Raw genomic sequence first — 115,343 nt, forward strand, 5'->3', positions numbered from 1 at the left:
GCGGCACTGCCGGGTGCGGCACTGCCGGGTGCGGCACTGCCGGGTGCGGCACTGCCGGGTGCGGCACTGCCGGGTGCGGCACTGCCGGGTGCGGCGCTGCTGGGTGCGGCACTGCTGGGTGGGCACTGCGGGGGGAGGGGTGACTGCCGGGTGCGGGGTGACTGCCGGGTGCGGGGTGACTGCCGGGGTGCGGGGCGACCGCAAGGTGCGGCGGCGCGACCGGCCGCGGCCCAAGAGCGCGTGCTGGGCGCGACCGCGTGCTGGGCGCGGCCGCGTGCTCGGCGCGGCCGCGTGCGGCTCTGCAAGTCGTCGGAGCTCGGCCGAACCAGTGCGTCGGAGCGAGGAGCCGAGGTGCACGAGTGCGCCCGCCGACGCGCCGGCCAGCGCAGCCGTAGTGGCAACCAACCGTCCACGAGAACCCTTATCGAACGGACGTTCGATAAGGTGCAGCAGTGGCGTTCCACCCGCACGAGCCCGGCGCTCGGCACGTGTGGGTCCAGACCACCGGTGAGCACGGGCCTCCCGTCGCCGGCGTGGTCCTGCAGTGGCAGCTCGCGCCGATCCACAACGCCGGCGGCTCGCCCTGGCAGGCGCTGGTGGCCACGACGCCCTTCGCCGACGCGCTGGTGATCAGCTGGGTCGACGCCAACCGCCTCGTCCCCCTGCGCGACCCGTCGCCCGCTCCCCCAGCCGTCACGTGACCCCTGAACCGACACGGCGGCACGTGTGGGTCGACTGCAGCGGCGGCTACCGGTGCCCCGGGCTCGTGATGGCCTGGCGCCGGGCCGCCGACGGGTGGGAGGCCCAGGTCGCGGTGGTCCGCGGCAAGACCGTGGTCGTGCAGTGGGCACCGGCCGCGGCGCTGCACCTGGTCACCGACGACGGGCTGGACCGCTAGCCACGGGCCGACGGGCCTGGTGCGGCCCGCACGGGTCAGAACCCGGCGGCGTGCACGACGGCGGCCACGAGGGCGGCCAGCGCCGCCGCCGTGCGGACGCGGTCGGCGCGGGTGAGCGCGGTGAGCAGCGCAGCATCCGGCCCGTGGCGGCCCAGCCGACCGTGCAGCGGCGCGGCGCGCAGGGCGGTGACGAGGACGGCGACGGCGCTGGCCGCCGCGGCGACCCAGACGGCCACCGCACCGGGGGCCGTCACCAGCGCGCCCAGGCACGTGACCACGACCGTCCCGTACACGAGGGCGACGAGCGGGACGATCCGCCGCGAGTGCAGCGCGTGCGCCCGGGCGAAGCGGGTCTCCTCGACCTCGACCAGCGCCGGGTAGGTCAGCGCCGTCACGGTGAGCTGGAAGCCGGCGTGCAGCGCCGTGGCCGCGACCAGGAGGGCCGCCCAGAGCACGACCCCGACGCCCATGTCAGCGCCCACCCGGCGGCGGCCCGGTGCTGCCGCGCACGACGAGGCTGGGCGCGACGAGGTCCTCGCGGCCGACGAGGTCGGGCTCGTCGACCCGCTCGACGGCCCGCCGGACCGCGAGCCCGGCCAGGGCGTCGACGTCCTGGCGAACCGTCGTGAGCCGCGCCCAGCGCGCACGGGCGAGGCGGCTGTCGTCGTAGCCGACCACGCTCACGTCCGCCGGCCAGCGCCGACCGGCCTGCTGGAGCACGTCGAGCACCCCGGCGGCGGACTGGTCGTTGAACACCGCCAGCCCGGTGGGCAGCGCCGGGCGGGCCAGGAGCAGCTCGCCCGCGGCGGCGCCGTCCTCCTCGGTGAGCCCGCCGGGCACGACGTCGACCGACACCCCCGCAGCGACGACCGCCTCGCCGAACCCCCGCCGCCGCTCCTCGGCGCCGGCGGCCCTTGCGCCGTCGACGTGGACGAGCCGGGTGTGGCCGAGGTCGAGCAGGTGCCGGGCCGCGAGCGCCGCGCCCGCCGCGTCGTCGGTCCGCACGACGTCCACGCCGGCGGCGCCGGTCGCCCGCGCGACGACGACCGTCGGGACCGACGCGGCGAGGTCGACCAGGGCCGGCTCCGTCAGGGCGCTGCCGAGCAGCAGCAGTGCGTCGCAGCGCAGCGCGAGCAGGTCGCCGACGGCCTCGCCCTCGTCGCGTCCCGGGCTCGTACCGCTCAGCGCGAGCTCCTGGCCGTGCGCGGCGGCGGACCGGTAGAGCGCGGCGAGCAGCTCCGCGTGGAACTCGTGCCCGAGCGCGAACACCACCCCGAGCACCTGCGTCCGCCGCCGGCTGAGCAGCCGGGCGCGGCGGTCGGGCCGGTAGCCGAGGTCCTCCGCGGCCGCCCGGACCCGCTCCCGCGTCTCGACGCTTGCGCCGGGCACGTCACGGAACACGATCGAGACCAGCGCCCGGGAGACGCCCGCGCGCTCGGCGACGTCGCTCATCGTCGGCCGAACGGTCACGGCGCCACCCTAGGGCGGACGCCGGGGCGAAGCGCCCACCGAACTTCTGCCACCGCATCCACCCCTGAGGTGGACAGGGGCGCAGAAGTTCGTCCGGTTGACCGGAACCTGCCTCCGGCGGTAGAACTAGCGCGCTCTAGTTCCCCGTCTGAGGAGTTCGCGATGCCGCTGCCCCCGCCCCTCCGCCTCGGCCTCGTCGGCACCGGCCGCATCGGCACCGCCCACGCGCGCACCATCGCCGAGCGCGTGCCCGGCGCCGTCCTCGCCGCCGTCGCCGACGTCCGCGCCGGTGCCGCCGGACCGCTCGCCGACACCTACGGCGCCGTCGCCTTCGACGACCCGCAGGCGCTGATCGACTCCCCTGACGTCGACGCCGTCGTCATCACCGCGAGCTCGACGGCGCACTCCGACCTGATCGTGGCCGTCGCCGGGGCGGGCAAGCCGGCCTTCTGCGAGAAGCCCGCCTCGATGACCCTCGCCGAGATGGACCGGGCGCTGGCCGCGGTGGACGCGGCGGGCACGACGCTGCAGGTCGGGTTCAACCGCCGCTTCGACGCGGGGTTCGCCGCCGCGCACGCCGCCGTCGTCGCCGGCGAGGTCGGGCAGGTCCAGCTGATGCGCAGCCTGACGCGCGACCCCGGTCTCGCGAACCCGGCCGCCGTCCCGCCGTGGACCGTCTTCACCCAGACGCTCATCCACGACTTCGACACGCTGCTCTGGCTCAACCCGGGCGCCAGCCCGGTCGAGGTGTACGCGACCGCCGACGCGCTCGTCGCGCCCGACTTCGCCGACGCCGGTCTCCTCGACACCGCCGTGGTCGTCATCACCTTCGACAACGGGGCGCGAGCGGTGGCCGAGGCGAGCTTCTCCGCGGCGTACGGCTACGACGTCAGGGCGGAGGTCTTCGGCTCCGCCGGCATGGTCACCGTCGGCGACGGCGCCCTGACGACCGCCCGCGTCTCGACCAGCGCCGGCCGCCGCGCCGACACCGCCCGCGGCGACGTCGAGCTCATGGGCGACGCGTACGCCGGCGAGCTCCGCGAGCTCGTGGCTGCGGTCCGCGAGGACCGGCAGCCGAGCGTGACCGGCCACGACGCCCGGCGAGCCCTCGCGGTCGCACTGGCCTGCGTCGAGTCGGTCAAGGCCCACGCACCCGTCACGGTGACGCAGGCGCAGGCCCGGGCGGTCGCCGCATGAGCGGCCCGTTCACCCTGACCGTCTGCGCGGAGATGGTCTTCACCGACCTTCCGCTGCTCGAACGGGTCCGCCGCATCGACGCGCTCGGCTTCGGCGTCGAGATCTGGGACTGGACGGCCAAGGACGTGGACGCGCTGGCCGCCCTCGCCGACGCGGGCGTGTCCTTCTCGTCGATGACCGGCTACGTCCGCGGGACCCTCACCGACCCCGAGGGCGCCGACGAGCTGCTGCGCACCGCGGCCGCGTCGATCCCCGTGGCGCAGCGCCTCGGCATCGGTCGTCTGAACCTGCACGGCACCGGCCTCGGCGAGGGTGGTCTGCCGGTGCAGCCGATCGCGACCGTGACCGGGCCCATGTGGGTGGCCGCGGTCGACACGCTGCGCCGCGTGGCCGCGCTCGGCGAGGAGCACGGCGTCGTCTTCTGCCTGGAGAACCTCAACACCGCCGTCGACCACCCCGGCGTGCCCTTCGCGAGGGCCGAGGACACCCTCGCCCTCGTCGAGGCCGTCGGCAGCCCGCACCTGCGGATGATGCTCGACCTCTACCACGCCCAGATCGGCGAGGGGAACCTCGTCGAGCTCTGCCGGCGGGCGGGCGACGCGATCGGCGAGATCCAGGTGGCCGACGTCCCCGGGCGCTGCGAGCCGGGCACCGGCGAGATCAGCTACCCCGCCGTCGCCAGGGCCCTGGCGGCGATGGGCTACGACGGCGTGGTCGGCCTCGAGGCGTACGCGGCCGACGGCGACAGCGAGCGCGCCCTGCGGCGCTTCCGCGAGGCGTTCACGGTCTGATCCCCCGTGCGGCGGCACGCCGGCCGGGTCAGGGCAGGCCGAGCACCCGGTTGGGGTGCACGGTCGGCCACCCGTTCGGCCCGGACGGCCGCATGCGGTCGAGCAGCGCGACGGCCGCCCACGGAGCCTTCTCGAGCGCCTCGTCGAACAGCGCGGTGTAGCCGGGCTCGGCGATCGGCTCGGTCACGAGGTCGCGGAACGCCATCGTCCAGCTCGGGAACTGGCGCAGCAGCCGGTGCCGCTCGGCGAGCGTCGTCACCGCGTGGTGGCGCGGGTCCTCCGCGATCGTCGCGAAGAGGTCGAGCACCTCGGCCCGGGAACCCTCCAGCAGCTGGAAGAAGCGGCCCTCGGAGCAGAGCAGCATCCCGGTGACGCCCCGCTCGGTGTTGTTGCTCCGGGACTGGCGCAGCAGGGCCAGCAGCGCGTCCCGGTCGAGGGACCGGGAGGCCACGCTGCCGTACGCGAGCTGGAACACCACGTGCGCAGCGTAGGGCTCCGCGCGCCGTTCGGCAGGGGTTCGCCGATCATGGGCTGCGATCATGTCGCCATGACGCGAACCGACCTTCCCTCGAGCTGGGACGAGCGCGCGACGCTGCTGGCGATGCTGCAGTACACGCGCGACACGGCCGCCGAGAAGTGCCGCGGGCTGGACGACGCGGGCGCGCACGCCGCTCCCCTGCCGGGCTCTCCCCTGATGAGCATCGGCGGGGTGGTGAACCACCTGCGCTGGGTCGAGCACTCCTGGATCGAGAACCGCTTCGTCGACGGTCCGGACCTCGGCCCCTGGACCGACGAGTCGCCGGACCAGGAGTTCGTCGACGGCGGCCGGCTGCCCCTGACCGAGGTGCTCGAGGGGTGGGTCGAGCAGGCCCGCCGGACGGACGCGCTGGTGGCCGACCTCGACCTCGACGACCTGTCCGCGACGCCGCTCCGCTCCGGCGAGCGCCCCACGCTGCGCTGGGTGCTGCTGCACCTCGTGGAGGAGAACGCCCGCCACAACGGGCACCTCGACCTCTTGCGGGAGCTCCACGACGGCACCACCGGCGACTGAGGGTCCGCTGAGCAGGTGAGCAGTCGCACGCGCGCGGCTCCGGGACGGCGCCGCCGCGCTGGGTAAGTTCGGGGTGGAGCCCGAGCACCCGACGTCCGTCGGCGGTCCGGGCCGGCGACGGACAGGGGTGCACGACAACCGATGACGAAGGTCCTGCTGCTCAGCAGCCCGATCTTCGGGCACGTCTCGCCGGTCCTCACGCTCGGTCGCGGGCTGCGTCGTCGCGGCCACGAGGCCACCCTCCTGTCGGGCAGCAAGTACGCCGCCTCCGCCGCTGGCGCGGGCCTGGACTTCCTGCCCCTGCCGCCCGAGGTCGACTACGACGACGCCGACCTCGAGTCCTGGCTGCCGCGCCGCCGGCACCGCTCCCGGATCGCAGCCGGGCGCTACGACATCACCGGCATGTTCGTCCGCCCCCTCGCCGCCCAGCACCGCGCCCTCACCGAGGCCCTCGCGGCGACGGCGTACGACGTGGTGGTCGCCGACACCGCGTTCCTCGGCGTGCTGCCGCTGCTCACCAGAGGCGCCGACCGTCCGCCCGTGCTCGGCGTGTCGATCACCCCGCTGGCCCTGACGAGCCCGGACTGCGCGCCCTTCGGCTCGGGCATGGCCCCGGGGCGGAGCGCCGCCGCGCGGCTGCGCAACCGGCAGATCTACTGGCTGCTGCGCCACGGCCCGCTGCGCCCCCTGCAGGTCGCGCTCGACGCCCAGCTCGCGGAGCTCGGGCAGCCGCCGTGCCCCGTCGGCTACTTCGACGTGGCCGCGCTGTTCGACACGACGTTCCACCTGTCGGTGCCGGGGCTGGAGTACCCGCGCCGCGACCTGCCGTCGTCGATCGTCTTCGCCGGGCCGCTCGCCGCCGACCGGCCCGATGTCGATCCCGCGGCCTGGACGCCGCCGCCCGGCGACGCGCCGCTGGTGCACGTCACGCAGGGCACGTTCGCCAACGCCGACCTCACCGACCTGCTCGTGCCGACCCTGCGGGCACTGGCCGACGAGCCGGTCCGGGTCGTCGCGACCACCGGCGGCCGGCCGGTCGCCGAGGTGCGCGCGCTGCTGGGCGGCGTCCTGCCCGCCAACGCGCAGGTGGCCGAGCTGGTCCCCTACGCCGACCTGCTCCCGCGCACCGACGTGGTGGTCACCAACGGCGGCTGGGGCGGGGTGCAGCAGGCCCTGACCCAGGGCGTGCCCGTCGTCGTCGCGGGCGCCAGCGAGGAGAAGCCCGAGGTCGCGGCGCGGGCGGCCTGGTCCGGCGCCGGCCTCGACCTGCGGACCGGGCGTCCCTCCGAGCGCCGGATCCGCGGTGCGGTGCGCGACGCGCTGCGCCGGCCGCGCTACCGCGAGGCGGCGGGCCGCCTGCGCGCCGAGCTGGCGGCCATGCCCGACCCCGTCGACGTCGTGGCGGCCGCGGTCGCGGAGGGTGCCCGTGTCCCGGCCGTCCGGAACCGCTGAGCACGACGAGCACGTCGAGCACGGCGGGAGCGCCGACGACGCGCGGTCCCGCGGGCTCGCGCGGCTCGGCCTGAACCGTCGCGGCGCGGTGCTGCTGGTCGGCATGAGCGCGGCGCTGCTGGCCTCCGAGCTCGCCGAGACCGTCGTGGCGACCGCGCTGCCCACGATCGCCGCCGACCTCGGCGACCTGCGCCTGCTCGCCCTCGTCACCACCGGCTACCTGGTCGCGAGCACGGCGGTGCTGCCCGCGTACGGGTGGCTGAGCGACCGCTTCGGGCGGCGGCGGCTGTTCGTGGTCGCGGTGGCGCTGTTCCTGCTCGGCTCGGTGCTCGGCGCGCTGGCGCCGGGCGCGTGGACGCTCGTCGGGGCCCGGCTCGTCCAGGGCTGCGGCGCGGGCGGGCTGCTGGTGCTGGTCCAGGCCGAGGTGGCCGTGCTCGTGCCGCTGCGGCAACGGGCGGCGGTGATGAGCGGCGTCGGCGCGGTGTTCGCCTCGGCGGTGGTCCTGGGCCCGCCGCTCGGCGGCTGGCTCGCCGCCGGGCCCGGCTGGCGGTGGGCCTTCTGGCTGAACCTCCCCCTCGCCCTCGCCGCCGTCGTCGCCGCGGTGGCGCTGATGCCGGACGACCGGCCGGGTCCCCGCCAGGCCCGCCCGCACTCCCCGCTGACCGTCTTCCGGCGGCGGCAGGTGCGCCTCGCCACCACCGGCGGGCTGCTGCTCGGGGCGTCGTCCTTCGGGATGCTCGTCTACCTGCCGACCTACCTGCAGCTGGTGCTCGGCCTCGACCCGGCCATGGCCGGGGTGCTGATGCTGGCGCTGTTCGGCGGGCTCGGGATCCTCACCGTCGCCGCCGCCCAGGTCGTGCGGCGCGGCGGGCCGGTGCGCGCCCTGCTCGTCGTCGGCGCGCTCGCGGTCGCCACGGGACTGGTCCTGCTGGCCGCCCTCGAACCCACCCTGGTCAGCGTCGTCCCGGCACTCGTCCTGCTCGGCGCCGGCATCGGCTGCGTCTGGGAGGTCGTCGTCGTGGTCGTGCAGGCCGGCGTGGCCGAGGCCGAGGTCGGCACCGCGACCGGCGCGAACAACCTGCTGCGCGAGGTCGGCGTCGTCGTCGGGACCGGCGCGGTCGGCGCGTGGGTGACCCGGCGCCTCGCGCTCGGCGGCGACGTGGGAGGCGCGCCGCTGGCCTCCTGGGGACCCGAACGTCTCGCCCACGCCGCCGCGGCCGACCGGGCGGCGGTGGCGGCGGCGTACGCGGACGCCTTCGGTCCCGCCTTCTGGGCGCTGGTGCCGGTGGCCCTGCTCGCCGCCGTCACCTTCTCCCTCCTGCGCCGCTGGTCGAGCCCGTGAGCGCGCCGTGATCGCGACCGGGCCGGGGGCTCCGGCGACCAGGGACCTGCGCTTCAGCGTGGTGGTGCCGGCGCACGACGAGGCGGCCGACCTCGGCGCCGCGCTCGACGCGCTGCTCGCCCAGGACGTCGACGCCGCGTACGAGGTGCTCGTGGTCGACAACGCCAGCACCGACGCCACCGCGGAGGTGGCGCGCAGCCTCGGGGTCCGGGTCGTGGCCGAACCGCGGCTCGGCGTGTGCCAGGCCCGCCAGACCGGCGTCGAGGCGGCGCGCGGCGAGCTGATCGCCTCCACCGACGCCGACTCCGTGGTGCCGACGGACTGGCTGCGGCGCCTGGACGCGCGGTTCCGGGCCGATCCCGGTCTCGTCGCGGTCGCCGGGCCCTGCCGCTACGCCGACCCGCCGTGGTGGGCCGCGGTGTTCCCGCCCGCCTTCTTCGTCGTGGTCGGTCGCCTGCACGCGACGACGGGCCGCCTGATCTACCTCACGGCCACCAACGTGGCCTTCCGCCGCGAGGGCTTCCCCGGCTACGACGTGCGCCTGACGCAGGGCGGCGACGAGGTCGACCTGCGCCGGCGCCTGCAGGCCTGGGGGCGGGTGGCGTGGGACGGCGGAACCGTCGTCGACACCTCGTCGCGGCGCATGGACTTCGGCCTGGCCCACACCGTCGTCGTGTCGTTCGGCTACCACTACGGGCTCAACTACGCCCTCGGCCGGCTGCTGCGACGGCGCGTCCTGGGGCCCGCCCCGGCCGTCCGGGCGGACGAGGCCCGCGTCGCGCGCCGGTGGCGCCGCGGCTGGCGGGCCGTGCTGCTGACCGCCACGGCGGCGCTGGTCGTCCGGGCCGTCCGACGTCGCCGGGACCAGGACGAGGGCCGCCGCGGGTAAGGAGTCTCTGAGGAAGCCCGCTCCCCGCGTCCGGACGCCCCCCGACCGCAGACTCGAAGGGTGTGGACGCAGACGAAGGAGACCAGCGTGCAGGTGACGTGGCGGCACGACCCGGCAGCAGCCCGGCCCGGGGCGGTGCGGGCGTGACCGGCGCACCGTCGGGCAGCAAGCCGCTGGCCCTCGTCGTCGGCGGCTCGCGCGGGCTGGGCTTCGCGGCCGCCCGTCAGCTGGCCGCCCGGGACCACCGGCTCGTGCTCGTCTCCCGCAACGCCGAGGACCTCGAGCGGGCCGCCGAGAAGCTGCGCCTCGAGGGCGCCGAGGTCGAGGTCGTGGCCTGCGACGTGCGCGACGCCGACGGCATCGCCGCGCTGGTCGAGGACGTCGAGACCCGGGTCGGGCCGGTGGAGGTGCTGCTGCACGTGGCCGGCGTCATCCAGGTCGGCCCGTTCGCCTCGCTCAGCCGCGACGACTTCCGCGAGGCGATCGACATCATGCTGTGGGGCCCGATCAACACCTCCCTCGTCGTCGCGCCGCGGATGGTCGAGCGCGGCCACGGCACGATCGGCATCATCACCTCGGTGGGCGGCATCATCGCCGCCCCGCACCTGCTCCCGTACAGCACGGCCAAGTTCGGGGCGACCGGCTTCGCCCGCGGCCTGCGCTCCGAGCTCGCGGGCACCGGCGTCACGGTGACCGCGGTCGAGCCGGGCCTGATGCGGACCGGCTCGCACCTCAACGCCCAGTTCGTCGGCGACCAGCCGCGCGAGTTCGCCTGGTTCTCGACGCTGGACAACATCCCGCTGATCTCGATGGACGCCGACAAGGCGGCGAGCCAGATCGTCGACGCCGTCCTCGACGGGCGGGCGGTCGTGCAGCCGACGCCGATGGCCAAGCTGGCCGGCCGCGTCGACGCGCTCGCCCCGCGCGCGACCGCGCTGATGCTGAGCACCATGACGCGGCTGCTGCCCGGCGCGCCGCCTGCCCGGGAGTACGAGCGTGTCCCCGGCCACGTCGCGCAGGCGCGGATGCGACCGCGCGCCCGGTCGCGCATGGACCGGATCACCACGCTCGGGCGGCGGGCCGCCGGCCGGCTCAACCAGAGCTTCCGCACCGACTGAGGGCGGCGCCCGTGGCCGGGTGCCGATGAGTTCGCCGCACCGGGCTGGTCCCACCGGCATGACGAACGCGAAGACGACGAGGGTGCTCAGCGTGTCGGTCCCGGTCACCGACCCGGACGCGGCGCTGCGGTTCTGGACCGAGGTGCTGGGCTGCGAGCTCGTGTTCGACGGTGAGCCCGTGCCCGGCGTCCGGATGATCGAGGTCCGCCCGCCCGGGTCGACCGTGGGCGTCGTGCTGCTGCCGCCCGACAGCCCGATCCCCGTCGCGGTCCGGATGGGGACGGGTGACGCCGACGAGGCGTACGCGCGCGTCCGCGACGCCGGGGTCGCGCTGGACAACGACGAGGTGCTGCGCTGGCCGGGCGTGCCGCCGATGTTCGCGTTCCACGACCCGGAGGGCAACGCGCTGGTCTACCTCGAGGACACGGCCGGCTAGCGCGGGTCGCCGGCGGCGACGAGCGCGTCGCCGACCGGCGTGCGGCGGTAGAGCACGGAACGTCCGGCCCGCGCCCGCGTGACCACACCGGCGGCGAGCAGCGCGGCCAGGTGGTCCCCGACGCCGCCGACGCTCAGGCGCAGGGCGGCCACGAGCTGGGTCGTGCTCGCCGGCTCGTCGAGGGCGGCGAGCACGGCGGCGCGCGTCGGCCCGACCAGGCGGGCCAGCCCGTCCGCGGAACCCGCCCGCTGCGGGCTCCACAGCGCGGCCACCCCGCGGGCCGGGTAGATGAGCGTGGGCGGCCAGGGCAGGTCGACCCCGTAGGCGACGTTCGGCCACACGAACACCGACGGCATCAGCATCAGCCCCCGCCCGGCCAGGTCGACGACGCCACCGGACGCGCGGCCGCGCAGCTCGACGAAGCCGTCGTCGTAGCGCAGGTCCGGGTGGACGTCGGCCAGCGCGGCCGCCCACCCCTCTCGCGCCAGGCGGTCGGCCCGGTGCACGACGTCGCGCTCGAGGATGGCGCGCAGCTGCGGCCAGTCCGGCGCGAGCAGCAGCCGCCAGGCCACGGCCAGCACGTCGGCCACGTACGCGGGCAGGTCGTCGCGCTCGAGGACCGCGCGGACCCGGGGCGAGACGACCTTGCCGTGCTCCTCGCCCTCGCGCAGCGCCCGGCCGACCTCGTGGCGGGCCTGGTCGAGCGGCGTCGAGCGCACCGCGTCGAGCAGGTCCTCGACCGTCGTGTGGACGCCGACCGGCGGCGGGACGACGAAGTCCGCGCCGTAGCCCGGCGGCTGCAGGGCCAGCACGACGTCGACGTCGGCCTGCCGGCGCAGCTCCGCGAACCGTCCCCGGGCGCGCTCGAGCCAGGGCTGCGCCGGGCTGCCCCGCCGCGGGCCGGCCAGGGCGATGACCGCGTGCACGACCTCCCACAGCGGCGAGACCGCGAACCGGCTCTGCGCGAGGTCGTCCGGACCGACCCGGAGCCTCATCACCATCGCGAGCACCGGAGCGCGGAGGTCGGCACCGGGTGGACGGGCCGCTCCCCCGTCCGCCGAACGACCTTTCGCGCCACGCCGAAAGAGTAGCGACGTCGCCGGACGGGCCGCAGGCTCGACGACGTGACCGACGCTCCCCCCGCACCCACCCGTACGAGCCCGCCAGCGCTCGGCCCCGCGGGCCGCGCGCCCGCGCGCGGGGCGACCTACCGCGAGGTGTTCGAGGACCGGGAGATGCGGGTCCTGCTCGGCACCTTCCTGCTCCGCGCCCTGTCGACGACCACGGAGATCCTCGGCCTCTCGGTGCTCGTGCTCGCGACCACGGGCTCGGTGTTCTGGTCGGCGGTCGCGTACGGGGTCGGGTTCGCGCCGTACCTGCTCGGCGGCTCGCTGCTCACCTCGCTCGCCGACCGCCTCCCCGCCCGCGCCCTCGTGGTGGTCTCCCTCCTCGTCCGGGCCGTCCCCGGGCTGCTGATCGGCCTGCTCCACCTGCCGGTGGCGGCGATGCTCGCGCTCGTCTTCTGCGTCGGCGCCTTCGACCCGGTCGGGACCGCCGCCACGGGTCGCCTGACGCGCACGCTGCTGACCGGCGACCGCTTCGTCGTCGGCCGGTCGGTGCTGAGCGCGGTGGGCTCGGTCGCGCAGGTCGCCGGCCTCGCGCTGGGCGGCGTGCTCCTGCTCGCGCTCAGCCCGCGCGGGCTCCTGCTCGTCTCCGGCCTGGCCCTCGTGCTCGGCGCCCTCGTCGCCCGCCTCGGGCTGCGCCACCACCCCGTCGCGCACGCGCCGGCCACGGGCGGCGCGGTGCGCCAGACCCTGCGGGGCAACCGGCGCCTGCTCGCCGACCCCCGCGTCCGCGGGCTGCTGCTCGCCCAGTGGGTGCCGGCCTGGCTGGTGACCGGGGTCGAGGCCCTCGTCGTCGGGTACGTCGCCCACCGCGGCTGGCCCGCGAGCGGCGCCAGCCTGGTGCTCGCCGCGGTCCCCGTCGGGATGCTGGTCGGCGACCTGCTGGTGGGACGGGCCCTGCGCCCGTGGCGCCGCGAACAGCTGGCCTTCCCGCTGGCCCTGCTCGTCGGGCTCCCCCTGGTGCCCTGGGCGCTCGGCCTGCCGTACGCGGCGGTCGTCGGGCTCGGAGTCGCGTGCGGGCTGGGCTTCGCCTACCAGGTCGGGCTGCAGCGGCGGTTCGCCGAGTCGCTGCCCGAGGCCGACCAGGGCCTGGGCTTCGGGCTGCTGTCGAGCGGGCTGATGGGCGGCCAGGGTCTCGGCCCGGTCGCCGCCGGGGCGCTGGCCGCGACCCTCGGGCCGGCCGTCGCGGTCACCACGATGGGCGCCGTGGCCGTCGTCGCGGTGCTCGCCCTGCGCTCCACGCTGCGCCCTGACCTGGCCGACCAGCACCCGCAGGGCGCACGATGAGGCGGTGATCGGCCGGCCCCACCACGTCGCGTACGACTGCCCCGACCCGCTCGCCCTCGCGCGCTTCTACGCCGAGCTGCTCGGCCTGCCGGTCACGTACGTCTCGTCCGACTGGGTCGTGGTCGCGCGGAGCGAGCACGACTCCGGCTTCGCCTTCCAGCGCTCGCCCGGGCACCGCCCGCCGACCTGGCCCGATCGCGGGAGCTCGCAGCAGGTGCACCTGGACGTGATGGTCGACGACCTCGACACCGCGGACGCCGCCGTCGTGGCGCTGGGCGCGACGCGGCTGGCCGGCGGCGACCACGTCTACGCCGACCCGGCCGGGCACCCGTTCTGCCTGGTCCCCCGACCGGCCTGGGCGCCTCCGGTCGGCTGAGCCGCGCCTGGTACGAAGCAGGTAGCCCGTCCGTCGACCCCGAGGAGCACCGTGGTCCGCGCCGCCACCCTCGTCGCCCCCCGCACCATCGAGGTCCGGGACTACCCGGTGCCCGAGCACCTCGAGCCGGGAGCCGTGCTGCTCCGCATGATCGCCTCGGGCATCTGCGGCACCGACAAGCACACCTACCGCGGTGAGACCGTCCAGTACGCCGGCACGGCGATGGAGCGCCGCACGCCCTTCCCGATCATCCAGGGCCACGAGAACGTGGGCCGCGTCGAGGCGATCGGCGACGCAGGCGGACCGGTGCACGCGTACGACGGGACGCCGCTACGGGTCGGCGACCGGGTGGTCCCGGCGCCGAACGTCGCCTGCGGCCGCTGCCGCAACTGCCAGCGCCGCTTCCCCTACTACCTGTGCCGCAACCTCGAGAACTACGGCAACTCCATGACCTCCGCCGAGGCGCCGCACCTGTTCGGAGGGTGGTCGGAGCTGCTCCACCTCAAGCCGGGCACCGCCACCTTCCGGGTGCCGGAGGAGCTGCCGTCCGACGTCGCGGTGCTCACCGAGATCTTCGCCGTCACCCACAGCCTGGAGCGGGTCGCCGGGCACCGGCGCCCGGGCGGCTTCCGGCCCGGGGACACGGTCGCCGTGGTCGGGGTGGGTTCGCTGGGCATGGCGCACCTGGTCAAGGCCGCTCTGATGGGCGCCGGCCGGGTCGTGGCCGTCGACCGCTCCCCGCTGCGGCTCGACCTGGCCCGGCGGCTCGTGGGCGCCGACACGGTCCTGGTCGCCGACGAGGACGCGGGGCCGGCGGACGCGGCCCCGGCGACGCAGGAGCTGCTGGAGCTCACCCGCGGCGACGGCGCAGACGTCGTCGTGAACGCCACCGGCTTCCCGGGCTCGTTCGCGTCCGCCGTGGCGATGGTCAGGGACGCCGGGACGATCGTGGAGGTGGGTGCCTTCGTCGACATGGGCCCCGAGTCCTTCAACCCGGCCGTCGTCTGCGGGCGGAGCCTGACCATCACCGGGGTCGGCGGCGAGGACCTCACGGCCTACCCCGGGACCCTGGCGGTCCTGGCCCGGCACGCGCACGAGGTGCCGTTCGGGGCGATGGTCTCGCACGCCTTCGGCGTCGAGGACGCCGCGCTCGCGGTCGAGACCTCCCTCGACGCGGCGCACGCGACCAAGGTGGTGGTCACGGGATCGGCTGGCGAAGTCGTCCGCGGCTGACGACGGACCGGTGGGGCCCTAGGCTTCGGCGCACCTGCCGGGCGCCGCACGGGCGCCGGCAGCAGGAGGCGCCAGCATGGCTGACCAGGCGGACCAGGCGGACCGGACGGACGGGGCGGACCGGACGGTCACGGTCGTCGCACGGATCGACGCGTACGGCGGGGCCGAGCTCCTCGTCGACGGTTCGCCGAGCCGCGCCCGTCTGGGCACCGTCGAGGACGCCCGCTCCTTCGTCGGCCAGCAGGCCGTCGACCTCGCCGTCCGGCTCAGCCGCGAGGTCCTGCTCGACACCTCCGACCCGGACGGCACCTGGCTCTTCGTGGCGAGGCCCGACGGCACGATGGTGGGCACGACGGCGTCGGGCGGCGCCGGCGCGGCTCCCACGCCGGCGGCGACCGCGTCGCCGTCGCCCGACCCGGGCGACCGGAACGGGTCCGAGGGCGACGCGACCAGCACCGACGCCCCCGACGCGTACGCCGCGGCGGCCGACCCCGAGACCGGTCCCGAGACGAGCCCCGAGGCCGGACCCGCGACGGACGCGGCGACCGACCCGGCCCCCCGCGAGGTGACGCCGAGCGCGGTTGCGCCGGTCGTCGCTCCGCCGGCGCCGCCGGCACCCGCGCCGGCGCCTCCGACGGCCGCGCAGCCCTGGTCGGCCCCCCAGGCCTGGGGCGGTCCGTCCGGACCCGCGCCCGTGCAGCCCGGCTCCCCGGCGGGTCCGGCGCAGCGGCCCTGGTCGGCCCCGCAGCCGTGGAACCCGCCCGGCCCGGCTGCCCCGGGCCCGCAGGTGCAGGGCGGTCCCTGGGCGCCGCCGGCAGCGGCCCCGGCGCCGCAGCCGGTCGGTCCTGGTGCACCCGCGCCCGCTCCAGACGCCGAGCCGCAGGCCCGGCGGGCGCTCCCGACGCTCGACGACCTGCTGGGCGGCCGGCCCGCGCCGGCGCCGGGTCCCGCGCAGACGGGCTGGCAGGCGTTCGTGCGCCGGGCGACCTTCGGCCTGGTGAACCCGGGCCCCGGCCCGCGCGAGCTGCAGCACCGGGAGGCGGTGGCGACGATCCAGCGCTCCCTGCCCGGACCCCGCACGGTCGTCGTGGTCAACCCGAAGGGTGGGGCGTCCAAGACGACGGCCGTGATGATGCTGGCCGCGACGTTCGCGACGCTGCGCGGCGGCTACACCCTCGCCTGGGACAACAACGAGACCCGCGGGACGCTCGGCTGGCGCGCCGTGCCCGCCCGCCACACGAACACGGCCGTCGACCTGCTCGCCGACCTCGAGCGGTTCCAGCAGGTGCGCGGCGCCCGGGTCGGCGACCTCGACAACTACGTCCGTACGCAGGGCGCCGCCCAGTTCGACGTGCTGGCCTCCGACGAGGACCCGGCCGCGTCGGCCTCGATCGACGCCGACGCGTTCTCCCGGCTGCACGGCACCCTCAGCCGCTTCTACCGGATCCTCGTCGTCGACACCGGCAACAACATGCGGGCCAGCAACTGGGAGGCCGCGGTCGCCGCGGCCGACCAGCTCGTGATCGTGTCGACGGTCCGCGAGGACACCGCCGCCAGCGCCGCCTGGCTCGTCGACGGGCTACGGGCCAAGGGCCACGGCGACAAGGTCGAGCAGGCCGTCACCGTGCTGTCCGCGCCGGGCTCGTCGGACGACCCCGCCCTGTCGCAGCGGCTGCACGACCACTTCGCCCAGCTCACGCGGGCCGTGGTGGACGTGCCGCACGAGCCCTCCCTGGTGGCGGGCGGACCGATCGACTTCGGGGCGCTGTCGAAGGCCTCGCGCGACGCCTGGACCCTCGCCACCGCGAAGGTGGCCGAGGGGCTCTAGCCGGCGTCGCCCCGGGACGGCACCAAACCCGCGGGGGGGGTGGCCGCGAACTCCCTGCATGACCACGACCGCCGCCCCCGCTCCGACGGGCGACCCGGCCCCGGCACCCGAGGTCCGTACGCCCGGTCGCCTGGCCCGGGCGGCGTCGGGGATCGCCGCCGCGGCCCTGGCGCTCGGCGCCGGCCACCTGGTGGCCGCCTTCCTCGACCCGGCGGCGTCGCCGCTGGTCGCGGTCGGGTCAGCTCTCGTCGACGCCGCGCCGACGCCCGCCAAGACGGTGGCCGTCCGCCTGCTCGGCACCTACGACAAGCCGGTGCTGATCGGCACGGTCGGCCTGGTGCTCCTGGTGCTGGCCGCCGTCCTCGGTCTCCTCGCCCGCGCGCACCGGCGCACGGCGCTCGTCGGCACGGCGCTGCTCGGCGTCGTCGGCGCGGCCACCGCCGTCTACCGCGGCGGCCCCACGGACGCCGTCCCCTCGGTCGTGGCCGGGGTCGCCGGCGTCGCCGCGCTGCTCTGGACCACCTCGCGCGACCCCTCGGCACCAGCGGCGCAGACGCCCGACTCGACCACCGCGCACAGCGGCCGCACGTCGCGGCGGAGCTTCCTCGTCGCCGTCGGCGTGGTCGCCGTAGGGGCTGCGGCCACCGCCGCCGCCGGAACCGTCGTCGGACGGGTGCGCGCCGCGGGAGCGGCCGCGCGCCGCAGCCTCGGGCTGCCCGCGCCTGCGTCGCCCGCCCCACCGCTCCCGGACGGGGTCCAGCTGCCCGGCATGACGCCGTTCACCACGCCCGTCGACGACTTCTACCGCGTCGACATCAGCCTCGTGACGCCGAGCGTCGACGCGAGCACGTGGACGCTGACCGTCGACGGCATGGTCGACCACCCGCTGACGCTGACCTACGACGAGCTGCTCGCGATGCCGATGGTCGAGCGCGACATCACCCTGACCTGCGTGTCGAACGAGGTCGGCGGCCCGTACGTCAGCAGCGGCCGGTGGCTCGGCGTCCCGCTCTCCGAGGTCCTCTCCCGCGTCGGCGTCCAGCCCGGCGTCGACCAGCTCTACTCGTACTCGCTCGACTCCGGCTACACGGCCTCCACGCCCTACCAGGCGGTCATCGACGGACGCGACGCGATGATCGCCGTCGGGCTCGACGGCAAGCCGCTCGCCGACGCACGCGGCTACCCCGCCCGGATGATCGTCCCCGGGCTGTTCGGCTTCGTCGCCAACACCAAGTGGCTCGAGCGCATCGAGCTGACGACCTACGCGAAGCGCACGGCCTACTGGACCGAGCGTGGCTGGGCGACCGACGGGCCGATCCTCACGCAGAGCCGCATCGACCTGCCGAAGTCCCTCGCCACGCTCCCGAAGGACAAGCCGGTGATCGCCGGCGTGGCCTGGGCGCAGCACCGCGGCATCGACAAGGTCGAGATCCAGATCGACGACGGCGCGTGGCAGGAGACGTCGCTCGCGACCGACGGCGGTGTCGACCTGTGGCGCCAGTGGTCGTTCCGCTTCGACGGTCCCCCCGGCCTCCACTCGGCCCGCGTGCGGGCGACCGACGCGACCGGGGCGACGCAGCCCGAGGCGCGGACCAAGGTGTTCCCCGACGGTGCGCGCGGCTGGCACCAGATCCAGTTCACCAGCGAGTAGCACCGCATCCACCGCACCTTCCCGACAGACCTGATCATGACCTTTCCGGGCCATGATCAGGTGTTCTGGCGTCCGCGTGGCGGATGGATTGGTCGGAAGCCTGTGGACTTCATAAGTCCTGGTCAGATGCACTTTGATCTTGTTCCGACGAGACCAGATCGTGACCAAACCGGTGAGCCCACCGCCGCGAACCCCTCATGTCCAGCGCGTGAGCCCGGGACCGGGCCACGCAGAACGAAACCCTCAGGAGAACCTGACATGATCACCTCTCGCCTCGGCAAGATCGCCGCCCTCGCCGCCGTCGTGGCCTTCCCGCTGAGCCTCGCGGCCTGCGGCGACACCGCCAGCAGCGGCTCCGCCCCCGCCTCGAGCGCCGCGGCCCCGTCCAGCGCCGCCTCCAGCCCGGCGATGACCCCGTCGATGTCGCCGTCCTCGTCGGCCGGCGACGCGAGCGCGCCCTTCGGCTCGGGCTGCTCCGCGGTCCCGACCTCGGGCAAGGGCTCCTTCGACGGCATGTCGCAGGACCCGGTCGCCACGGCGGCCAGCAACAACCCGGCGCTGTCCACCCTCGTCACCGCGGTCAAGGCCGCCGGCCTGGTCGACACGCTGAACAACGCCGACAACATCACCGTCTTCGCGCCGACGAACGACGCCTTCAAGAAGATCCCGGCCGCCGACCTCAAGAAGGTCCTGGCCGACAAGAAGACGCTCACCGCGATCCTCACCGGTCACGTGACGTCGCCGAAGCTGGCGCCGTCCGACCTCGCCGGGGACCACACCTCGCTGGCGAAGACCACCATCAAGGTCACCGGCAGCGGCGAGGACTACACGGTCGACGGCTCGGCCAAGGTCGTCTGCGGCAACGTGCAGACCGCCAACGCCACCGTCTACATCATCGACAGCGTCCTGCTGCCGAAGTCCTGACCGGACGCGACGCGACCCCCGACCAGGGCCGATGAACCTGCACGTGGTGACCGACGGGCCGGGCGACGAGCCCCGGCCCGTCGGCCGCGGGTCCGCACCCCGCACGGGTGCTGACGCCGCGGAGGCGGCCGCGGAGCTGGTCGAGCTCGTCACCGCCACGGCCGGGGGCGACCAGGACGCCTTCGCCCGGTTGTACGACCGCACGGTGCACCGCGTGCACGGCGTGGTCTGGCGGGTCCTGCGCTCGGCCGACCACGCCGCCGAGGTGACCCAGGAGGTCTACACCGAGGTGTGGCGCCAGGCCGCCCGCTACGAGGCCTCGCGCGGCTCGGTGAGCGCGTGGATGACGACGATGGCGCACCGCCGGGCGGTCGACCGGGTCCGGTCGGTGACCAGCGAGACGGCCCGCATCGAGCACTACGCGGTCCGCGAGGTCGGCCGCGACGTCGACCACGTCTGGGAGGGCGTCGAGCAGCGGCTCGACGCCGAGCGCGTACGGCGCGGGCTCAGCACGCTGACCCCGCTCCAGCGCGAGGCCCTGACCCTCGCCTACTTCGGCGGCTACACGCAGAACCAGATCGCCGCCCTGCTCCAGGTGCCGCTCGGCACCGTGAAGACGCGCGTCCGTGACGCGCTGATCCGGCTGCGGACCGCGCTGGAGACCGACGACCGCAGCACGAACGACGGGGGACGAGCATGAACGACCACGACGCCGCGGGCGCGTACGTCGTCGCGGCCCTGCAACCCGAGGACCTGGACGCCTTCGAGCGCCACCTCGCCCGCTGCGACCGCTGCCAGACCGAGGTCGCCCGGCTGCGGGAGACCGCCACCGAGCTCGGCTGGCTGGCCGCAGCACCACCCCCTCCCCCGGGCCTGCGCGCAGCCGTCCTGTCCGGCGTCGCGACCGTCGCCCAGCTCCCGCCCGAGACCCGGCCCTCGCGCGAGCGTGCCGACGAGGACGACGTCGTCGACCTCGGCGCAGCACGCCGGAACCGCGTCGCGCGCCGTACGCGGGTCCTCACCCTGCTCGTGGCGGCGGTCAGCGTGCTCGCGCTCGCGCTCGGCGGCGTCGTCGTCTCGCTCGTCGGCGACCGGCCGACGCCCACCGCCGCGGCCGGGGACGCCGGCCTGCTGTCCGCCCCCGACGCCCGGATCGTGCCCGCGAGCCTGCCCGGCGGGGCGCACGCGTCCTTCGTGGTGTCGCGGCAGCAGAACCGCGCGCTGTTCGTGGCGCACGGGCTGCCGGCGCTGGACGGCGGGCGGACCTACCAGCTCTGGACGGTGCGTGGCAGCGCCGCGTCCCCGGACAGCCTCCTCGGCGGTGGGGCCGACGTCAGCCAGTGGTTCCACGGGACCGTCGCCGACGCCGACGCCCTCGCGGTCACGGTCGAGCCCGCGGGTGGTTCCCCGGTCCCGACGAGCCCGGTGCTGGTCAGCGGCACCCTCTGAGGGCGAGCGGGCCGCGGCGGTCCGCCGACGGGCGCTCCCTGAGCTCTTCCGCGGACGCCGACCTCTTCGAGGCCCTTCGACAGGCTCAGGGAGCGTGTCGTCGGCGCCGGTGGACGGCTGGCTAGGGTGAACGGGTGACCGTGGTGTGCGTGCCCGATGCCGATGCCGTCCAGCTCCTGGGCGACCTGCCCGAGGGGGTGGAGGTCGTCGTCTGGAACGGCGAGCCCGACCGACCCGCCCGGCTCGGCGAGACCGAGTTCTGGGTGCCCCAGGTGGAGGACTCCAGCGACCTCGAGAACAAGCTCGCCGCGATGCCCGACCTCAAGGTCATGCAGCTGCTGAGCGCCGGCGTGGAGGACCTCGTCGGCAAGACGCCCGAGGGCGTCCAGCTCTGCGACGCCCGCGGCGTGCACGGCGGCCCGGTCGCCGACATGGTGCTCACGCTGATGCTGGCCTCCTACCGGCAGGTCCCCCACTTCGTCCGGGCCCAGGCGCGCGGCGAGTGGAGCGACGCCCAGGGCGAGGACCTCGAGGACAAGCGGGTGCTGATCGTCGGCGCCGGCGACCTCGGCGAGCAGACGGCGAAGCGGCTCAAGGGCTTCGGCGCGGTGCCCGTCCTCGTCGCGCACTCGGCCCGCGAGGGCGTGCACGCCACCGGCGAGCTGCCGGACCTGCTGCCGGCCGCGGACGCCGTCGTGCTCACCGTGCCGCTCACGCCCGACACCGAGGGCATGGTCGACGCGAAGTTCCTCGCCGCGATGCCCGACGGCGCCCTGCTCGTCAACGTCGCCCGCGGCAAGGTCGTCGACACCGACGCCCTGCTCGCCGAGCTCACCTCGGGCCGCCTGCGCGCCGGGCTCGACGTCGTCGAGCCCGAGCCGCTGCCCGAGGGCCACCCGCTCTGGTCCGCGCCGAACCTGCTCATCACCCCGCACGCCGCCGGCCACGTCAAGCGCTCCGGCGAGCGTGCGTACGCCCTCGTGCGCGCCCAGCTGGAACGGTTCGTCCAGGGCGAGGAGCTGCAGAACGTGGTCACCGGGCAGTACTGACTCGTCCTCCTCGTGCCCGGTCGGGGACCGGTCAGCGCTCCCTGAGCCTGTCGAAGGGCCTCGAAGAGGTCAGCGCCCTCCCGGTGGCGGACGCCGACCCGTTCCGGGCCCTTCGACAAGCTCAGGGAGCGTCTGGCGAGCTCAGCGAGCGTCCGGCTCGCCCAGCAGGCCGAGGACCCAGGCGCGGTCGGCGTACCAGTCGAGGCCGCTGCCGGTGTTGTGCGGGGGGAAGGCGCCCGGGCCGAGGCCGGCCAGCGTGCGCCACCGGTCGCCCCAGCGGGCGTCGAGGCCGGTGAGGATCTCAGCCCGGTTATCCTCGGCCTTCCGCCCGATCCGGGTCATGGTGACGCGGCGCAGGTGGTGGACGTAGGCGGCCTCGGTCACCACCACCCGCCAGCCCGCGGCGCGAGCCCGCAGGGCCCAGTCGACGTCAGCGCCGTAGCCGTGGTGCGGGAACGTCGCCGTGTCGAGCGGGCCGACCTCCGCGACCGCCTTGAGCGAGAAGGCGATCGCCGTGCCGTCGCAGAAGGGCACGTCGCGCACGACGGGACGGGGCTCGTACGCCTCGGCGTACGCCGGCACGTGCACGGCCCGCTGGTGCAGCCAGAAGTCGTCGTAGCAGGCGGCCGCCACGGCCACGCCCTCCCCCGCGAGGGCGCCCACGAGCGCGGGCACGAAGCCGCGCGACAGCCGCGTGTCGTTGTTCAGGAGCACGACGGCCTCGGCGCCGTCCTGCCGCGCCCGCTCGAAGGCCCAGTTCGCGGTGCCGATCCAGCGCAGGTTCTCCCCCGTGCGCACCAGCTCGACCCCGGCGGCCCAGCCCGGCAGCACGTAGTCGCCGGCGTTGTCGACGACCACCACGTGCAGGTCGTCGCGCGGCAGCGGCTCGTCGCGCGCGAGGTCGCGCAGGACGGCGTCGGTCAGCTCGGGCGACCCGTACGCGGGGATGGCCAGGAAGGTGCGGGGCACGGACGCATCGTAGATCGGTCGTGCCCACCTGATCGACCGTCCGAAGGTTCTCCGAGTCCAGCCACCGGTGGGCGCGAGTTCTGGCACAGTCGGTGTCGTGGCCGACCAGGGCGCGTCTGACCCGAGCACTCGCACGTGGCGGGTGACCGGGTGGCGACGCTGGCTCTACGTGCTCCTGCTGGTCTCCTTCCTCGCCCAGGCCGTGAACCGACTGGTCGACCTGCTGGTCGGGCCGCCGCCCCACTACGGCGACGGCATCTTCTTCGCCCTCGCGCTGCTGGCAGCCCTGGCGTACGGCTGGATGGTGGTCCTCTACCTGCGGACGCGCGTCACTCTGACGCCCGAGGGGGTCGAGGTGCGTTCCTTCCGGACCAAGGTCATCCCCTACACCGAGGTCGAGCGCGCCTACCGGAACCGGTTCAGCCGTGGCGTCGTCTCGCTCGACCTGCTCGACGCCACGCGGATCGCTCTTCCCGCGCCGGTGTCGGGCTTCAAGGACGCCGCGCCCGAGCTGGACGAGGCCGTCGCCCTGATCCAGGCGCGGGTGGACGGCGCCCGGGCCGCCGCCGGCGAGGACGTCGCCGGGTAGGTTCCGCCCCGTGGGGTTCACCAAGGCGGAGCTGGAGGCGTTCCGGGACGCGAGCGTGCCGGACTTCGTGGGCCCGGAGCCGCGGCTGGTCTTCGTCGGCATCAACCCCGGCCTGTGGACGGCGGCGGTCCAGACGCACTTCGCGCGCCCGGGCAACCGCTTCTACCCCGCCTTGCAGCTGGCCGAGATCATCGACCGCCGCATCGACCCGGCGACCGGGCTCACGCCGGACGACCGCGCGTACTTCCTCGCTCGCGGCCTCGGCAACACGAACCTCGTCAACCGCGCCACCGCCCGCGCCGACGAGCTGACGAACGACGAGCTGCGGGCGGGCCGTGCCCGGCTGGAGGCGTTCGTCGCCGAGCACCGCCCGCGCGTGGTGGCGGTGGCGGGCGTGACGGCGTACCGGACCGCCTTCGGCGAGCCGAAGGCCACGGCCGGGGAGCAGCCGCACGGCATCGGACCGGCCGGTCACGAGGCGCGGCTGTGGGTCGTGCCCAACCCGAGCGGGCTGAACGCGCACGACACGATCGCCAGCCTCGCGGCCGCGTACGCCGCACCCGCCCGGGCCGCCGGGCTGCTCCCCGAGGTGGGGTGACCGCGTCCCGGACAGCGGCTTGGCGGTGTGTGCTCGAATGTCACCCATGCCCTCCGGACCCGCGGCCTACCCGATCAGCCAGCACGTCCTCGACAACGGGCTCCGGGTGCTGGTCAGCCCCGACCACGGTGCGCCCGTCGTCGCCGTCAACCTCTGGTACGACGTCGGCTCCCGCGACGAGGAGGCGGGCCGCACCGGCTTCGCGCACCTCTTCGAGCACGTGATGTTCCAGGGCTCAGCGAACGTCGCCTCCGGCGCGCACATCGGGCTCCTGCAGGCGGCCGGCGCCTCGGTCAACGCGACGACCTGGTTCGACCGCACCAACTACTTCGAGACGCTGCCCGTCGGCGGCCTGGACCTCGCGCTGTGGCTCGAGGCCGACCGGATGGGCAGCCTGCTCGACGCCCTCACCGAGGACAACCTGAACACCCAGCGCGAGGTGGTCAAGGAGGAGAAGCGGCAGCGCTACGACAACGTCCCCTACGGCGACGTCATGCAGCGGCTGAACTCGCTCACCTTCCCCGCCGACCACCCGTACGGGCACACGACGATCGGCTCGATGGCCGACCTCGACGCGGCCAGCCTGGCCGACGCGCACGCCTTCTTCGCGCGGCACTACATGCCCAACAACGCGGTCCTGTCCGTCGTCGGCGACGTGGAGGTCGACGACGCGCTGGCGCGCGTGGAGCGCTACTTCGGCGGCCTGGCCCGCGGCGACGCCCCGCCGCACCCGCCGCGCGACGTCCTCGGGCCGCTGACCGGCACCGAGCGCGAGGAGACGTCAGCCGACGTCCCCGCCGAGGCGGTCTACCTCGCCTGGCGCCTGCCCGCCCGCGGGACCCGCGCGTTCGACGCCCTGGACCTGTTCTTCGGCGTGCTCGGCCACGGCCAGACGTCCCGGCTGCACAAGGCGCTCGTCCGCGACGCCGAGGTCGCCGAGAGCGCGGGCGCGGCGAGCACCGGCCTGATCGGCGGCAACTCCTTCGGCTACGCGTACGCCCGCGCCCGCGGCGGCGAGGACCTCGCCGCCGTCGAGGAGGCGCTGGTCGCCCAGATCGACCGGCTCGAGGCCGAGGGCCCGACCGACACCGAGCTCAAGCGGGCCAAGGCGCAGTACGAGCGGCACTGGCTCCACGAGCTGTCCCGCGTCGACAGCCGGGCCGACGCGCTCGGCGAGTACGCGACCCTCGAGGGCGACCCCGAGCTCGTCAACACCCGCATGGCCGAGGTCGACGCCGTGACCCCCGACGACGTGGCCTCGGCCGTCGAGGAGTGGTTCGGCAGCGACCGCCGCGCGACCCTGCTCTACCGGAAGGCAGCATGAGCACCCCGAGCACGAGCGGTCCCTCTGGCCGCAGCGGCTGGCACGCCGCCCCGCAGCCCGACGTCGCCGCGCCCGGCGCGTGGTCGTTCCCCGAGCCGGTCGTCAGCACCCTCGGCAACGGCATCGAGCTGGTCTGCTTCGACCTGCCCGGCCAGCAGGTCGTGTCCGCCCACCTCGTCCTCGACACCCCCCTGAACGGCGAGGAGCGCGAGCTCGAGGGCGTCGCCACGATCGCCTCCCGCACCCTCGACGAGGGCACCCGCAACCACCCCGGCGAGGAGTTCGCCGAGGTGCTCGAGACCGAGGGCGCCGGCTTCGGCATCGAGGTGTCGCTCTCGGGGGTCCAGGCCGTGCTCGACGTGCCGGTCTCGCACCTCGAGCAGGCGTTCGCGCTGTTCAGCGAGGCCGTCACCCAGCCCGAGATCGCCGACGCCGACGTGGCGCGGCACGTGCAGATCCGGCTCGCGCAGATCGAGCAGGCCTCCGCGAACTCGGCCCAGCTGGCCTCCACCGCGTTCCGCGAGTCGGTCTTCGACCCGGACAGCCGCGCCTCGCGGATGAGCGGCGGCGAGGCCGAGAGCGTCGCCCGGGTGGACGGCGCGTCGGCCCGGCGCTTCCACGCCGAGCGGTTTGGCCCGGCCGGGGCCAGCCTCGTGCTCGCCGGCGACTTCGGCGGCCTCGACCCCCAGGAGCTGGCGGAGCGGTGGTTCGGCGGCTGGGCCAACGACGCCCAGGTCCGTACGCCGCAGGAGGTCGCCGCCCCGGCGCCCAGGCGGCAGGTGGTGCTCCACCGGCCCGGCGCGGTCCAGGCCGACGTGCGCTACGGCGGGTTCGGGATCGACCGCCTCGACCCGCGCTGGCCGGCGGCGAGCGTCGCCACGTACGCGATGGGCGGGGCGTTCCTGTCCCGGCTCAACGCCGTGCTGCGCGAGGAGAAGGGCTACACCTACGGCGTGCGGATGTCGCTGACGCCGCTGCGCACGGCCGGCAGCTTCGCCATCGGCGGCTCGTTCCGGACCGACGTGCTCGCCGACTCGGTCCGCCTGGCCCGCGAGCTGGCCGACGTGCGCGAGCGGCCGTTCACCGCAGCCGAGGTCGCCGACGCGGTGACCTACTCGACCGGCATCTCGCCGCTGCGCTACGCGACCGCCGACGGCGTCGCCGACCAGGCCGCCGTCAACCGGCTCGTCGGCCTCGGCGACGACTACGTGACCCGCAACCTCGCCGAGCTCCGCGCGGTCACGCCCGAGGCGGCGACGGAGGCGTACACCTCGCTGATCGATGTCGACGCGCTCACCCTCGTCGTCGTCGGCGACGCCGACGTCATCGCCGACCCGCTGCGCGAGCTCGGGTTCGACGACCTGGAGGTCGTCCGCCCCGAGGGCTGATCCCGCCGTCCCGGAACGACGAAGCCCCCTGGACCTGTGAAGGTCCAGGGGGCTTCGTGCACGGCTACCGGCCCAGGGCCCGCTGGGCCTTGACCAGGTCTTCCTGCATCTGGTTGATCTTGGTCTGGTACTCACCGAGGTTGCCCGCGGTCAGCGCCTTCTGCGCGTCGGAGTAGGCCTTCGACGCGTCGTCGAGCGCCGCCACCGCAGCCGGGTTGTCCGCCTTGCCCGGCGTCCCGGTGCCCGGGTCGGACCCCTCGCCCTCCTCGGTGGTGGCGCCGGCGTTGCCGCTGAACACCTGGTCCAGGGCCGCCTGCAGCGAGGTGCCGAAGCCGACCGACTGCCCGAACCGCACCACCACGAAGCGGAGCACCGGGTACGAACCCGTCGCGCCGGGCCTCTGCGCGTAGACCGGCATGGCGTAGAGCAGACCGCCGCCCAGGGGCAGGGTCAGCAGGTTGCCGAACGACGCCTGCGCGCTGCCCTGCGCCGTGAAGTTCCGCAGCGCGGCGCTCACGGACTCGTTGGTCGTCATGGCGTTGAACGACTGCCCGGGCCCGTCGATCTGGGTCGTGTCCGACATCTGCAGGATGCGGATCCGGCCGTAGTCCGGGCTCGAGGCGTCGGCGTTCACGGCCATGTACGCGGCCAGGTTCGAGCGGCCGTTCGGGACGTACGCGGTCGTCAGCGAGAAGATCGCGTTCGGGTCGCCCGGCCACTTCACCGACAGGTAGAAGGGCTGCTCGACCGAGCCGGTCGAGGCCGCGTTGACCGGGTCGCGCGGGATCTCCCACAGGCTCGACTGCCGGTACCAGGTGCCGGGGTCGGTCTGGTGGTAGCGCGCGAGGATCTGGCGCTGCACCTTGAAGTAGTCCTGCGGGTAGCGCAGGTGCGCCAGCAGGTCGGCCGGGATCGCGCTCTTGGGCTGGATGACGCTGCCGAAGACCTTGCGCCACGTCTGCAGCACCGGGTCGGACTCGTCCCAGGCGTAGAGCTTGACCGTGCCGTCGTACGCGTCGACCACGGCCTTGACCGAGTTGCGCATGTAGTTGATCTCCTGGCCCGGCTGGGCCACGACCTGCGTCCCCGGCGTCGCCGTCTGGCTGTCCGCGGTCGTCTGCGCCAGGTTGATGCGCTCGCTGTTGGGATAGCTGTTCGACGTCGTGTAGCCGTCGACGATCCACACGATCCGGCCCTGCACGACCGCCGGGTAGGCGTCGCCGTCGACCTTGAGCCACGGCGCCGCCTGCTGCACCCGCTCGCGCGGCGTGCGGTCGTAGATGATCTTCGACGCCTCGTTGACGCGGTCCGACAGCAGGATGTTGATGTCGGCGAACTTCGCGGCGTAGAGCAGCTTGTGCCACAGGCTGCCGATCGAGACGCCGCCCTTGCCGGTGTAGGTGTAGTTGGGCCCGCCCGGGGTGTCGAGCTCGATGGGTGGCGCCCCCGCCGGCGCGCCGACGATCGAGTACTCGCTCGGGTTGAGGCCCTGGAGCTCGCCGAAGTAGACGCGCGGCTCGTGCTCGGCGATCTTGCCCGTCGGCGGGATGCCCTCGGTGATCCACTGCGGCTCGCCCGTGGCCTGCGCCCGGTTGCCGTACGCGGACACGAGCCCGAAGCCGTGGGTGTAGACGGTCTTGAGGTTGTTCCAGTTCTTGCCCTCGACGCCGTCGAGGTTCATCTCGCGCACGGCGACGACGGCGTCGGTCTCCTGGCCGTCGATCGTGTAGCGGTCGACGTCGAGGATCTTGGGGAACTGGTAGTAGCCGCGGACCTGCTGCAGCTGCTCGTAGGTCGGCGAGACCGCGCTCGGGTCGATCAGGCGGATGCCCGGCAGCGCCTCCGCGTCCGAGCGCAGCTGGCCGGCCGTCGCCGTCTGCGTCGCGGAGTAGTCGGTGACCTCGGAGTCGGCCACGTCGTACGCAGCGCGCGTCGCGTCGATGTTGCGCTGGATGTACGTCCGCTCGCGCAGCTCCTCGCTGGGACGGACGCTGAAGTACTGGACCGCACCCGGGTAGACGTAGCCGAGCACGATGGCCGACAGGATCAGCAGCACCAGGCCCGCGGTCGGGACCACCCAGCGCTGCAGCAGCGCGTTGCCGAGGAACAGCAGCGCGACGATGCCCGCGGCGATCGCGAGGATGAGCTTGGCGTTCGCCGTCGCGTTGTCGGCGGTGTAGGAGATGCCGGTGAACAGCGGCGTGGTCTTGGTGACCTCGAGGCCGTACTGGTCGAACCAGTAGCTGGCGCCGCGGACCAGCAGCGTGAGCCCGACGAGGATCGACAGGTGCGCCTGGGCGGCGGTCGAGCCCCCGCGGCGCGGGCCGCTGAAGCGCACGGCGCCCATCACGTAGTGCATGACGGCCGCGGCCAGCACGCTGATGGTCAGCGCGGCGAACGCGAACGACAGGACGAAGCGCCACCAGGGGTAGGAGAAGACGAAGAAGGAGACGTCGAGGCCGTACTGCGGGTCGCGGACCCCGAACCCGGTCCGCTCGCTCCAGGCGAGGAAGGTCAGCGACTGCCCGCTGGCCGCAGCGCCCGCGAACAGGCCGACGACCACGCCGATCGCGACCATGACCCAGATGAAGCGGGTCTCGACGATCTCGCGGTAGCGCTCCAGCAGCGGGCTCGTCGGGCCCTGCGGCCGGAAGCGGGGGCGCAGCCGGTACGCGATGGCCGCGTTCGCCGCGACCAGGCCGGCCATGACCAGGCCGAAGACGAGGAACAGGCCCGTACGGGTCAGCAGCATGGTGCTGAAGACCGAGCCGAAGTCGAACGAGCGGTACCACGGGCGCGAGGTCCACACGTTGGTGAAGAGGGCGAAGGCCACGACCAGGACGGCCACGACCACCAGGGTGGGCAGGATGGCGCCTCGTCGTCGTCCCGGCGCCCGCACGCTGCTCAAACCGATCGTCCCCTCGTCACTGCCTCGCCCCGGGCGACCCGCCGGGGTCAGCCAAGGGTATGCGCCAAGGCTGTGGCCAGCCCCGGCACGAGATCCGTGCCGCCCAGGAGCTCGTCGGGCTGGGACCGCAGCCGGGCCACGCCGTGCTGCGACCCGCTGCGGTCGACACCGACGACGACGCGGACCTCCTGGGCCGCCGGGTGCTCCGCCACCACCGCCGCGGCCTGCTCCGGGTCGTCGGGCAGGTCGACCTCGGCCGACGACGGCAGGAACGTGCGCACCGTCGCCAGGGCGGTCCCGAAGACCTCGTCGGGCCACTCGATGCCCTCGAGGTCGCCGAGCAGGTCGCCGGAACCGACGAAGGTGTCCTGCTCGATCGCGGTCAGCGAGCCGGGCGCCGCGCCGTCCGCGCTGGTGCGCAGCCCGAGCGAGCGGGCCAGGTCGGGCTCGGCCGCGGCGAGCGCGTCGGTCTCGACGAGCGCGAACAGCCGCGGCGGCGCGTCCCAGCCGCCGTCGGCGACGTGGTGCTCGAGCTCGACCAGGGCGGCGACGAGCGCCTCGCCGCGGTCCTCCGGGGAGACCGGGGCGGCGGGCATGGACGGGGGCATGGAGACCTCGGAGGGGGACGCGACGAGACGGGACGGGGTGGGGACGCTACGGGGTCGGGACGGCGGGGTCAGCAGGTGGGCAGCGCGTCGGCCGCGGCGGGCGAGTCGAGCGAGCGCACGGAGCGGATGGCGTCGTTCAGCGTCGCGACGCGCACGAGGCGCATCGTGGTCCGCACGCCGGCCAGGTCGCCGCAGTTCGGGGCGGGCACGAGGAACGTGGTCGCGCCGGCCGCCTGCGCACCGGCGATCTTCTCCTGGATCCCGCCGATCCCCCCGACCACGCCGGTCGGGTTGATCGTCCCGGTGCCGGCCACGTGCTGGCCGGCGAACAGCGCACCGGGGGTGAGCTTGTCGTAGATGGCCAGCGCGAAGACCAGGCCCGCGCTCGGGCCGCCGATCTTCTGGCCGAGGTCGTAGGAGATGCGCGGCGTGTACGCGTACCCGGTCCCGAGGGTGATGCCGACCTGGACGCCGGTCCCGGAGGTCTGCGGCGCCGGCATGAGCGGCACGCTGACGCGGACCTTGTCGCGCAGCACCACGAACGTGAGCTGCCGGCCCGCCTGGGCCTGCCGGACGGCCGCCTGCACGAGCGCGGGGGTGGGGGTCGCGGTCCCGTCGACCGAGACGACCAGGTCGCCCGGGCGCAGGTGGCCCTGGGCCGGGCTGCCGACCGTCACCGAGGCGATGGCGGGCAGCTGCTCGACCGGGCGCTGGCTCGCCCGCAGCGCGGCGACGACCGCGTCGTCCTGCGCGCTGACCATCATCTCGGCGTCGGCGTCCTCGACGTCCTCGGCCGACCGCCCCGCCGGGTAGACGGCCTCGCGCGGCAGCGCGTCGTGGTCGGGACGGAAGTAGGCGACCAGCGCCTGCGGCAGGCTCAGCCGGGAGTCGGCGGCGGTCGTCGAGACCACCGTCATGTCCAGCCGGCCCTCGGTCGGGTAGGTGGTGACGTCGGAGATCGCGATGATCGGCTGCGTCCCGGCGCCGCCGGTGGCGAGGACGTCGCGCGCGGTGCCCGGCGACCAGGTGACGTACGGGACCGGCAGCACGGCGACCAGCACGGCGAGGACGACGAACGCCGCCGCCGCCGCGAAGGCCGTGACCGTCTGGCGGGTCAGCGCGGAACGCCTCACGCGAGCCCCACCCACTCGGTGCGCCCGTCGGTGAGCTCCTGCTCCTTCCAGATCGGCACCTGCTCCTTGAGCGTGTCGATCAGGTGGCGGCAGGCCTCCAGCGCGGCCTCGCGGTGCGCGGCCCCGACGGCCACGACGACGGCGAGGTCGCCGACCTCGAGGTGGCCGGTGCGGTGCGAGACCGCGACGGAGAGCACGTCGTACGCGGCCGCCGTCCGCTCCGCGCAGGCGGCGAGGGCGGCGGCGGCGCTGGGGTGCGCGGTGTAGTCGAGGCTGGTGACCGAGGTGCCGTGGTCGTGGTCGCGGACCACGCCGACGAAGAGCCCGATCCCGCCGACCTGCGGGTCGCTCACCTGGGCCAGCAGCCGGTCGACGCTGAGCGGTGCGTCGCTCACGCTCGCCTCGCGGACCACGACACGCGGGGCTGCCATGTCCTCGAGGTTAACCGAGCAGGCCCGCCGGTACGCCGACAGCGATCGGTCGGTCGTGACCCGGGCGCGGCCGTGGCGCCCCGCGTACCGTGGAGGGACGCCTCAGCGGCCGGACCGACGGCCCTCGCGACCTCAGGAGACCTCATGCCCCAGGACCCCGACCAGCGTCCTGACGACGAGCAGGACCCGCCCTCCGCCGACGAGCCCGGCACGGGCGGCGAGGCCGGTGGCGCGAGCCCGAAGGGGTCCGACGGCACGGGGTCGGGATCAGGGTCGGGCTACCGGCTCGGCGGCTCGGGCTCGGTCGGCGGGGGCGGCGGCGCGCGTCCCGGCTTCGGCAGCGGTGGCTTCGGAGCGGGCTTCGGAGGGCTGGGCGGCGGGGCCGCACCCTCCGGCGGCGGCGACCCGGCGAACCCGCTCGAGGCCCTCTTCGCCTCGCTGGCCGGCGGCGACACCAACGCGCTCGCGGCCCAGCTGCAGAGCGCCTTCCAGATGCTCGGCGGCGGCGGGTTCGGCGGGCCGGGCTTCGGCGGCGGCGGCGACTCCAGCTCCGGCGTCAACTGGGAGGTCACCAAGGACATGGCCCGCAAGAGCGCGGCCGCCCTCGGTCCGGACCCCACCCCGAGCAGCGCCCAGGTGCGCGCGGTGACCGACGCGGTCGGGATCGCCGAGGTCTGGCTGGACGCGGCGACCGACTTCCCGCGCGTGGCCGGGACGGCGACGGCCTGGAGCCGGGCGGAGTGGATCGAGCGGACCATGCCGGTCTGGCGACGCCTCGTCGAGCCGGTGGCCAGCCACATCGCCGACGCGATGGCGGGCGCGCTGACCCTCGGCGGCGAGGACGCGCCGGAGGGCATGCCGCAGATCGCCGGCATGGCCGAGATGCTGCGCCCGATGCTGCGCAGCTCGGGCGCGAGCATGTTCGGCCTCCAGCTCGGCCAGGGCCTGGGCCAGCTGTCGGGCGAGGTCGTCAGCACCACCGACATCGGCCTCCCGCTCACCGACACCCCGCAGGTCGCGCTGCTGCCGACGAACGTGGCCGCCTTCGGCGAGGGCCTCGAGCAGTCCGGCAGCGACGTCACCCTCTACCTGACGCTGCGCGAGTGCGCGCGCCAGCGGCTCTTCGCCTCGGCGGGCTGGCTGCGGTCGCAGCTGCTGGTGCTGGTCGAGCAGTACGCGGCCGGCATCACCATCGACACCTCCGCGCTGGAGGAGGCCGTCTCCGGCATGGACCCGACGAACCTCGAGGAGCTCGGCGCCAAGCTCGAGGGCGGGCTCTTCGAGCCGCACAAGACCCCCGAGCAGCTGGCGACCCTGCAGCGGCTCGAGACGATGCTCGCCCTGGTCGAGGGCTGGGTCGACGACGTCGTGACCGAGGCGACCGCGCCGTGGATGCCGGCGGCCGTGCCGCTGGCCGAGACCGTCCGGCGCCGCCGCGCGACCGGCGGCCCCGCCGAGGCGACGTTCGCGACGCTGGTCGGGCTCGAGCTGCGGCCCCGTCGGCTGCGCGACGCGGCGAACCTCTGGGCGGCCGTCCGCGACGCCCGCGGCGCCGAGGGGCGCGACGCCGTGTGGAGCCACCCCGACCTGGTGCCCACGTCGGCCGACCTGGACGACCCGCTGGGCTTCGCCCGCGGCGAGGCCGCCGCGCAGTCGTCGGGCGACGACGACTTCGACGCCGCCCTCGCCGAGCTGCTCGACGAGGCCGAGCACCCGCAGGACGGCCCGGACCCGCAGCAGGACCCCGACCGCAAGGACGACCAGGACCGCAAGGACGACTAGGGCTACGCCCTGGCGGCCGGCGCGCCGGCCGCGTACGCCTCCCGCACCAGCGCGAGCACGTCCGCGACGCCGGCCGGCGGGTCCTCCCGCCACCAGGCGAGCAGGACAGGCACGGGCGGCGCGTCGTGCACGCGGCGGAACACGACGCCCGGGCGCCGGTGCTGGCGCGTCGTCGCCTCCGAGGTGATGCCGACGACCTGGCCCGCCGCGACCATCGTCAGGAAGTCCTCGACGTTGTGCACCTCGCGGTACGCGCCCGGGGACGACCCCGCCGGGCTGCCCGCCCACAGCTGCTCGTCGGTGGTGCCGGTGCGGCGGTCCAGCGCGACCGTGCGCCCCGCGAAGCCGGCCAGCCGCACGCTGCGGCCGCCGGCCAGCGGGTCTCCGGTGGGCAGGACCGCGTAGCGCGCCTCCAGGCCGACCTGCTCGACCGCCAGGCGGGGGTCGTCGACCGGGCGCCGGAGCACCGCCACGTCGGAGAGGCCCTCGGCCAGGCCGGCCGTCGGGGTCGCGACGAAGACGAAGGTCAGCGGGCGGCCGGGGTGCTGCTCCCCCCAGCGTCGCTGCACCGGAACCGTGTGCCGCCCGAGCGCGGACCAGGCGTAGCCGAGCCGGACGTCGGCGTCGGCGTGGGCCGCCACCTGCTCCAGCGCCTGCACGGCGGCGAGCGCCTGCCGGGCGTGGTCGAGCACCCGCGCACCCACCGCGTTGGGCGCGACCGAGCGCGTCGTGCGCCGCAGCACCCGGGCTCCGAGGTTCGCCTCCAGCGCCGCCACCGCCCGCGAGACCGAGGCCTGCGTGGTGCCGAGCGCGATCGCGGCGTCGGTGAACGAGCCCTCGTCGACGACGGCGACCAGGGCCCGCAGCTGGCGCAGCTCGACGCTCATGCGTAAAGCGTATAGATCGACGAGCCACCGCATTTCTGCCGGGCCGCGCGCCGCCGCAGACTCACCTGCGTGACCTCGCTGGACCCCGCCGTGGGCGGGCCCGCCTCCCTCTCCCCCGACCTCTCGACCTCTCTGCCGCCGACCGCTCTGCCCCCGGTCGCTCCGGGCGACGCCGCTCCGGCGGCCGCCGCGGGCACGCCGCGGCCCCGCCTGCTGCCCGGGATCCTGAGCATGAGCGCGAGCGCCGGCGGCAGCCAGCTGGGGGCCGCGATCGGGACGTTCGCCTACCCGGCCATCGGGGTGCCCGGGGTCGTCGCCGTGCGCCAGCTGGTCGCCGCCGCGGTGCTGCTGCCGCTGGCGCGACCGCCGTTCCGCCGCTTCACGTTCGCGCAGTGGTGGCCGGCGGTGCTGCTGGCCGTGGTCTTCGCGACCATGAACCTCTCGCTCTACACGGCGTTCAGCCGCATCGACCTCGGCCTCGCGGTCACCCTGGAGTTCCTCGGGCCGCTGTCCGTCGCGCTCGTCGGGTCGCGCAGCGTCGTGGACCTCGTGTGCGCCGTCGTCGCGGCCGGCGGCGTCTACGTGCTCGTGCTGCCCGGGCCCTCGACCGACTGGGTGGGCGTGGGGCTCGCGCTGCTGGCCGCCGCGTGCTGGGCGTCGTACATCCTGCTGAACCGGCTCGCCGGCCGCCGCCTGCCCGGCCTGCAGGCGACGGCGACCGCCACCACGCTGTCCGCGCTCGGCTACCTGCCCGTCGTCGTCGTGCTCGCCGTGCACGGCCGGCTCGTCGGGACGCCGCTGCTGTGCGCCGTGACCGTCGGCCTGCTGTGCTCGGCGCTGCCGTACGCGGCCGACCTGTTCTCGCTGCGGCGGGTGCCGGTGCAGCTGTTCGGCGTGTTCATGAGCGTCAACCCGGTCGTCGCCGCGCTGGTCGGGCTGGTGCTGCTCGGCCAGGTGCTCGCCCTGCACGCGTGGGTGGGGATCGGCCTGGTCGTCGCGGCGGACGTGGTCGCCCTCGTGGTGGCGGCCCGCCGGCGCCGGACACCGCTGGCCGGCTGACGGCGCCCGGCGCCGCTCAGCGCGCCGGACGCCCGGCGAGCAGGGCGCGGGTCTCCTCCCAGCCCTCGAGGTCGGGGTCGAGCCGGTGGACGGCGGCCGCGCCGCGCAGCCGGTGCCAGTCCGGCGTCACCTCGACCAGGCCGGGCGTCGGGGCCGTGGCGGCCAGCAGCGGCCGCGGGTCGACGTCGAGGTCGAGCCGGTCGAGGGGCACCCAGGCCGCCACGGGCAGCCGCAGGCCGAGCGCGACGCAGCCGGGCCCGCCGCGTTCCGGCGCGACCGCCACGTCGGCGCGGTGCAGCACCTTGAGCTGCTTGGCCAGCACCAGCCCGGGCAGGTCGGGGACGTCGGCGGGCACGAGCACGACCTCGTCGGCGACGTCGGCGCAGGCACGGAGCAACGCGGGCAGGTCCTGCTCGTCGAACCGCGCCGACCCCGGCCACAGCAGCTCGTCCAGCCCGTCGGGACCGACGAGGCCGGACGCGGCGTCGACGAGGTCGGCCGCAACCTCGTAGGTGTCGGCCAGGCAGGCCTGGGCGAAGGCGGCCGGGTCGACCCCGGGCGGGGCCGCGGACGCCGCGCCGTAGCGCGCGAGCACGAGCACCAGCCGCCGCCGGTCCGCGCCGCTCACCGGCCCGGCCCCCGCTCCTCGGGCCCGTCGTCGGGTTCGTCGTCGGGCCCGTCGTCGGGCCCGTCGTCGGGCTCGGGACCGATCTCGAGCCGCGCGGCGTCCGCGTACCCCTCGAGGTAGCCGCGGGCCCGGTCGGCGTCGGCGTACGCGGCGAGCAGGGCGTGGAAGCGCGGGGTGTGCCCGGGCTCGACCAGGTGGACGAGCTCGTGCAGCAGGACGTAGTCGCGCACCCAGGCCGGCATCGGCCGCAGCCGGTCGGACAGCCGGATCGTCCGGTCGGTCGGCGTGCACGACCCCCACCGCCGGCGCTGGTTGCCCACCCAGGTGACCCGCGTCGGCGGGAGGACGCGGCCGACCTGCGGCACGAGGTGCTGCCGCAGCAGCTCCTTCGCCCGGGTCATCAGCTCGTCGTCCCCGCCCCGCGCCCGGGCCCGCGCCTCCCGGGCCAGCAGCCGGGCCACCAGGGCGTCGACGTGGCGCTGCTCCTCGGCGCGCGACATGGACGCGGGCACGAGCACCACGACGGTCGCGCCGTCCCGGTAGGCCGTCACCGTGCGCCGCCGCCGACGGCTGCGGCGAACCTCCACCACCGGGGCCGCCGCACCGGCCGTTCCGGGGGCCGTCGGACCGGGCGCGTCGCTCACCCACCCATCTTCACCCGGCCCTCGCCTGGGGGCCGGTCTCGACCAGCGAGAAGCTCCACCGACGGCAGCAGGAGACCACCGCGTCGAGTGGTTTCCACAGGTCTGCGCACCGCTCCACGCTCCGAGCGGCGGTCGGCAGCCGGTCTCCCCGGCGTCGTCCACGCGCCGTCCACCGGCGGCGACACCTCGTCCACACCGTTGTCCACAGGCGGTGGACAGGAGCTCGGGGACGGCGTTTGACGGCCCACCGGCGCCCGGCTAGCGTTCCTCGCCACGAGGCCCCTGGGGCTCGGGACCACGCGCTGGGGAAGGCGCCGTGAGGCCCGGTCCCGGGGCCTCGTGCCGTCCCCGGCCCCCGTACGGCGTGGCGTCACGGGCGCCGGCGGAGCCTCGACCGCTACGCTGACCGGCGTCGCCCGGCCGCCCCCGGCGGGCCGGCAGGGCGAGACCCGACGGAGAGACCGTCCACGGAGCAAGGAGAAGACATGGCCGACGAGACCTACAGCGGCGAGTTCTACTGCGTGAAGTGCAAGGAGAAGCGCGAGGCCACGGGCAACGTCGTCGTCAACGACAAGGGCACGCGCATGGCCAAGGCCACCTGCCCGGTGTGCGGCACCAACCTGAACCGGATCCTCGGCAAGGCCTGACGCCCCCGGCGCCCGCCACCGAGCGCGGCGGGCGCCGCCCGCGCGGCCCACGACGACCTCGCCGGTCGACGCGGGGCCGCCGCAGGTCCGGACGGGCCTGTGGATCGTGGGCCCGCGCCCGGCCGGCGGCACCAGACTGGTCCGGTGGACGCCGCACCTGCCGCCCGCACCGCGGGCCCGGACCCCGGACGTGCGCTGCGGCTCGCGCCCCACGCCGTCGTCCTGCGCCGCAGCAGCACCGAGCTGCAGGTGGGCGTCGGACCGTCCGTCGTCGTCCCCGACACCCACGCCGCCCTGCTGGCCGGGCTCGCCCGCGGCACGCAGCCCGCGAGCCTGCTGCGCACCGCCGCCCAGCGTGGCCTGCGTCCGGGCGCCGTCACCGACCTGATCGGCGCCCTCGAGGCCGCCCACCTGCTCCAGCCCGCGCCGCCGCTCGCGTCGCGGGCCGTCCGCGTCGTCGGCACCGGCCCGCTCGCCGTCCGCACGGCGAGCGACCTCGCAGACGTCGGCTTCGGCACCGTCTACCTCGCGGCCCTGCCGCCGCACGCGCTACTGCCCGATGACGGCCCGCCCCCACGGAACCGTCGGCGACCGGTCGACGCGCCCGACCCCGGGGAGCTCGCGTCGGCGACGCTGAGCGCCGCGCACCCGGCGACCCGCGTACGCCGCACCCGCCACTTCGCCAAGCCCGAGGGCGACGCCGTCGCCCTGACGGTCGTGGTCGCCGACGGCCCGGAGCCGGACCGCCTCGTCCCCGACGTGCTGCGCGAGCACGGCGCGGTGCACCTGCTGGTGCGCAGCAGCGGCGACGAGGCGGTGGTCGGCCCGCTCGTGGTGCCGGGCGTGACGTCGTGCGTCCGCTGCACCGACCTCGCGCAGCGCGACGCGGACCCCCGCTGGCCCTGGCTGCTCGAACAGCTCGTCCGGCTGCGCGTCGAGCCGTCGGCCACGCTGGCGGCCTGGGCGGGCGTGACCGCGGCCGTGCAGGCGCTCGCCTACCTCACCCGCGGACGGGCGGAGACCCTCGGCCACACCCTCGAGCTGGGCAGCGCCGAGCCCACGCTCCGGCTGCGGGCGTGGCCCGCGCACCCCGAGTGCCCGTGCCGCTGGGACGACCCCGAGCACGACCCCGAGCACGACCCCGGGCACGACACCCGGGCCGACGGCGTGCGCGGACGGGCCTGAGGTTGTCCGGACCGACCAGAATGGGCGGCATGCCCGACGACGGTCCCGTGGTGCCCGAGCGCGCGCGCGGAGGACGGCCCACCCGTCCGGCCCGGTCCGCGCGGAAGGACGACGACCGCGCGTCCGACGACCGCATCGCCCGCGGCGGCCTGCGCCGCAGCGCGCGGCTCGCCTCGCTCCCCCTCGGCTTCGCAGGCCGCTCGGCCCTCGGGCTCGGCCGGCGCATCGGGGGGGCGCCTGCGGAGCAGGTCAGCGAGCAGCTCCAGCAGCGCGCCGCCGAGCAGCTGTTCAAGGTGCTCGGCGAGCTCAAGGGCGGAGCGATGAAGTTCGGCCAGGCGCTGAGCGTCTTCGAGTCCGTCCTGCCCGACGACGTCGCCGGCCCGTACCGCGAGCAGCTCGCGCGCCTGCAGGACTCCGCGCCGCCGATGCCGACCTCGCGCGTCCACGCCGTGCTGGCCCGCGAGCTCGGGCCGCGCTGGCGCGACGACTTCTCGTCCTTCTCCGCCCAGCCCGCGGCCGCCGCGTCGATCGGGCAGGTGCACCGGGCGGTGTGGAAGGACGGCCGCCCGGTGGCGGTCAAGGTCCAGTACCCGGGGGCGGCGGACGCGCTGCGCTCCGACCTGCGCCAGATCGGGCGGATGTCGAAGGTCATCTCGCCGCTGGCCGGCGGCATGGACGTCCAGCCGCTGGTCGACGAGCTGACCGAGCGGGTCACCGAGGAGCTCGACTACACCCTGGAGGCGGGCGCGCAGGCGCAGGCCGCCGCGGGCTTCCTGGGCGACCCGGAGTTCTGCGTGCCGGACGTGCTCGCCTCGACGCAGCGGGTGATGGTCTCGGAGTGGGTCGAGGGACGCGCGCTGAACACGGCCGCCGACCTGTCGCAGGAGGAGCGCAACCGGCTCGGCCTGCTCTACGTGCGCTTCCTCTTCGCGGCCCCGGCCCGCGTCGGCCTGCTCCACGCCGACCCGCACCCCGGCAACTTCAAGATCCTGCCCGACGGCCGGATGGGCGTCATCGACTTCGGACTGGTGGCGCGCTTCCCCGACGGGCTCCCCCCGGCGATGGGGCGCATCCTCCGCGTCGCGGAGAACGGCGACGCCCGCGAGACCGCCGACCAGCTGCGCACCGAGGGCTTCATCGTCAGCGACGTGGACGCGCAGGACGTGCTCGACTACCTGGCCCCGTTCGTCGAGCCGGCGGCGGTGCCGGAGTTCGAGTTCACCCGTGACTGGATGCGCGAGCAGTTCGTCCGGGTGCGCGACGTGCGCGCGAACAACGGGGTGGCGATGAAGATCAACCTGCCGCCGGAGTACCTGCTCATCCACCGCGTCTGGCTCGGCGGCCTCGCGGTGCTGGCCCAGCTGAACGCCCGTGCCCCGTTCAACGCGGTGCTGCGCGAGCTGCTGCCGGGCTACGCGGACGCCGACGGCCGCTGACCGTCGGACCCTCGCCGCCGCTCCACGCGGTCCGCGCGGCGGGCCGGCTCAGTCCTCGTCCGGTGAGAGCACCGAGCCGAGCCAGAGGCGTACGACGTGGAACAGCCGTACGCCGAGGCTCAGCCCGGTGCCCTCTCCCGGCACGCCGGTGCTCACGCCGCCACCTCACCCCTGCGGGGGCCCGGGACGGCGGGAGCGACCGGCTCCACCGGGTTCTTGCGGGGCCGGCCGCGGGGCCGCTTGCGCGGCACGACGACACCGGCGATGAACAGCTCGCCACCCCAGACGCCCCAGGGCTCCCGGCGCTCGAGCGCCCCGGCGAGGCACTCGGTCCGGATCGGGCAGTCGACGCAGAGCGCCTTCGCCGCCTCCACGTCGGCGGGCGACTCGGCGAAGAACAGCTCCGGGTCGGTAAGCCGGCAGGGCAGGTCGGCGACCGCCACGCCGCTGGGCGTGGTGACGAGTGCCGCGAGTCCTCCTGCGAAGCTCATGTCGGCCTTCCTTGGTTGCGGAGCGGGTGCTCCAGGGGCCGAGAAACACGAAGGCCGTGAATCCCGGTGTTCTGGGAGTCACGGCCTGGAGGCGGTCGGCGCGGTTTACGCCGGCGGTCTGGAGGTCGGTGGTCCCGAACGGGTCGAGAAGTGCTGCTTGGTCGAGAAGTGCTGCTTGGTGGTGACGTAGGCGCCGCCGTCGGCGGTGCGCCCGTCCTGGGTCGTGCGGTGGGCGGCGGCCTCGAAGCCCCGCATCTCGGAACCGGTGAGCTGACGCCACGCCGCGGCGGCGTCGGTCGTCTCGAGACGGTTCATGAGGCGGGGCTGCGCGTCGTCCGCGAGCAGGCGCGCACCAGCGACGGGGGCGCACGGGCGCGGCGACGCGACGAGCGCGGCCGGGATGTCGATGAGGATGGACATCAGGCGTTCCCCCTTCCTGAGGTGCGGTGCTGCGGACTGTCTTGCGGGCCTGAGCTCGACGGGCGCGCGGAGGCGTCCCTCGAGTTCGTGGATCACACTAAGGGCCCGCTGGTGGGGTCGCAACGGATTAAACGGGCGATTTCTCGGCGGATCCCGCCCGCACGCACTGGTCCGTTCTCGTACCTGCCGTCCCTCTGCAGGAGCCCGTAGCGTCGACGGTCCAGGATCCTGGCTGTCGGGGGGCGGCATGGGCGCTGATCGTCGGGCACCGACGGCCGCGGCCGTCGCCCTCCTGCTCGCGGGGCTGGGCGGGTGCACCGCCGCGACCCCCGCCCCTGCTCCCGTCCCGCCGCCCCAGGTCGTACGGCCAACCCAGGCCGTCCCGTCGCCCGCGCCGACGCCGGTGGGCCCGGTGACGCGGGTCTGGGCGACCGAGCGGGCCACGCTGGCCTGGCCGGCCGAGATGACCACCGACCCGGAGGGAAACGTCTGGGTCCGCGAGATGGGAGCGATGACGGTCTCGAAGTTCGCGCCGGACGGCCGCAAGCTGCTGACCACCGGCGGCCTGGGAAGGTCCAACGGCCAGTTCGACTTCCACGGCGAGGTGCACATGTTCGAGGGCGGGATCGCCGCGAGCCTCGCGGGCGAGGTCGTGGTCGCCGACGGCACCTCCCGGATCCAGCGCTTCGACCGCGAGGGCCGCTTCCTCGGCCGGTGGCAGCCGCCGCGGACGCAGCGCAAGGTCGCCGTCACGGGCCTGGACTTCGGCCCGTCCGGCGCGCTCTACATGGTCCGCGGGACGCGCGTCGAGGTCTACGGCCAGACCGGCGACCTGCTCCGGTCGTGGGGCGGTCTGCAGGACCCCGACGCGATCGCCGTCGACGCGGGCGAGCGCGTGTACGTCGCCGACGAGCGCACGGGCCGCATCACGAAGTTCGACAAGACCGGCAAGGTCCTCACCCGTTGGGGCCGGCACGGCACCGGGGACGGCGAGTTCGGTGGGGACGGGACGTTCCTCGACATGGCGGTGGACCAGCACGCCCTGTACGTCGTCGACAAGCACCACCAGCGCGTGCAGCGCTTCAGCCCGACGGGGAGGTTCCTCGGCCTGTGGAGCTCGGGCGGGCAGGACCTCGGGAGCTTCAACCCGGGCGGGGTCGCCGTGGACCCCGAGGGCGCCGTCTACGTCACCGAGAACGACCTGGGCCGGCTCATCAAGTTCCGGCTGACCTGACGCGCACGGCAGCCCGCGGACGGGGCTCAGGACACCGCGCGGGCCCGCTCCTCGCCGGCGGCCATGACCGCCAGCACCTGCTCGCCGTACTTGTCGACCTTGACCTTGCCGAGCCCCTGGACCTTGTACAGGTCGGTGCCGGTGCGCGGCCGGGCCTCGGCGATCGCGACGAGCGTCGCGTCGGTGAACACGCAGTACGCGGGCAGGCTCGCCGAGGCGGCCTCCTGGCGGCGCCACTCGCGCAGCAGCTCGAGGGTGGCCTCGTCGAACGTCGCCGGGCAGTCGGCGTGCCGGCCGAGCTTGCGCTCGGCGGCGTCGTTGAGCCCGCGGCCGCAGGAGCGGCAGTGGACCGACAGGACCGCGCCGCGGCCCTGGCCCCGGCGGGCGGTCGAGGCCGCACCACCGGAGGACGTCTTCATCGACGCCGGCAGCACCGGGTCGAGGAACCGCGACGGCTTGCGCGCGTTGCCGCCGCCGTTGCGGGTGCGCGACCAGGAGACGCGCAGCACGCGCTCGGCGCGGGTCATGCCGACGTAGAGCAGGCGGCGCTCCTCGGCCACCTCCTCCGGCGTCGTGGCCAGGACGAACGGCAGCGAGCCCTCGTGCACGCCGAGCAGCGCGACCGCCTCCCACTCCAGCCCCTTGGCCGAGTGCAGGGTCGACACCGTGACGCCCTGCGCGGCGGGCACGTGCTGGGCCTCCGCCCGGCGGTCGAGCTCGGCCGACACGTCGGCCAGCGTCAGGGAGGTGCCGGCGGCCTTGCGCTCGGCCTCGAGGTCCTCGGCCACGCTGAGCAGGGCGGCGAGGGACTCCCAGCGCTCGCGCACCGCGCCGGCGCCCTCCGGCGGGCGCTCGGTCCAGCCGAGGGCGCCCAGCAGCGCCTTGAACTGGTCGAGCGTGGAGGCGCCATCGACGTCGCCCTGCTCGGCCCGGGCCCGCTGCTGCGTCCGCAGGGTGACGAGCGTCTGGCGCACCTCGGGTCGCTCGTAGAAGCGCTCCCCGCTGCGGACCAGGTACGGGATCTTGCGGTCGGCCAGCGCCTGCTCCAGCGGCGGGGACTGGGCGTTGATCCGGAACAGCACGGCCATGTCGCGGTAGTCGACGCCGGCCCCGTGCTGGGCCTCCACCCAGTCCGCTACGCCCGCGGCCTCGGACGCCTCGTCGGACGCCTCGCTGAAGGCGACCTGCGGACCGTCGGGGCGCTGGGCGACCAGCTTGAGCGAGGACGCGCCGGCGACCGACATCACCGCGTTCGCGGCCCCGACCACCTGCGGCGTCGAGCGGTAGTCGCGCACCAGCCGGACCACGGTCGCGTCCGGGAACCGTCGCGCGAAGCCGGTGAGGAAGGTCGGCTGCGCGCCCGCGAAGGAGTGGATGGTCTGAGCCGGGTCGCCCACCACGCAGATCTCGGAGCTGTCGCCGCGCCACAGCGTGAGCAGCGCCTCCTGCAAGGGGCTGACGTCCTGGTACTCGTCCACGACGAGGTGGCGGTAGGTGCGCCGGACCTGGTCGGCGACCTCCGGGTGGTCGGAGATCATCGCCGCGGTGCACAGCAGGATGTCCTCGAAGTCGATGCGCCCGCGGTCGCGCTTGGCCTCCTCGTAGCCGAGGAAGATCCGCCCGACCGTCTCCGCGTCGATGGTCGAGACCTCGCGGTGGTGCTGGGCCGCCAGCTGCGGGTAGGTCTCGGGCGAGACGTTGCTGACCTTGGCCCAGCCGATCTCGGAGACCAGGTCGCGCAGCCGCGGGGTGTCGACGCGGACGCGCAGCCGGCCCGCCGCCTCGGCCACCAGCGACATCCGGTTGTCGAGGACCCGCGGCAGCTCCGTGCCCTGCACCCGCGGCCAGAAGTACTGCAGCTGCCGCAGCGCCGCCGAGTGGAACGTGCGGGCCTGCACCCCGTGGGCCCCGAGCTGCTGGAGCCGGCCGCGCAGCTCGCCGGCGGCCCGCGTCGTGAAGGTCACGGCCAGGACCGACGTGGGCCGGTAGACGCCGGTGGCCACGCCGTACGCGATGCGGTGGGTGATGGCCCGCGTCTTGCCCGTCCCGGCCCCGGCGATCACCGCGACGGGTCCGCGCAGGGCGGTCGCGACCTCACGCTGCTCGGGGTCGAGCCCGGCCAGCAGGTCCTCGGGCTGGGGTGGCACAGCGACACCGTAATAGCCCCCTCCGACAGAGCCGTCCCGCGAACCGTCCCGGCGCGGCCGGCCCCCGCCGGACGGTCGGCCGGCGGGGCGGGAGCACGGCGGCGCCCCGTGCGGTTCACTGTCCCCGTCGCGGCGGAGGACGGCGAGGAGGATCAGGTGGGCGAGGTCTCCACGGGCGCGTTCAGCGGCCGGACGGCCTGGGTCCGCTCGATCCCCGGCGCCGTCCTCGGCTTCCTCGGCACCGAGTCCGGCAGCGCCCGCATCCTCCTGGGCGCCACGGTCGTCGCGCTGCTGTGGGCCAACCTCGGCGCCGGCTCGTACGAGGCCTTCTGGGAGACGCCGCTGGGGTTCTCCCTCGGCTCCGCCGAGCTCTCGCTGACGCTGCACGAGTGGCTGAACAGCGGGCTGATGACCTTCTTCTTCTTCGTGGTGGGCCTGGAGGCGCGCCGGGAGTTCGACCTGGGCGAGCTGCGGGAGCGCGCCCGGGTCACGCTGCCGCTGCTGGCCGGGATCGGCGGCATGGCGGTCCCGGTCGCCGTCTACCTCCTGCTCAACGCCGGTCAGGAGTCTGTTGTCGGCTGGGGCACGGCGATGTCGACCGACACCGCCTTCGCGCTCGGCCTGCTGGCCATGGTCGCCCGGGGCCTGCCCGAGCGGGTCCGCGTCTTCCTGCTGACCGTCGCCGTCGTCGACGACTTCGTCGCCCTCGTCGTCATCACCCTCGCCTACAGCGGCGCCGTCCGGGTCGCGCCGCTGCTGGTCGCGGTCGGGGTGTTCGCCGTCGTGGTCGTGGTCCGCTTCCTGCGGATCCGGCGCGCCTGGGTCTACCTGCTGCTCGGCGTGGTGGCGTGGGTGCCGCTGCAGGCGTCCGGGGTGGAGCCCGTCGTGCTCGGGCTGGCGCTCGGTCTGCTGACGACCGCGTACGTCCCGGACCGCGACGACCTCGAGCGGGCGACGGACCTCGTGCGGCTGTTCCGCGAGCAGCCCACCTCGCAGCTCGCCCGCTCCGCCCAGGTCGGCGTGGCGCGCGCCCTGTCGCCGAACGAGCTGCTGCAGCAGCGCTTCGACCCGTGGGCCGGCTACGTCATCGTGCCGCTGTTCGCGCTGGCCAACGCAGGCGTGACACTGAGTCCCGGACTCCTGGCCGGCGCGGTCACGTCGCCCATCACGCTCGGGATCCTCCTGGGCTACGTGCTCGGCAAGCCGCTCGGGATGGTCGGCACCGCCTGGCTCGTCAGCCGGCTCAGCCGCGGCCGGCTCCCGCTGCCCGTCGGGTGGGCCGGGCTGCTGGGGACCGGTTCGATCGCCGGCATCGGCTTCACCGTCGCCCTGCTCGTCGCGGGCCTGGCCTTCACCGGGAGCGACCTCGCCGAGGCCAAGCTCGGGGTCCTGGCCGCCGCGGTCGTCTCGACGGCGCTGTCGGCGACCGTCTTCAAGGTCACCGGCCGCCTCTCCCCCGCGCGCCGGACGCGCGCGCTGCTCGGCTCGACCGAGACGCTCGTCGACCTGACCGTGCCGGTCGACCCGGGGGTCGACCACGTCCGCGGACCGGAGCGGGCCGTGGTGACGCTGGTCGAGTACGGCGACTTCGAGTGCCCCTACTGCGGCCAGGCCGAGCCGGTGGTGCGCGACCTGATCGCCAGCGTCGGCGACCTGCGCTACGTCTTCCGGCACCTCCCGCTGACCGACGTCCACCCGCACGCCCAGCTGAGCGCTGAGGCGGCGGAGGCGGCGGCTCGCCAGGACGCGTTCTGGGGCATGCACGACCTCCTGATGGACCACCAGGCCGCGCTGCGGCCGGCCGACCTGCACCGCTACGCGGCCGACCTCGGGCTGGACGTCGACCGCTTCGCCGACGACCTGCGGCAGCACGTGGGCGCCGACCGGGTCGCCCGCGACGTCGCCTCGGCCGCCGACAGCGGCGTGAGCGGCACGCCGACCTTCTTCGTCAACGGCCGGCGCCAGTACGGCGCGTACGACCTCGAGACGCTGACCACCGCGGTCGTGCAGGCCGGGGCCGTCCGGCTGCCGGTCGCCTGAGGAGAGGAGCTCGACGTGCGGGTCGGGATCACGCTGCTGCCGGAGCTCGCGTGGGCCGTCGACCGCGGCCGGTGGCAGGCGGTGGAGGCGTTCGGCTACGACCACGCCTGGACGTTCGACCACCTGGCCTGGCGCTCGCTCGCGGACAAGCCGTGGTTCGCCACCGTGCCGACGCTGACCGCGGCGGCGCTGTCCACGACCACGCTGCGGCTCGGCACCTGGGTCGCGACGCCGAACTTCCGCCACCCCGTGCCGTTCGCCAAGGAGCTCCTGACGCTCGACCACCTCTCCGGCGGGCGGCTGGACGTCGGCCTCGGCGCCGGCACCGACGGGTTCGACGCGTCGATGCTCGGCCAGCCGGCGCTGAGCCCGGGCCGGCGCCACGCCCGGTTCGCCGAGTTCGTGGAGGTGCTCGGGCTCGTGCTCGGTGCGCCGGAGTCGAGCTGGTCCGGCGACTGGTACGCCGTCGACGCCGCCCGGACGGTCCCGGCCTGCGTGCAGCGCCCGCACCCGCCGTTCGTGGTGGCGGCCAACGGGCCGAAGGGGATGCGGCTCGCCCTCGAGCGGGGCGACGCCTGGGTGACGACGACGGGCGCCGGGCCGGACGACGACGCCGAGGTCTGGTGGGCCTCGGCGGCCGACAAGGCGGGGCGCTTCGCCGAGGTCCGGGCCGCGTACGAGGCGGAGGGGCACGCGGTGCCCGGCGGGTTCGCACGGTTCCTCAACCTCGAGGCCCGGACGTCGGACTTCTCCTGCGTCGAGCAGGTCGTGGACGCCCTGGGCCGGGCCGCCGGGCTCGGGTTCACCGACGCGGTCCTCGCCTGGCCGCGGCCGGACGGGCCGATGGCGGGCGACCCCGGCCTCGTCGAGGCCGTGGCCGCCCGCCTGCCCGAGGTGCAGGCCCTCTGAAGCCGGCCCGGCACCGCGTGGTTCAGCCGCAGGTGTAGGTGGTGCCGCCGACCTGGTGGGTGCCCGGGCCGAGCTCGGCGCACTTCGCGGCCACGCCGCCCAGCGCGGCGCCGCCCACCGCCAGGCCGACCACCCACAGGAGGGTGACGACGCCACCGACGACGACGCCGGCGAGCGCGAAGCCGTTGCGGTGGCCGGCCCTCCTCGACCGGCGCAGCGCGACGAGGCTGACCACGAGGCCGACGGCCGCGGCGACGAACGAGAGCACCAGCCCGACGATGCCGAGGGTGCGGCCCGGGTCGACGGCGGACGGGGCGGGGGCGTAGGGGGCAGGGGCGTAGGGGGCAGGCGCGTACGGGTCGGTGGCGTACGGGGCGGGCGGGTAGGACATGGCGTTCTCCTGGTTGGTGGGCTGACCCGGGCCGTACGGCGCGGGGGTGGTGGTGGGCTGGAAGGCCGGTTCGAGGTTCGTCATGGCCCTGACCCTGGTGGAGGTCGCTTGGGGTCGGCTTGGGGTCGAGCCGGGACCGGGGTGGGCCCCAGGTCTGACCGCGGCCGGCCGGCCGCGAGACCCCGGGGCGATGCCGGGCCGGTCGGTCTGCCAGAAGGCTGGGGCCGACGCGGCGCCACCACGGCGCCGGCCCCGAGGAGGACCCGTGCCCGTGCAGACCCTGCCGCTGACGACCGCGTCCGGCCCGGCGGCACCGGCGCGCCGCACGGCCGGCGCGAGCACCGGCTGGGCCTCGGTGATCGTGCCCGTCGCGGTCGGCGCGGCGCTCGGACCGCTCGACGTCGTGCTCAAGCACGTGCTTCCGGCGCCGTTCGGCCACCTGCTGAACTCCTCGCCCGTGTGGGCGCTGGCCGCCTTCGTCGTCGGCTGGGCCGTGCGGGCGCGGCCCGGGTGGTGGCCCGGGCTCGCCGGGACGCTCACCCTGCTCGTCGCGGTGGAGAGCTACTACCTCGCCTACGTCGTGCTGCGTGACCGCGACACCGCGACGCTGCTCGACACCCACGCGCAGTGGTGGCTCTTCGTCGGGGTCGGCGCGGGCGTCGTCTTCGGCACCGCCGGGGCCTGGGCCCGCGAGGGCCGGCGGTGGCGCGGTCCGGCGGGCACGGCCACCGTCGTCGGGCTGCTGCTGACGGGCGCGTGGGTCGAGCTGCTGCGGTTCGCGGGAGCGTCCGACACCGGCTACCGCCACGACACCGTGCAGGCCGCCCTCGTCCTCCTCGTCCTGGCCGCCGTGGCGGTGGTCCTCGCCGCCCGCTCGGCGCGGCAGCGGGTCGCCGGCCTGGCCCTCGCGCTCCCGGTGGGCCTCGGCGGCGTCGTGCTGGCCGGCGCCCTGGGGATGGCCTGAGCGACCGCGGCGAGCACGGGACACGCGCGCGGAATACGGGCGCGGGCGGCCTCGTTGACGCCGACGTGACCGATCTGCAGACGCCTGCCGCCGACCGCCCGACGATCTTCAGCACCACGTGGTGCGGCTACTGCAAGCGGCTGAAGTCGCAGCTCGACCGCGCCGGGGTCGCCTACGACGAGGTGAACATCGAGCTGGTCCCCGAGGCCGCCGCGCTGGTGGCGAAGGTCAACGGCGGCAACGAGACGGTCCCGACCGTCTGGTTCGCCGACGGTTCCACGCTCACCAACCCCTCCGCGCGCGAGGTCCAGGCCAAGCTGGCGTGAGCCGGCTGCCCCGCTGGTCCGACGTCTCGGCCGTCGTCCTCGACGTCGACGGCACGGTGCTCGACTCGGCGGACGGCATCGTGGCCGGCTTCCGGCACGCGCTCGTCGCGGTCGGGGTGAGCCCGCCGACCGACGAGGGCCTGCGGTCCGACGTCGGGCCCCAGCTGGTCACGCTGCTGCCCGCGCTCGGCGTGCCGCCCGAGCGGCTGGCCGCCGCGGTCGCGGCGTACCGCTCCTTCTACCTGCACGAAGGCCTCCACCAGGCGCGCCCGTACGAGGGCGTGAGCGCGGTCCTCGACCGCCTGGCCGCGGAGCTCCGGCTCGGCACCGCGACCGCGAAGCGCACCGACGTGGCCGTCGCCATCCTCGAGGCCCATGGGCTGGCCGGTCGCTTCGAGGTGGTCAACGGCCTCGCCGACGACCACCCCACCAAGGCGGCCACGCTGGCCCAGACCCTCGACCTGCTGGGCGGGATCGACCCGGCCCACGCGGTCATGGTCGGCGACCGTCACTCCGACGTCGTGGCCGGTCGTGAGGTCGGGACCCGCACGGTCGGCGTGCTGTGGGGGTACGGCAGCCGTTCCGAGCTCGAGGACGCGGGGGCCGACGTCCTGCTGGAGCACCCCTCCGAGCTGGTCGACCTGCTCCTGGGATGACGCTCGGCACGGGTCGTGATCGCCGACTCGTGCCGAACGGCCGGAACTGTCGGCGAGCCGCCCTAGGGTGGCGGAGCCATGAGCCTCCACCTGCACCGCGCCGAACGGGCCGACGTCCTCGTCGACGCCCTGGGCGAGGTGCTGGCCGCTCCCCTGGCCGACCCGTTCGCGACCGAGGTCGTGTGCGTGCCGACCCCGGGCGTGGAGCGGTGGATCGCCCAGCGGCTCGCCCACCACCTCGGCGCCACGTCCGGTGACGACGGCGTCTGCGCCGGCGTCGACTTCCCGTCGCCCGCCCGGTTCGTGGCGGACGTGCTCGGCCGCTCGGGCAGCGACGACCCCTGGGTCCCGTCCCGCGCGGTCTGGCCGCTCCTCGCCGTCCTCGAGACCGCCGTCGCCGAGCCGTGGGCCGCGGTCCTCGCCGACCACCTCGGACCGGCGGTGGAGGCCGACGCCGGTCCCGGGGACGCCGAGGACACCCGCCGTTCGCGCCGCTGGAGCACCGCCCGGCGGCTGGCCGGGTTGTTCGCCCGGTACGCCGCGGACCGGCCGTCGATGCTCGAGGCCTGGGCCGCCGGCCGCGACCTCGGGCCCGACCTCGAGCCCCTCGCCGCGGACCGGGCCTGGCAGCCGGAGCTGTGGCGCCGGCTGCGGGACCACATCGGCGGCGCCGACCCGGTGGCCCGCCTCCGCGCCGACGTCGACCGGCTGCGCTCGGGGGAGGCCACGGGATCGGGGCCGCTGCCCGAGCGGCTGTCGGTCTTCGGCGCCACGCGGCTCGACCCGCGCCACCTCGACATGCTGCTCGCGCTCGCCGCGACCCGCGACGTGCACCTGTGGCTGCCCCACCCCTCGCCCGCCGCCTGGGAGCGGGTGGCCCGCGAGCCGGTGCCGACCGGGCCTCTCCTCCCGCTCCGGGCGGACGTCGCGGCCGGCGAGGTCTCCACGAACCCGCTGCTGACCTACCTCGGCCGCGACCTCCGCGAGCTGCAGGTGCGGCTGGGCGCCGGCGCCGCGAGGGCGGGCGTGCCCACGACCGACGCGCGCCACCCGGCCCCGGCCCAGGCTCGTGCAGGAGACCGCGGCACCCTGCTGGGACGCCTGCAGGCCGACCTCGCCGCGGACCGGCCGCCGGCGGGCGACCACCTCCTCGACGCCGAGGACAGGAGCGTCCAGGTGCACGCCTGCGCCGGTCCCCACCGTCAGGTCGAGGTCCTGCGCGAGGTCCTGCTCGGCCTGCTCGCGGACGACGAGACGCTGCAGCCGCGCGACGTCGTGGTGATGTGCCCCGACGTCGAGGCGTACGCGCCCCTGGTCGCGGCCACCTTCGGCCTGGACGCCGACGAGGACGGGGCCGGCCGGGCCGAGCACCCCGGCCACCGGCTCCGGGTCCGGCTCGCCGACCGGTCGCTGCGCCAGCTCAACCCCGTGCTGGCCACCGTCGGCCGGCTGCTCGACCTCGCCGACGCCCGCGTGACGCTGTCGGCCCTGCTCGACCTCGCGGCCGCCGAACCGGTCGCCACCCGCTTCCGCCTCGGCGAGGACGACCTCGAGCGGCTGCACGAGCTGCTCCCGCAGACCGGCGTGCGCTGGGGCCTCGACGCCGCGCACCGCGCCCGCTTCGGCATGGCGGGCTTCGCCCAGAACACCTGGGCCGCCGGGCTCGACCGGCTGCTCCTCGGGGTGGCGATGGACGAGAGCGACGCGCGCTTCATCGGCACGGTCCTCCCGCTCGACGACGTCGCGTCCGACGACGTGGGCCTGGTGGGCCGGCTCGCCGAGCTGCTCGGCCGCGTCCGCGGGCTCAGCGACGGCTGCGCGACGCCGAAGACCCTGCCCGACTGGTTGAACCTGTGCCGCGAGGTCGTGGAGCAGCTGACCGACGTGCGACCGGCGGACCGCTGGCAGCACACCCACGCGTACGGCGAGCTCGCCCGCCTCGAGGAGCGCGCGGGCGACGCCGCCCTGCAGAGCACCCTGTCGCTCACCGAGGTGCGGGCCCTCCTCGCCGACGCCTTCCGCGGGCGGGCGGGCCGGGCGAACTTCCGCACGGGCACGCTGACCGTGGCCAGCCTGCTGCCGATGCGGGCGGTGCCGCACCGCGTCGTGTGCCTGCTGGGGATGGACGACGGCGCGTTCCCTCGCCGGGCCACCCCCGACGGGGACGACCTGACCGCGGCGGTCCGACGTGTCGGCGACCCCGACCCCCGCGGGGAGGACCGGCAGCTGTTCCTGGACGCGGTCTGCTCGGCTGAGGAGACGCTGGTGGTGCTGCACTCCGCGGTCGATCCGCGCAACGGCACCCCGCTGCGGCCGGCCGTCCCGGTCGAGGCGCTGCTGGAGACGCTCGACGCGACCGCGCGGACGCTCGACGGGCGACCGGTCCGCGCGCACCTCACGGTCCCCCACGCGCTGCAGCCGTTCGGACCGGCGAACTTCACCGTCGAGGCCGGCGCCACGAGGCCGGAGCCGTTCAGCTTCGACCGGGCCGCCCTGCGCGGCGCCCGCGCGGGGCGGGCCCAGAAGGTGCCCGCACCCCAGCCGTACGCCGACGTGCTGCTCGACCCGCTGCCCCCGGACCGGGCCGTCGAGCTGACGGAGCTGTACCGCTTCTTCCAGCACCCGGTGCGGGCGCTGCTGCGGGCCCGCGCAGGGCTCGCCGACGGCGGCCGCGACGAGGGGGAGGACGAGCAGATCCCCGTCGAGCTGGACGGGCTGCAGCGCTGGGCCATCGGCGAGCGGATGCTCCAGGCGCACCTGCGGGGCGCCGACCTCGACGTGCTCGCCGCCGCGGAGTGGCGCCGCGGGTCCGTGCCGCCGCGCGAGCTCGGCGCGCGCGTGGTCGGCGACCTGCGCGCCGAGGTCGGCACCGTGGCCGCGGCCGCCACCACGTGGACCAGCACGCCGGCCGAGCGGGTCGACCTGGTGGTCGACCTCGACCGGGTGCGGGTGGCGGGCAGCGTGGACGGCGTGCGCGGCGACGCCGTGGTCCGCGTCCTCTTCTCCCGCCCGTCGGCGCGGCACCGGCTGCAGGCCTGGGTCGAGCTGCTGGCGCTGAGCGCGAGCCGACCCGAGCGGGAGTGGCGCGGCGTCGTGATCGGGCGCAAGGAGCAGTTCGAGCTCGGGCCGGTGACCCCCGAGTTCGCCCGTCTCGTGCTCGCCGACCTCGTCGACCTGCAGGGCACGGGTCTGCGGACGCTGATCCCCTTCGCGCCGCTGGCCGCGTACGAGTACGCCCGGCAGGAGTCCCGCGACCCGCAGAAGGACGACCGCAAGCGGCTCGAGGAGGCGTGGGGCCGGGACCGCGACGCCCTGTGGGAGCGGGTGCTGGGGGTCGGAGCCGACCTCGACGCGCTGGAGGCCGAGCCGGCGCAGCCCGCCGAGGGCCGTCCCCACCGTCCCGGGGAGAGCCGCTTCGGCAGCCTGGCGCGGCGCGTGTTCGTCCCGCTGCTGAGGGTGCAGGGCCGATGACCGCCTCCACGACCTCCGAGGTGCGGGCCGCGGTCCCCGCGCACGCCGCACGCCGGCGGACCGCCTTCGACGTCTGCGGCCCGCTCCCGGAGGGCACCACGGTGCTCGAGGCGAGCGCCGGCACGGGCAAGACGTACGCCCTCGCGGCGCTGACCGCACGGTTCGTGGTCGAGGAGCGGGTCCCGCTGTCCCGGCTGCTCCTGGTCACCTTCGGCCGGATGGCGACCACCGAGCTCCGGACCCGCGTCCGGGACCGCCTCGTCGGGCTGGAGCGTGCCCTCGCGCCGGACGCGGCGACGGCGGCCGACCCGGTGGACGCGCTGCTGCAGGCGGTCGGCCCGGCCGAGCGCGCCGCCCGTCGCGCCCGCGTGGTCGCCGCGCTGCGGGACTTCGACGAGGCCACCATCGCCACCACCCACGAGTTCTGCCTGCAGGCGCTCGACGGCCTCGGCGTGCTCGGCGACGCCGAGCCCCACGCCACCGTCGTGGAGGACGTCGACGACCTCGTCGACGAGGTGGCCTCCGACGAGTACCTGCGGCGCTACGCCGACCGCGGCCGGGCGCCCTGGAAGAGGCTGTCGGACGCGCAGGCCGTCGCCCGCCAGGCGTGCCGCTCGGTGGGCGCCCCGCTCGTGCCCGACCCCGACGACGACGCGAGCCACGGCCGCAACGACGCGGTGGAGCGGGTGGCGTACGCGACGGCGGTCCGCGCCGAGGTGGAACGCCGCATGCGGGCGACGCAGACGTTCACCTACGACGACCTGCTCGTCCGGCTCCGCGCCAGCCTGACCGACACCCGCCACGGCGAGGCGGCGGCCGCCCGCCTGCGCGAGCGCTACGCGGTGGTGCTGGTCGACGAGTTCCAGGACACCGACCCCGTGCAGTGGGACATCCTGCGCACCGCCTTCGCCGGCCGGACGCGGATGGTGCTGATCGGCGACCCCAAGCAGGCGATCTACGGCTTCCGCGGGGCGGACGTGCACTGCTACCTCGACGCGCGCGACGAGGAGGGGGCGACGGTGCAGACGCTCCCGACCAACCACCGCAGCGACCCGTCGCTGGTCGCGGCATTCGACCACCTCCTCGGCGGGCTGGCCCTCGGCGAGCGCGACATCGTCGTGGACCCGGTCGGGGCCGCGCACCGCGAGGACCGGCTGAGCGGCGACCGCGCGTTGACCGCGCCGGTCCGGCTGCGCGTGGCCCCGTACGACGGGCAGGCCGACAAGCCCGCCCGGATCGAACCCGTCCGCGTCGTGCGCCGCCGCGTCACCCGCGACCTCGTCGCCGACGTCACCCGGCTGCTGGCCTCCGGCACCCGGATCGACCTGGGGACCGGTCCGCGTGCGGTCGACGCCGGCGACGTGGCCGTCCTGGTCCGCACCAACCGGGCCGCGGAGGACGTCCGCGCGGCGCTCGTCGCTGCGCACGTCCCGGCGGTCGTCCGGGCCGACCGCTCGGTGTTCGTGTCGGAGGCCGCCCAGGACTGGGCGACGCTCCTCCTCGCGCTCGACGCGCCGACGCAGGGCCACGTGCGGGCCGCCACGCTGACCTGCTTCTTCGGCTGGTCGGTCGTCGGGCTCGCCCAGGCCGACGACGACGCGATGATCGAGGTCACGCTGCAGGTCCGCGGCTGGCGTCGCGTCCTCCAGGCGCGGGGCGTGGCCGCGCTGATGGAGGCCGTGACGCGTGACCGCGACGTCGCCGCCCGGCTGCTCGGCCAGACGGGCGGGGCGCGCCGGCTCACCGACCTGCGGCACCTCGCCGAGCTGCTGCACGACGCGGCCACCCGCGACCGGCTCGGGCCGGGGGCGCTGCTGGAGTGGTTCGGCGACCGCGTCGCCGACGCGCACCGCGACTCGGGCGTGGAGGGTTCCCGCCGCCTCGACGCGGAGGGCCGCCAGGTCACGGTCGTCACGGTGCACCGCAGCAAGGGCCTGCAGTACCCGATCGTCTACCTCCCCGAGGCCGGCGACCGCTGGGTCTCCGACGACAAGGGCGAGACGCTGCTCCTGCACCCCGAGGCGCCCGGCGACGCCGACGGAGACGGCGCGAGCCGGGCCGGGCTGGTGCTGGACGTCGGGGGTGCCTGGGCGCCCGGACGCCCGGCGCGCTTCGCCCGCCGTCAGGCGGAGGAGGCGTCGGAGGACCTCCGCCTGTTCTACGTCGCCCTGACCCGCGCGCAGTGCCAGGTCGTGACGTGGTGGACGCCCACCCACAACGTCGCCGCGTCCGCGCTGCAGCGCGTGCTGCGCTCGGACGGCGGGGTCCCCGAGCTGCGCTACCCGGTGGAGCTGGGTGATCCGCGTTCCGGGCGCGACCTCGGCCCCCACGTGCAGGTCGAGCTGTTCGACGGCGAGCGCGACCCGGTCGAGGTGAGCGTCGACGGCGGGACGGACGGCCCGCTGCGCGTCCGGACGTTCGACCGCGCGCTCGACCTCGCCTGGCGGCGCACGTCGTACTCCTCGCTGACGGCCGCCGCGCACGGGCTGGACCTCTCCGGACCGGGCGTGGGCAGCGAGCCCGAGGCGGGTCGGGAGGACGACGAGACCTCGGGCGAGGCCGCCGCGGACACCGAGATCGACGCCGAGGCGGAGTGGGACGCCGACCGGCTCGTCGTTCCGGCCGACGCCGCGGCCCCGCCCGCCGGCGCCGGTCCCGACCCCTGGGACGCGGTCTCCCCGATGGCCGGGCTGCCCAGCGGTGCGGACTTCGGCACGGCGGTGCACGCGGTGCTCGAGGACCTCGACCCGGGTGCGGCCGACCTCCCCGCCAGCCTGCGGAGCGCCTGCGCGTCGGTGATCGCGCGGACCGGGAGCACCGGGACGAGCGCCGAGCAGCTCGCCGACGGTCTCGTCCCGGTCGTCGCCACCTCGCTGGGACCGCTCGCCGGCGGCCGGACCCTGGCCGACGTCCCCCGCACGGACCGGCTGACCGAGCTCGTCTTCGAGCTGCCGCTGGCCGGCGGCGACGACCCCGTCGCCGCGCAGGTGACGCTCGGCGACGTGGCTCCGGTCCTGCGCCGCCACGTCCCCGCGCACGACCCGCTCGCCCCGTACGCGGACCGGCTGACGGCGCCGGTCCTCGCCGAACAACCGCTGCGCGGCTACCTGACGGGCAGCATCGACGCGGTGCTGCGGGTGCGTGACACCCCCGACGGGCCACCGCGGCACCTCGTCGTCGACTACAAGACGAACTGGCTGGGCAGCTTCGACGGCCGGCCCCTCACGCTGCGGGCGTACGCGCCGGCGGCCCTGCCCGAGGCGATGATGGCCGCGCACTACCCGTTGCAGGCCCTCCTCTACAGCGTCGCGCTGCACCGGATGCTGCGCTGGCGCCAGCCCGGCTACGACCCGGACGTCCACCTCGGCGGGGTGCTCTACCTGTTCGTGCGCGGGATGGCCGGGCCGCAGACGCCCGAGGTCGGGGGCATTCCGGCCGGCGTGTTCAGCTGGCGGCCGCCGTCGTCGCTGGTCGTCGCGCTGTCCGGGCTGCTGGCCGGGCGGACGGAGGAGCAGGCGTGAGCGTCACGGCGACGGAGCGGAACGTCCTCACCGCGGTGCGGGTGCGCTCACCCCTGCTGGAACGGTTCCACGCCGCCGGGGTGCTCGGCCTCGCCGACGTGCACACGGCCGAGGCCCTGGGCCGGATCGGCAGCGAGCGCGACGAGCGGGTGCTGCTCGCCGTGGCGCTGACCGTACGGGCGCTGCAGAGCGGGTCGGTCTGCCTCGACCTGGACACCGCCACCGCGGTCGACCTGCCCGACGACGACGCGCTCGTGCCCGGGTCCGACGGCGACGCGGACGTTCCGCCGGAGCTGCCCTGGCCCGAGCCGACGGGCTGGGCGCTGGCCGTGCGCGACAGCCCCCTGGTCGCCGGTCCGGACGACGTCGGGGCGGCGCGGCCGCTGCGGCTGTCGGGCACCCTGCTCTACCTCGAGCGCTACTGGCAGCAGGAGGAGTCGGTCCGCACCGCCCTCGAGCACCGTTCCGCGGCGGCCCCGCCGGTCGTCGACGCCGCCGCGCTGACCCGCGACCTCGACCGGCTGTTCCCCCCGACGCAGGCACCGGGCACGGCCGACCACCAGCGCGAGGCCGCCGAGGCCAGCGCCCGGCGCTGGGTGACGGTGCTGGCCGGCGGTCCCGGGACCGGCAAGACGACGACGGTGGCGCGGCTGCTCGCCCTGCTGCGCGCCCAGCCCGGACCGCCGCTGCGGGTCGCGCTCGCCGCCCCGACCGGCAAGGCCGCGGCCCGGCTGCAGGAGGCCGTCACCACCGCGGCCGCCGGGCTCGGTGAGGAGGACCGGGCCCGCGTCGGGGCGCTCGAGGCGTCGACGCTGCACCGGCTGCTCGGCTGGCGGCCCGACTCCAAGAGCCGCTTCCGCCACGACGCCACCAACCCGCTCCCTCACGACGTCGTCGTGGTCGACGAGATGTCGATGGTGTCGCTGACGCTCATGGCCCGGCTGCTCGAGGCCGTCCGCTCCGACGCCCGGCTCGTGCTCGTCGGTGACCCCGACCAGCTGTCGTCGGTCGAGGCGGGCGCCGTCCTCGCCGACATCACCGGCCCGGCGCAACGTTCCGTGGTGCGGCTGACGCACAACTGGCGCTTCGAGGGCGGCATCGCTGAGCTCGCCGACGCGATCAGGACCGGCGACGCCGACCGGGCCGTCGGCCTCCTCACCTCCGGCCGGGCCGACGTCACGCTCGCCGACGTCGACGCGTCCGCCGGGCTGACCGCGGACGGCGACGGCCTCGGCGAGCTGGGGCGCACCCTGCGGGCCAGCGCCGCCGCCGCGCTGCGGGCCGCCACCGACGGGTCCATCGACGCGGCGCTCTCCGCGGTCGAGGAGCACCGGCTGCTCTGCGCGCACCGGCGCGGCCCGTACGGCGTCACGCGCTGGAACGCCGAGGCCGAGCACTGGCTCGCCGCCGCCGTGCCGGGCTACGGGGTCGACGGCGACCTGTCGCTCGGCCGGCCGCTGCTCGTCACGGCGAACGACCGCGACCTCGACCTGTGGAACGGCGACACCGGCGTGGTGGTCGGCACCCCGGCCGGCGTCCGGGCGGCCTTCGCGCGGGCGACCGGTCCGGCGCTGTTCCCGCCCGTCCGGCTCGACGCCGTCCAGACCGTCCACGCGATGACGGTGCACAAGGCCCAGGGCAGCCAGTTCGCGGCCGTCACCCTCGTGCTGCCGCCGCCCGAGTCGCCGCTGCTGACGCGCGAGCTGCTCTACACGGCCGTGACGCGGGCGACGACGCGCGTCCTGCTGCTCGGCAGCGCGGAGGCCGTCCGCGCCGCGGTCGAACGTCCCGCGAACCGCGCCAGCGGCCTGCGGCAACGGATGCGCTGACACCCTTCCGCGCACGTGGTCGGTCCAGGCCGCCCGTACGGCGTGCCGCGCCGCCGGAGCGACCACTTTCCGGATGGGACGACCAGCGGTCAGCCCGCGACGGCTACCAGACGGTCGGCTCGTCGCGCCAGGTGGCGATGAGGCGCGAGGCGATCGAGCTCGGGCCCGGCAGGCCGATCGTCCCGGCGTCGAGCTGCGCGGTGAGCTCCTCGCGGGTGAACCACCCGGCCCAGGCGATCTCGTCGGCGTCGACGCAGATCGCCGTCGAGGACGCGCGGGCGAAGAAGCCGGTCATCAGCGAGCGCGGGAACGACCACGGCTGGCTGCCGAAGTAGCGGATCCGGTCGAGGGTGACGTCGACCTCCTCCGCGATCTCGCGGTGGATGGCCTGCTCGAGCGACTCCCCCGCCTCGACGAAGCCGGCGAGCACGGAGACGCGGTGGCCCCACGACGCCTGCCGGCCGAGCAGGATCCGGTCGTCGGCGTCGACGACGGCGACGATGACCGCCGGGTCGGTGCGCGGGAAGTGCTGCTCGTCGCAGCGCTCGCAGTGACGGGCGTACCCGCCCTCCACCACGACCGTCGGCCCGCCGCAGCGCGGGCAGGTCGGCTCCATCTGGTGCCAGCGGACCAGCGCCGTCGCGGCCGCCGCGATGTCGCGCTCGGTGTCGGACAGCGAGGCGCCGACCTCGCGCAGGCTGCGCACCTCGCCGTCGACCACGGCCTCGACCGCGAAGACGGGCGCACCGTCGACCAGGCCGAGCAGGCGGTGGCGCTGGCTGTCGTGGTCGACGAAGGGCTTCACCAGCCGCAGCGACCCGTTGGACTGCGTGGTGAAGTTCGCGTCGGCGTCGAGCTTGAGCAGGCGGGCGTCGGGCGAGCGCCACAGCTGGGCCACCCAGTCGGCGGAGCGGCGGTGGTGCCCGACCCGGTCCAGCGAGCTGGAGGCCGACCAGGCCACCGCGCTCAGCTCGTCGGACCAGGCGGGAGGGACCTCGGAACTCACCGGGCCGAGGTTACTGCCCGCCCGGGGCCGTCTCACCCCCGCCGAGCAGCCGCTCCAGCTCGGCGCGCCCGGCGAGCGGCGGGGCGACCACGCGGTCGTCGCGGACGTGGACGAACACGGCCTCGACCTGGCCGACGTCGACCCCGCTCGCCTCGGCCCACGCCAGCCGGTAGACCGCCAGCTGGAGCGGGTCGGCGGTGTCGGGGCCGCCGGTCTTCCAGTCGACGACGAGGTAGCGGGTGCCCGGCGCCACCGCCACCGGGAAGCCGCCGCCGCCCAGGTCCTCGGCGGCGTACACCGCGTCGACGCGCCCGCGCACCAGCCGCCCGGCCAGGGCGAGCGAGAAGGGGGCCTCGACGGCGTACGGCAGCCGGGTGGCGAAGGGCGTCCGGGTGAAGGCGTCGCACACCGCCCGCAGGTCGGCCTCCTCCGGGCCGTCCGCGTCGGCCCGGTCGGAGAGGTCGTCGGGGTCGACGAGCGCGCCCTGCCCGACCCCGCCGCGCGCCAGCCGCTCGCCGAACCACTGCTCGACGAACGCGTGGAACCGGGTCCCCGACCGGGCCGCCCGCGACGGCGCGACCGGCATCGGCCGGGCGAGGGCCGCGGCGAAGGCGTCCGGGTCGGCGTTGAGCCGCAGCAGCGCCGTCGCCGGCAGGCTCGCGGGCAGCTCGACGGTCCGGTCGCCCGAGCGCGACTCGCGGGCCTCGCGCAGCAGCCGGTCGAGGTCGGCGTCCCACGCCGACACGCGCCCCTCGAGGTCGAGCAGCAGCGGGGGCGCGGCCGGGTCGCCGTACGACCCCGTCGCCGCGAACCGGGACCGGGCAGCCTCGACCTGCGCGGCCGCCTCCTCGCGGCGCGCGAGCGCGTCGGGGTCGAGCGGTTCCGGCCAGGTCACGGGTGCAGCCGCGCCGACGAGCGGGTTCTCCTGGCCCGGCGGGTCCGCCCGGGCGAGCACCTGGCCCTGGGTCTCCGCCTCGGCGAGGATCGCCCGCAGGTACGTCGACGCCACGCGCGGCCGGACGAGGTCGGGGCGCCACCAGTGCCCCGACCCGACGAGGGTGGAGCGCGCCCGGGTGACGGCGACGTAGGCGAGGCGGTCCTCGGCGAGCAGCTGCTGCGCCTTGAGCGCCGCCTTGTAGTCGACGATGGCCGCGTTGCTGGTGTCGGCGAGCTGCGGGATCGACCCGGCGTCACCGCGCAGGTCGGCGGGCAGCGCGCCCGGCGTGGTGACCCAGTTGTCGGTGACGCGGTCGCTGGGGAAGACGCCCTCGACCAGCCCGGGCAGGAAGACGAGCTCCCACTCCAGGCCCTTGGCCTTGTGGACGGTCAGCAGCTTGACCGCCTCGCGGTCGGACGGCACGGCCTGCTCGAGCCCGGTGCCGGAGTCGAGCTCGGCCTGCAGCCAGGCCAGCAGGCCCGACAGCGACGCGTCGCCGTCGACGTCGACGTAGTCGGCCACCGCGTCGAGGAACGCGCCGAGCTGGTCGCGACGATTCGTCCGCTCCAGCTCCGGCGTCGCCACCAGCTCCACGTCCAGGCCGAGCGTCGTCACCACCCGGCGGGCCAGGTCGAGCACGGGCTCGTCGGCGTGGGCGCGCAACGACGCCAGCTCGCTCGCCACCCGGGCGAAGCGGCGCCGGGCTGCGGTTGAGTACGGCGCGTCGCCCGGGTCCTCGAGGGCGTCGAGCAGGCTGACCACCTCGGTGGGGTCGAGGTCGGCGACCGCGTCGACGAGCGCGAGGCGGACCTGGGCCGGGTCGGGCACCTGCGAGCCGACGCGGCGCTCCTCGGTGCCGTCCACGTCGGCCCCGCCGCGCGCCACGCGGGCCAGCTCCCGGGCGCGCCGGCCGAGCAGCGCGAGGTCGCGCGGCCCCACGCGCCACCGCGGTCCGGTGAGCAGCCGCACCAGGTCGGGGTTGGCCGTGACGTCGTCGACGAGCCGCAGCGTCGCGGTGACGTCCATGACCTCGGGCAGCCCGAGCAGCCCGCCGAGGCCGACGATCTCGACGGGCACCTCGCGGGCGGTCAGCTCGGCGTAGAGCGGGCCGATGTCGGCGTTGCGGCGCATCAGCACGGCGATGTCGGCCCAGTGCGCGACGGTGCCCTGCCGCCTGGCCTCGACGATGCGGTCCGCGACCCAGGTGACCTCCTCCGGCCACGACGTGAACGTCGCCGCGCACACCCGCCCCGGGTCCGTGCCCGGCGGGGCCTGCAGCAGGGGTCCTCCTGAGCCTGTCGAAGGGCCCTGCCCCTCCTGCTCCTCGTCCGGGCCGGGAGAGGCCAGGCCCGCCGCCCGCAGCGGCCGGCTCAGGACGTTGGCCACGTCGAGGATGCTCGGCCCGCTGCGCCGGTTGACCGTCAGCGCGAACCGCGCCGCGGGACCCCCGTCGGCGCGCCGGAACGTGTCGGCGAACGTCGTGATGTTGCTGGCCGCCGCGCCGCGCCAGCCGTAGATCGCCTGGAACGGGTCACCCACCGCCGTGACGGCGTGTCCCATCCCCTCGTGGCCGACCGCCCGGGGGTCGGCCGGACCGGAGAACAGCCCGCGCAGCATGGCCGCCTGGGCGGCGGAGGTGTCCTGGTACTCGTCGAGCAGCACCACCCGGAACGCCGCGCGCAGGTCGGCGCCGACCTGCGGCACCTCCGTGGCGAGCCGGGCCGCGATCGCCATCTGGTCGGCGAACTCGACGACGCCGAGCCGCGTCTTGAGCGCCTGGTAGTCGCGCACGAGGCTGGCCAGCTCGAGGCGCTCCTGCACGGCGATGCGTGCCTTCTTGACGTCGACGTACGCGTTGCCGCGGTTGTTCAGCGGCGCGGAGTCCCAGCCGACGACCAGCTCGCGGGCGTGCGCGTCGAGGGCCCGCACGTCGACGAGGTGCGAGGTCAGGTCGGCGTCGAGCTTGAGCACCCGCTCGGTGACGGTCGCCGGCCGCAGCCGCGACAGGAACTCGAACGGACCGGCCGCGGCGGCGACCACGCGGGCCGCCAGCCGGAACCGGGTCGCCCCGCTGACCATCGTCGGGTCGGCCTCGAAGCCCAGCCGCAGCCCGTGCTCCGACACCAGCCGCGCGGCGAACGCGTCGTAGGTCATGACGACCTGCTCGCCCGACTCGTCGACCGTCTTGTCGTCGACCACGCCGGCGTCGACGAGCGCCTTGCGCACGCGCTGGGACAGCTCGGCGGCCGCCTTGCGCGTGAACGTGAGCCCGAGGACCTCCTCGGGGCGCACCCGGCCGGTGCCGACCAGCCACACCACCCGCGCGGCCATGACGGTCGTCTTGCCCGAACCGGCCCCGGCGATGATCACGCCGGGCTCGAGCGGGGCGGTGATCGCCGCCAGCTGCTGGTCGGAGAACGGCAGCCCGAGCGCGTCGACCAGGTCGGCGGGCGTCCGCAGCCGCGGCTGCGGCGGGGGCGGCGGCAGCACGTGCAGGCTCACGCGACGACCTGCCGGCCGGCGGGGTGGGCCGGGCAGCTGCCCCGGAACGGGCACCAGCGGCACGCCGGGCCCAGCCGCGCGTCGAACCGCTCGGACTCGACGATCTCGGCCGCGTCGCGCAGCCGCTGGTGCACCCAGGTCGGGCAGCCCTCGGCGCCGCGGTCGTCGGGGCCGGCCTCCACCGGGAACGGGACGTCGTCGAGCGACGCCTGGGTGAACACCTGCGGGAAGCCGGTCTGCTTCTCCGGCAGCCGGAGGTAGACGAGCTCGGCGCCGGACGGGCGCGCGCCCGGCCCGGCCACGTCGGCGAACGCGCCCTGCGCCACGGCGAGCTGGTAGACGCCGAGCTGGTCCTGCAGCGCGACGTCGGCGGCGGCCGGCGCCCGGCGCCCGGTCTTGAAGTCGACGATCCGGACGCGGCCGTCACGCTCCCGCTCGACCCGGTCGGCCGTCCCGGACAGCGTCACCCGGTGGCCGCCGGCGACGACCTCGCAGCGGAACGGCACCTCCGTGCCCAGCAGCTCGAGGTGCCCGCGCGCCTCCTGCCAGACGACGAAGCGGTCGAGCGCGTCCTCGGCCTCGGCCCGCTCGACCGCGGACAGCCAGTTGGCGTCGAACGAGATCTGGTCCCACACGCCCTCGAGGTACGCCGAGCGCTCCTCCGGCTCGAGCGGGACGCCCGCGCTGTGCTCGGCCAGGACGTGCACCACCGAGCCGAAGCTGGCGGCGCTGCTGCGGGTCGTGCCGGCGCTCGCCTGCCGGTCGAGGAACCACTGCCGCGGGCAGGTCAGCACCGCGCCGAGCGAGGTCCCCGACAGGGCGACGGGCTGACCCTTCGCGACCACCGGCGCCGGCGCGTCGCTCAGCGCCCGCATCCCCCACCAGGTGGTCGGCGACGCGCCGGCCACCAGCGGGCGGCCCTCGGCGTCGGTGGCGTCGGCGAGGCGGGCGAGCCGCAGCGCCGCCTGCTCGCGCAGCTCGGCCGGGGCGTCGGGGTCGACGCTCGTGCGCCGCAGCTCGCCCACCAGGGCGGGCAGGGTCAGCGGGCGGCGGGGACGTCCGGGCCGGGCCACGGGCGCGACGCCGAGCTCGTCGAGGAACCGCGACGGCTGGTCGCCCTCCCCCTCGGTCCCGGCGACCGCGGTCACCACCAGCCGCGAGCGCGCCCGGGTGCAGGCGACGTAGAACAGCCGCCGCTCCTCGGCCACGCGCACCGCCGTCGGCACCGGGTCCTCCAGGCCGTGGCGGCCGAGCCGGTCGGCGTCGAGCAGCGAACCGCGCCGGCGCACGTCCGGCCAGCGCCCCTCCTGCACGCCGGCCACGACGACGAGGTCCCACTCCAGGCCCTTGGAGCGGTGCGCGGTGAGGACGCGGACGCCGGTGCCGCGCAGGTCGGCCTCGCGCCAGGTGTCGGCCGGGATCTGCTGGCCCTCGACCTCGGCGAGGAAGCCGGCGACGCCGCGGAGCCCGGCCACCTCCTCGGAGCGGGCGGCCACGTCGAACAGCGCGCACACCGCGTCCAGGTCGCGGTCGGCCCGTCGCGACGCCTCGCCGCCGCCGGCCGCCATGCGCTGCAGGGCCTCCGGCCACGTCGTGCCCGACCACAGGCCCCACAGCGCCTCCTCGGCGGTGCCGCCCTGGCGGACGAGCCGCTCGCAGGTCCGCAGCAGCGCCGCCAGCCGCCCGGCGGCCGTCACGGCCGGCCCGGGCGGGCAGAGCTCGAGCAGCTCGGGGTCGTGCAGCGCCGCGGCCAGCAGCTCGGCCGAGGGCCGCGGCATGGCGACGCCGCCGAGCTCGGCCCGCTCGACCGCCCGCAGCGCACGGCCCAGCAGCCGGGTCGCCATCGCGTCGAGGCCGCCCAGCGGCGAGGTCAGCAGGAGCTGCGCCTCCTCGGGACCGGGGTGCCGCCCGTTCGTCGCCACGCGCAGCGCGAGCAGGAGCGGGCGCACGGCGGGGTCGGCTGCGAGCGGGATCTCGTCGCCGGCCACCTCGACGGGCACGCCGGCGGCCACCAGCGCGCGGGTCAGGGCGGGGATGCTCTGCCGCCCGGAGCGGACGAGCACCGCCATCCGGGTCCACGGCAGGTCGTCGCGCAGGTGCGCCGTGCGCAGCAGGTCGGCCACGTGCTCGGCCTCGGCCCCGGCGCTGGTGCAGGTGATCACCTCGACCCGGCCGCGCGGCGGGGCGGCACCCGAGGTGGGGTCGGGACGCGGGTCGCGGAACGCCTCGAACACCTCCCGCGGCAGGCCGGGCGGCACCGGCAGCCGGCGGGCGACGTTCCGGCTGGCCGCGAGGAGCGAGGGGCCGAACCGGCGCGCGGTGCCGAGGGCCAGGACCGGGGCCGGCTCACCGCCGGCGGTGCGGAACGACGTCGGGAAGTCGAGGATCCCGCGGGCCTCGGCGCCGCGGAAGGCGTAGATCGACTGGTCGGGGTCGCCCACGGCCACGACGTCGCGGCCGTCGCCGGCCAGCGCCTGGAGCAGGCTCACCTGGGCGGGGTCGGTGTCCTGGTACTCGTCGACGAAGACCGCGGAGATCTCGGCGCGCAGCGTCGCGACGACCTCCGGGTCGGCCAGCAGGATGCGGCTGCGGTGCACCAGCTCGCCGTAGTCGAGCACGCCCTCGGCGTCGAGCACGTCGAGGTACTCCTCGAAGAACTCCCCGACGCTCACCCAGTCCTCGCGGCCGGCCGCCTCGCCGGCCTCGACGACGTCGACGGGGTCCATGCCGAGCTGGCGGGCCTTGGCCAGGACCGCCCGCACCTGCTGCGCGAACGCCCGGGTCCCGAAGGCGCCGTCCAGCGAGTCGGGCCAGTCGGCCCGGCCGGTCTCCACGCTGCCCTCGAGGACCTCGCGCACCCGGAAGTCCTGCTCGGGCCCCGTGAGCAGCCGCACCGCCGCCCCGTACGCGTGCCCGGCGGCGTCCAGCCCGGTCGGGACCGGCCCGGCCAGGCCGAGCCGGTCGGCGAACCGGCGCACGAGAGCGTAGCAGAAGGCGTGGAAGGTCATCGCCGCCGGCGTGACGACCGTCCGGCCGAGGCGGCCGGCGATGCGGGTGCGCAGGTCGGCCGCCGCCCGCCGCGAGAAGGTCAGGACGAGCACCGAGTCCGGGCTCGCCCCGCGCCGCGCGATGCGGTCGACGACCGACTCCACGAGCGTCGTCGTCTTGCCCGTGCCCGGCCCGGCCAGCACCAGCAGCGGACCCCCGGGGTGCGCGACGACGGCCCGCTGGGCCTCGTCCAGGTCGGGCGGGTCGCTGAGGGTCTCGGGGGTCAGACGCAGTCGGTACATGGCGGGAGCCATTCGAGCACGCTCCACCGACAGTTCCCGCCCACGGGACCCGCCTGGCGACCGAGGTCAGGCGAAACGCTGGGCCAGCCGTGCGTAGAAGACGTCCGGGTCCTCGGCCGCACCGGCCTTGGCCTCCGCGCTCCAGGGGTCGACCAGCACCTCCGAACGGCCGGCCTCCAGCCCGTCCAGGGCGGCGCGCACCACCTCGGCCGGGTCGAGCAGCGGGCCGTCGTAGCCGGCCATCATGTCGGTGTCGGCGCCGCCGAGGTGCAGCCCGAGCACCTGCGTGCCCTGGCCCGCGAGCTCGACCCGGGTGCCCTGGGTGAGCATCCACTCCGCCGCCTTGCTGGCCGAGTAGGAGGTGGCGCCGGGGAAGGCGACGAAGGACAGCGCCGACAGCACGTTGACGATCCCGCCGCCGCCGTGCGCGCCGAGGGTGTCGGCGAAGGCCCGGGTCACGGCGAGGGTGCCGAAGAAGTTGGTGTCCATCTCGCGGCGGACCTCGGCCAGGTCGCCCCGGACGAGGTCGTGGCGCGTCGAGACCCCCGCGTTGTTCACCAGCAGGGTGACGTCGGGCGCGGCCACCGCGGCCGCCGCGACGCCGTCCGCGTCGAGCAGGTCGAGCGCGAGCGGCTGCACGCGCCCGTCCCCGCCTGCCTCGAGGGCGTCCCTGAGGCTCTCCGGGCGGCGCGCGGCGGCGTACACCTTCGTCGCGCCCCGCTCCAGCAGCTGGGCGACGAACCGCGTCCCGAGCCCCCGGTTGGCTCCCGTGACGAGGGCGACCGATCCTGCGACCTGCATGTTCCTGCTCCTTCGGCTGACCTGTGCGCCACCGGTGCGGCGCTACGCTCGAGACGCTAGGACCTGACACTGACGTCAGGGTCAAGTCGGCGGGGCAGGACGAGAGCGGAGTCACACGTGCGGATCGGCGACCTCGCGCAGCAGACCGGGGCGAGCGTCCGGTCGCTGCGCTACTACGAGGAGCAGGGCCTGCTGTCCTCGGTACGCACCTCGAACGGGCAGCGGACCTACGACGACCACGCGGTCGCCCGGGTGCGGCTGCTGCGGCAGCTGTACAACGCCGGGCTGACCAGCAGCACCATCGCCACCCTGATGCCCTGCGTCGACAGCCCTTCGAGCGCGACCACCGAGGCGACCATCGCGCTGATGCGCCGCGAGCACGACCGGCTCGGCGAGCAGGTCGACGACCTGGTCCGCACCCGGGAGCAGCTCGCGTACCTGATCGACGCCGCCGTGGCCTGCGCCCAGGAGCCGGCCGCAGGGTCCGCCGCGGCCTGAGCCCCCCTCGGCCTGAGCCCGCCTCGGCCTGCGAGCCGAGGGCCCCTACGACCCCGGTCTTCGAGCAGCCGTCCGGCTCGTCCCCCTCGGCCGATGTGCGGACGCGCTCGCGGCGGCAGGCTCGAGGCGTACCCGCAGCCGCTCGGAAGGGGGCCCTCGTGCCCGGGGTGTTCGGTGTGACGGTCTCGGCCGGTCCGGTCCTGGTCCCGCTGCTCGTCGGCGTGGTCGTCGTGTGGCTGCTCGCGCTCGGGCACCGGCGCGCGCTGACGCCGGCCCACGCGCTGACGGTGCTCGCCGCCGCCGGCTACGCGGCCGCGGTGCTGGCGGTGACCTTCTTCCCGATGACCCTCGTCCTGGGCCCCGGCGCGGCCCACCCGGACTGGCTGGCCGGCGTGAACGTGGTCCCCGGCGCGCGGCTCGACGCCCGCAACGTCGTGCTGAACGTCGTCATGACCCTGCCGCTCGGCGCCCTGCTCCCCCTCGTGCTCCGCGTCCGGAACGTCGCCGGCGTCGCGCTCGCCGGGCTGGCCGTGAGCGGGGGCATCGAGGCCGCGCAGTGGGCGGGCAGCGTGCTCGTCGGCATGGACCGCACCGCCGACGTCAACGACGTGCTGGCCAACGTGACCGGGACCCTCCTCGGGTACGCGTCCTTCCGCGTGGCGGCGGGCGTGGCCACCCCGGCGCTGGCGCGGCTCGCGCTGCCGGGCAGCGCCCTCGACCCGGGGACCGACGCTCAGACCGGGTCGGGCTGGCTGGTCGACGACCCGGACGACCCGGACGTGCTGGCGGGGGCGCCCGGGGCCTGGACCGACGGCGCCAGCACCGCGACCACCGCCGCGGCCAGCAGCGCGGTGCCGAAGATGAGGTCGCCGAACGCCGCGTACGGGTCGAGGTAGATCGTCGTGCTGCCGTCGCGGACCAGCGCCGCGAAGGCCAGCACGCTCATCGTGACGACAGAACCGGACAGCACGAGCAGCACCCGCGTCGGCCGGACGAAGCGCCGGCTCTCGCCGTTGGCCCACGCGGAGCCGGTGAACAGGTCCCACGTCAGGCCGAACAGCACGAGCGCGGCCCCCGAGAAGCCGAGCACCGCGCCGACCGGGTCGGAGATGAAGTCGCGCCCGGAGAACAGCGCGCAGAGCGTCAGCGCCCCGGCCAGCGCGAGCGCCCGCGACCGGGTGAGGCGGCGCCGCAGCAGGGCGGCGACCACGCCGACCACGACCACCGCCGTGGCGACCAGGTTGAGCACGTCCGGGTCGACGCCGGCCCGGGTCTGCGCGCCCTGCACGAGGGAGCGGGCCAGCATCACGAGCATCACGCCGACGGTTCCGAGGACCAGCGCGCGGGTCGCCCGTCCGCGACGCGCCGCGCGGAAGGCCAGCCCGACGACGACCACGCCGACGAGGGCCCGGATCGGGTCGACGAGCCGCCCGACGAGGGCGCCGACGTCGACGTCGGTCCCGGTGAGCGTGCCCGAGGTGTCGAGCGTGCTGAGCAGCGGGACGACCCCCGCGGCCAGCTGGACCGGGAGGTTCACCAGGATGAGGGCCGCCCCGACCGGCAGGGCGACGGCGGTCAGCTCGTCGCCGAGGCCGTCGACGTCGGGCCGGGCGCCGCGCCGGCGGGCCAGGGCGAGCAGCGCGGTCCCGACACCGGCGAGCAGGCCGACGAGGACGAGCGAGGCGACGACGACGTCCCAGCCCTGGACGACCGGGTCGAGCCCGGCGAGCTGCAGCCCGACCTGCACACCGCGCACGCCGAGCACGACGCCCAGCACCGCGTACGGCACCCAGTGGCGGGCCAGCCGCTGCGCCTGCTCGGTCGCGGCGACCGTGAGCCGCACGCAGACCTCGGCGACCGACGCGCCCGCGACCATCGCGGTCGGCAGGACGAGGAAGCCGAGGCTCGACGCCAGGTACTGCAGCAGCACGGGCGCCTGGTCGGTGCCGAAGCGGACGGAGTAGCGGTTCTCGACGAGCCCGACGACGACACCGGTCCCGACCAGCCCCCAGGCCACGGCCAGCTCCCACCACGCGAACGGCCGCCGCGCCCGGACCGCCGCCAGCACGACGACGCCCACGAGCAGCAGGAGCGCCAGCACGGTCCAGACCACGGAACCGCTCGTGCCCGGCGTGCGCAGGGCCCAGGCGCCGAGCGCGGCGAGCACGACCAGCACCGCCAGCAGCCGCAGCCACCAGGGCCCGTGCAGGCCGGCGACGAGCAGCAGGCTCAGCCCGAAGGAGAAGAGCGTCGCGAGCATCCACACGGCAGGTTCGGGCAGGCCGACGGGCAGGCTGCCGCCCGCGCCCAGGGTGGCGGCGCGCCGGACCGCGGTCGAGGACACGACGAGCAGCGCGGCCAGGGCGAAGGCCAGGTAGCCGAGCAGGACGACGGCACGCAGCCCGTACGGCCACCCGAGGTCGCGCAGGCGCCCCTCCTGCACGGGGGCCACCACGGTCTGGTCGACCACGCCACGGACGAAGGCGGCCGCCCGGGCGGTCCTCGACGGGGCGGGCCGACCTTGACCGGCGGCAGCTGCGGGGACCGGCCTGACGTCAACCACCGGTCGTCCAGGCGTCGAAGGTCCAGCCCTTGGTGGAGCCGAACAGGTAGACGCCCTCCGGCGTGGCCAGGCCCGGCCGGTCGCTGGAGACGAGCGAGGTGGACCGCGTGGGCCAGGTCGCCACCACCCGGGCGCCCGGGTCGACCACGTCGAGCCGGTCGGCGGTCCAGCCGGCGACGTGGCCCTGGGTGACGTCGACCGCCAGGTAGCCCGGCAGCCGTCCCGTGACCCGACCGGCCCCGTCGAGCAGCAGGGTCTCGGCCTTGCTCGCCAGCAGCGTCGAGCCGCCGAACGCCGTCAGCGCGGTCAGGGTGCCGTCGAAGTGGGTCACCCAGCGCGTGGTGCCGGCGGCGGCCTCGAGGCCCATGACGTTCTGGTCGCTCGCCACCACGACCTGCTCGCCGACGACCGCGACCGCGCGGGCCTCGACCGGGCGGTCCCAGCGCGGCGCTCCCGTGGCGGCGTCCAGCGCCGAGACGGTTCCGCCGCGGTCGGCCACGACGACCAGGCCGGCGCCCACCCCGGGGAGCCGGTTGACGTCCGAGCCCACCGACCGCGTCCAGCGCACGGCCCCGTCGGCGACGCCGAAGCGCAGCACCCGGCCGGAGAGGTCGACGAGCACCGCGTCGTCGCGCGAGACCGCGACGGGCGCGGTCGGCGCGACCTCCGGGAGGTCGGCCTCCCACAGCCGCGACCCCGCCTCGGAGTACGCGACGAGCCGCCGCTCGCTGGTGGTGACGAGCACGACGGCGCCGAACGAGGCCAGGGTGAGGACCGTGCCCCCGGGGTGGACCCGCCAGGCCGGCGTCCAGGCGTCCGCGGTCTTGGGCGTGGTCGCGACGAGGTCGTGCGGGGAGCTCATGGCCCGCACCACCAACCCGGACGCGGTGAGGACCGGGTCGATCGCGACGTCGGCGTTGCCGTTCATCGGCCCCGGCTCCTCGGTCGTGGGGTCGACGCTGACGGTGTCCCAGGTCTTCGGCCTCCAGGCGCGCGGGTCGGCCCAGGCAACCGGGGCGCCGGCCGTGGTGCGGGCCCCGGGTGCGGGCGCGGCGACCGGGTCCAGCGTCGTGCGCGTCGAGCCCCCGCTCTCCGACGCGGCGACCAGCCCGCGCCCGGGGCACCAGGTCCGCGTCAGCGTGCTCTGGCGCCCGCCCTGGGCGGTGCCCCGGGGCCGGAGGACCAGCCGGCCGCTGACGTCGAGGCAGCCGCCCGCGGCCGCCGTCGCGGTGAACGTGCTCTCGTAGTCCTCCTCGTCGCCGGCCGAGCCGGCGCTGCGCCAGGAGGAACCGGGGGCCACGTCGGCCGGCAGCTCCAGCAGCGCGGGCTCGTACGCCGTGATGTCCGCGCCGGCCTGCTGGCCGGCCAGCTCGACGGACCCGCGGACGCGGTAGTAGCGCACGGTCTGCGTCGGCACCCCGACCTCGTCGACGTCGGTGGTGGTCGTGCGCCACAGCCGCGCCCCGGCCGGGTCCTCGTAGTCCTGGTGCAGGACGCGGGTCACGAGCGCGGCGTCGCCGCTGAGCAGGCCGTCGACGCCGCTGAACCGGGCCGACTCCGTCACCACGGTCGTCGTCCGGGTGTCCAGCTCGCGCGTCGTCGCGAGCTGCTGCCACAGGGCCTGCCCGTCGGCCGGGACGAAGCCGAGGGCCTCGCTGCGCGGTTCTGCGGTGCGGCGCGCCAGCCAGGTGCCGGTGCCCACGACCAGGCCGAGGCACAGCAGGACGACGAGCGGGACCCACCACGGCCGCGGGGTCCGGGCCGGCACCCGCTGCTCCGGCGCGGGCGGCGCCCACCCGGGCTCGAGGGGCGGGTCGACCGGCATGGTCGACCAGTCCTGCACGGGGAACGGGGCCCAGCGCTCGTCGGCCGGCTCCCCCACGGCCGACATCCTGCCAGCCGAGGAGCTCTCAGAGGTCGATCAGGACCTTGCCGACCGCGCCCTGCTCGACCGCCGCGTGGGCCTGCGCCGCCTCGTCGAGCCCGAAGTGGTGCAGCGGCAGCCCGTGCCGTTCGCCGACGCCGAGCGCGCCCTCGGCGAGGGCGGCGCCGAGGTCGTCGAGCGCCCGGGCCTTGGCGGCGGCGGGCAGGGTGTAGACGAGGACGAACTGCCAGCGCAGGTTGGGCACCATCGACGCCCGGACGGGAACGGCGACGTCGGCGCCCCCGCCGTCGTCGGCGTACGTGGCGATCACCGCGTTCGGTGCGGCGAGGCGGGCGACAAGCGGGGCGTTCGCCTGCGGGTCGACCTCCACGACGACGTCGACCCCGCGCGGGGCGATCCGGCGGACCTCCTCGCCGACGTCGCGCTGCCGGTAGTCGATCACGTGGTCGGCGCCGGCGGCGGCCGCGAGCTGCGCCTTCTGCGGGCTGCTCACGGTGGTGATGATCGTCGCGTCCGACCAGCGCGCGAGCTGGATCGCGGCGTTGCCGACCGCGCCGGCGCCGCCGGAGACGAGGACCGTACGGCCCTGCAGCGTGCCGGGCCCGAGGCGCAGCGGGCCCTCCTCGGCGACGGTCAGGCAGCGGTGCGCGGTGACGAAGGGGATGCCGAGCGCGGCCCCGAGGTCGTACGGGGCGCCGGAGGAGGTCGTGCGGGGCAGCAGGGAGACGTTCGACTCGCGCACCAGGGTGTGCTCGCTCGTCGTGCCCCAGCGCCGCTTCCACGCCGCCTCGAGGACCCACACGTCGAGCCCGACCCACGACTCCTGGACGCCGGGGCCGACCGCCTCGACGACGCCGGCGCCGTCCTGGCCGGGGATCTGGGGCGGGTCGACGGGCTTCCCGGGACCGCGCCCGGCGCGCGATTTCCAGTCGGTCGGGTTGACCCCGGAGCGCCGTACGCGGACGCGCACCTCGCCCGGCCCGGGCTCGGGGACCGGCTCCTCGACCAGCCGCAGGACCTCCGGGCCACCGGTCTCGCTGTAGACGACGCTGCGCACGCCTCGCAGTCTGCTCCGGGCCGCGTCCGTGGCCGGCGGCGGGTTCAGGCCAGGTCGCGGCGACGGTTCGCGAGCACGGGCAGCACGGCCCGGACCCGGTCCACCGCCTCGAGGTCGAGGTCGACGACGAGCAGGTCGGGCGCGTCGCCCAGCTCGGCCAGGACGGTCCCGTCCGGGCCGACGGCGAGGCTGTGCCCGACTCCGGTCGGCGCGTCGGCGCGCCCGGTCAGGTCCACGCCCGCGGCCGACGGCTCGGCCTGGCCCGCGGCCACGAGGAAGCAGGTGCTGTCGAGGGCCCGGGCCCGGGCCAGGACCCGCCACTGGTCGACCTTGCCGGGCCCCGCGCCCCACGACGACGGCAGGCAGACGACCCGCGCCCCGCGGTCGGCGAGGGTGGTGAACAGGTCGGGGAACCGCAGGTCGTAGCAGGTGGCCAGGCCGATCCCGACGCCGTCGACCTCGACGACCACCGGCTGGTCGCCGGGCGCGACCGTTGCCGACTCGGCGAACCCGAACGCGTCGTAGAGGTGGATCTTGTCGTAGCCCGCCTCCACCCCGGGGCCGGTCACCAGGAGGGTGTTGACGACCCGGCCGTCCGGGCTCGGCGTGAACATCCCGGCGACCACCACGACGCCGTGCCGGGCGGCGACGGCGCGCACCCCGTCGGCCCACGGGCCGTCGAGCGGCTCGGCGACCGGCAGCAGGGGCAGCCCGAACGCCCGCATCGTCGCCTCGGGGAAGACCACGAGCCGCGCCCCGGCCTCCGCGGCGCGGGCGGTCTGCTCGGCGACCAGCCGCAGGTTGTCCTGGGGGTCGGCCCCGGTCGTGACCTGGGCCAGCGCGACCCGCAGCGTGCTCATGCGCGTACCTCCGTGGGTGTGGTGGCCCCGGCCGCCGGGTCTTCGGCGGCGGTGACGCGCTCGACGTCCGCGCCCCGGATGCCGAGCATGAACAGGATGGCGTCGAGGTAGGGCACCGAGAGCGTGGTGTCGGCCTGCGCGCGCACGACCGGCTTGGCGTTGAAGGCGATGCCGAGGCCGGCCGCGGCCAGCATGTCGAGGTCGTTGGCGCCGTCGCCGACCGCCACGGTCTGCGAGAGCGGAACGCCCTCGTCCGCGGCGATCTGCGTCAGCAGCGCGGCCTTGCGCGCACGGTCGACGACCGGCCCGAGGACCTCGCCGGTCAGGCGCCCGTCGCGGACCTCGAGCGTGTTCGCATACGCGTGGTCCAGCCCGAGCTCGGCGCGCAGGCTGTCGGTGAACGGCGTGAACCCGCCGCTGACCACCCCGACGACGAAGCCGAGCCGCTTCAGCGTCCGCACGAAGGTCCGCGCACCCGGGGTGAGGCGGATCCGCCGGCGGACCCGCTCGACCGCCGCCTCGTCCAGCCCGGCCAGCAGCCGGACGCGCTCGCGCAGCGAACCCTCGAAGTCGAGCTCCCCCGCCATCGCCCGCGCGGTGATCTCGGTGACCTCGGCCCCGCAGCCCGCCTCGTCGGCCAGCAGCTCGATCACCTCGTCGACGATGAGCGTCGAGTCGACGTCCATGACGACGAGGCGCTTGGCGCGCCGCTCGAGCCCGTTGACCTGCACGGCGACGTCGATCCGCTCGGCCTGCGCGACGGCGCCGAGCGCACGGCGCATGGCCTCGACGTCGCCGGCGATGACGACCAGGTCGTACGCCGTCACCGGCTCGGTGGCGAGGCGGACGATGCGGTCGATGTTCCCGCCGGTGGCGGCGACGGCCTCGGCGACCGCGGCGAGCGACGACGGCGTGAGGGGTCGGCCGAGGACGGTGACGGCGTGGCGCATCAGCCCGGCCCGGCTCGAGACGGCGGCGACGCGCTCGAAGTCGACCTGCATGTCGTGGGTGAAGCCCCAGTAGAGGACGTCGCGCACGAGCGCGTCGTCGGCCCCGTCGAGCCGGACGAGCACGTCGAGGGTCAGCCGCTCGCGCACGACGAGCTGCTCCATGTCCTCCAGCACCGCCCCCGCACGACCGAGCAGCTCCAGCACCTCGCGCGTCAGGTTGGGGCGGTCCCGTCCGGAGACCCGGATGAGCAGCGGGAGCACGGTCTGGTGCCCGGTCACGACGCGAACGTCCAGACGAGCACCTCGCACGCGCCGCGGCCGCGGAGCACGAGCGGGACCCGGCCGGTGACGCGGACGGCGTCGCCCTGGTCCAGCGACCCGACGCCGTCGAGCTCCGCCGAACCGCCGACGACCATGAGCAGGGCCCGACGGGCCACGGGCAGGGCGCGCACCTCGTCGTCGCCGGTCCGGGTCACCCACAACGTCGTGCCACGGCTGAGCAGGTCGACGACCGCCCCGGGCTCGCCCGAGGCGACGGCGACCCACCCCGCGGCGAGCGCCTGCGGGTCGACGGTGCCGAGTGCGTACGACGGGGCCGTCCCCGCCTCGTCGGGCCGCACCCACGCCTGCAGGAAGCGCACGTCGGCGCCGTCGGTCGCGCCCTCGGTGTGGGTCACGCCGGAGCCGGCGCTGAGCCGCTGGACGGTGCCGACGCCGGCCTGGCCGAGGTGGCCGCCGGAGTCGGCGTGGCGCAGCGTGCCGGCGACGACCCAGCTGACGATCTCGGTGTCGCGGTGCACGTGGTCGGGGTAGGCCTGCCCGGCCCGCACCGTCTCGTCGTTGAGGGCCACCAGCGGCCCGAAGCCCACGTCCTCGGGGTCGTAGTGCTCGCCGAAGGAGAAGCTGTGCCGGGTCTCGGCCCACCCCGCGTCGGCGTCCGGCCGGGCCGGGGCCACGGTGAGGAACCGGTCGGCCGAGCGCCGCACCTCGACCCCCTGCACGCACGCAGTTTCCCACGGCACCGGCCGTGGCCACGTCGTACGCTCGGCCCGTGGTGAGCCGTCCGACCCCCGATCCCGTCGCGCCCGGCCAGGAGTCGGTGTGGGACTACCCGCGACCGCCGGCGCTGCGCACGGTCGACGACCTCGTGACCGTCGTGCTGGGCGGGGTCGAGGTCTGCGAGACCCGGCAGAGCATCCAGGTCCTCGAGACCTCCCACCCGCCGACGTACTACCTGCCCCGCGACGCGTTCGTCGCCGGCGTGCTGCGGCAGGCCGGGGGCTCGTCCTTCTGCGAGTGGAAGGGCGAGGCGTCCTACCTCGACGTCCTCGGCGGCGACCGGGTCGCCAAGCGGGCGGCCTGGTACTACCCCAGCCCGAACGGCCGCTACGCCGCGCTGCGCGGCCACGTCGCGCTCTACCCCGGCGCCATGGACTACTGCCTCGTCGACGGCGAGCGGGTCGAGCCGCAGCCCGGCGGGTTCTACGGCGGCTGGATCACGAGCGCGGTCAGCGGACCGTTCAAGGGCATCCCGGGTTCGCAGGGCTGGTAGTGCCCCATGGACGAAACCGGATCGTGCGCCGGTGCCTGGACGACGAGAGAGCGAACACGCTTCTCCGTTCGCGAACGAGGAGGAAGGCACCGGGGTGGAGCACGATCCGCGTCTGAGCGGAGCGAGGACAGAAGACTTCGTCGAGCAGGTGCTCCGCCTCGTCGAGGCGGTGCCGGTGGGCTCGGTGACGACGTACGGCGACCTCGCGGCGATGGTCGGGCGCGGTGGTCCCCGCCAGGTCGGGACGGTGCTGGCCCGCCACGGCTCGGGGGTCCCCTGGTGGCGGGTCGTCCGGGCCGACGGCCGCCCCGCCGAGGGGCTGGCGCCCCGCGCCCTGCGGCACCTGCTCGAGGACGGCGTCGCCGTGGTCGACGGCCGGGTCCGGATGGCGTCCGCCCGCTGGCGTCCCGCTCCGGACGAGCTCGCGGAGCACCAGCTCCCAGGCCTCGACGGCTGACGCCGGCCGGACCCCCGTCGCTCGCAGCCGCCTCAACGAGGACGTCTCCGGAGTAGTTCCCAAGCTCCGGACCCGTGTGTCAGGCTGAGCGCGCTGTTCGTCAGCGGTCCTCGACGTGGTCGGTGCCACGTCTCGGGACCGTTCAACGGGCGTCGACCGTTCGGCGGCTGGACAGCGGTCGGGGCCGTGAGGTGCGGCTCCGAATGCCAGATCGCAAGGAGATGTTGCATGGCGCAGGGAACCGTCAAGTGGTTCAACGCTGAGAAGGGCTACGGCTTCATCGCCGTGGACGGCGGGGGCCCGGACGTATTCGTCCACTACAGCGCGATCCAGACCAACGGGTTCCGCTCGCTCGACGAGGGTCAGCGGGTGGAGTTCGAGACCACCCAGGGTCCGAAGGGCCCGCAGGCCGACCAGGTCGTCGCGATCTGATCCCGGTCCGCCCGGACTGAGCGGAAGCCCCCGGCACCTCGGTGCCGGGGGCTTCCGTCTGCCGGGGCCGGACGGCCCTCACGCGTCGAGCAGCCGCCGGCCGAGGGCGTGCACCCGCTCCCGCAGCTCGTCGGGGGCCTCCACCACGAGGTCCGCCCCGAGGTCCGCGGCCAGCCCGGCCAGCAGCGCGGGCACCCAGTCGAGGCTCTCGACCCGCACCTCCACCCGCGCCCAGCCCGGCGTCGCGTCGGGGTTGACCGCCCCCAGACCCGGCGGCAGCCGGGCCACCACGTCGGCCACGGGAGCCCGGACCCGCGCGGAGACCCGGTGGCGCCACGGCGTCGCCGCGAGGGAGGCGAGCACCGCCGCCCGCGCGTCGAACCCCGTCGGCACCGCGAACGTTCCCTCCCCCAGCCGTACCGGACCCAGGCGGTCGAGGCGGAAGGTGCGGACCTCGCCGCTGCGCGAGTCGGCGCCGCAGACGTACCAGCGGCCGTGGTGCGCCACCAGCCCGTACGGCCGCACCGTCCGGGCCCGCTCGTGCCCGTCCCGGGTGTGGACGACCTCGAGCGGCCGACGTGCGCGCGCCGCGGCGGCCACCAGCAGCAGGACGCGGGTCTCGTCGGGGACGGGCGCGTCGCCCGAGGACAGCTCGGCCACGTCGAGCAGCGCGTCGACCTGGCGCGCCAGCGGGCCGGGCAGCACCCGGCGCACCTTGCTCGCCGCGCTCCCGGCGGCGCGCCGGGCGTCCGACCGCGTCGGGTCCTCCGGGTCGCCCGCCCGCTCGAGCAGGCCGAGCAGCACGGCGACGGCCTCCTCGCCGCTGAACATCAGCGGCGGCACGCGGTGCCCCGGCGCGAGGCGGTAGCCCCCGTAGGTGCCGCGGACGGACTCGACCGGGACGTCGAGGTCGAGCAGGTGCTCCACGTAGCGCCGGACCGTGCGCGGGTCGACGCCGAGGGTGTCCGCGAGGTCCGCGGCGCTCCGGGTGCCGCCGGACTGGAGGATCTCGAGCAGCGCGAGAACCCGTGCGGTCGGCCTGGACACCCTGGGGAACCTACCCGGATACCGGGCGAGAACTGTCCGCTATCGGCTCTAGCGTCGCTGTCATGAACCTCGTGTCCGTCCGCCTGATCACCGACGACGTCGACCGCCTGGTCGACTTCTACGCCCGCCTGACCGGCACCGACGCCGACCGGCCGAGCCCCGACTTCGCCGAGCTGCGCACCCCGAACGGCACGCTCGCGATCGGGAGCACCCGTACGGTCGCGCTCTTCGGCGCTGGTTCCGCAGAGCCGGCGGCCAACCGTTCCGCGATCGTGGAGCTCCTCGTCGACGACGTCGACGCGGTGCACGAGGCGGTGCGCGGCTGGGCGGACGTCGTCCAGGCGCCGACGACCATGCCGTGGGGCAACCGGTCGCTGCTGCTCCGCGACCCCGACGGCACGCTCGTCAACGTCTTCGCCCCGGCGACCGCGGCGGCCCGGGAGAAGTTCGCCCGCTTCAGCCGCTGAGCGGCGCACGGCTACGGTGGGCGCCTCGAACCCGAGCCCGAGGAGTGCCCGTGGCCCCGAAGACGCGCTGGATCAGCGACATCGACACCGACGTCCCGCCGAGCGGCGACGGCTGCGTCGAGTGCGGCAGCAGCGGCGGGTGGTGGTTCCACCTGCGCCGCTGCGCGACGTGCGGCCACATCGGCTGCTGCGACAACTCGCTCGGCCGCCACGCGACGGCGCACGCGACCTCGACGCACCACCGCTACATCCAGTCCTTCGAGCCGGGCGAGGACTGGTTCTGGGACTACGAGGAGCAGGTCGCCGGCGAGGGCCCGCAGCTCGCCGCCCCCCGGTCGCACCCCGACGACCAGCCCACCCCCGGCCCCGCCGGCCGCGTGCCCGCCGACTGGCAGCGCCAGCTCGCAGCAGACGCGGATCGGGCCTGAGAGCACGACGGCCGACCCGCCCAGAGGCGGGTCGGCCGCATGCCGTCCGGCGCGAGCCGGACGCTCGCGCTCAGTACGCGGGCTGGCTCGGGTCGATCTCGTTGACCCAGGCGCTGACGCCGCCGCCGACGTGCACGGCGTCGGAGAGGCCGGCGCCGCGGACGATGGCCAGCACCTCCGACGAGCGGACGCCGGTCTTGCAGTAGAGGACGACCTGCTTGTCCTGCGGCAGGCCGCCGAGCGCCTCACCGGTCTGGAAGTCGCCCTTGGGGATCAGCACCGAGCCGGGAATGAGGTTGATGTCCCGCTCGACCGACTCGCGGACGTCGACGAGGAGGAAGTCCTTCTCGCCGCGCTCGCGCTCCTCGAGCCACTCCTCCAGCTGGCGCACGCCGATCGTGTGCCCGGCGACGGCCTGCGCGGCCTCGTCGGTGATCGCGCCGCAGAACGCCTCGTAGTCGATCAGCTCGGTGATCGGCGTCCCGTTCGGGTCCTTGCGCAGCTTGAGCGTCGTGTACTTCATCTCGAGCGCGTCGTAGACCATGAGCCGCCCGATCAGCGGGTCGCCGATGCCGGTGATCAGCTTGATCGCCTCGGTGACCATGATCGAACCGATCGACGCGCACAGCACGCCGAGCACGCCGCCCTCGGCGCACGAGGGAACCATGCCGGGCGGCGGGGCCTCGGGGTAGAGGTCGCGGTACTGGGGTCCGTGGTCGGCCCAGAACACGCTGGCCTGGCCCTCGAAGCGGAAGATCGAGCCCCACACGTACGGCTTGTGCGACAGCACGGCGGCGTCGTTGACGAGGTAGCGCGTCGCGAAGTTGTCGGTGCCGTCGAGGATCAGGTCGTACTGCGCGAAGATCTCCATGACGTTGTCGTTGTCGAGACGGACGTCGTGGGTGATGACCTTGACGAGCGGGTTGACCTCGGCGATCGACTCCTTGGCCGACTGGGCCTTGGACTTCCCGATGTCGGACTGGCCGTGGATGATCTGGCGCTGCAGGTTGGACTCGTCGACGGTGTCGAACTCGACGATGCCCAGCGTGCCCACGCCCGCAGCGGCGAGGTAGAGCAGCGCCGGGCTGCCCAGGCCGCCGGCGCCGATGACGAGGACGCGGGCGTTCTTCAGCCGCTTCTGGCCCACCATGCCCACGTCCGGGATGATGAGGTGCCGGCTGTAGCGACGGACCTCTTCGGTCGTCAGCTCCTCGGCGGGTTCGACCAGCGGTGGCAGCGCCACGGTTCCTCCTGCTCTCGTGCGGGCCCGGTTCGACGGTTCCTCGTCGGGCACCCGATCGTCAGGCCGAACAGCCCGCCGACCCCGCCTATTCCGTACGGCGGGACGGCGGGCGCCGGTCGGGGCCGCGCCTACCGCTCCTGGGCGTCCGCCGGGGGCGGCACCGCGGCGTCGACGACCGCGGAGGTGCCGGCCGGCCGGGCGGTGAAGTCCTCGGTCCGCTCCTGCAGACGGGTGATCGAGGCGGAGTCGCCCAGCGGGAGCACGACGTGCACGGCGTCGCTGCTGCTCACCACGCGCGTGTCCATGACCTGGTCGACGAGGTCGCCGCGCACCTCGGCGGGCGCGTCGGGGTGGTGGCGGTGCAGGGCGACCTGCGCGGTCCCGTGCGGCTCGGTCGATCCGCTCACGTCGGCGGAGGCGACGAGCCGGCCCTCGTGCCGCGCCTCCAGGAAGGCCTCCTCCTGCGCCCGCTCCTGCCCGTCCCGCTGCTGCCCGTCCTGGCCAGGGGTGTCCATGCTGCTCTCCTCGTGCTTCGTCGGTTGGGGTGCGGGCAGCTGGTCGGGGGTCCGGCGCCGGGTGCCCGCCCACCCTGGCACCCGAGCGGGCGCCTGTCCCCCATCCCTGCGGGTGGGGGCTCAGGCCGGGCACAGGTCGCCCACCCGTCAGCGCTGGACCGCCTTGACGACGGTCGTCGCCCAGGTCACGTCCTCCGGCGACACCTCTCCGGCGCCGAGGCACGCCGCCAGCTCCGCCACCGTCCGGACGACCACCCAGGCGCGGGCCCGGTCCTCGTCCAGGCCGGCCGCGTCCACCACCGCGTAGAAGCGCTCCAGCAGGTCCCCGCGCAGGTCGTCGCTCGCCGCGGCCCCCTCCCAGGGCCGCAGGACCGCCGCGACCTCGTACGCCGGGTCGCCGGTGACCGGCCGCGGGGCCAACGCGACCCAGGTCCCGTCCGGGCCACGCCGGACGGTGCCCGGTCGCAGGTCGCCGTGCAGCAGCACCGGCGCGGCCTCGTGCGGGTCGACGAGGCCGGGCGTCCACGCCCGCACCTGGTCGAGGAACCGTCGCGGCACCGCTGCCCCGACGGACGCCCGCTCGAGGGCCGCCAGCCACCCGGGCGCGAGGTCGGCGAGCGCCGGCGGCTGCGGGAGCGGCGCCCGGTGCAGCTGCGCGTGGAGCGTGCCGATCGCCGTGCCCGCGTCGTACGGGTCCGCGCCGGTCAGGTCCTCGTCGGGGTCGGTGCGCCCGGTCAGCAGCAGGTGGCGCCGGGGGTCCGCGCGCAGCAGCCGGACGGCTCCCGCGCCGTTCCAGGCGCGCAGCGCCAGGTGCTCGTGCGGGGAGCCGTCCGGTGCGTGCTCCAGCAGGGCGGCGTCACCGGCGTCGGTCAGGACCGGCACCGAGCGCCGGGCGCCCCCGCGGAACGGCCCGTCGAGGCGGAGGTCCCACTCGCGGGCGACCTCGCCCAGCAGCCGGTCCCCGCTCACCCCTCCACGCCGGCGTCGAGGTAGCGGTGCCAGGACTCGGTGCGGTGGTCGACGACCCAGCCCATGGAGAGGTAGAGGCCGTCGGCGTTGGTCGAGGAGTCGGCGTCGACCTCGAGCGCGACCCGCGGCCGCCCGCGGCGGGCGGCGTCGCCGATGACCGTGTTGAGCAGGGCCTTCGCGACCCCGCGACCGCGTGCCCGCCGGTGCACCCCGATGTAGTCGACGTAGCTCCCGTACGCCCCGGTCGCGTCGGGCGGCGACACCGAGCTGATGAGCGCGCCGCCCGGGCGCCACCCGCCGTCGAGCTCCACCTCGGCGACCCACCAGTGGTCCCAGCGGTGCCAGGGGTCCTCCTGGAGCCGGACGACGAACTCGGCGAACCCCTCCCGGTAGGAGTTGAAGTGGTCGGCGAAGGACTGCTCGAGCACCAGGTGCACGGTCTGCAGGTCCTCGGCCGTGGGCAGCCCGTTGGCGTGCTCGTGCACGCGGCGCACCCGGACCCCGTCCCGCGGGGCCGGCAGCGCACCGGGCTGACCCTCCCCGGGCGCCACGGGGCGGACCATCTGCAGCCAGGTGCGGACGCAGGTGTAGCCGGCGGCCGCGAGCCACGTCCGCTGCCGGTCGTCGTCGGCGTCGGCGCCCGAGTCGAGCTGCGTCTGCGGCACCCGCCGCAGCGCGGCGACCTCGGCGGCCTCGCGGTCGGCCCAGGCCAGGAGCCCGCGGGCGACGGCGTCCTGCACCGGTGCGCCGTCCAGGTCGGGCGCCACCAGGACCGTCACCTCGGTGCGGCCCGCCGCCCGGTCGTGGACCACGCCCCACCCGACGACGGCACCGCGCGGGTCCAGCACGACGCGCTGGCGCCGGGTCCAGCTGGCGGGCCCCACGACGAGCGCGGTGAGGGTGGCGACGTCGACCGGCGTGCTGCTGCCCGCGCGGCGGTTGGCGGCGAGCAGCGCGGTGAGGGCGCCGATGTCGGCGTCGCCCGGGACGCGGGCCGACCAGCCCTCGGGCAGCGTGGGCCGCTCACGTTCCTGCACGGGTGCCATCGCCCGATCCTCGCAGCCCCGGGGCGTCCCTCAGCGCCCGAGGGGCGCGACCCACGTCGCGTCCGGCAGGTCAGGGGTGCTCTCGGCCACCGACGGGCCCGCCGCCCGGGCCGGCACCGGCGTCGTCCGCCGGACGCAGGCCCGGCGGCCCTGCCAGAGGATCAGCGCGACGGCCAGCGCGTGCACCACGAGGCCCGGGAAGAAGTCCCCGGGCGAGCCCGTGGTGGAACCGTCGACGAACGAGTCGGTGTAGCCGCCGTAGGTGATGGTGACGACGCCGACACCGACGTTGTTGACGACGTGCATCGCGATGCCCGCCTCGAGACCGCCGGTGCGCCAGTTCGCGAGGCACGCCGTCACCGCGAGGGTGGCGATGCTCAGCAGGATCCAGGGGTCGGGGCTGCCGTGCGCCGCCGAGAACAGGCCGGCAGAGACCACCGTGCTGACCACGAGCCCGGCGATCGGACGCGCGAAGAAGCCGCCCACGTTCTGCACGAGCCAGCCGCGGAACAGGACCTCCTCCCCCGCCGCCTGGAACGGGGTGACGACGACGGCCATGACCAGCAGCTGCGCTCAGTGGTCGGGCCGCCCCGGCTCCACCGGGTCGACGAACGACCCGACGCCGAGGTAGAGCGCCCAGACCGGCAGGCAGACGAGCAGGCAGCGCCCGAGCCACGTCCAGCGGAGCCGGCCCGTGACCGAGGAGACCCAGCCCGGCCGGACACGGTGGGCGATCGCGACGGCCAGCGCGGCGACCGGGATGAGCGCCGCCAGGGACAGGTCGAGCTCGAGGTTGGTGACCGGGCTCCACTCCTCGTCCAACGTCCCCACCCAGCGGTCCGGCAGGGGGCCGTCGAGCGCCTCGAAGGTGCCGAAGACGACGACGAGCGCGACGAGCAGGAGCCCCACGAGCAGGAGCAGCGAGACCAGCGGGCGCCACCAGCGCCAGCGGGGCCCGCGCAGCAGCTGGTGGTACGCCACCGGCTGCGCGGGCAGGAGCGTCGGGTCCGCCCGCCGTCGTCGCCCGAGTGGGAGCACGGGCTCGGGGCTGGTCACGGCGCGAGCCTCCCACCACCCGGCGTGGCCCCGCCGCAGGCCAGCCGCTCGTCGGCCTGCCGGTTGCCCTCGCTCATCCGGTCGAGGAAGGCGAGGACGTGACGCAGCTCCTCGGGCCCGGCCGCGCGCAGGGCCGCCGAGGTCGGCAGCCCCACTACCTTTGCTGCGAAGTGTCTTCGGTCTGAAGATCTCGCAGCACGAGGAGCGGGTGCATGGCAGCACGACGGGTCGTCGTCTCGGGAGCGAGCATCGCGGGCCTCTCGGCCGCCTGGTGGCTCAGCCGCACGGGCTGGCGGGTGACGGTGCTCGAGCGGGCCGCCGGGTTCCGCGACGGCGGGCAGAACGTCGACGTCCGCGGCGTGGCGCACACGGTGCTCGACCGGATGGGCCTCACCGAGGCGGTCGCCGCGCAGAACACCACCGAGACCGGGACGGTCCTCGTCGGGCCCGACGGCCGCGAGGTCGCCGAGCTCCCCTCCGAAGGCCCGGACGGCGCCACCGCCGAGCTGGAGGTGCTGCGCGGCGACTTCGCCCGGGTGCTGCTCGACGCCCTCCCCGACGACGTCGAGGTCCGCTACGACCAGACGATCGACGCGGTCGACGAGCGGGCCGACGGGATCGCCCTGCGCCTGGCGTCGGGCGAGGAGCTCGAGGCCGACCTGCTCGTCGTCGCCGAGGGCGTGCGCTCCCGGACGCGCGACCGGCTCTTCGGGGCGCAGGTCGAGCGGCGGGGGCTCGGCGTCGCGATGGTCTTCGGCACCATCCCCCGCACCCCCGACGACGACGACCGCTGGCGCTGGCTCACCGCCGACCGCGGCCGCCGAGTGCACCTGCGCCCGGACAACCACGGCACCACCCGGGCGATGCTCTGCCTCGCCACCGCCGACGACCTGGCCGCGCTGGACCGCGGAGCGGCGCTCGAGCGCCTCCGGGCGGCGTTCGGCGACGCCGGCTGGCAGGCGCCCCGCGTGCTCGACGGGTTCGCCACGAGCGACGACGTGTACGTCGACCAGCTCACCCAGATCCGGATGCCGACCTGGCACCGCGGCCGGGTCTGCCTGGTCGGCGACGCGGCCTGGTGCGTCACCCCGATGGGCGGCGGCGGCTCCTCGCTGGCGCTGACCGGCGGGTACGTGCTCGCGGCCTCGCTCTCGGGAGGCGACGGCAGCGGCCCGGGGATCGAGGCCGGGCTCGCGGCGTACGAGGCGTGGATGCGCCCGCTCGTCGACGACGTCCAGGGCATCCCGCGCGGCGTCGTGCGGCTGGCCTTCCCGCGCAGCGCCCTCGCGCTGCGGGCGCGCAACCTCGTGCTCGCAGGGATCCTGCGCTCCCCGCTCTCGAGGGTGGTCGGCCGGCTGTTCTCGGTGGCCGACGACCCGCGCCCGCTGCCGGAGCTGCACGCAACGGTTGCGTGACGCGCCCGGAGGGGTCTCGCCAGATCGGCGGGTGACCGGGAGACTACGGGCACGTCGCCGTCCGGGGCAGCCCGCGGCCGAGACCTGCACGGAGGTTCCATGAGCACCTCGACCGTCCGAGGAGGGCTGCGCGGCGAGCTGTGGCGCCGCAAGCCCGTCGGGGAGAGCGCACATCCCCACGGGCCCCAGCTCACCCGCTCGATCGGCACCTTCCAGCTGACCATGTTCGGCGTCGGCGCCACCATCGGCACGGGCATCTTCTTCGTGCTCGGCTCGGCGGTGCCGCAGGCCGGGCCGGCGGTGGTGCTCTCCTTCGTCCTCGCCGGCATCGCGGCCGGGCTCGCCGCCATCTGCTACGCCGAGCTCGCGTCGTCGGTCCCGGTCTCCGGCAGCACCTACTCCTACGCGTACGCGACCCTCGGCGAGGTCGTCGCGATGGGCGTCGCCGCCTGCCTGCTCCTCGAGTACGGGGTGTCGACCGCCGCCGTGGCCGTCGGCTGGTCCGGCTACCTCAACGAGGCGGTCAGCAACATCTTCGGCGTCGAGCTGCCCCAAGCCCTGCTCTACGCACCCTTCAACGCCGATCCCGAAGGACCGACCGGCATCATCAACCTGCCGGCCGTCGTCCTGGTCGGGCTGTGCATGCTCCTGCTGATCCGCGGGGCCAGCGAGTCGGCCAGGCTGAACGCGATCATGGTCGTGATCAAGCTGACCGTGCTGGCGATGTTCGTCGTGATCTCCTTCACGGCCTTCAACGGTGCGAACTTCACCGACTTCGCCCCCCTCGGCAAGGCGGCGATCGGCGCCGCGGCCGGGACGATCTTCTTCTCCTTCATCGGCCTCGACGCGGTCTCCACCGCCGGCGACGAGGTGAAGGACCCGCAGCGCACGATGCCGCGCGCGCTGATCGCCGCGCTGGTCATCGTCATCGTCTTCTACGTCCTCGTGGCCGTCGCGGCGCTCGGGACGCAGCCGTGGACGGAGTTCTCCGGGCAGAAGGAGGCCGGGCTGTCCAAGATCCTCGAGATCGTCACCGGCACGAACATCTGGGGCACCGTCCTCGCCCTCGGCGCCGTGATCTCGATCTTCTCGGTCACCCTCGTCACGCTCTACGGCCAGACCCGGATCCTCTTCGCCATGGGCCGCGACGGCATGCTGCCGCCGGTCTTCGCCAAGGTCAGCCCGCGCAGCGGGACCCCCGTCAACAACACGATCATCGTGGCCATGATCGTCGCCCTCCTGGCGGCGTTCGTCCCGCTGGACTACCTGATCGACGTCGTCTCGATCGGCACGCTGACGGCGTTCGTGATCGTCTCGCTCGGCGTGATCATCCTGCGCCGGCGCGAGCCCGACCTGAAGCGCGGCTTCAAGGTCCCCGGCTACCCCGTGACGCCCGTCCTGTCGATCCTGGCGTGCGCGTACATCCTCTCGAGCCTGCGCGCGATCACCTGGCTCGTCTTCGCCGGCTGGGTGCTCGTCTTCCTCGCCTTCTACCTGCTCTACGGCCGCAAGCACTCGGTCGTCGGCAAGATCCAGCGCGGCGAGCTCACCCCGAACGACATCACCACCGGCGAGCACGACCGATGACCGTCGTCGTCGGCTACACCCCGAGCAAGGGCGGGCGGGGCTCGCTGGACCTGGGCCTGCAGCTCGCGCACGCGCTCGGTGAGGACCTGACCGTGGTCACCGTCGTGCCGCGCCAGTGGGCGACGCCGTCGATGGCCCGGGTCGACGCCGAATTCGGCGAGTACGCCCGCCAGGTCGGCGAGGAGTCCGAGCGCCAGGCGCGGGACTACCTGTCCGAGACGACGGTGAGTGTCGACGTGACGTACCGGGTCGTCCCCGGCCGGTCGATCGCGCACGCGCTCGTCGGCGCGGTCGAGGAGACGGACGCGAGCGTGCTCGTGCTCGGCTCGTCCGCCGACGGGCAGGTCGGCCGGGTCGTCGTCGGGTCGACGGCCGACAAGCTGCTGCACGCCTCCCCCGTGCCGCTGGCGATCAGCCCCCGGGAGTTCCGCTCCACGGCGGCCGACGGCGTCACCAAGGTGACGGCGGCGTTCTCCGACTCGGAGTCCTCCGTCCGCGTCGTGGGGCGCGTCGCGACGCTCGCCGGGCGCTTCGGGGTGCCGTTGCGCGTCGCGAGCTTCGGCGTGCGCGGGGCGACGATGTACCCGCCCGTCACCGGCATCACGGCCGAGGACTCGGTCCTGAGCTCCTGGTCCGAGCAGGCCCGCGCCGCCCAGGAACGCCTGGTCCGCGACGGGGTGGTCCCCGGCTCGGCCGAGCTCGTGATCGCGACCGGCGCCACCTGGGGCGACACCATGGCCTCGGTCCCCTGGGAGCCGGGCGAGGTCCTCGCCCTCGGCTCGTCGTCGATGGGGCCGGTGGCCCGGGTGTTCCTCGGCTCGCGGGCGACCAAGCTCATCCGCCACGCCCCGGTGCCGGTGATCGTCCTGCCCCACGAGGGCTGAGCGGGACCGCCCTCAGCGGACCCGCACCGACAGGCAGGTCACGCAGCCCTCGAGGGCCTCGAACTGGCTGATCGGCACGGTCACGACGTCGAGGCCCCGCGCGCGGTAGAGCTCGGCGGTCCGCGGGGCGTCGGCCGACATCACCACGGCGCCCCCGCCGAGGTCGACGACGGCGGTGCCGTGCTCCTCCGGCACGGCGAGGAACGGGACGAACGCACCCGGGTCGTCGACCAGCGGCTCGTACCCGACGACGGTGCCGTCCGGCAGCGCGGTGACGCCGGACTTGAGGTGCAGCACCTTCGACACGGGCACCGGCACGACCCGGCGCCCGTACGGCTCGACGTGCGCGGCCAGCTGGCGGATGCCCTCGTCGTCGGTCCGCGCGCTGCGGCCGACGTAGAGCACGTCGCCGACCTCGAGCACGTCGCCGCCGTCGAGGTGGCCCTCGGACGAGATGCGGGCGACCTCGAGGTCGACGCCGTCCGCCGCCAGGCGCCGCAGCGCGGCCTCGACGCCCGGCACCTCGCCACGCCGGCTCGGCGCGCCCGGCGAGGTCAGCACGGCGAGCCGGTCGACGACGACCAGGGCGTCCTCGACGAACACCCCGTCGGCGTGCTCGGGCGCCTCCTCCACCTCCACGACGTCCCACCCGTGGTCGGCGAAGGCGGCCACGTAGCCCTGCCACTGCTCGCGGGCCAGCCCCGGGTCCACGGGCACGCGGTCGAGGTGGGTGAGCTCGCCCTCGGCGAGGCGGGGCGACGGCGGGCGGACGAGGATCAGCGGCGTCGTGGGCACGGACCCACTCTGGCAGGACCCGGGTCAGTCGGCGACGAGCGCGACCTTGATCCGCGACGCCTGCGGGCGGGCGTAGAGCGCGTACGCCGTCTGCGCCTCACGCACGCCGACGCGGTGCGTCAGGTAGCCCGCGAAGTCGGCCCGGTGCTCGCGCAGGTAGTCCCGTCCGGCCTCCAGCACCCCCACCCAGTCCTCGACCGTGCGGCCCGTGCTCAGGGTGAGCCCGCGCTCGTACATCTCCCGGTACGGCAGGACGTACTCCTCGTCGTCGACCGCGCCGAAGCCCAGCACGAAGCCCCGGTCGGCGACCGCGCGGAGCGCGTCGCGCAGCGTGGCTTGCTGGTGACCCACGGCCTCGACCACGACCTCGGGGCGCCGGCTGCGGTCGAGCTCGGCGAGCCAGCGCCGGCTCGGGGCCTGCACCACGACGTCGGCCCCGTAGTGACGGGCGACCTCCTCGCGGGGCACGGGGTCCACCACGGTGATCGTCCCGGCGCCCCGCCGGCGCAGTAGGTGCACGAACGCCAGCCCGATCGGCCCGGCGCCGATGACCGCGACGGGCCGGCCGGCGACGTCGGGGAGGCCGTTCGCCGCGCGGAGGACCGTGGCGACCGACTGGATGGGGACGGCGTCGGCGTCGTCGAGCTCGTCGGGGACACCGATGAACGTGGTGTCGGACTCGACGAGGTACTCGCTCAGCCCCTGCCCGGCGCCGCCCGTCCCGACGACCCGCTGCCCGACGCGGAGCACCGGGCTGGCGCTCTCGACGACCAGCCCCACGATCTCGTGGATCGGTGCGCCGCCGTGCCAGCCCCGGTCGGAGGCCGTCGCGACCTGCAGCAGCGGCGGCATGTCGCTGCCGCAGAGGCCGCCGGCGAGGAAGCGCAGCCGGACCTGGCCCGGCCGCAGCCCGGGGTGCTGCTCGGCCCGCTCGACCCGCCTGACCACGGCGGGGCCGTCGAGCACGTACGCCCAGGTCATCCGACTCCTCCCGAGGACCGCGCGACACCCGGCGCGGCGTCCCCTGCCCCGATCATGCCGCGCGCCCGCTCTGGCAGGATCGCGGCGTGGCCTCCCTCCTCTCCCGGCTGACGCCGGCCGCGGAGGCGGCGGCCCGCGAGGCCGGGGTCGAGGTCCGCGACCTGCGCGGCGACGAGATGGCGGCGGCGTCGGCCCTGTACGCCGAGGTCTGGGGGCTCGGGCCGCAGGAGAGCCCGATGGAGCCCGGCCTGCTGGTCGCGCTCGGCTTCGCCGGCAGCTACGTCAGCGGCGCGTTCGACGCCGACGGGACCCTGGTGGGGTCGTGCGCCGGCTTCCTGGGCACGGCCGGTGCCGGGCACCCGCTCCTGCTGCACTCCCACATCGCCGCGGTCCGGCCGGGCAGCGGACGCGGCATCGGCACCGCGCTCAAGCTCCACCAGCGCGCCTGGTGCGCCGGGCACGGCGTCGCCACCATCGGCTGGACCTACGACCCGCTCATCGCGCGCAACGCCTGGTTCAACCTCGGCCGGCTCGGGGCGCACGTCGAGACCTACCTCGTCGACTTCTACGGGCGCATGGACGACGGCCTGAACGCGGGCGAGGAGAGCGACCGGCTGCTCGTCCACTGGCCGGTCGACCCCGACGAGGTGCACCCGGCCGCTCCGGACGAGGGCCGCGCGCACGCCGCGCTCGCGGTCGGCGGGGACGGCGGACCCGTCGCCCACCCCGCGGTGCCGGTCGACGCCGCCGTCGTCACGCTCGCGGTGCCGCACGACGTCGAGGCGCTGCGCAGGAGCGACCGCGCGGTCGCGTCGCGCTGGCGCAGCGCCTTCCGCGACGCGTACGCCGACCTGCACGAGCAGGGCTGGCGGGTGCGGCGCTTCGCCCGCGAGGGCCGCTACGTGCTCGGCCGGACGACCGGCTCGGGCTGAGGGAGGGAGACGCATGACCCTGCACCTGGAGGAGGTGGCGCTGCACCTCGTGCGGATGCCGCTGGTCTCGCCGTTCACGACGTCGTTCGGCACGGAGACGGAACGGCTGGCGCTGATCGTCGAGGTCCGCACGACCGCGGACGGCACGGAGGTCGTGGGCTGGGGCGAGTGCGTCGCCCAGGAGGAGCCGACCTACTCCGCCGAGTACGTCGCGGGGGCGCAGGCCGTCATCGTCGACCACCTGCTGCCGCGGCTGTTCGCCGCGCAGCGCGAGCGCCCGCTCAGCGCGGAGACCGTCGGCGAGGTCCTCGCGCCGGTCGTGGGTCATCCGATGGCCAAGGCCGCGCTGGAGATGGCGCTGCTCGACGCCCAGCTCCGCGCCGCCGGCACCTCCTTCGCCGACCACCTGGGCGTCACCGTGGACAAGGTCCCCTCCGGGGTGTCCGTCGGCATCCAGGACTCCGTGCCGCAGCTGCTCGACGTGGTCGAGGGCTACCTCGACCAGGGCTACCGCCGCATCAAGCTCAAGATCAAGCCCGGCCGGGACGTCGAGCCGACGCGGGCCGTGCGCGAGCGGTTCGGCGACATCCCGCTCCAGGTCGACGCCAACGCCGCGTACACGCTCGCCGACGCGGCCGTGCTGCGCCGCCTCGACGCCTTCGACCTGCTGCTGATCGAGCAGCCGCTGGCCGAGGACGACCTGCGCCAGCACGCGCTGCTGGCGCGCCAAATCACGACTCCGGTCTGCCTCGACGAGTCCGTCGTCTCCGCCGCGCGCGCCGCCGACGCGCTGGCCATGGGGGCGGCGAGCATCGTCAACATCAAGCCGGGACGCGTGGGCGGCTACCTCGAGGCCAGGCGCATCCATGACCTGTGCCGGGCGTCGGGCGCGGCCGTCTGGTGCGGCGGCATGCTCGAGACCGGCCTGGGCCGGACCGCCAACGCCGCGCTCGCCGGGCTGCCCGGCTTCACGCTGACCGGCGACATCTCGGGCTCCGACCGCTTCTACGCCGAGGACCTCACCGAGGAGGTCCGCATGGTCGAGGGCTGGGTCGCGGTGTCGCGCGAGCCCGGCGTCGGACCCGCCCCGGAACCCGCCCGGCTCGAGGCCTTCGGCGTCGGGCGCCAGGTCGTCGAGGCCCCCGCCCCCTGATGCCCGCCCCCGAGGTCCGCGTCCGGGTGGGCGCCCGGACCCTGACGCTCACCAACCTCGACAAGCCGCTCTACCCCGACGGCTTCACCAAGGGCGAGGTGATCGACTACTACGCGCGCATCGCCGAGGTGATGCTGCCGCACGTCCGCGACCGCGGGCTGACCCGGCTGCGCTACCCCGGCGGTGTCCCGGCCGACCACGTCGCCCCCGACACCGGCGGCACCACGCCGCTCGCCGCCGGCTCGTTCTACGAGAAGAACGCGCCGGTCGGCACGCCGGACTGGGTGCCGCGCCAGCCGGTGCGGACCAGCGAGGGCGTCATCGACTACGTCGTCGCCGACGAGCCGGCCACGCTGGTCTGGCTGGCCAACCTCGCCGCCCTCGAGCTGCACGTCCCGCAGTGGACGCTGAGCAGCGGCCGCGTCGGCGAGGACGGCGTGCTGGACCTGCCGGGTGAGGAACCGTTCGATGGCGAGCCGCTGGCCGACCGGCTCGTCGTCGACCTCGACCCCGGGGCCGGCATGGACGTGCTCGACTCGGCCCGGGCCGCGCTGCTCGTCGCGGGGGCGATGGCGGCCGACGGGCTCGTGCCCGTGCCGCAGACGTCGGGGAGCAAGGGCGTCCAGGTGTACGCGGCGCTCGCCCCCTGCCGCGCCCGCGACGCCTGGGCGTACGTGAAGGGCCTGAACGTGCGGATGGCCCGCGAGCGGCCCGACTTCTTCGTCTCGACCGTCTCGGTCCAGGCCCGCCGCGGGCGGATCTACGTCGACCACAACCAGGACCTCCCGGCCCGCAACACCATCGCGCCCTACTCGCTGCGGGGCCGCGCACTGCCTGCGGTGGCGACGCCGGTGACCTGGGAGGAGCTGGCCGCCGCGACGAGGCCCGAGGACCTCCGCTTCTCCCCCGCCGACGTGCTGCGCCGCGTCGAGGAGCACGGCGACCTCGCCGCCGACCTCCTGCTCGACGACCGGCCGCCGCTGCCCGCCCTGCCCACCGGCTGAGGGCTGGCACGCTTGCGTCTCGTGACGACCGCCACGACCGCCGCACCACCCGCCCAGGCCGACGCCTCGGGTTCGACCTCGCCGCTGCGCGACCTCTGGCAGCACCACCGCCGGTTCCGGCCGCGCGTGGTGGCGGCCGTCGCGGCCACGACGGTCAACACCGCCGCCGACGTCGCGCCCGAGCTGCTGCTCGGGGTGGCGGTGGACGTCGTGGTCCGGGGCTCGGACTCGTTCGCGGCCACGTTCTTCGGCGTCGAGGGGCGGTTCGGCCAGCTGCTGATCATCGCGCTGCTCAACGTGGTCGTCTGGGTCGTGGAGTCGGCGACCGACTACGCCGCCTCGATCCTGTGGCGCGGGCTGGCGCAGTCGGTCGAGCACGACCTGCGCGTGGAGACGTACGCCAACGTCCAGGACCTCGACGTGTCCTGGCACGAGGGTTCCGCGCCCGGGCGCGTGCTGTCGGTCGTGAGCGACGACGTCAACCAGCTCGAACGGTTCCTCGACACCGGGGCGCGGGTCATCCTCCACACGTTCTGGACCGTGGTCTTCGTCGGCGCGGTCTTCGCGGCGACCTCGTGGACGATGACGCTGCTCGCGTTCCTGCCGGTGCCGGTGATCGTCATCGGCTCCATCGCGTTCCAGCGGCGCCTCGAACCCCTCTACGCCGCCGTGCGCGCCCGCGCCGGTGACGTCAGCGCCACCATCGCGACCAACCTCGGCGGGCTCACCACGATCAAGGCGTTCACCGCCGAGAAGCGCGAGGTGGAGCGCGTCCGCGAGGTCTCCGACGGCTACCGCGACGCCAACCTGCGGGCCATCCGCTGGTCGTCGGCCTTCGTCCCGCTGATCCGCATGGCGATCCTCGCCGGCTTCACCTCCACGCTGCTGCTCGGCGGCTGGCTGACGATCAACGGCCGGCTCGAGGTCGGCCTCTACACCGTGCTGGTCTTCATGACCCAGCGCCTGCTCTGGCCGCTGACCGACGTCGGCCAGACCCTCGACCTCTACCAGCGGGCCATGGCCTCGACGCGGCGCATCTTCGCGCTGCTGCGCGAACGGGGCGAGCAGCAGCCGGGCACCGGCGTGCTCGCTCCCCCGGTCCGTGGCGGCGTCGAGCTGCGCGGCGTGCGCTTCGGCTACGCCGACGGGCCCGACGTGCTGCGCGGCCTCGACCTCGTGGTCCCGGCCGGGCAGACCCACGCCGTCGTCGGCACCACCGGCGCCGGCAAGTCGAGCCTGCTGCGGCTCGTGCTCCGCTTCTCCGACCCGCGCGAGGGACAGGTCCTGCTCGACGGGACCGACGTGCGCGAGCTCGGCTGGGACGCCCTGCGCGGCGCGATCGGCTACGTGAGCCAGGACGTCTTCCTCTTCCACGGCACCGTGCGCGACAACCTCGCGTACGGGCGGGTCGACGCGACCGACGAGCAGGTCCGCGAGGCGGCCCGGCTGGCCGAGGCCGACGGGTTCATCAGCGCGCTGCCGCAGGGCTACGACACCGTGGTCGGCGAGCGCGGGCAGACCCTGTCGGGCGGCCAGCGCCAGCGCATCGCGCTGGCCCGGGCGATCCTGCGCGACCCCGCGCTGCTCGTCCTCGACGAGGCGACCTCGGCCGTCGACACCGAGACCGAGGCGGCCATCCAGCGTTCGCTGGCCGCCGTGACCGCGAGCCGGACCGCCCTCGTCGTCGCCCACCGGCTCTCGACGGTGCGCGACGCGGACCGGATCTGGGTGCTGTCGGAGGGCCGGGTGGCCGAGGCGGGGTCGCACGACGAGCTCGTCGCGGCCGGCGGGATCTACGCCGGGCTGTGGGCCGTGCAGATCGGCGAGGCGGCCGGGGTGGTCGGCGCGGCTCGGTAGTGTGACCGGGTGTCGAGCGCTGCGCAGACCACCGGCAGCGGCGCCGACGAGGTGACGGTCCGCGGCGCCCGCCTGCCGCGGGACCAGCGTCGCGCGCAGCTCCTCGACGCCGCCAACGACGTCTTCACCACCCGCGGCTACCACGCCGCCGCGATGGACGACATCGCCGCGGCGGCGGGCATCAGCAAGCCGGTGCTCTACCAGCACTTCGACTCCAAGCTCGAGCTCTACCTCGCGCTGCTCGACCAGGCGTGCGACGCCCTCGTCGAGGTCGTGCGCGACGGGCTCGACTCCACCGACCACAACGCGGACCGCGTCGTCGCGGCGATGGGGGCGTTCTTCGACTTCGTCTCCTCGACCAGCGGGGAGTTCCGCTTCGTCTTCGAGTCCGACCTCACCGGCGACGGCCGGGTGCAGGAACGGCTCTGGCGGGTCAACAACGACGTCGCCGACCTCATCGCCGCGGTGATCGCCGAGGACACCCGGCTGCCGCCGGAGCACTCGAAGCTCCTGGCCATCTCGATGGTCGGCCTCGCCCAGGTCGGCGCGCGCTACTGGGTCTCCGACCGCAGCGCCGCCATCGGCCTGGAGCAGGCCAAGGCCCTCGTCAGCACCCTCGCCTGGCGCGGGATCAGCGGTTTCCCGCTCCACGAGCCCCGCGAACGCGGCTGACCCTCCTCCCGCTCGCCGAGAGGTAGGTTGCCGCGCTTCGTGGGGCCCGGAACGCGCGGCAACCTACCGCTCGGCGGGGCTGGAGACGCAGGACGGCCCGCGTACGCCGAGGCGTACGCGGGCCGTCCTGGTGCTGCTGAGGGCTGGAGCTCAGCCCCGCTGGAGCGTGGTCGCGCCGGTCATGATCGCGACGGCCTCGGTGGGCGTGTGCGACTTGGGCGTGATGACGCCGGCGCAGCCGCCCAGGCGGGCGATGTGGATCCGGTCGGCCACCTCGAACACGTTCGGCATGTTGTGGCTGATCAGGATGACCGGCAGGCCCTTGTCGCGGATCTGCTGGATCAGGTTGAGGACCTGTCCGGTCTCCTTGACACCGAGCGCCGCGGTGGGCTCGTCGAGGACGACGAACTTGGTGGCGAACGTCGCCGCGCGGGCGACCGCGACGGCCTGGCGCTGACCGCCGGAGAGGGTCTCCACGGCCTGTCCCATGTTCTGCACGGTCGCGATCCCGAGGTTGGCCATCGACTTGCCGGCGTCGGCCTTCATGCCGCTCTTGTCGAGCATCCGGAAGACCGACCCGAGCGGGCCGGACCGGCGCCGCTCGCGGCCGAGGAACATGTTGGCCGCGATGTCCAGGGCGGGCGCGACAGCGAGGGTCTGGTAGACGGTCTCGATGCCCGCCGCACGGGCGTCCTGCGGGGTCTTGAAGCTGACCTCGCGCCCGTCCAGGTAGAGCTGGCCGGAGTCCGGCGTGAGCGCGCCGGTCGCCGCCTTGATCAGGGTCGACTTGCCCGCCCCGTTGTCGCCGATGATCGCGAGGATCTCGCCCGGGTAGAGGTCGAGGTCGACCCCGTCCAGGCCGATGACCTTGCCGAACGTCTTGATCAGCTTGCGCGCCGACAGGACGGTCTGGCTCGGGTCGGCGACGCCTTCCTGGACGGCGTCGAGGTCGACGCCGTTGACGGTGCCGTAGCCCGCCTCGTTCTGGGTGGCGCTCATGCCTTGACCTTCCGGATCCACTGGTCGATGCCCACGGCCACGATGACGAGGATGCCGGTGGCGAACACGCGCCACTGGTCGTCGACGCCGGCGAGGCTCAGGCCGAGTCGGAACGCGTAGACGATGAGCGCGCCGATGATGGTGCCGATGATCGCGCCGCGGCCGCCGAAGAGGCTGGTGCCACCGATCACGACGGCGGTGATGCTCTCCAGGTTGGCCTCGGTGAGCGCGTTCGGGCTGGCGCTGCCGGCCCGGCCGATCTGCAGCCACGCCGTGATGCCGTAGAGCAGGCCGGCGACGGTGTAGACGCTGAGCAGGACCCGGTTGACCCGGATGCCGACCAGGCGGGCGGCCTCGATGTCGTTGCCGACCGCGTACACGTGGCGGCCCCACTTGGTCTGGCTCAGCGCGAAGCCGACGACGATCGCCATCAGCGCGACGATCACGACGCCGGTGGTGATGCGGAACCGGCCGAACTGGATGACCGTGCCGGCCCAGTTCACCGAGTCCGGCAGGGCCGTGGACTGGATGTTCGAGCCGCCGGAGTAGAGCAGGCCGGCCGCGAGGAAGATGCTCAGCGTCCCGAGCGTGACGATGAACGGCGGCAGGTTGATCCGGGTCACCAGGAACCCGTTGAGCAACCCGCCCAAGGTGCCGACCAGGATCCCGATGAGGATCGCGAGCGGACCGGGTACGCCGCCGCTGGAGGCCAGGCTGGCCATGATCAGCATCGAGAACACGGTGAGCGCGCCGACCGAGAGGTCGATGCCCGCGGTGAGGATGATCAGGGTCTGGCCGATGGCCAGGGCGGCGATGATCGCCACCTGCTGCAGCAGGATCGACAGCGCCTGCGGCTGCAGGAACCGCGGGTTGATGATCGCGAAGACGATGATCGCGATGATCAGCACCGCGAGAGGACTGAGCGCGGGCTGCGCGTGCAGCACGTGCTGGATGCGCTGGGCCGGCGACTGGCGCCGCAGCGCGAACTGCTCGGCAGCCGACGCCGGAGCGGAGGTGGTGGTCGTGGACACGGGCTTCCTTGCCTCGGAGTTCAGCGGTGGTGGAGAAGCAGGTGCGGCAGGTCTAGCAGAACCCGCCGACCCGGGGGAAGGGGTCGAGCGTGCTCAGCACGGTCGACCCCCTCCCAGGGAGCTCAGCCCCAGCAGATCTTCGAGGCGTCGGCGGAGGTGATGCTCTCCAGGCCGTCGACCGGGTTGTCGGTCACCAGGGCGACCCCGCTGTCGAGGAAGTCCAGGCCCGGCGTCACGGCCGGCTTCTGGCCGCCGTCGGCGATGGTCTTGATCGCCTGCACGCCGATCTGCGCCATCTTGACCGGGTACTGCTGCGACGTGGCGCCGATGATGCCGGCCTTGACGTCGGCGATGCCCGGCGAGCAGCCGCCGTCGACCGAGACGATGGTGGCCTTCACGCCGGCGGCCTTGAGGGCCTCCGAGGCACCGGCCGCGGCCGGCTCGTTGAGGGTGTAGACGAGGTTGATGTCCTTCGTCTTCGACAGGCAGGTCTCCATGGCCGACTTGCCCTGGTCCTGGGCACCCAGCGTGGGCTCGTTGCAGGCGATCGTGTAGTCGCCGCCCTTGCCGCCGGTGTACTTGCCGGACTTGTCCTCGTCACCGTTCTTCTTGGGGTCCTTGACGTCGATCCCCATGCCGGTCAGGAAGCCCTGGTCACGGTTGTAGTCGACCGAGACGACCTTGTCGTTGTAGAGGTCGAGCAGCGCGATGTTGGCCGGCTTGCCGTCCTGCTTGGCCGCCGCCCACTTGCCGATCTCCTCGCCCGCGGTGAAGTTGTTCGTCGCGATGGTGAGGTCGACGGTGTCGGCGGGGTCCGGCGGCGTGTCGAGGGCGATGACGTACAGACCCTGCTTGCGGGCCTGGCCGATGGCGGAGTTGACGCCGGGGCCGTTGGGCGTGATCAGGATGCCCTGGTCGCCACGCGCGACGGCGGCCTCGATCGCCTTGACCTGGCCGTCCTCGTCACCGTCCTCGGCGCCGGCGGCGTACGTGAGCTTGACGTTCTGCTTGGCCGCCTCGTCCTCGGCACCCTTCTTCATCGCGAGGAAGAAGGGGTTGGTCGAGGTCTTGGTGATCAGCGCGACGGAGATCGAGCCGCCGCCCCCGCCGTTGCCCGAGCTGGAGCCGGGAGCCGCGGAGTCGCCGCCGCCGCAGGCGCTCAGCGCGAGGGACGCGGCCGCCGCGAGGACCACGCCAGCAGCAACCCGGCGGCGTCCCAGGAACGGGTGGAGAGTTCTCTTCATCTTGGTCGTGACTCCTTCGTTGGAATGACGCACCGCAGGTCGCTTGACAACGGTGTCAGGCACATTTCTAAGATACCCTCAGCCCGCTGTCAACTCCGGTTCGGTAACGATCGGCGACAGCATCGAGACGAGCACGAGGAGGGTGTGGTGACCGACTCCCCGCACGCGCGCACCGCACGGAGCCGAGCCACCATCCGCGACGTGGCCGCGCTGGCCGGCGTCGGGATCAAGACGGTGTCCCGCGTGATCAACCACGAGGCGAACGTATCGGCTGCGACCCGCGAGAAGGTGGAGCAGGCGGTCGTGGCGCTCAACTTCACGCCCAACCAGGGCGCGGGCTCGCTGCGCCGCGGCGACCGCAAGACCCTGACGCTGGGCCTGCTGCTCGACGCCGTCGACAACCCCTTCTCCGCGGCGATCCACCGCGCGGTGGAGGCCGTCGCCTGGGAGCGCGGGACCGCCGTGTTCGGCGCGAGCTTCGGGGAGGACCCCGACCGCGAGCGCGCGCTGGTGGAGGCCTTCACCCGTCGGCGCGTGGACGGCCTCGTGCTGACCACGATCTCCGACGACCACACCTACCTGCAGACCGAGCTCGAGCAGGGCGTGCCGATGGTGTTCGTCGACCGGCCCCCGCGGGGCATCGAGGCCGACACGGTGATCACCGACAACCACGCCGCGTCGGTGACGGCGGTCCGTCACCTGCTCGAGCACGGGCACCGCGCGGTCGCGTTCCTGAGCGACGACCTCGGGGTGTCGACGGCCAGCGAGCGGCACCGGGGCTGGCGCGACGCGCTGAGCGAGGCCGGTGCCGAGCAGGGCCCCGTACGCCCGGGGCTGCGGTCGGTCGAGGCCGCGTACGAGGCGGTCCGCGAGCTGATGGCGGGGCCCGAGCGGCCGACGGCGCTGTTCACCAGCCAGAACCTCGTCAGCATCGGCGGCATCCGCGCGCTGCACGACCTCGGGCTGCAGCACGAGGTGGCGATGGTCGGCTTCGACGACGTGTTCCTCGCCGACATGCTCGAGCCCGCCCTGACGGTCGTGGCGCAGGACCCGGGCGAGATGGGGCGCACGGCGGCGGGACGCGTCTTCGCCCGCCTCGACGGGGACGAGTCCCCCGCCGCGACCTCGGTGGTCCCGGCGGAGCTGGTCGTGCGCGGTTCCGGGGAGATCCCGCCGCCGCGCTAGCCGTCAGGGCAGCTCGGGCGCGAGGGCCGCCTCGACGGCGGCCTCCACGTGCAGCCGGGTCGTGGCGAACGTCGGGACCGGGCTGTCGTCCGGCCCGACCAGCAGCTCGATCTCCGTGCAGCCCAGGACGACGCCCTGCGCGCCCTCGGCGACGAGCCGGGCGATGACCTCCCGGTAGGCCTGCCGCGACTCCTCGCGCACCACGCCCAGGCAGAGCTCGTCGTAGATCACGCGGTGCACGAGCGCGCGGTCCGTCGCCGACGGCACCAGGACCTCCGACCCGTGGGCGGCCAGCCGGTCGCGGTAGAAGTCCTGCTCCATCGTGAAGGCCGTCCCCAGCAGCCCGACGGTCGTGACGCCCGCCGAGGTGCACGCGGCCGCCGCGGCGTCGGCGATGTGCAGCAGCGGCACCCCCACCGCGGCCTGGACCTGGTCGGCGACCTTGTGCATGGTGTTGGTGCACAGCACGAGCAGCTCGGCGCCGGCCGCCTCCACCCCGGCCGCCGCGCGGGCCAGGAGCGCACCCGCCTCGTCCCAGCGACCTGCGCTCTGCATGGCCTCGACGTCGGCGAAGTCGACGGAGGCCAGCACGAGCGGGGCCGAGTGCAGGCCACCGAGGCGGTCGCGGACGAGCTCGTTGGCCAGCCGGTAGTACTCCGCGCTGGACTCCCAGCTCATCCCGCCCAGCATCCCGATGGTGCGCACGGCCCACTGACTACCAGGTCGACGGGGGTACCGCGTCCACGACCCCGTCGTCAGTCGAGGAGCCGGCGCAGCGAACCGCCGGTGAGCAGCCCGCCGTCCACGGGCAGCGCGTGGCCGGTGACCCAGGCCGCGTCGTCGCTCGCCAGGAAGGCCACCGCCCCCGCCACGTCGTCCGGCGTGCCCACCCGGTCGAGGAGGTAGAGGGCGCCCAGCTGCTCGGCCCCGCCCGGCTGGTCGTCCCACACGCGCGTACGGATCGTGGCGGGCAGCACGGCGTTGACCCGGACGCCCGGCGCCAGGTCGACGGCGAGGTTGGCCACGAGGGAGACCAGCCCGGCCTTGGCCGCGGAGTACGGCTCGCTGCCGAGCGCCACCACCGCGTTGACCGACCCGACGACCACGACGGCCGGACCGTGCCCGCTGACGAGCAGCAGCGGGGCCGCGGCGCGGCTGGTGCGCACGAACCCCATCAGGTTGAGGTCGACCAGGTCCGCCCAGACCTCGTCGTCGGCCTCGGTGAACGACGGGTGTGCCCGGTCGCCCCCGGCGACGTGGACCAGGACGTCGAGGTGGTCGAGCGACGCGACCAGGGCGTCGACCGAGGCCCGGTCCGTGACGTCCACCCGGGCGCTGCGGTGGCCCGTGCCGGCGAGCGACGCGAGGACGTCCTCGGGCTCGGCGTCGCGCGGACCCAGAGGTCGGCGACGACGACCTCCGCGCCCTCCTGCGCCAGCCGGCCCGCGACGGCGAGGCCGATGCCGGTCCCCCCGCCCACCACGAGGACCCGACGACCCTCGAAGCGGCGCGGTCCTGCTCGGTCGGGCGTCATGGACGGATCCTGGCACCCGGCCCGGCCGGGGTCACCGTCCCCGGCCCGGGTGACCGGGCGTACGGGTAGATTTCGACCTCATCTGTCCGGCACGCCCGGCAGGCCGAGCAGACAGCGAGAGGACGGGCCGCATGACCGAGCCGGGAGGGGCCGCAGCCGCCGCCGGAGCCGCCGCACCTGCCCCGCTGGCCCCGCCGGTCGGCGCCGCGGGGACCCTGACGCTCACCGCGCCGGAGCCGGTCGCGCCCGTGGTCGAGACCCAGGCCCCGGCCATGGCGCCCCAGGTCGACGCGCGCCAGCTCCCGGCCCTCGACCAGCGGGTCGAGGGCTACCTGACCGCGCTGCTCAAGAACCAGACGCGCTCGCCGGAGTTCGCGCGCCAGGCCGACAACGTCCGCACGATGGGCGACGCGGACATCCGCAAGGCGGCGGAGACGTCGAACCGGCTGCTGCAGACCCCGGTCAAGGCGCTGCAGGAGGGCGGGCTCTCGCAGGGCTCGAAGGTCGGCAAGACCCTGCTCGAGCTGCGCCGCACGGTCGAGGAGCTCGACCCGAGCCAGGCGACCGGGCCGCGCAAGTTCCTGGGCATGATCCCGTTCGGCGACAAGGTCGCCGACTACTTCCGCAAGTACCAGGGCGCCCAGTCCCACCTCGACGCGATCCTGCACAGCCTGCGCAACGGCCAGGACGAGCTGACCCGCGACAACGTCGCGCTCAACCTCGAGAAGCAGAACCTGTGGACCGTGATGGGCCGGCTGAACGCCTACATCTACGTGGCCGAGCAGCTCGACGGCCGGCTCGAGGAGAAGATCGCCGAGCTCGAGCTCGTCGACCCCGAGCGGGCCAAGGCGCTCAGCCAGGACGTGCTGTTCTACGTCCGCCAGAAGCACCAGGACCTGCTCACCCAGCTCGCCGTCTCGATCCAGAACTACCTGGCGATCGACGTGATCATCAAGAACAACATCGAGCTGATCAAGGGCGTCGACCGCGCGTCGACGACGACGGTCTCGGCGCTGCGGACCGCCGTGATCGTCGCGCAGGCCCTCAACAACCAGAAGCTCGTGCTCGACCAGATCACCGCGCTCAACACGACGACGTCGGACATCATCCAGCGCACGTCGGAGCTGCTGCGCGACAACTCGGCCTCCATCCAGAAGCAGGCCGCGTCGGCGACCGTCGGGCTGCCCCAGCTGCAGGCCGCGTTCGCGAACATCTACCAGACCATGGACTCCATCGACGCCTTCAAGGCCGAGGCGCTGACCTCCATGCGGGCCACGATCGGCGTGCTCGAGTCGGAGGTCACCAAGTCGCGCGGCTACCTGGAGCGGGTCTCGCGCAGCGACGCCAACCTCGCCTCGGGTGCGCTCGAGCTCGGCCCCGACGCCGGGTCGGCGGGCTGAGCGGCCGGGTACGCGGAGCCGCCCGATGGGCGTTCGAGAGTGGTGGGCCCGGCTGACCGGGGACGCACCGCCGCCGGCCGAGGCGGAGTCGGTCGAGCTCGACCGCGCCCCGACGGAGGCCGAGCTGCTCGCCGCGCTCGACGCCACCGACGCGTCGGTCGCCGACGGCCGCGTCCCCGCGCTGGTCGCGTCGCGGGTCCGGCGCATCACCCGCACGGTGCGCGACACGCTGCCGCGGGTGCGCAACCTCGGTCTGGGCAGCGCGGAGGCGTACGCGGTGACCGCGACGGCGACGACCTACCTGCCGGAGGCGCTGGCGGCGTACACCCGCCTCCCCCGGCAGTGGGCCGACTCGCGCCCGGTCGACGGCGGCAAGACGTCGCTGATGCTGCTCATCGACGCGCTCGACCTGCTGGCGAGCTCCATGGAGCAGATCTTCGACGCCGCCGTGCGCGTCGACGCCAACGCCCTCGTCGTGCAGGGCCGCTTCCTGCAGGAGAAGTTCGGGCACTCGTCGGTGGACCCGTCGACAGGCTCAGGACTGCGGCTCCCGTGAGCCCCGGTCCCGACGGGCTGCGCGAGGCCATGGAGGCCGCGCTCGCGCGCATCGCCGCGCTGCGCGAGGCGTCCGACGAGATCCGTACGCCCGCGGTCTCGGGCGCGAACCCGCTCGACGGGCTCTTCACCGCCGACCTCGGACCGGTCAAGTTCCCCGGGATCGGGGCCGGCACGGGCCCGCTGCCCACGGCTCCGAGCCCGGCACCCGCACCGGCGGCCGAGGCGCAGCCGGAACCGGAGCCGGAGGCAGCCACCGCCCCGGCCGCCGCCGACGAGAAGCCGGCGAAGACCGTCGAGGAGCTCCTCGGGGAGCTGGACGCGCTGACCGGCCTCGACGAGGTGAAGGGCGAGATCCACCGCCAGGTGGCGGTGCTGCGGGTCGAGAAGATGCGCCAGGAGGCCGGCCTGCGGTCGGCGACGATCACCCGCCACCTCGTGTTCGTCGGCAACCCGGGGACGGGCAAGACCACCGTCGCCCGCCTGGTGGGTGGCATCTACGCGGCGATGGGCCTGCTGAGCAAGGGCCAGCTCGTCGAGGTCGACCGGTCCGAGCTGGTCGCGGGCTACCTGGGCCAGACCGCGCTCAAGACCGCCGAGGTCGTCGCGTCCGCCGCGGGCGGGGTGCTCTTCATCGACGAGGCGTACAGCCTGGCCGGCGACCAGTACGGGCGCGAGGCCGTCGACACCCTGGTCAAGGAGATGGAGGACCGCCGCGACGACCTGGTCGTGATCGTCGCCGGCTACCCCGACCCGATGGCCGTGTTCGTGGCGCAGAACCCGGGCCTGTCCAGCCGCTTCCGCACGATCCTCGAGTTCGCCGACTACACCGACGCCGAGCTCCAGGCGATCCTCGCCTCCATGGCCGACGGCGCCGACTACGACCTGACCGACGGGTGCGTGGACCGCTTCGCCGCCCTGCTGGCGGCCGAGCCGCGGGGGCCGGTGTTCGGCAACGCCCGCTTCGCCCGCAACGTGCTGGAGGCGGCGATCGGGCGCCAGGCGTGGCGGCTGCGCGACGTGGCGACGCCGACGCTCGCGCAGCTGCGCGAGATCACGCCCGACGACCTCGGCGCCGACCCGGCCGGGATCGGCCCGGACGGCCCCGCGGTGGGTGATGCTGGTGCCCCGACCGAGCCGCCGAGCGACGAGGAGCCAGCCGGGTGAGCCAGCCCAGCACAGCGACGGCGGTGGCGCCCGCGCCGCAGCCTCCTGCGACACAGCCCGTCACGACACAGCCCCTCACGACACAGCCCCTCGTACCGCTGGGCGCGGTGCCGCCCGAGGTGGCCACGCCGACCAGTGACACCCCGGCACGGCTGCGCCGCCTCCGCGCGGTGGTGGTCGGTAGCGGCGTGGCGCTGGCCGTGCTGGGCACGCTGGCGATGGCGCTGCTCACGCTCACCCTGCGGCAGGGGGCCAGCGACGTCGAGCAGCTGCTGCGGGTGCAGACCATCGAGACCGACCTGCTCGTCGCCGACGCGAACGCGACCAACACCTTTCTCGTCGGCGGCCTCGAGTCGCCCGAGCGGCGGGCCGCGTACGACGCCGCCCTGGCCGACGTGGCCGACCTGGTGGCCCGTTCGGCGCAGGCCCAGCCGGCCGACGCCGCGGCGCTGTCCGCGCTCAACGCCCAGGTCCTCGACTACGCGAGCCTCGTCGAGGCCGCCCGCGCCAACAACCGCCAGGGCCTGCCGGTCGGGGCGCAGTACCTGCGCCAGGCGAGCAACGGGCTGCGGGCCGACGCCCTGCCGGTGGCCGACGCCCTCGTGCAGGCCAACGCGAAGCGGGCCAGCGCGTCGCTGACCACGGGGTGGGGCTGGGCCGTGCCCCTGCTGGGCCTGGCCGTCCTCGTGGTCCTGGTCGTCGTCCAGCTCCGCGTCGCCCGGCTGTTCCGCCGCCGGCTCAACCCCGGCCTCCTCACGGCCTCCCTGGTCGTGCTGGCGCTCGTGATCGCCTCCACGGCGCTCATGGCCCGGCTGTTCCTCGCGACGGACCTGGCGCGCGGCGAGGGCGACCTCGCCACGTCGGCCGGCGACGCGCGGGTGCAGGCCAACCTCGCCAAGTCCTCGGAGAGCCTCACCCTGATCGCCCGCGGCTCGGGCCAGGCCTACGAGCAGTCCTGGCAGTCCTCGGCCGCCGTGGTGCACGAGCGGCTGACCACCGACCGGATCCTGGCGCCCTTCGTGCACGACTTCGAGAGCTACGCGCAGGTGCACCGCAAGGTCCGCGCCCTCGACGACGGCGGCAGCTGGGACGCGGCGGTCGAGCTCGCCGTCGGGTCGGGGACGGGCTCGTCCAACGCGGCCTTCGCACCCTTCGACCAGAAGATGGCGGACATCGCCCGCTCCTCGGGAGCGTCCGCGGTGCAGGACCTCCGCAACCAGGGGGCCGGGCTCGTCGTCGGCTGCCTGCTGACGCTCCTCGCCGGGCTGGCGAGCGCCTGGGCCGGCAGCCGCGGGATCTCGACCCGGCTGCGGGAGTACCGGTGACCCGGGCCCGGGCCGGCCGGCGCGGGCTGGTGCTCGCCACGGTCCTCGGCGTCTGCGCCCTCCTCAGCTCGTGCGGCGTCTTCGGCACCGACGAGACCCCGGTGCCCGCCGCTCCCACGAGCGCCGCGCCCACCGCCGCGCCCGCCGCGCCCGCCACCTGCGACGACGCGACCACCTCCTACGAGCCGGGCGCGCTCGCGAGCCCCGACGACCTGCCGGTAGGCTCGACGATGGCCAGGATCAAGAAGCGGGGCCGGCTCGTCGCGGGCGTCTCGGCCGACAGCTACCTGCTCGGCGCGCGCAACCCGCTGGACGGCCAGGTCGAGGGCTTCGACATCGACTTCGTGCGTGCGGTGGCCAAGGCGATCTTCGGCGACGAGAAGCGCTACCAGCTGGTCGTGATCACCGCCGCCCAGCGCATCCCCGCGCTGCAGTCGGGCCAGGTCGACCTCGTCGCGCGGAACATGACCATGACCTGCGACCGGTGGAAGCAGATCGCGTTCTCCTCGGAGTACTACCGCGCCGGCCAGAAGATCCTGGTCCGCCAGGGGTCGAAGGCCAGAGCGCTGTCCGACCTCGCCGGCCAGCGCGTCTGCGCGCCGAACGGCACGTCGAGCATGGACAACCTCGTGCGCCTGGAGCCGAAGGCGGTCGCGGTCGGCTCCGACAGCCACACCGGCTGCCTGGTGCTCTTCCAGCAGGGCCAGGTCGACGCGATCACCGGCGACGACACCGTGCTGGCCGGCCTGGCGGCGCAGGACCCGTACGCGGTCGTGCCGAAGCAGCAGGCCTTCACCGCGGAGCCGTACGGCCTGGGGATGAACGCGCAGAACGTCGACCTCGTCCGGTTCGTCAACGCGCGCCTGGCCCAGATGCGCGCCGACGGCGAGTGGGAGCGGATCTACGACCGCTGGTTCGCCGGCCCCCTCGGACCCGCGCCGAGCCCGCCCAAGCCGGTGTACGGACGGTCCGCGTGACCCCGACGGGCGCCCCCGGCGCGGTGCCGGCGACCCTGCCCGCACCGGTCGCGCCAGGTCGGCTGGGCGAGGCGCTGGACCCGGCGGAGGCGCTGGCCTACCTCTCGGCGCTGGGCGACTGGCTCGGCCGGCGGCGCGCCGAGCTGGACGCCCTGGACCGCGAGGCGCTCGCGTCGGCCGAACCGGCCCGGTTCACCGGCGACGTCACGCTCGCGATGACCCTGTGGCAGGCCGTGGCCGACCGCGAGGCACAGCTGCGGGCGCTGTGGGACTCGGGGCGCACGAGCCGCGACGACCGGGAGCGGATGGCCGCGCTGGTCTGGGGCCGCCGGTCCACCGCCGCGGCGGGCGCGACCTCGAGCGCCCTCGAGCTCAGCGTGCCGGAGGCCGGCCGGCTGCTCGACGCGGTCGTCGGCGAGCTGCGCGAACGGCTCGGGCTCGAGGAGTCAGGCGCACAAACCACCGCCCGCGTCGCCGCGCTGCGGGCCCAGCTCGAGCGGCTGCGCGACCAGACGGCGCTCGAGCCGGCCGGTGCGGGGCGCCAGCGGGCGGGCGAGCACGTGGCCGGCCTCGCCTCCCGCCTCGCGGCCGCGGTCGCCAAGGCCGAGCGGGGTGGCGACGTCGGCGGCGTCCTCGGCCCGATCGAGGTCGAGGCGGCGACGCTGGAGCGCGACCTCATCGTGGGCGGCGCCCGGCGGCGCGAGGCCGGCGCCCTGGTCGCCCGCGTGCGCCAGGAGCGGGCCGAGCTCGCCCGGCGGACGGCGACGCTGGGGGCCCTGGCCGAACGCTGCGTGTCCACCGTGGCCGAGGCGCCCCGCTACGCCGTGCCCGACGTCGACGGCCTCGGACCGCTGCCGAACACGGCCCCCGCCCTCGTCGCGTACGAGAACCGGCTCGCCCTGGTCGGGCGTGCCGTGACCTTCGCCGAGGAGGCGTACGGCCGCGCCCTGCGCGGCCACGACGACCGCCTGGCCCGTCTGGAGGGGCTGCGGGTCAAGGCCGAGGCCCTCGGCCGGGCCACCGAGCCCGACCTCGCCCGGGCGTACGCGATGGCCCGCGAGGCCCTCGACGCCCGGCCCTCGCACGCGGCGCTCGCCGAGCAGCTCGTGACCCTCTACGCCACCTACCTGCAGGCATCCGCCCGCACCACCACGGAGGTCCGGTGAGCACCACGGCGCTCGGCCCCGCCTGCACCCAGCCGGGCTGCACCGGCACGATCGTCGACGGCTGGTGCGACGTGTGCGGGAGCCCGGCCGCCTCCCCGCCGCCGGCCCTCGTGGCCGCCGGCCGCTGCGCGCAGCCCGGCTGCACCGGGACCGTCGTCGACGGTTGGTGCGACGTGTGCGGCTCCCCCGCGGCCGCGGTGCCGGGCCAGGCGGCGGCCCAGGTCGCCGCCGAGCAGGACGTGGCGGCGGGCCAGGCGGCGGGCGCTGTCTCCACCCGGACGCGCGGCTCCAGCCGCCTGGGCTCGACCGCGCTCGGGTCGTCCCGGCTGGCCGGCGAGGGTTCGCGGACCACGCGGCGCGTCGGCAGCGGGTCGCAGCGGCTGCGGGCCGCCCGGCTCGGCGCCGGGCTGACCCGGGTGCCGCCCGCGCCGGTGGTCGACGCGGCCCACGCGGTCCTGACCGACGCGTCGGTGCCCGAGGCGAAGCGCTTCTGCGCGCGCTGCGGCAAGCCGGTCGGCCGGTCCCGCGACGACCGGCCGGGGCGTCCGGAGGGCTTCTGCTCCAGCTGCGGCGCGCCGTACTCGTTCACGCCCAAGCTGAGGTCGGGCGACCTGGTCGGCGGGCAGTACGAGGTGGCCGGGGCCCTCGCGCACGGCGGGCTGGGCTGGATCTACCTGGCCCGTGACAAGAACGTGTCGGACCGCTGGGTGGTGCTCAAGGGCCTGCTGAACTCGGGCGACCCCGACGCGCTGGCCGCCGCGATCGCGGAGCGGCAGTTCCTGGCGGCCGTCGAGCACCCGCTGATCGTGGAGATCTACAACTTCGTGTCCCACGAGGGCGCGGGCTACATCGTCATGGAGTACGTCGGCGGCGTCTCGCTCAAGGAGATCCTCAAGGAGCGGATGCGGGCGAACGGGGGCACCTTCGACCCGCTCCCGGTCGACCAGGCGCTCGCCTACGTCCTCGAGGTGCTGCCCGCGTTCACCTACCTGCACGACCTCGGGCTGCTCTACTGCGACTTCAAGCCCGACAACCTCATCCAGGTCGGCGACGCGGTCAAGCTCATCGACCTCGGCGGCGTGCGCCGGGTCGACGACCAGGAGTCGGCGATCTACGGGACGGTCGGCTACCAGGCCCCGGAGGTCGCGCGGCTGGGCCCGAGCGTCGCCTCCGACATCTACACGATCGGACGCACCCTCGCGGTGCTGATGACCGAGTTCCGGGGCTACCAGACCACGTACGTGGCCAGCCTGCCGCCGGCCGACGCCACCCCGGTCTTCGCGACGTACGACTCGCTGCACCGGCTGCTGCTCAAGGCCTGCGCGCCCGACCCGGCGGACCGCTTCAGCTCCGCAGACGAGCTGCGCGTCCAGCTGCTCGGCGTGCTCCGCGAGGTCGTGGCGTCGCGGACCACGGGGACGGCGCTGACCTCGGCGGCCTCGGTCCTGTTCGAGGCGCCGGCCATCACCGGCGGCGTCCTGGAGGCCGGCGACCTGCCCGCGCTGCGCGTGGACACCACCGACGCGCAGCACGCCTGGCTGAGCAACATCAGCGTGGACGACCCGGCCGAGCGGATCACGTTCCTGCAGACGGCGCCCGCGCTGAGCCCGGAGGTGCTGCTGGCCCAGGCCCGGGCCGCGCTCGAGCTCGGCCGCCCCGACCTGGTCGCCCAGGCCGTCGACACGATGCTGCGCGCGGACCCGTGGGAGTGGCGGGCGGTCTGGATGAGCGGGCTCTCGGCGCTCGCGCAGGGCGACACCGCGGCGGCGCAGGCGGCGTTCAACGCCGTCTACGGCCAGGTCCCGGGCGAGCTCGCACCGAAGCTCGCCCTGGCGCTGGCCTGCGAGCGCGGCGGCGAGCCGGCGGTCGCCGAGGCGCTCTACACGACCTGCGCCAGCACCGACGCCAACTACGTCGCTGCCGGGGCCTTCGGCCTGGCACGGGTGCGCGCGGCTCGGGGCGACGTCCCGGGCGCGGTCGCGGCCCTCGACCTGGTGCCGTCCACGAGCCGCGCGTTCTCCGACTCGCGCCGGCTGCGCGCGGTGACGCTCGCCGGGGCCGGCGCCGACCTCCCCCGGCTCTCGCAGGCCCTCGAGAGCCTCGACGGCGTGCGGCTCGACCCCCACGAGCGCAGCCTGCTGACGGCCGGCATCCTCGAGCGCGCGCTCTCCCGGACCCTGGCCGTCGCCGGGCCGTCCGGGACGCCGGGACCGGTCGCGGCCGCGGCGACCGTCGGCCGCTACGCTGCCACTCCCGACACGCTGCGTGACGGGCTGGAGGCGACCTACCGCGAGCTGGCCCGCAGCGAGGCCGACGAGGCCCGGAGCCACGCGTGGGTCGACCGGGCCAACGCCGTACGAAGGTGGACCCTGCGATGACCGACCGCCGATGACCGACCGCCGATGAGCACCGTGCCCGCCGGGCCCGTCGTGACCCGGACGTGCCCGGGCTGCGGGGCCGAGGTCGAGCCGAGCCAGGCCTTCTGCGAGTCGTGCGGCTCGCCCCTGCTGGACGTGGGCGGCGCGGCGGCGGCGACGTTGACCGCGGTCGCCCAGGAGGCCCCCGTCGAGCTGACGCAGCCCGTCGTCGCGGCGCCCGAGGCCGACCCGGACGCCCTCGTCCCCGCCGCGCGCTGCCTGTCCTGCGGTGGCGAGGTGGGCGACGACGGTTACTGCACGGTGTGCGGGACCAAGGCGCCGACCCCGCGCGACCACTACGTCGAGCAGCCGGCGGCCTGGGTGGCCGCCGTCTGCGACCGCGGCGTGCGGCACCACCGCAACGAGGACGCGACCGCGATCGCCGCCGAGCCCGACCCCGGGTCCCGCGCGGTCCTCGTCGTCTGCGACGGCGTCTCCACCGCCCCCGACTCCGACGTCGCCGCGCTCGCGGCCGCCCGCCGGGCCCGCGACGTGCTCGTGGCGGCACGCCCGGTCGGCCTGCCCAACCCGGCGAGCCGGGCCGGCCTGATCGCCGACGCCCTCGAGGACGCCGTCGCCCGGGCCGACCAGGCGGTGCTGGCCACCACGCCGGTGGAGGGGCCGAGCGCGGCCGCCTGCACCTTCGCCGCCGCGGTCGTCGAGGGCGACCTCGTCGTGTTCGGCAACGTCGGCGACAGCCGTGTCTACTGGCTGCCCGACCCGGGCGGTTCCGGGCCGGGCTCCGAGCCCGAGGAGCTGAGCCTCGACGACTCGATGGCCCAGGCCCGGATCGCCATGGGCGTCGACCGCGAGACCGCGGAGAACGGGCCCCAGGCGCACGCGATCACCAAGTGGCTGGGGCGCGACAGCCCCGACGTCGTGCCGCGCACGGGATCGGTGATCCTCGGCCACCCGGGCTGGGTGCTCGTCTGCTCCGACGGCCTGTGGAACTACTGCTCCGACGCCGTACGGCTCGGCGAGCTCGTCGGCTCGCTGTCGGCCGACGTCACCTCACCGCTCGAGCTGGCCGAGGCGCTGGTGCGCTGGGCCAACGAGCAGGGCGGGCGCGACAACGTCTCGGTGGCGCTGGCCCGGCACTAGGAGCACGCCGGCCGTACGCGGTCAGCCCGCCGTGCCGACCGGTCCCTCGGCGTCGACCCCGCCCGGCTCCCAGAGCTGCAGGACGTTGCCCTCGGGGTCCCTCAGCGAGGCGAACGTCCCGTTCGGGTACGTCTCGGGGTCGACCTCGACCTCGATGCCGGCCGCTCGGAGCTGCGCCACCATCGCCTCGAGATCGGGGACGCGGAAGTTCATCGACCACGTCCGGTCCGGGCCGCCGAGGTGCTCGGGGTCGTCCATGCCGAAGAACACGGTCGGACCCGCCTCCTGCCGCCAGGACGGGTCGCCGTAGGCCGCGGGCGGCCCGTCGACCCCGAGGTGCTCGGCGTACCAGGCCGCGAGCCGCTCGGGCTCGCGCGCCCGGAAGAAGAAGCCTCCGATGCCGCTCACACGCTCCACGCCGGCACCTCCCGCTCAGGCGCCGACGACGCCGAGGGTCAGCAGCACGTTGGAGAAGACGCGCTGCTCGCCGGTCGCGACGAGCAGGGCCAGGTCCTCGCCCCGGGCCTCGGCGTAGAACTCCTGCCGGGTCAGCGCGGTGAGCTCGAGGCCGGGCAGCAGCCGGCGGAACGACGCGAAGATCTCGGGCTCGGGGCCCTCGCCGGGCACCATCACGGCCGCCGACTCCACGACGACGGCGGTGAGCAGCGCCTCGAGCACGTCCTCCGCCCCGACGAGCCCGGGGCGGAGGTTCAGGTAGACGATCCGCGCGTTCGGTCCGACGACCGTGCGGAAGGGGTAGTTGGCGTCGGCGACCAGCACGCGCGAGCCGTGCCCGGCCGTCGCGAGCGCCTCGAGCATCTCGGGGTGGACGAGGGGGTGGCGGAGCATTCAGCGGCCTCCGGTCGGTCGGGTCGTGACGAGTGTGCCGGTCGGCGTTGCCGCGAGGGCCTCGGGGTGGGTGGTGGTCGCGTCGTCGACGCGGCCGACGAGCTCCTCGATCACGTCCTCGAGGAAGAGGATCCCGGTCGCGCGGCCCTCGCGGTCGACCGAGCGGGCGACGTGCACGCCCTGGCGGCGCATCGTCGCGAGCGCGTCCTCCAGGTCGGTGTCGCGGAGCACCGAGGCGAGCCGGCGGACCCGCTTGGCCGGGAACGGCTGGGACGCCTGCGCCCCGTCGGACAGGTCCATCACGTCCTTGAGGTGGACGAAGCCCACGGGTTCGCGGTCGTCGTCGACGAGGAGGTAGCGGGAGAACCCGTGCTCGACGAGCGCCTCCTGCACCTGGTCGGGCGTGGCGGTGGCGCGCGGCAGGGCGACGATGCGCTCCATCGGCACCTCGACGTCGTGGACCTTCTTGGCCGTGAAGTCGAAGGCGTTGCTCAGCGCCCCCGTCGTGTCTTCGAGCACGCCCTCGCGGGTCGACTGCTCGACGATGCCGGCGACCTCGTCGAGGGTGTACGTGCTCGTCGCCTCGTCCTTGGGCTCCACCCCGAAGAGCCGCAGCACGGCGTTCGCGAGCGCGTTCAGCGTCCAGATCACCGGGCGCAGGACGCGCGACACCAGCACCAGCGGCGGCGCCAGCATCAGCACCGCGCGGTCGGGGACGGAGAACGAGAGGTTCTTGGGGACCATCTCGCCGAAGACGACGTGCAGGAACGTCACGAGCACCAGCGCGACGACGAAGGCCAGGATGCCGATGACCTCGGCGTCGAGACCGGTCAGCCCGAGCGGGATCTCGATTAGGTGGTGGATCGCCGGCTCGGAGACGTTGAGGATGAGCAGCGAGGCCACGGTGATGCCGAGCTGGCTGGTCGCGAGCATCAGCGTCGCGTGCTCCATGGCGTAGAGCGCCGTCTGCGCCGACCGGCTGCCCGCCTCGGCGCGCGGCTCGATCTGCGAACGTCGGGCGGAGATGACGGCGAACTCGGCGCCGACGAAGAAGGCGTTGACGGCCAGCAGCACGACCAGTGCGACCAGGCCCGGGACGTACTCACCCATGGTCGGACTCCTCCCGCCCGCGGCGTCCGGCCGGTTCGAGGCGACGCAGGTCGTCCACCACCACGTCGTGCGCGCTCTCCCCCGGCTCGCTCAGCGTCGGCGTGAACCGCAGCCGCTCGACCCGGTGGCCGTCGACCCGCTCGACGCGCAGCACGCCCTGGTCGAGGTCGACCTCGTCGCCGACCTCGGGGATGCGGTCGAGGGCGTCGGTGACGAAGCCCGCCACCGTCTCGTACTCGTCGTCGGCCGGGACCTTGATCGCCGTACGCTCCAGGAGCTCGTCGGGGCGCAGCGTGGCGTCGAAGACGATCGCGCGGCCGTCGCGGACGAGCCCGGTGCCGGTGCGGTCGTGCTCGTCGCGCAGGTCGCCGACGAGCTCCTCCACGAGGTCCTCCAGCGTCACCAACCCGTCCGTGCCGCCGTACTCGTCGGTCACCACGGCGATCTGGTAGCCGCCGCGGCGCAGCAGCCCGAGCAGCGTGTCGACGCCCATCGAGCGGGGCACGAACAGCGGCTCCGCGGCCAGGTCGGCGGCGCGCACGTCGCCCCGCGACGGCGCCGGGACGGCGAAGGCCTGCTTGACGTGGACGACTCCGTGGACGTCGTCGGCGTCCTCGCCGATCACCGGGAAGCGGGAGAAGCCGGAGCGCTGGGCCAGCGCGACGACGTCGGCCGCGCTGTCGTCGAGGCGCACCTTGACCATCCGGACCCGCGGCGTCATGACGTCCTCCGCGGAGTGCTCGGAGAAGCGCAGGGTGCGGCTCAGCAGCGTGGCGTGGTCGGCGTCCAGCAGACCCTCCAGCGCGGAGCGGCGAACGAGCGAGCTCAGCTCCTCCGCGCTGCGCGCCCCCGACAGCTCCTCCTTCGGCTCGACGCCGAGGGCCCGGATGATCCGGTTCGCGGTGCCGTTGAACAGCGCGATCAGGGGCCGGAAGACCATCGTGAAGACGGTCTGGAAGCCGATGACGACGCGGGCCGTGCGCACCGGCAGCGCGAGGGCGAAGTTCTTGGGCACGAGCTCGCCCAGCACCATCGACAGCAGCGTGGCCACCCCGACGCCGACGATCGTGCCGACCAGGGGCACGCTCCCCGACGGCAGGCCGAGCGCACGGAGCGGCGCAGCCAGCAGGCGGCTGATCGCCGGCTCCATCGTGAAGCCGGTGAGCAGCGTGGTCAGGGTGATGCCCAGCTGCGCGCCGGAGAGGTGCGTCGAGGTGATCTTGAGGGCGTTGATCGTGAGACCGAGGCCCTTCTCACCGCGGGCCTGGCGCGCCTCGAGGTCGTTGCGGTCCAGGTTCACCAGGGCGAACTCCGAGGCCACGAAGAAGCCGGTGCCCACGGTCAGCACCAGGCCGACGAGCACCCAGACCAGGTCAAGCGCCATGACGCACACCGTTCGGGAGGCGGGCGGGCGTGGGCGGCGCGGGGTCGTCCATGGTGGGCCCACCCTACGCGGCCGCCCGCCCGGGACCCCGCTCATCGCATACTGAGGGTCCGCACCCGGCGACGAAGAGGGAGCACGATGGCGGAGTTCGCCGCGACCGTCTACCAGAACGAGTTCCTGCCCGAGGGCGGGACGGACGTGAACGCGATCGTCACGGTGACCTGCTCGCAGGCCGGCGCTGCCGGAGGTGCGGCGCCGACCGGCTCCGGGGACGCCGGCGAGATCATCATCGTCGACACCTCGGGCTCGATGGGGCGGACGCGGCTGGAGGCGGCCAAGCAGGCGGCCGACGCCGCGATCGACCAGATCGCCGACGGGACGTGGTTCGCGGTCGTGGCCGGCACGCACCAGGCCTACCTCGCCTACCCCGTCGTGCGTACCGGTACCGGGATGGTGGTGATGGACGCCGGCCACCGCTACCAGGCCCACCAGGCCGTCCAGCAGTTCCGGGCCGACGGCGGCACGGCGATGGGCACCTGGCTGACGCTCGCGGCCCGGCTCTTCGACTCCGTGCAGGCCGGCTTCGGCGGCGCGCTGGCCAAGCGGCACGCGATCCTGCTGACCGACGGCGAGAACCACAACGAGACCCCCGAGCAGCTCAGCGCGGCGATCGCCGGCGTCGCCGGACGGTTCCAGTGCGACTGCCGCGGAGTCGGCACCGACTGGCAGGTCGCCGAGGTGCGCCGGATCGCGCAGGCCCTGCTCGGGACGGTCGACATCGTCCCCGAGCCGAGCCAGCTGCAGGCCGAGTTCGCCTCGCTGATGCAGGCGTCCATGGCCCGCGGCGTCGCGGCCGCCGAGCTGCGGGTCTGGACGCC

The 115,343-nt window shown here is 75.3% G+C and carries 106 protein-coding genes (1 of these 106 running past the window's edge); 62 read left to right on the forward strand and 44 right to left on the reverse strand.

Annotation, left to right across the window (positions count from 1 at the left end):
- Positions 1-452: 452 nt before the first annotated feature.
- Together BMY04_RS22775 and BMY04_RS22780 are read left to right on the forward strand one after the other, a co-directional pair.
- Complete coding sequence (locus tag BMY04_RS22775) at positions 453-701, forward strand: hypothetical protein (RefSeq protein WP_091180823.1); 249 nt, start codon at positions 453-455, stop codon at positions 699-701.
- 23 nt (positions 702-724) lie between these two features.
- Positions 725-898 carry a hypothetical protein gene (locus BMY04_RS22780; RefSeq protein WP_170854110.1) on the forward strand — a complete coding sequence of 58 codons (174 nt, stop codon included), beginning with the start codon at positions 725-727 and terminating at the stop codon, positions 896-898.
- Between the two features lie 35 nt (positions 899-933).
- Here BMY04_RS22780 and BMY04_RS12515 read toward each other — a convergent pair whose 3' ends face one another.
- Together BMY04_RS12515 and BMY04_RS12520 are read right to left on the reverse strand one after the other, a co-directional pair.
- The gene (locus BMY04_RS12515; protein ID WP_091180827.1) at positions 934-1,368 is read right to left on the reverse strand and encodes a hypothetical protein; all 435 of its coding nucleotides are present in this window, start codon (positions 1,366-1,368) and stop codon (positions 934-936) included.
- 1 nt (position 1,369) lies between these two features.
- Positions 1,370-2,368 carry a LacI family DNA-binding transcriptional regulator gene (locus BMY04_RS12520; RefSeq protein WP_198410127.1) on the reverse strand — a complete coding sequence of 333 codons (999 nt, stop codon included), beginning with the start codon at positions 2,366-2,368 and terminating at the stop codon, positions 1,370-1,372.
- A gap of 162 nt (positions 2,369-2,530) precedes the next feature.
- On the opposite strand from BMY04_RS12520, the gene BMY04_RS12525 reads away from it, so the two are divergent.
- On the forward strand, positions 2,531-3,565 hold the full coding sequence (locus BMY04_RS12525; protein ID WP_091180833.1) for a Gfo/Idh/MocA family oxidoreductase: 1,035 nt from the start codon (positions 2,531-2,533) through the stop codon (positions 3,563-3,565).
- Complete coding sequence (locus BMY04_RS12530; RefSeq protein WP_091180836.1) at positions 3,562-4,356, forward strand: TIM barrel protein; 795 nt, start codon at positions 3,562-3,564, stop codon at positions 4,354-4,356. Before BMY04_RS12525 ends, BMY04_RS12530 begins: the two co-directional genes overlap by 4 nt.
- A 28-nt stretch (positions 4,357-4,384) precedes the next feature.
- Here BMY04_RS12530 and BMY04_RS12535 read toward each other — a convergent pair whose 3' ends face one another.
- A complete protein-coding gene (locus BMY04_RS12535) occupies positions 4,385-4,834 on the reverse strand; it encodes a BLUF domain-containing protein (RefSeq protein ID WP_198410128.1) in 450 nt (149 codons plus the stop codon).
- A gap of 69 nt (positions 4,835-4,903) precedes the next feature.
- Here BMY04_RS12535 and BMY04_RS12540 point away from each other — a divergent pair, with 69 nt between their 5' ends.
- From BMY04_RS12540 to BMY04_RS12565, 6 genes are all read left to right on the forward strand, one after another.
- On the forward strand, positions 4,904-5,407 hold the full coding sequence (locus BMY04_RS12540) for a DinB family protein (RefSeq protein ID WP_091180841.1): 504 nt from the start codon (positions 4,904-4,906) through the stop codon (positions 5,405-5,407).
- Positions 5,408-5,548: 141 nt separating this feature from the next.
- Positions 5,549-6,859 carry a glycosyltransferase gene (locus BMY04_RS12545; protein ID WP_091180844.1) on the forward strand — a complete coding sequence of 437 codons (1,311 nt, stop codon included), beginning with the start codon at positions 5,549-5,551 and terminating at the stop codon, positions 6,857-6,859.
- Positions 6,834-8,201, forward strand: coding sequence for an MFS transporter (locus BMY04_RS12550; protein ID WP_139209841.1), 1,368 nt, complete (start codon positions 6,834-6,836; stop codon positions 8,199-8,201). The genes BMY04_RS12545 and BMY04_RS12550 overlap by 26 nt, the downstream gene beginning before the upstream one ends.
- Before the next feature lie 7 nt (positions 8,202-8,208).
- The gene (locus BMY04_RS12555; protein WP_091180849.1) at positions 8,209-9,090 is read left to right on the forward strand and encodes a glycosyltransferase family 2 protein; all 882 of its coding nucleotides are present in this window, start codon (positions 8,209-8,211) and stop codon (positions 9,088-9,090) included.
- 98 nt (positions 9,091-9,188) lie between these two features.
- Entirely contained in the window at positions 9,189-10,208 is a 1,020-nt protein-coding gene (locus BMY04_RS12560) for an SDR family NAD(P)-dependent oxidoreductase (protein WP_198410130.1), read from the forward strand.
- Between the two features lie 91 nt (positions 10,209-10,299).
- Positions 10,300-10,644: a VOC family protein gene (locus BMY04_RS12565; protein ID WP_198410131.1), complete on the forward strand. Its 345-nt coding sequence runs from the start codon at positions 10,300-10,302 to the stop codon at positions 10,642-10,644.
- Here the strand turns inward: BMY04_RS12565 and BMY04_RS12570 are convergent.
- On the reverse strand, positions 10,641-11,645 hold the full coding sequence (locus BMY04_RS12570) for an ArsR/SmtB family transcription factor (RefSeq protein ID WP_198410132.1): 1,005 nt from the start codon (positions 11,643-11,645) through the stop codon (positions 10,641-10,643). The genes BMY04_RS12565 and BMY04_RS12570 overlap by 4 nt on opposite strands.
- A gap of 123 nt (positions 11,646-11,768) precedes the next feature.
- Here BMY04_RS12570 and BMY04_RS12575 point away from each other — a divergent pair, with 123 nt between their 5' ends.
- The 9 genes from BMY04_RS12575 to BMY04_RS12615 all read left to right on the forward strand — a co-directional run bounded on the left by BMY04_RS12575 (position 11,769) and on the right by BMY04_RS12615 (position 21,565).
- Complete coding sequence (locus BMY04_RS12575) at positions 11,769-13,055, forward strand: MFS transporter (RefSeq protein WP_091180854.1); 1,287 nt, start codon at positions 11,769-11,771, stop codon at positions 13,053-13,055.
- A gap of 4 nt (positions 13,056-13,059) precedes the next feature.
- Positions 13,060-13,431, forward strand: a complete 372-nt coding sequence (locus BMY04_RS12580; RefSeq protein WP_091180859.1) for a VOC family protein — start codon at positions 13,060-13,062, stop codon at positions 13,429-13,431.
- Between the two features lie 51 nt (positions 13,432-13,482).
- Entirely contained in the window at positions 13,483-14,664 is a 1,182-nt protein-coding gene (locus BMY04_RS12585) for a zinc-dependent alcohol dehydrogenase (protein WP_091180862.1), read from the forward strand.
- A gap of 76 nt (positions 14,665-14,740) precedes the next feature.
- Positions 14,741-16,492 (forward strand): MinD/ParA family ATP-binding protein, encoded by a 1,752-nt coding sequence (locus tag BMY04_RS23090; RefSeq protein WP_198410133.1) that lies wholly within the window; start codon positions 14,741-14,743, stop codon positions 16,490-16,492.
- A 58-nt stretch (positions 16,493-16,550) separates the two neighbouring features.
- Positions 16,551-18,143: a molybdopterin-dependent oxidoreductase gene (locus BMY04_RS12595; RefSeq protein ID WP_091180865.1), complete on the forward strand. Its 1,593-nt coding sequence runs from the start codon at positions 16,551-16,553 to the stop codon at positions 18,141-18,143.
- Between the two features lie 258 nt (positions 18,144-18,401).
- The gene (locus BMY04_RS12600) at positions 18,402-19,067 is read left to right on the forward strand and encodes a fasciclin domain-containing protein (protein WP_091180869.1); all 666 of its coding nucleotides are present in this window, start codon (positions 18,402-18,404) and stop codon (positions 19,065-19,067) included.
- 31 nt (positions 19,068-19,098) lie between these two features.
- Positions 19,099-19,767 carry a sigma-70 family RNA polymerase sigma factor gene (locus BMY04_RS12605; protein ID WP_091180873.1) on the forward strand — a complete coding sequence of 223 codons (669 nt, stop codon included), beginning with the start codon at positions 19,099-19,101 and terminating at the stop codon, positions 19,765-19,767.
- Positions 19,764-20,516, forward strand: coding sequence for an anti-sigma factor (locus tag BMY04_RS12610; RefSeq protein ID WP_091180877.1), 753 nt, complete (start codon positions 19,764-19,766; stop codon positions 20,514-20,516). Before BMY04_RS12605 ends, BMY04_RS12610 begins: the two co-directional genes overlap by 4 nt.
- Positions 20,517-20,665: 149 nt before the next feature.
- On the forward strand, positions 20,666-21,565 hold the full coding sequence (locus BMY04_RS12615) for a 2-hydroxyacid dehydrogenase (protein ID WP_232506353.1): 900 nt from the start codon (positions 20,666-20,668) through the stop codon (positions 21,563-21,565).
- Between the two features lie 141 nt (positions 21,566-21,706).
- Here BMY04_RS12615 and BMY04_RS12620 read toward each other — a convergent pair whose 3' ends face one another.
- Complete coding sequence (locus BMY04_RS12620; RefSeq protein WP_170854111.1) at positions 21,707-22,534, reverse strand: glycosyltransferase family 2 protein; 828 nt, start codon at positions 22,532-22,534, stop codon at positions 21,707-21,709.
- Positions 22,535-22,631: 97 nt separating this feature from the next.
- On the opposite strand from BMY04_RS12620, the gene BMY04_RS12625 reads away from it, so the two are divergent.
- From BMY04_RS12625 to BMY04_RS12640, 4 genes are read left to right on the forward strand one after another with little or no spacing between them, the layout of a single operon-like run.
- The gene (locus tag BMY04_RS12625; protein WP_232506356.1) at positions 22,632-23,123 is read left to right on the forward strand and encodes a PH domain-containing protein; all 492 of its coding nucleotides are present in this window, start codon (positions 22,632-22,634) and stop codon (positions 23,121-23,123) included.
- A 10-nt stretch (positions 23,124-23,133) separates the two neighbouring features.
- A complete protein-coding gene (locus BMY04_RS12630) occupies positions 23,134-23,721 on the forward strand; it encodes a mismatch-specific DNA-glycosylase (protein ID WP_091180890.1) in 588 nt (195 codons plus the stop codon).
- 46 nt (positions 23,722-23,767) lie between these two features.
- Positions 23,768-25,045, forward strand: coding sequence for a M16 family metallopeptidase (locus BMY04_RS12635; protein WP_232506359.1), 1,278 nt, complete (start codon positions 23,768-23,770; stop codon positions 25,043-25,045).
- Entirely contained in the window at positions 25,042-26,433 is a 1,392-nt protein-coding gene (locus BMY04_RS12640) for a M16 family metallopeptidase (protein WP_091180897.1), read from the forward strand. The genes BMY04_RS12635 and BMY04_RS12640 overlap by 4 nt, the downstream gene beginning before the upstream one ends.
- 64 nt (positions 26,434-26,497) lie before the next feature.
- On the opposite strand, the gene BMY04_RS12645 is transcribed toward BMY04_RS12640, so the two are convergent.
- The 4 genes from BMY04_RS12645 to BMY04_RS12660 all read right to left on the reverse strand — a co-directional run bounded on the left by BMY04_RS12645 (position 26,498) and on the right by BMY04_RS12660 (position 31,513).
- Positions 26,498-29,332 carry a UPF0182 family membrane protein gene (locus BMY04_RS12645; RefSeq protein ID WP_232506398.1) on the reverse strand — a complete coding sequence of 945 codons (2,835 nt, stop codon included), beginning with the start codon at positions 29,330-29,332 and terminating at the stop codon, positions 26,498-26,500.
- Between the two features lie 56 nt (positions 29,333-29,388).
- Positions 29,389-29,949 (reverse strand): PPA1309 family protein, encoded by a 561-nt coding sequence (locus tag BMY04_RS12650; protein ID WP_091180900.1) that lies wholly within the window; start codon positions 29,947-29,949, stop codon positions 29,389-29,391.
- 68 nt (positions 29,950-30,017) lie between these two features.
- On the reverse strand, positions 30,018-31,082 hold the full coding sequence (locus BMY04_RS12655) for a YlbL family protein (RefSeq protein ID WP_091180904.1): 1,065 nt from the start codon (positions 31,080-31,082) through the stop codon (positions 30,018-30,020).
- A complete protein-coding gene (locus tag BMY04_RS12660) occupies positions 31,079-31,513 on the reverse strand; it encodes a molybdenum cofactor biosynthesis protein MoaE (protein ID WP_091180907.1) in 435 nt (144 codons plus the stop codon). The genes BMY04_RS12655 and BMY04_RS12660 overlap by 4 nt, the downstream gene beginning before the upstream one ends.
- A 144-nt stretch (positions 31,514-31,657) precedes the next feature.
- Between BMY04_RS12660 and BMY04_RS12665 the strand changes: the two genes are divergently transcribed.
- Positions 31,658-33,295, forward strand: a complete 1,638-nt coding sequence (locus tag BMY04_RS12665; RefSeq protein ID WP_091180909.1) for a zinc-dependent metalloprotease — start codon at positions 31,658-31,660, stop codon at positions 33,293-33,295.
- A gap of 2 nt (positions 33,296-33,297) precedes the next feature.
- On the opposite strand, the gene BMY04_RS12670 is transcribed toward BMY04_RS12665, so the two are convergent.
- The gene (locus BMY04_RS12670; protein WP_091180911.1) at positions 33,298-34,182 is read right to left on the reverse strand and encodes a LysR family transcriptional regulator; all 885 of its coding nucleotides are present in this window, start codon (positions 34,180-34,182) and stop codon (positions 33,298-33,300) included.
- 69 nt (positions 34,183-34,251) lie between these two features.
- Between BMY04_RS12670 and BMY04_RS12675 the strand changes: the two genes are divergently transcribed.
- Positions 34,252-35,241, forward strand: coding sequence for an EamA family transporter (locus BMY04_RS12675; RefSeq protein ID WP_232506360.1), 990 nt, complete (start codon positions 34,252-34,254; stop codon positions 35,239-35,241).
- A 16-nt stretch (positions 35,242-35,257) separates the two neighbouring features.
- Here the strand turns inward: BMY04_RS12675 and BMY04_RS12680 are convergent, their stop codons facing one another.
- Together BMY04_RS12680 and BMY04_RS12685 are read right to left on the reverse strand one after the other, a co-directional pair.
- Positions 35,258-35,869, reverse strand: coding sequence for a glycosyltransferase family protein (locus tag BMY04_RS12680; protein WP_091180915.1), 612 nt, complete (start codon positions 35,867-35,869; stop codon positions 35,258-35,260).
- The gene (locus BMY04_RS12685) at positions 35,866-36,513 is read right to left on the reverse strand and encodes a M48 metallopeptidase family protein (protein ID WP_091180919.1); all 648 of its coding nucleotides are present in this window, start codon (positions 36,511-36,513) and stop codon (positions 35,866-35,868) included. The genes BMY04_RS12680 and BMY04_RS12685 overlap by 4 nt, the downstream gene beginning before the upstream one ends.
- Before the next feature lie 485 nt (positions 36,514-36,998).
- Between BMY04_RS12685 and BMY04_RS12690 the strand changes: the two genes are divergently transcribed.
- The 3 genes from BMY04_RS12690 to BMY04_RS12700 all read left to right on the forward strand — a co-directional run bounded on the left by BMY04_RS12690 (position 36,999) and on the right by BMY04_RS12700 (position 39,781).
- Positions 36,999-37,160, forward strand: a complete 162-nt coding sequence (locus BMY04_RS12690) for a DUF5679 domain-containing protein (RefSeq protein WP_091180923.1) — start codon at positions 36,999-37,001, stop codon at positions 37,158-37,160.
- Between the two features lie 144 nt (positions 37,161-37,304).
- The gene (locus tag BMY04_RS12695; RefSeq protein ID WP_091180926.1) at positions 37,305-38,345 is read left to right on the forward strand and encodes a hypothetical protein; all 1,041 of its coding nucleotides are present in this window, start codon (positions 37,305-37,307) and stop codon (positions 38,343-38,345) included.
- A gap of 29 nt (positions 38,346-38,374) precedes the next feature.
- Entirely contained in the window at positions 38,375-39,781 is a 1,407-nt protein-coding gene (locus BMY04_RS12700; protein ID WP_091181660.1) for an ABC1 kinase family protein, read from the forward strand.
- Between the two features lie 152 nt (positions 39,782-39,933).
- Here the strand turns inward: BMY04_RS12700 and BMY04_RS12705 are convergent, their stop codons facing one another.
- The gene (locus BMY04_RS12705) at positions 39,934-40,272 is read right to left on the reverse strand and encodes a WhiB family transcriptional regulator (protein ID WP_091180929.1); all 339 of its coding nucleotides are present in this window, start codon (positions 40,270-40,272) and stop codon (positions 39,934-39,936) included.
- Between the two features lie 105 nt (positions 40,273-40,377).
- Positions 40,378-40,692, reverse strand: coding sequence for a hypothetical protein (locus tag BMY04_RS12710; RefSeq protein WP_091180932.1), 315 nt, complete (start codon positions 40,690-40,692; stop codon positions 40,378-40,380).
- Between the two features lie 247 nt (positions 40,693-40,939).
- Here BMY04_RS12710 and BMY04_RS12715 point away from each other — a divergent pair, with 247 nt between their 5' ends.
- Positions 40,940-41,926: an NHL repeat-containing protein gene (locus BMY04_RS12715; RefSeq protein ID WP_139209842.1), complete on the forward strand. Its 987-nt coding sequence runs from the start codon at positions 40,940-40,942 to the stop codon at positions 41,924-41,926.
- A 26-nt stretch (positions 41,927-41,952) separates the two neighbouring features.
- Here BMY04_RS12715 and BMY04_RS12720 read toward each other — a convergent pair whose 3' ends face one another.
- Positions 41,953-44,073: an ATP-dependent DNA helicase UvrD2 gene (locus BMY04_RS12720; RefSeq protein ID WP_091180937.1), complete on the reverse strand. Its 2,121-nt coding sequence runs from the start codon at positions 44,071-44,073 to the stop codon at positions 41,953-41,955.
- Positions 44,074-44,229: 156 nt separating this feature from the next.
- Here BMY04_RS12720 and nhaA point away from each other — a divergent pair, with 156 nt between their 5' ends.
- Positions 44,230-46,113, forward strand: a complete 1,884-nt coding sequence (nhaA, locus tag BMY04_RS12725) for a Na+/H+ antiporter NhaA (RefSeq protein ID WP_170854113.1) — start codon at positions 44,230-44,232, stop codon at positions 46,111-46,113.
- Positions 46,114-46,128: 15 nt separating this feature from the next.
- Positions 46,129-47,022 (forward strand): LLM class flavin-dependent oxidoreductase, encoded by an 894-nt coding sequence (locus BMY04_RS22785; RefSeq protein WP_170854114.1) that lies wholly within the window; start codon positions 46,129-46,131, stop codon positions 47,020-47,022.
- Positions 47,023-47,044: 22 nt separating this feature from the next.
- On the opposite strand, the gene BMY04_RS12730 is transcribed toward BMY04_RS22785, so the two are convergent.
- Entirely contained in the window at positions 47,045-47,497 is a 453-nt protein-coding gene (locus BMY04_RS12730; RefSeq protein WP_091180939.1) for a DUF4190 domain-containing protein, read from the reverse strand.
- 181 nt (positions 47,498-47,678) lie between these two features.
- On the opposite strand from BMY04_RS12730, the gene BMY04_RS12735 reads away from it, so the two are divergent.
- The 6 genes from BMY04_RS12735 (at position 47,679) to recD (ending at position 58,180) form a co-directional block, all read left to right on the forward strand.
- The gene (locus tag BMY04_RS12735) at positions 47,679-48,377 is read left to right on the forward strand and encodes a DUF6518 family protein (RefSeq protein WP_091180942.1); all 699 of its coding nucleotides are present in this window, start codon (positions 47,679-47,681) and stop codon (positions 48,375-48,377) included.
- A gap of 65 nt (positions 48,378-48,442) precedes the next feature.
- Entirely contained in the window at positions 48,443-48,703 is a 261-nt protein-coding gene (locus BMY04_RS22790) for a mycoredoxin (RefSeq protein ID WP_269766219.1), read from the forward strand.
- Positions 48,700-49,359 carry an HAD family hydrolase gene (locus BMY04_RS12740; protein WP_170854115.1) on the forward strand — a complete coding sequence of 220 codons (660 nt, stop codon included), beginning with the start codon at positions 48,700-48,702 and terminating at the stop codon, positions 49,357-49,359. The genes BMY04_RS22790 and BMY04_RS12740 overlap by 4 nt, the downstream gene beginning before the upstream one ends.
- A 78-nt stretch (positions 49,360-49,437) precedes the next feature.
- Positions 49,438-52,830, forward strand: coding sequence for an exodeoxyribonuclease V subunit gamma (gene recC, locus BMY04_RS12745; protein WP_091180949.1), 3,393 nt, complete (start codon positions 49,438-49,440; stop codon positions 52,828-52,830).
- The gene (locus tag BMY04_RS23545) at positions 52,827-56,351 is read left to right on the forward strand and encodes a UvrD-helicase domain-containing protein (protein ID WP_091180956.1); all 3,525 of its coding nucleotides are present in this window, start codon (positions 52,827-52,829) and stop codon (positions 56,349-56,351) included. Before recC ends, BMY04_RS23545 begins: the two co-directional genes overlap by 4 nt.
- Complete coding sequence (gene recD, locus BMY04_RS12755; RefSeq protein ID WP_170854116.1) at positions 56,348-58,180, forward strand: exodeoxyribonuclease V subunit alpha; 1,833 nt, start codon at positions 56,348-56,350, stop codon at positions 58,178-58,180. The genes BMY04_RS23545 and recD overlap by 4 nt, the downstream gene beginning before the upstream one ends.
- Before the next feature lie 103 nt (positions 58,181-58,283).
- Here recD and nudC read toward each other — a convergent pair whose 3' ends face one another.
- The 4 genes from nudC to BMY04_RS12775 form a co-directional block, all read right to left on the reverse strand.
- A complete protein-coding gene (gene nudC / locus BMY04_RS12760; protein ID WP_139209843.1) occupies positions 58,284-59,186 on the reverse strand; it encodes an NAD(+) diphosphatase in 903 nt (300 codons plus the stop codon).
- Positions 59,187-59,196: 10 nt separating this feature from the next.
- Positions 59,197-62,625, reverse strand: coding sequence for an ATP-dependent helicase (locus BMY04_RS12765; RefSeq protein WP_232506361.1), 3,429 nt, complete (start codon positions 62,623-62,625; stop codon positions 59,197-59,199).
- Positions 62,622-65,915 (reverse strand): ATP-dependent helicase, encoded by a 3,294-nt coding sequence (locus tag BMY04_RS12770; RefSeq protein ID WP_091180966.1) that lies wholly within the window; start codon positions 65,913-65,915, stop codon positions 62,622-62,624. Before BMY04_RS12770 ends, BMY04_RS12765 begins: the two co-directional genes overlap by 4 nt.
- Positions 65,916-65,981: 66 nt before the next feature.
- Positions 65,982-66,716: an SDR family oxidoreductase gene (locus BMY04_RS12775; RefSeq protein ID WP_091180968.1), complete on the reverse strand. Its 735-nt coding sequence runs from the start codon at positions 66,714-66,716 to the stop codon at positions 65,982-65,984.
- A gap of 117 nt (positions 66,717-66,833) precedes the next feature.
- Between BMY04_RS12775 and BMY04_RS12780 the strand changes: the two genes are divergently transcribed.
- A complete protein-coding gene (locus BMY04_RS12780) occupies positions 66,834-67,214 on the forward strand; it encodes a MerR family transcriptional regulator (protein WP_091180971.1) in 381 nt (126 codons plus the stop codon).
- Positions 67,215-67,372: 158 nt separating this feature from the next.
- Positions 67,373-68,110, forward strand: coding sequence for a VanZ family protein (locus BMY04_RS12785; RefSeq protein ID WP_139209844.1), 738 nt, complete (start codon positions 67,373-67,375; stop codon positions 68,108-68,110).
- Between the two features lie 1,659 nt (positions 68,111-69,769).
- Here BMY04_RS12785 and BMY04_RS12790 read toward each other — a convergent pair.
- The 5 genes from BMY04_RS12790 to BMY04_RS12810 are packed head-to-tail and all read right to left on the reverse strand — an operon-like array spanning position 69,770 to position 75,530.
- A complete protein-coding gene (locus BMY04_RS12790; RefSeq protein WP_170854117.1) occupies positions 69,770-71,659 on the reverse strand; it encodes an outer membrane protein assembly factor BamB family protein in 1,890 nt (629 codons plus the stop codon).
- A gap of 28 nt (positions 71,660-71,687) precedes the next feature.
- Positions 71,688-72,719, reverse strand: a complete 1,032-nt coding sequence (locus BMY04_RS12795; protein WP_091180978.1) for an NADPH:quinone reductase — start codon at positions 72,717-72,719, stop codon at positions 71,688-71,690.
- 44 nt (positions 72,720-72,763) lie between these two features.
- Positions 72,764-73,579: a carbon-nitrogen hydrolase family protein gene (locus BMY04_RS12800; RefSeq protein ID WP_091180981.1), complete on the reverse strand. Its 816-nt coding sequence runs from the start codon at positions 73,577-73,579 to the stop codon at positions 72,764-72,766.
- Positions 73,576-74,808 carry a phosphoserine phosphatase SerB gene (serB, locus tag BMY04_RS12805; protein ID WP_198410134.1) on the reverse strand — a complete coding sequence of 411 codons (1,233 nt, stop codon included), beginning with the start codon at positions 74,806-74,808 and terminating at the stop codon, positions 73,576-73,578. Before serB ends, BMY04_RS12800 begins: the two co-directional genes overlap by 4 nt.
- A complete protein-coding gene (locus BMY04_RS12810; RefSeq protein ID WP_170854118.1) occupies positions 74,805-75,530 on the reverse strand; it encodes a pirin family protein in 726 nt (241 codons plus the stop codon). The genes serB and BMY04_RS12810 overlap by 4 nt, the downstream gene beginning before the upstream one ends.
- Positions 75,531-75,580: 50 nt before the next feature.
- On the opposite strand from BMY04_RS12810, the gene BMY04_RS12815 reads away from it, so the two are divergent.
- From BMY04_RS12815 to BMY04_RS12825, 3 genes are all read left to right on the forward strand, one after another.
- On the forward strand, positions 75,581-76,081 hold the full coding sequence (locus BMY04_RS12815; RefSeq protein WP_232506362.1) for a DUF427 domain-containing protein: 501 nt from the start codon (positions 75,581-75,583) through the stop codon (positions 76,079-76,081).
- Positions 76,082-76,175: 94 nt separating this feature from the next.
- Positions 76,176-76,538, forward strand: coding sequence for an MGMT family protein (locus BMY04_RS12820; protein WP_232506365.1), 363 nt, complete (start codon positions 76,176-76,178; stop codon positions 76,536-76,538).
- A 228-nt stretch (positions 76,539-76,766) separates the two neighbouring features.
- On the forward strand, positions 76,767-76,970 hold the full coding sequence (locus BMY04_RS12825; RefSeq protein ID WP_091180989.1) for a cold-shock protein: 204 nt from the start codon (positions 76,767-76,769) through the stop codon (positions 76,968-76,970).
- A 78-nt stretch (positions 76,971-77,048) separates the two neighbouring features.
- Here BMY04_RS12825 and BMY04_RS12830 read toward each other — a convergent pair whose 3' ends face one another.
- Positions 77,049-78,017 (reverse strand): helix-turn-helix transcriptional regulator, encoded by a 969-nt coding sequence (locus BMY04_RS12830; protein ID WP_091180992.1) that lies wholly within the window; start codon positions 78,015-78,017, stop codon positions 77,049-77,051.
- A gap of 62 nt (positions 78,018-78,079) precedes the next feature.
- Here BMY04_RS12830 and BMY04_RS12835 point away from each other — a divergent pair, with 62 nt between their 5' ends.
- Positions 78,080-78,484, forward strand: a complete 405-nt coding sequence (locus tag BMY04_RS12835) for a VOC family protein (protein WP_091180995.1) — start codon at positions 78,080-78,082, stop codon at positions 78,482-78,484.
- A 50-nt stretch (positions 78,485-78,534) separates the two neighbouring features.
- A complete protein-coding gene (locus BMY04_RS12840; protein ID WP_232506366.1) occupies positions 78,535-78,912 on the forward strand; it encodes a UBP-type zinc finger domain-containing protein in 378 nt (125 codons plus the stop codon).
- Positions 78,913-78,982: 70 nt separating this feature from the next.
- On the opposite strand, the gene moeZ is transcribed toward BMY04_RS12840, so the two are convergent.
- The 7 genes from moeZ to BMY04_RS22795 form a co-directional block, all read right to left on the reverse strand.
- Entirely contained in the window at positions 78,983-80,155 is a 1,173-nt protein-coding gene (gene moeZ / locus BMY04_RS12845; protein ID WP_091180998.1) for an adenylyltransferase/sulfurtransferase MoeZ, read from the reverse strand.
- Between the two features lie 128 nt (positions 80,156-80,283).
- Positions 80,284-80,670 (reverse strand): hypothetical protein, encoded by a 387-nt coding sequence (locus tag BMY04_RS12850; protein ID WP_091181001.1) that lies wholly within the window; start codon positions 80,668-80,670, stop codon positions 80,284-80,286.
- A gap of 147 nt (positions 80,671-80,817) precedes the next feature.
- Entirely contained in the window at positions 80,818-81,639 is an 822-nt protein-coding gene (locus BMY04_RS12855) for an aminoglycoside phosphotransferase family protein (RefSeq protein WP_170854119.1), read from the reverse strand.
- On the reverse strand, positions 81,636-82,685 hold the full coding sequence (locus BMY04_RS12860) for a GNAT family N-acetyltransferase (protein WP_091181007.1): 1,050 nt from the start codon (positions 82,683-82,685) through the stop codon (positions 81,636-81,638). The genes BMY04_RS12855 and BMY04_RS12860 overlap by 4 nt, the downstream gene beginning before the upstream one ends.
- A gap of 30 nt (positions 82,686-82,715) precedes the next feature.
- Entirely contained in the window at positions 82,716-83,243 is a 528-nt protein-coding gene (locus tag BMY04_RS12865; protein ID WP_091181010.1) for a CPBP family intramembrane glutamic endopeptidase, read from the reverse strand.
- 15 nt (positions 83,244-83,258) lie between these two features.
- Positions 83,259-83,741, reverse strand: coding sequence for a hypothetical protein (locus tag BMY04_RS12870; RefSeq protein ID WP_091181014.1), 483 nt, complete (start codon positions 83,739-83,741; stop codon positions 83,259-83,261).
- The gene (locus BMY04_RS22795; RefSeq protein ID WP_170854120.1) at positions 83,738-83,896 is read right to left on the reverse strand and encodes a hypothetical protein; all 159 of its coding nucleotides are present in this window, start codon (positions 83,894-83,896) and stop codon (positions 83,738-83,740) included. The genes BMY04_RS12870 and BMY04_RS22795 overlap by 4 nt, the downstream gene beginning before the upstream one ends.
- A gap of 57 nt (positions 83,897-83,953) precedes the next feature.
- On the opposite strand from BMY04_RS22795, the gene BMY04_RS12875 reads away from it, so the two are divergent.
- The 3 genes from BMY04_RS12875 to BMY04_RS12885 all read left to right on the forward strand — a co-directional run bounded on the left by BMY04_RS12875 (position 83,954) and on the right by BMY04_RS12885 (position 87,627).
- On the forward strand, positions 83,954-85,156 hold the full coding sequence (locus tag BMY04_RS12875) for an FAD-dependent monooxygenase (RefSeq protein WP_091181017.1): 1,203 nt from the start codon (positions 83,954-83,956) through the stop codon (positions 85,154-85,156).
- 99 nt (positions 85,157-85,255) lie between these two features.
- Positions 85,256-86,743 carry an amino acid permease gene (locus BMY04_RS12880; RefSeq protein WP_091181021.1) on the forward strand — a complete coding sequence of 496 codons (1,488 nt, stop codon included), beginning with the start codon at positions 85,256-85,258 and terminating at the stop codon, positions 86,741-86,743.
- Positions 86,740-87,627, forward strand: coding sequence for a universal stress protein (locus tag BMY04_RS12885; RefSeq protein ID WP_091181025.1), 888 nt, complete (start codon positions 86,740-86,742; stop codon positions 87,625-87,627). The genes BMY04_RS12880 and BMY04_RS12885 overlap by 4 nt, the downstream gene beginning before the upstream one ends.
- Positions 87,628-87,639: 12 nt before the next feature.
- On the opposite strand, the gene ddaH is transcribed toward BMY04_RS12885, so the two are convergent.
- The gene (ddaH, locus tag BMY04_RS12890) at positions 87,640-88,422 is read right to left on the reverse strand and encodes a dimethylargininase (RefSeq protein WP_091181030.1); all 783 of its coding nucleotides are present in this window, start codon (positions 88,420-88,422) and stop codon (positions 87,640-87,642) included.
- A gap of 24 nt (positions 88,423-88,446) precedes the next feature.
- Positions 88,447-89,403: a zinc-binding dehydrogenase gene (locus tag BMY04_RS12895; protein WP_091181035.1), complete on the reverse strand. Its 957-nt coding sequence runs from the start codon at positions 89,401-89,403 to the stop codon at positions 88,447-88,449.
- An 86-nt stretch (positions 89,404-89,489) separates the two neighbouring features.
- Between BMY04_RS12895 and BMY04_RS12900 the strand changes: the two genes are divergently transcribed.
- The 5 genes from BMY04_RS12900 to BMY04_RS12920 are packed head-to-tail and all read left to right on the forward strand — an operon-like array spanning position 89,490 to position 95,021.
- A complete protein-coding gene (locus BMY04_RS12900; RefSeq protein WP_091181038.1) occupies positions 89,490-90,335 on the forward strand; it encodes a hypothetical protein in 846 nt (281 codons plus the stop codon).
- Positions 90,336-90,348: 13 nt separating this feature from the next.
- The gene (gene menC, locus BMY04_RS12905) at positions 90,349-91,488 is read left to right on the forward strand and encodes an o-succinylbenzoate synthase (protein ID WP_198410135.1); all 1,140 of its coding nucleotides are present in this window, start codon (positions 90,349-90,351) and stop codon (positions 91,486-91,488) included.
- Positions 91,488-92,492: a DNA polymerase domain-containing protein gene (locus tag BMY04_RS12910; protein ID WP_091181041.1), complete on the forward strand. Its 1,005-nt coding sequence runs from the start codon at positions 91,488-91,490 to the stop codon at positions 92,490-92,492. Before menC ends, BMY04_RS12910 begins: the two co-directional genes overlap by 1 nt.
- A 21-nt stretch (positions 92,493-92,513) precedes the next feature.
- Positions 92,514-94,349, forward strand: coding sequence for an ABC transporter ATP-binding protein (locus BMY04_RS12915; protein ID WP_091181045.1), 1,836 nt, complete (start codon positions 92,514-92,516; stop codon positions 94,347-94,349).
- 9 nt (positions 94,350-94,358) lie between these two features.
- Positions 94,359-95,021, forward strand: a complete 663-nt coding sequence (locus BMY04_RS12920) for a TetR/AcrR family transcriptional regulator (RefSeq protein ID WP_232506367.1) — start codon at positions 94,359-94,361, stop codon at positions 95,019-95,021.
- A 150-nt stretch (positions 95,022-95,171) separates the two neighbouring features.
- Here BMY04_RS12920 and BMY04_RS12925 read toward each other — a convergent pair whose 3' ends face one another.
- From BMY04_RS12925 to BMY04_RS12935, 3 genes are all read right to left on the reverse strand, one after another.
- Positions 95,172-96,020 (reverse strand): ATP-binding cassette domain-containing protein, encoded by an 849-nt coding sequence (locus BMY04_RS12925; RefSeq protein WP_091181049.1) that lies wholly within the window; start codon positions 96,018-96,020, stop codon positions 95,172-95,174.
- A complete protein-coding gene (locus tag BMY04_RS12930) occupies positions 96,017-97,051 on the reverse strand; it encodes an ABC transporter permease (protein WP_091181052.1) in 1,035 nt (344 codons plus the stop codon). Before BMY04_RS12930 ends, BMY04_RS12925 begins: the two co-directional genes overlap by 4 nt.
- Positions 97,052-97,173: 122 nt before the next feature.
- The gene (locus BMY04_RS12935; protein WP_091181056.1) at positions 97,174-98,295 is read right to left on the reverse strand and encodes a substrate-binding domain-containing protein; all 1,122 of its coding nucleotides are present in this window, start codon (positions 98,293-98,295) and stop codon (positions 97,174-97,176) included.
- A 147-nt stretch (positions 98,296-98,442) separates the two neighbouring features.
- Between BMY04_RS12935 and BMY04_RS12940 the strand changes: the two genes are divergently transcribed.
- Positions 98,443-99,480 carry a LacI family DNA-binding transcriptional regulator gene (locus BMY04_RS12940; RefSeq protein ID WP_198410136.1) on the forward strand — a complete coding sequence of 346 codons (1,038 nt, stop codon included), beginning with the start codon at positions 98,443-98,445 and terminating at the stop codon, positions 99,478-99,480.
- 3 nt (positions 99,481-99,483) lie between these two features.
- Here BMY04_RS12940 and BMY04_RS12945 read toward each other — a convergent pair whose 3' ends face one another.
- Positions 99,484-100,185 carry an aspartate/glutamate racemase family protein gene (locus BMY04_RS12945; RefSeq protein ID WP_091181059.1) on the reverse strand — a complete coding sequence of 234 codons (702 nt, stop codon included), beginning with the start codon at positions 100,183-100,185 and terminating at the stop codon, positions 99,484-99,486.
- A 50-nt stretch (positions 100,186-100,235) separates the two neighbouring features.
- The gene (locus BMY04_RS12950; protein ID WP_198410137.1) at positions 100,236-101,030 is read right to left on the reverse strand and encodes an SDR family NAD(P)-dependent oxidoreductase; all 795 of its coding nucleotides are present in this window, start codon (positions 101,028-101,030) and stop codon (positions 100,236-100,238) included.
- A gap of 115 nt (positions 101,031-101,145) precedes the next feature.
- Between BMY04_RS12950 and BMY04_RS12955 the strand changes: the two genes are divergently transcribed.
- The 8 genes from BMY04_RS12955 to BMY04_RS12990 all read left to right on the forward strand — a co-directional run bounded on the left by BMY04_RS12955 (position 101,146) and on the right by BMY04_RS12990 (position 111,122).
- Complete coding sequence (locus tag BMY04_RS12955) at positions 101,146-102,414, forward strand: toxic anion resistance protein (protein ID WP_091181062.1); 1,269 nt, start codon at positions 101,146-101,148, stop codon at positions 102,412-102,414.
- A 25-nt stretch (positions 102,415-102,439) separates the two neighbouring features.
- A complete protein-coding gene (locus BMY04_RS12960) occupies positions 102,440-102,970 on the forward strand; it encodes a hypothetical protein (RefSeq protein WP_091181065.1) in 531 nt (176 codons plus the stop codon).
- Positions 102,967-104,136, forward strand: coding sequence for an AAA family ATPase (locus BMY04_RS12965; RefSeq protein WP_232506371.1), 1,170 nt, complete (start codon positions 102,967-102,969; stop codon positions 104,134-104,136). The genes BMY04_RS12960 and BMY04_RS12965 overlap by 4 nt, the downstream gene beginning before the upstream one ends.
- Before the next feature lie 107 nt (positions 104,137-104,243).
- Positions 104,244-105,461, forward strand: a complete 1,218-nt coding sequence (locus tag BMY04_RS12970) for a hypothetical protein (protein ID WP_091181068.1) — start codon at positions 104,244-104,246, stop codon at positions 105,459-105,461.
- The gene (locus BMY04_RS12975; protein WP_091181071.1) at positions 105,458-106,438 is read left to right on the forward strand and encodes a glutamate ABC transporter substrate-binding protein; all 981 of its coding nucleotides are present in this window, start codon (positions 105,458-105,460) and stop codon (positions 106,436-106,438) included. Before BMY04_RS12970 ends, BMY04_RS12975 begins: the two co-directional genes overlap by 4 nt.
- Positions 106,435-107,604, forward strand: coding sequence for a hypothetical protein (locus BMY04_RS12980; protein ID WP_091181074.1), 1,170 nt, complete (start codon positions 106,435-106,437; stop codon positions 107,602-107,604). The genes BMY04_RS12975 and BMY04_RS12980 overlap by 4 nt, the downstream gene beginning before the upstream one ends.
- Positions 107,601-109,982 (forward strand): serine/threonine-protein kinase, encoded by a 2,382-nt coding sequence (locus BMY04_RS12985; RefSeq protein ID WP_091181077.1) that lies wholly within the window; start codon positions 107,601-107,603, stop codon positions 109,980-109,982. The genes BMY04_RS12980 and BMY04_RS12985 overlap by 4 nt, the downstream gene beginning before the upstream one ends.
- A 24-nt stretch (positions 109,983-110,006) precedes the next feature.
- Positions 110,007-111,122 (forward strand): PP2C family protein-serine/threonine phosphatase, encoded by a 1,116-nt coding sequence (locus tag BMY04_RS12990; protein WP_091181081.1) that lies wholly within the window; start codon positions 110,007-110,009, stop codon positions 111,120-111,122.
- Between the two features lie 21 nt (positions 111,123-111,143).
- Here BMY04_RS12990 and BMY04_RS12995 read toward each other — a convergent pair whose 3' ends face one another.
- From BMY04_RS12995 to BMY04_RS13010, 4 genes are read right to left on the reverse strand one after another with little or no spacing between them, the layout of a single operon-like run.
- Entirely contained in the window at positions 111,144-111,530 is a 387-nt protein-coding gene (locus BMY04_RS12995) for a VOC family protein (protein WP_232506372.1), read from the reverse strand.
- Positions 111,531-111,554: 24 nt separating this feature from the next.
- Positions 111,555-111,971, reverse strand: coding sequence for an RbsD/FucU family protein (locus BMY04_RS13000; RefSeq protein ID WP_091181088.1), 417 nt, complete (start codon positions 111,969-111,971; stop codon positions 111,555-111,557).
- Entirely contained in the window at positions 111,972-113,081 is a 1,110-nt protein-coding gene (locus BMY04_RS13005) for a hemolysin family protein (protein WP_091181093.1), read from the reverse strand.
- Complete coding sequence (locus BMY04_RS13010; protein WP_091181699.1) at positions 113,074-114,465, reverse strand: hemolysin family protein; 1,392 nt, start codon at positions 114,463-114,465, stop codon at positions 113,074-113,076. The genes BMY04_RS13005 and BMY04_RS13010 overlap by 8 nt, the downstream gene beginning before the upstream one ends.
- A gap of 138 nt (positions 114,466-114,603) precedes the next feature.
- Between BMY04_RS13010 and BMY04_RS13015 the strand changes: the two genes are divergently transcribed.
- A protein-coding gene (locus BMY04_RS13015; RefSeq protein ID WP_091181098.1) for a vWA domain-containing protein crosses the window boundary here: on the forward strand, positions 114,604-115,343 show its 5' portion. Its footprint extends 565 nt past the window's final position; only the first 740 of its 1,305 coding nucleotides appear in the window; the start codon lies at positions 114,604-114,606; its stop codon lies beyond the right edge, outside the window.

It is taken from the genome of Microlunatus flavus (assembly GCF_900110855.1).
In the GTDB taxonomy this organism is placed as follows: Bacteria; Actinomycetota; Actinomycetes; order Propionibacteriales; family Propionibacteriaceae; genus Microlunatus; species Microlunatus flavus.

Coding starts and splice junctions, on each gene's coding strand:
- BMY04_RS12515 (WP_091180827.1), bottom strand. CDS start 1,368: ATGGGCGTCGGGGTCGTGCTCTGGGCGGCCCTCCTGGTCGCGGCCACG.
- BMY04_RS12525 (WP_091180833.1), top strand. CDS start 2,531: ATGCCGCTGCCCCCGCCCCTCCGCCTCGGCCTCGTCGGCACCGGCCGC.
- BMY04_RS12530 (WP_091180836.1), top strand. CDS start 3,562: ATGAGCGGCCCGTTCACCCTGACCGTCTGCGCGGAGATGGTCTTCACC.
- BMY04_RS12540 (WP_091180841.1), top strand. CDS start 4,904: ATGACGCGAACCGACCTTCCCTCGAGCTGGGACGAGCGCGCGACGCTG.
- BMY04_RS12545 (WP_091180844.1), top strand. CDS start 5,549: ATGACGAAGGTCCTGCTGCTCAGCAGCCCGATCTTCGGGCACGTCTCG.
- BMY04_RS12570 (WP_198410132.1), bottom strand. CDS start 11,645: ATGGTGATGAGGCTCCGGGTCGGTCCGGACGACCTCGCGCAGAGCCGG.
- BMY04_RS23090 (WP_198410133.1), top strand. CDS start 14,741: ATGGCTGACCAGGCGGACCAGGCGGACCGGACGGACGGGGCGGACCGG.
- BMY04_RS12595 (WP_091180865.1), top strand. CDS start 16,551: ATGACCACGACCGCCGCCCCCGCTCCGACGGGCGACCCGGCCCCGGCA.
- BMY04_RS12600 (WP_091180869.1), top strand. CDS start 18,402: ATGATCACCTCTCGCCTCGGCAAGATCGCCGCCCTCGCCGCCGTCGTG.
- BMY04_RS12605 (WP_091180873.1), top strand. CDS start 19,099: ATGAACCTGCACGTGGTGACCGACGGGCCGGGCGACGAGCCCCGGCCC.
- BMY04_RS12610 (WP_091180877.1), top strand. CDS start 19,764: ATGAACGACCACGACGCCGCGGGCGCGTACGTCGTCGCGGCCCTGCAA.
- BMY04_RS12635 (WP_232506359.1), top strand. CDS start 23,768: ATGCCCTCCGGACCCGCGGCCTACCCGATCAGCCAGCACGTCCTCGAC.
- BMY04_RS12640 (WP_091180897.1), top strand. CDS start 25,042: ATGAGCACCCCGAGCACGAGCGGTCCCTCTGGCCGCAGCGGCTGGCAC.
- BMY04_RS12650 (WP_091180900.1), bottom strand. CDS start 29,949: ATGCCCCCGTCCATGCCCGCCGCCCCGGTCTCCCCGGAGGACCGCGGC.
- BMY04_RS12660 (WP_091180907.1), bottom strand. CDS start 31,513: ATGGCAGCCCCGCGTGTCGTGGTCCGCGAGGCGAGCGTGAGCGACGCA.
- BMY04_RS12665 (WP_091180909.1), top strand. CDS start 31,658: ATGCCCCAGGACCCCGACCAGCGTCCTGACGACGAGCAGGACCCGCCC.
- BMY04_RS12670 (WP_091180911.1), bottom strand. CDS start 34,182: ATGAGCGTCGAGCTGCGCCAGCTGCGGGCCCTGGTCGCCGTCGTCGAC.
- BMY04_RS12690 (WP_091180923.1), top strand. CDS start 36,999: ATGGCCGACGAGACCTACAGCGGCGAGTTCTACTGCGTGAAGTGCAAG.
- BMY04_RS12700 (WP_091181660.1), top strand. CDS start 38,375: ATGCCCGACGACGGTCCCGTGGTGCCCGAGCGCGCGCGCGGAGGACGG.
- BMY04_RS12705 (WP_091180929.1), bottom strand. CDS start 40,272: ATGAGCTTCGCAGGAGGACTCGCGGCACTCGTCACCACGCCCAGCGGC.
- BMY04_RS12710 (WP_091180932.1), bottom strand. CDS start 40,692: ATGTCCATCCTCATCGACATCCCGGCCGCGCTCGTCGCGTCGCCGCGC.
- BMY04_RS12715 (WP_139209842.1), top strand. CDS start 40,940: ATGGGCGCTGATCGTCGGGCACCGACGGCCGCGGCCGTCGCCCTCCTG.
- BMY04_RS12730 (WP_091180939.1), bottom strand. CDS start 47,497: ATGACGAACCTCGAACCGGCCTTCCAGCCCACCACCACCCCCGCGCCG.
- recC (WP_091180949.1), top strand. CDS start 49,438: ATGAGCCTCCACCTGCACCGCGCCGAACGGGCCGACGTCCTCGTCGAC.
- BMY04_RS23545 (WP_091180956.1), top strand. CDS start 52,827: ATGACCGCCTCCACGACCTCCGAGGTGCGGGCCGCGGTCCCCGCGCAC.
- BMY04_RS12770 (WP_091180966.1), bottom strand. CDS start 65,915: ATGTACCGACTGCGTCTGACCCCCGAGACCCTCAGCGACCCGCCCGAC.
- BMY04_RS12775 (WP_091180968.1), bottom strand. CDS start 66,716: ATGCAGGTCGCAGGATCGGTCGCCCTCGTCACGGGAGCCAACCGGGGG.
- BMY04_RS12800 (WP_091180981.1), bottom strand. CDS start 73,579: ATGAGCACGCTGCGGGTCGCGCTGGCCCAGGTCACGACCGGGGCCGAC.
- BMY04_RS12825 (WP_091180989.1), top strand. CDS start 76,767: ATGGCGCAGGGAACCGTCAAGTGGTTCAACGCTGAGAAGGGCTACGGC.
- BMY04_RS12835 (WP_091180995.1), top strand. CDS start 78,080: ATGAACCTCGTGTCCGTCCGCCTGATCACCGACGACGTCGACCGCCTG.
- BMY04_RS12850 (WP_091181001.1), bottom strand. CDS start 80,670: ATGGACACCCCTGGCCAGGACGGGCAGCAGCGGGACGGGCAGGAGCGG.
- BMY04_RS12860 (WP_091181007.1), bottom strand. CDS start 82,685: ATGGCACCCGTGCAGGAACGTGAGCGGCCCACGCTGCCCGAGGGCTGG.
- BMY04_RS12865 (WP_091181010.1), bottom strand. CDS start 83,243: ATGGCCGTCGTCGTCACCCCGTTCCAGGCGGCGGGGGAGGAGGTCCTG.
- BMY04_RS12875 (WP_091181017.1), top strand. CDS start 83,954: ATGGCAGCACGACGGGTCGTCGTCTCGGGAGCGAGCATCGCGGGCCTC.
- BMY04_RS12880 (WP_091181021.1), top strand. CDS start 85,256: ATGAGCACCTCGACCGTCCGAGGAGGGCTGCGCGGCGAGCTGTGGCGC.
- BMY04_RS12885 (WP_091181025.1), top strand. CDS start 86,740: ATGACCGTCGTCGTCGGCTACACCCCGAGCAAGGGCGGGCGGGGCTCG.
- BMY04_RS12895 (WP_091181035.1), bottom strand. CDS start 89,403: ATGACCTGGGCGTACGTGCTCGACGGCCCCGCCGTGGTCAGGCGGGTC.
- menC (WP_198410135.1), top strand. CDS start 90,349: ATGACCCTGCACCTGGAGGAGGTGGCGCTGCACCTCGTGCGGATGCCG.
- BMY04_RS12910 (WP_091181041.1), top strand. CDS start 91,488: ATGCCCGCCCCCGAGGTCCGCGTCCGGGTGGGCGCCCGGACCCTGACG.
- BMY04_RS12925 (WP_091181049.1), bottom strand. CDS start 96,020: ATGAGCGCCACCCAGAACGAGGCGGGCTACGGCACCGTCAACGGCGTC.
- BMY04_RS12935 (WP_091181056.1), bottom strand. CDS start 98,295: ATGAAGAGAACTCTCCACCCGTTCCTGGGACGCCGCCGGGTTGCTGCT.
- BMY04_RS12955 (WP_091181062.1), top strand. CDS start 101,146: ATGACCGAGCCGGGAGGGGCCGCAGCCGCCGCCGGAGCCGCCGCACCT.
- BMY04_RS12960 (WP_091181065.1), top strand. CDS start 102,440: ATGGGCGTTCGAGAGTGGTGGGCCCGGCTGACCGGGGACGCACCGCCG.
- BMY04_RS12990 (WP_091181081.1), top strand. CDS start 110,007: ATGAGCACCGTGCCCGCCGGGCCCGTCGTGACCCGGACGTGCCCGGGC.
- BMY04_RS13000 (WP_091181088.1), bottom strand. CDS start 111,971: ATGCTCCGCCACCCCCTCGTCCACCCCGAGATGCTCGAGGCGCTCGCG.
- BMY04_RS13005 (WP_091181093.1), bottom strand. CDS start 113,081: ATGGGTGAGTACGTCCCGGGCCTGGTCGCACTGGTCGTGCTGCTGGCC.
- BMY04_RS13010 (WP_091181699.1), bottom strand. CDS start 114,465: ATGGCGCTTGACCTGGTCTGGGTGCTCGTCGGCCTGGTGCTGACCGTG.